Origin of the sequence: Undibacterium sp. Di27W (genome assembly GCF_049340345.1) — a bacterium.
Classification (GTDB): Bacteria; Pseudomonadota; Gammaproteobacteria; order Burkholderiales; family Burkholderiaceae_D; genus Undibacterium.
In genome coordinates this window covers 115,343-222,301 of sequence record NZ_JBMPOS010000004.1, presented here as the reverse complement: position 1 = coordinate 222,301, position 106,959 = coordinate 115,343, and the positions used below count along the sequence as shown (strand labels likewise).

The window sequence follows — 106,959 nt, the reverse complement described above, 5'->3', positions numbered from 1 at the left end:
AGAGGCGGATGTACCGGCATGTATGCGCAGCATGCCGACACTGGAACCACTGACAGAGAAGCTGCCATTGATCGCCTGGCCTATACCACTCTGACTGGCGCTCAGGCTACTGACCGTGATGGGGCTGGCTGTAGACTGATAGCTGGCGGCACAAGTTGCAGATGTACCTCCGTTACTGCCAGTGCAAGACCAATTCCAGGGGCCAGTTCCGAGTACGGTACTCGAAGTACCAGCAGTGCACAGGTTGGCAATTGGTGTAGATGAGAAACTAGCATTACTTGAGCTTCCACAGATGCCATTTTCGGGCTGTGAGGTTTGAGAGTTTTTGACTTGCCAGTCCCACAGGATTTGTCCATCCAAATTAGTGGCTTTTTTTGATGCAAAACTGCCTGAAGCCTTAGAAACCGTGGATAGCGCAGAGCACGTAAACCTTGCTTTTGTACCCGCATCTACGGCGCTCCAATTTAGTTGTGGTTTGGTAGCACATAATCCTTGGCTGGTAATTGACAGCTCCAAGTCGTCGGGCAAATTCTTGCCACTCACTTCCCAGTTGTAAACACTTCCATTCTTGCTCACACTGCTGGTTTGTATTGTAGGAACGGGGAAGCACATTGAGTTTCCACTGTAAGTGAACCAAAGCGGAAAGCCCAGGACATCATGTTGGCCTATAGCTGCCCGTTCATTTTCACTTGGGGCATGGAGTTCGTAGGTAAGCCGTCCATTGAGCTTGTCATCTATCTTGGGCCAGCCAGTTTTTACTTCTCCACCTATACCTAAGCGCAAGTTGGCTACCAAGCCCGCGCCAACACTTGTTGTCATGCAGGTCTGCCCCTGCCATTGCCACGCCTGTCCAACATCGGATAGTACGTTGGCAATTTGGGCGTCAACATTTAAGTTTGCTTGCGTTCCAGCATCCAATGCCAAATTCAAAAAACGCACTCCTCCCAAAAATGCATCTGTGTCGAGAGAAATACCTAAATTTGCTTGTGCTTTGAGTTGTCCCTGTATAAAAGGTACTTCTAACAGATTTTTATCTGCAGTCTTTTTGAAAAATTTAAATACTTGTACCAACTCGCCGCCTTTGGGCTGCTGGGCACCGAGTTCAAATCCAGCATTGATACGAGAGCCAAATCCTCCTTCAAAAGTAATTTCCCCTTTTAAATTGAGGTAGACCCAGACTATGACGCCACCTGCTGCTGCGGCTCTTAGTGGTGTTTGTGTCTGCCCTGGTACAATTGGGCAAGTAACTGTGGGTGCACATGGCAGGCTGAAAACCAGACCCGCAAGGGGAATCTTTCCGATTTTATCTTTACTTTCCAATCCCAATAATTTGCCTGAGACCCCAAGTAACTTCATACTTTCAACTTCTACTTCTTGCCATGCACGACTGTAGTATCCAAATTCACCCGATAAGCCACCGACCAGTTTTACCTCACCGCTAATGGATCCTTTCAGTTTGTAGTCAAGTGAGCTAAGCGCGTAGGGCACTCCAAGTACGTTTTCAAACTCAGCTTTTTGTGTAAGCGTCAAATCATTGATTTTGATATTGATGACTACCTTTGCATCACCAGATTTGCCATAAGGCTTGTATTTGGATGCTTCTGATTCGTCCAGTAAATTCATCAACTTTACTTCTTTTTCCAGTTTGATTTCACCCAATGCCAAGTCAGGTTGGCTGATGTCCAAGCCTGCTTGTATACCGGTGGGCTTGCTAGTCGTAAGGCTCAATGCGCCATCGAATGCGCTCACTCCATTAGTTTGGCGTAACAAACCTGCTTGAATAGGTGTCGGTGTACTGCTACCTCCACTGATGGCCTTAGGAGCAATGGCGCCTACAAAATTTTCTGCAGACAAGGGAATATCACTACCCTGCACACTGAGTTTGCTGTACGCATCGCGCAGTGTGGCCGGAGTAACTTCAGCAGTTACTTTCCCAGTGATAGCGTCGCTCGTTTTTTTCCCTATTACTGCCGCAAAACCCAATGGAAACTGCTTGCTTTGCCCTGCAGGGACAACGACGGTTTCGCCTGTTTGTACAGATAGGTTCGTTGCCACATCTGTAGGTAGGGTGACGATGGATTGGGTGCTGCCATTGTCGCCCGTGGTAGTCGCCACAGTCAGCGTACCGGATTGTGTCGAATTAAGTACCTTCGTGGTGTTCGATCCAGTCATGGACGTTGTGGCACTTTGTGTGTTTGTAGTAGTACTTGTAGTAGTGCTTGTCGTCGTGCCGGTAGTTGAAGGTCCACTTGTATTTGATATCGGCGTACTTCCTCCGCCTCCACCACCACCTCCGCAAGCCGTCACTAAAGCCAGAGTGAAGACCGACAAGCTCAAGCACCGACAGTGAAAATGCAATAATGATAACGTAATGAGCAGTTTTTCTCGCAGCTGTTTCATAGCGTATTCCAATTTAATTTGATTTCTAAAGTAGTCGTTTCCGGGTTGAGGTAAATTTACACACTCAGCATTTCTGTTTTTTGCAAAGTCTTTGGTTTGTCTGGTAGTGAATAAACTAAAAATGTCTTTGAACGCCGACCATCCAGTTGCTAAGGCTTTGTTGATTATTTGGTGCTTGTAGCTGGTTGACTGTGGCGCTTGCAGAGTGCTGGTAGCGCGATCTGGTGTAGCTTGCCATCAGGTGCCAATATTTGAAGGATGCAATACTCGTAACAGCATCGATATCTTGGCTGACTGTGAATTGCCATTCTGCGTATGAGCCACCAGGCTGTGTGGCGATAAAATTGAAAGCGGGTACGCTAACCTTAGCTGACTGACTTTTGCCTTGCAGTGTTTGCACTTCCAGCACGGTGCCGTACAGAGGTTGCCATTGCAACATAACACCTGCCGCAGCAGTGGTGTAGTCGTAGGTTTCGCTGTATTGCACCAGATCGCGTTGCCAGTGATGCTGGCTGTAATGTAATAAGGGAGTGAGTTGCCATTGTTCCGGTATAAGGACCAATGTGCTGTTGTTTAGAGCGTAGCCTATGCTTGCGCCGTACTGGGTGGCTGAGTTACCGCTCAGTGCGCTATAAGGCGTGTTGATGGCACCCGTTTGCAAGTAGCCGTTGTAATTGGTGCTGCCTTGTCGGCGTGAATTCTGCAGATGTAAGAACCATCCTTTTTCAAACTGCCAGCGCAAAGCTGTATTTATAATTTTTTGATTTCCAGTTTCGGTATCAAGGATGTTTCCGCCGCGATCTTGTTCTTGATAATGCTGACTATGAATACCAGTACTGACTTCGATATAACGATTCTGGTTCAACCATGAGACTGGCAGCGTGGGTCCAGAGAGCTGAGCAAGTGAGACACCAGGAATCAGTAAGAGCGTGGCAAATGTGGAGATATATAAAGAACGGTCATCTTTTCCCTTTCTTATACCTGGAGGACGACTCAAGGTTTTTATCAAAGTCCTATGGACGCTCACATCCGATTTAATCATTGCTAAGCTTGCTTGTTTATTTGCGGCAATCATTGATCGGCATCCTTTATTAAATTATTTTTTTGGTAATCTTTTGCTTAATTTTCAAGAATATCCTATCATCACAATTGTCATATCTGTAAGACAGTCAGATGAAAATTCTATGAATTCCACTATCCATCCTATTCGCAAGGCAATTGATCAGGCATGCAAGCAGCATAAGATTACGCACACATATTTATGCGCGCGCGCAGATATATCTCGAGAAACGCTTTACCGTGTTTTGCGAGGGGAAGTTGAGCGTGCTACCGTCACGACCATCTATAAAATCGCAAGGGCAGCTAAAATTGCGCCAATCAGTTTATTGCGACTGGTTTACGATGACATCGATTTGGGACCTGGTATTTTTGTCCAAACAAAATATTCAGGCGATATACCTTCATTCATTAATGACGAGACTTTTCCGGATGGGTCTACTGTTTACGTTAATGCTCGTTTTACGAAAATATGGAATTTTCAAAATACAGGATCCGTACCATGGATAAATCGACGTCTAAAACGCGTGGATGAAGAACTTGCTTTGTGTAGAAGAAATAGTGCCGGTCAATACGAGCCTGTGGCCAAATCTTATCTTGAGTCGGAATCTAACGAGGTTCTCATTGCAGATACCCTACCTGGAATGACCGTAGCAATCGCAGTTAATTTCCGAGCGCCAAATCTGCCATGTGATGTGATATCAACCTGGAAAATGATAGATGCAGAAGGTAACTTGTGTTTTCCAGAATATTCTGGTGCCTGGGTAAAAATAAGTGTCGTGGCGATTTAATACGAACAATTCAAAAAGGCGAGATCAAGGCAATTAGCTACAAAGAATCGCGCCTCGTTTCCAAGAAGGTGACGTTGTTCTCAGGACAAGTCTTAGGTTTATCCTTGCAAGATAGCGAACGCTTGATTCACCTTCTCTTTGCGAAAACTCGAGTTTCAACTACATTCGCGCACATCCTATTTGCACGATGATGATTACTTTACACTTGCTCAGAGTGTAGGACTGGTTCCCGGTGTATTTGATTGACATCATTCGTCACCATCTTGCCAACTGCCAGGCTGATGACTCTGTCAGCGGTTGCCAGGGTTTCCTGCCTGTGCGCTACGATGACCCTGGTGATCTGCAGTTGACCAACTGCATTGTTGACTCGTCTTTCATTGAACACGTCGAGATGGCTGGTCGCCTCGTCGAGAAAGAGTATGCGTGGTCGCTTATAAAATGCCCGGGCCAGCAGGATGCGCTGTTTTTGTCCGCCTGAGAGTATTGTTCCCATATCGCCCACCAGTGAGCTATAACGCATGGGCATGGCATTGATTTCTTCTGCCACGGCAGCCATTCTGGCGCATTCTTCTATCCAGTCCTGATCAGGATTGGCATCAAAAAAGCAGATATTGTCGGCCACTGAACCGGCAAATAAAACATCGTCCTGCATGACTACCCCCACCATCTGGCGCAAGCCTTCTATGCCCAGACGCTTGATGCTGACACCGTCTATCAGGACATCTCCTTCACTCAACGGGAGTACACCAAGCAAGACATTGAGCAAGGTGGATTTCCCGCAACCGCTGGAACCTCTGATGGCAACTGACTCGCCTGATTCGATCTTGAAATTGATGTCATCCAGAACATAGGGCTCGTGTTCAGAATAGCGAAAACGCAAACCTGTGACTTCCAGGGTAGGTGCTTTGGTAGCATGCTCATTCTGTATGATTTGCTGTGAGAAAGCTTCAGGTTCAGACATCACGATGTCGCCCACTCGTTCAGTCTGCACTTGCAGCATCTTGAACTCATATGTTTTATCTATCAAAGAACTCACCCGGGTATCAAACAAAGTCTTGAAGGCGATAAAGGCGGTGAGTACGCCAACAGTGAATTGACCATCCAATACCATCTTGGCTCCCAGACCGATGATGAGGATATTTTCTGTGCCAAATAACAGACCATTCGTCAACTTGAAAAAAATTTGTATTTTTTGTGTGCGTAGATCGGCATTGATCTGGTCTACCAGGAGCGACAACCAACTGACTCTCCTCATGTCCTGGCGCTGAAATAATTTGACTGTCTTAACTCCGCGCACTGTTTCAAGGAAGTGTGAGCTTTGTTTGGCGGCATGTATGATTTGCTCTTCTGTTGCGGTTTTCAATGGTTGATACCAGGCCCAGCGACTGAGTGCATATAGCAGCGTTGTGACCACAGCGATCATTCCCAGTACGGGGCTGTATAAAAACATCATGACCACGGTGAATAAAGCCATTAAGCCATCCAGTATGGCTTCGACAAATGAGGTAGTTAAAGTGTGTTGAATGACATCAACAGAAGAGAAGCGGGAAACCACATCACCGATATGCCGTTTTTCGAAATATTGAACTGGCAAGCGCAGCAGATGGGCAAACACATTGGCGCGCCATTGCAGGTTCAGCGTGGTACTCATGTACATGATGACCCATGAGCGCACCGCCATCGTGACTTGTTGCAATATCATGACCAGCCAAAAGCCAAGGGCCAGCGTCAGGAGCAAGTCGGGATCTGCAGACAACACCACCTTGTCTATGACCCATTGCAGGAAGAATGGCCCGATGATGGAAAAAACTTCCAGCGTCAAGGCCAGCAAGAGTATTTGTGTCAATGAACGCGTCAGCCCGCGTACCGTGCCAAATAACTGTTGCAGTGATATCTTTTGTTGCTGGTGTAAGCGTGGCTGGAAATCGCGACCAGGCCAGATTTCCAGTACGACACCAGTAAAAGAGGTTGAAACCTCATTGAGAGACAACTTTCTTATTCCCATCGCCGGGTCATATATGGTCGCTATACCAGATTTGACGGAATGCAAGACAACGAAGTGATTGAAGTTCCAGTGCAGTATGCAGGGCAGGTTCAAGCTCTCCAGGCCTTCAAGTTCAACTTTCAGCGGCCGTGACTGCAAGCCTATGGCTTGTGCCGTTTGTATCAGTTGCGGCAGTGTTGCCCCTTTCAATGAGATAGGAAAATCATGTCTCAGTGTAGCCAGGTCGGTACGATAACCATGATAGCCTGCGATCATTCCCAGACAGGCCAGGCCACATTCAGTCAGCTCGGTTTGCAAAAGCAAGGGCAATTTTTTGCCAAGGCCAAAAGACAGCGCGTTTAAAAAATTCATCGTCATAAGCTTGTACTGTAACCTTAGATTTTGCTGGTAATGCTAAAGAGCGGGGAGAGTACCCATTCATACAGCTTTCTTTTCTCTTGCATGATGTCTGCATCCAATGCCATGCCGGACTGCAAATTTTGTGGTACGCCATGCACCAGCAAATCTTGCTTTTCCAGGTCTACCGTCAACTTGTACAAACCCTCGTTACTGGTGTTGCTGGTATTACTCGTGGTGAGCGTCACGCTTTGCATGGCTGAGATATCTGCCAGTGGAGAGGCAGTACGGGATACCGTCTTCAAATGCCCGATCGCTTGCCCGAATTGCTGATAGGGATAAGCCTGGTAACGCAGCAATACTTTGTCGCCAGGTTTGATAAAACCTATGGCACGGCTGGGCGCGTATAAATGCGCCTGCATTTTTGCAGCGGCAGGCACTATGCTCAAGAGCGGGCGACTGGCATCGACCAGTTGCCCCGTACCTTCCATGACCTGGGTCACAATGCCGCTTTCCGGGGCAGTGATCAGCAAACGGCGTTTGGCTTCACTTTCGCTGAGCTCCTGGGTTGCCGTAGTAATGGAGCGTTCCATCTGGGACAGCACACTTTGTTGTTGTATGGGTAAATTGTTGAAGGCTGCTTCCTGGTTATTCAATTCACGGCTGACATTGATATATTCTCTTTCCAAAGTCTGCAGTTTATTTTTTTGATCCAGCAATTCAGTTTGCTTTTGTAGTAATTGCTCGTTAGAGATGAAATGCTGCTTCTGTAAATTATCAAATCGTTTGTAGGTATTGTCTGCAATGACAAGACGTTCACGTTGGCCTTGCAGCTGATTGTCAAGATTCAGCAATTCTTTTTTGACCGATGCCAGCTTTGCCTGCATGGCGCGCTTTTCTTCGGTGTGCAATACGCGTGTCTTGTTGAGTTCATCATGCAGGGATTGCCGGCGCAATTCGACTTGCTGGCTGATGGCTGCCTGTGTTTCACCGAGCGTGCTGCTTTGTCTTTCGCTGGACAAGATAAATAGCACGTCCCCCTGCTTGACTGCTTGCCCTTCATGGACTTTCTTTTCTATGATGATGCCAGCTTGCTGAGGAAAAACCTTGACCACACCGAGATCCGGCACCAGATAACCGCTCACGCTGACCCTGCTGGTATAACTCGCAAAACAAAAAAACAGGATAACGATGATGGCAAATGCAGCCAGGCCAATAGTGAGTAAAGTAAACGTGAGAGGGCGTATCAGTAAAATATCACCAAGCATTTTTTGCTGGCGCGATTGCAAGGCCTCGGTTCGGAAAAGGGATTGACGCATTTTTACTTTATTGGATGAAAGTGTCTGATTTATTGGCCAATCGGCTCGCATGAGAATAGAGCGTGGAGTCCGATGTAGCTATTGAGTTACAGGTAGCTCATGGCAGGTAATGAGCAAATTGCAGATTCATGATCTGCGGGATTGAACTTATCTTCGTTGATATGCGTATCAATCTGTCATGGTTCAGATTTGAATTCATAAGGAAACTTCCTGCCTGTCCTGAAATGACAAGTGCCTCCTTGCCAAATCAGGAGGCAAAGGCTGGTAATGTTGCTCCCGCACCCAATACTTCTGCAATATCTTCAAGAGTCATTTCAATTTTGCAGTGATGCTCACGCCAGCCTCCAGAGTTATGCAAATTATGTACATGCCTGCTATGTTTTACATCATTGAATTTACTTTATCGTATTTACTTTCCTATGACACCCTGTACTAAAGTATGAGACGGTTAAATATCCCTATCTCGTGAGCACAGTTTTTTATGGAATTTTCCCTACGTGGCCATGCTTGAATAATTTTCTTTTTTCTATTCAGTTAATTCCTGCCGTAATATCTGATGGTCTTCAGAGGCGATGTAGTCCTTGAAACAAGGCCAGTCCCCGCTAGCCTTATAGCCGCCTGCCGTGGCAAAGAACTGGCAAACGGCAGAGAGTATCGGTAGCTCAGGGTTTTGTGCTTCCAGGAATAAAAATTGCCCTTGTTCATTGATTTCAAGAAAAATTTCCTGACCATGCTCGTCTACAATCAAATCTATACTGCCGAAGCGTAATCCCATGAGCTTCATAAAATGATGTATGCGCGATGTGCTTGCTGCACTCAAGGTGTAAGGCGTCATTTGTATCAAGCCATGGTCGTTGTCCATACGCCAGTCTGTGCGCGAATGAGCATGCACTTGTGAATCAAGTTTAACGGCGATGAGATCATCTCCAAGAACCAGAACGCGCAATTCGTATTGTTTTTTTATATGGTTTTGATAGATGGCCGGGCAGAGTTGTATAGCCGCATCGTTTTGTAATTGATGCAGACGTATAACTGTTGTTGGTAATATGCGTGAAACCAGATAAGTTTTCCATTCTTTGGGAAAGAATGATTTCACGATGATTTCACCGCCATGTTTGATGCAAAATTCTCTCACAGCTTGCGGGTCATTTCCTACCAGCGTATCTGGTACGGCAAATCCGGCAGCATAAGCTTTTTGTAGTTGCAAGGACTTGCTTTTCGCCTTGCTTAAGCAAGCATAGGAATTGATCCAGACAGCATCGTTTTTTGTCAGCATGTATTCGAGGGCATGATAAGCACCAGGAAGAAAGCCAGCCATTTCTTCTTTTACATTGACTTCATCTTCAGGGTGCACAGTACTGTAATCATAAAATTTTGCACTAACGACTGCGCGTCGTGACCAAACCAGTTTGACTTCGTCGATTGATAGGGCTTGGCGTGAGCTCGCAGGCGTCGAAAAAAATATGCCAGGATTTGCTGGCGTGGAAAAATGATTGGGCTGGTAAGAAAAACTTCCAGAAGAAGGCAAGGGAGTCAGATCCAGTATCTGGCTGGGGATTTCTTTTTTTTTCAATGCCCAGGCTACGCAACGTGCATGGAAGTCCTGGTGTTTTCCTATGATTAAGACGCTCATATTCTGTATTTCTATCAATTCAAATGATTGCCGAAAAACTGAAACTAAAAAGCCCCGTAATAATATTGCGGGGCTTAGAGAATTAAATCAGACTGAATAAATTATTCAGCTTGATCCAAGACACTTGTTCTGCCTATGCGTGTCAGATATGGGCCGCTGTGGCCACCGGAGACTTGCTCCAGTTCTTCGACGGACAATTCTGTGGCAACTTCAAAACCCAGTACACGTGCTTTTTCTTCAGTATTAACTACAGTGTTCATTTGTGACTCCTCATTTTCAAAGTGGATTTAATTTACATCTTTGTTCAGTTCCCTGAACGGTACAACAACAATACCTGGCAAGTATTTTTTACTTGCCTTAATCTGGTTCATCCATCACAGGATCTTGTCCGCGTATGTAGGTCATATATGGTTTTTCGAAACCGCCAGAAATACCACCACCAGAAATATTTTTTATTTCTTCCGCATTTAATTCAACTGCAACTTGAAAGCCAAGTACGCGAGATTTTTCTATTGTTTTCACATTGTCTCCAAACGATGTTTTGCAGAGTATTGTTGAGCGCAATGCAGTCTGCATGCCTGCACATGCAATGAATATAGGTGAAATTTATTTTTTAATCACTACGTACGAAAGTACAGGTAAGCATCTTGGGATGCAGAGAGGATTTTGTTTTAAGATGGACGTGGAAGGTGGCGCTGGCCTGAAGTTTTTTTGACCTGACGAGAGCTGATATTTTTTTATTGTCCGGCAGAAAATACTAGAAATTGTGGAGAATATTTTAGAATAATGTCGTATGCATTTTCAATAAAATATTTTTTCGGATGCGATTGCAGGGCGGAAAATACTAAAAATACTGGGTGAAGGCTTTCGCAATCCCTAATTGTCGTGCTACCAGTATGGCTTGCGTTCTGTTATTCACTTTCAAGGCGCGAAAGATGAGGGACATATGCATTTTTACCGTTGTTTCGGCTAGCCCCAGACGCAAGCAAATTTCTTTGTTCGACAAACCCTGATCCAGCAGCGTGACGATTTCTTGCTGGCGTGGCGTCAGGGAAAATTCGACGTTTTCCCCTGCATTGTGGCGACCGCTGGTTGTGATCCAGCCTTCCTGTATGGGATTGTTGTTGAGCACATTGGAGATGACTTCAAAGATCGCTTCGTTTGACAGGGCTTTTGACAGTGCGACCTTGGCGCCTGCATGTAGCGCCGACATGATAGCGCGCCTGTCTTCAGATGCCGAGATCACCACGACAGTAGTCTCTGGCCAACGATGTTTGATGGTATGGATAGCCTCGACACCTTTTAAACCGGGTAACCCCAAATCGATTAAGACAATTTTTATGTCGTTGATGTCAGCCGTAATTTTTAAGGCTTCTTCTACTGAACTTGAGGAAATGATGTGAGTTCGTTCAAGTATACTCAACAAGAAATTGCATAAGGCATCTCGATAAATAGGATGATCTTCGATAATTAATGCTGAACTGGTCATGAGAATTGATATGGGTGGATGCAGCAAGAAAATAGTGCAGGGAAATGAGAGGTCACCGTAGTAACGGCTTTGAATTGTAAATCTATTTAGCTGAAATAAACGGACGCTGCTTCGACTAAATTGCTAGCGATTTGTTCAATTCGACTTGCAGGTGGAGGAGAGTTTTTTAAAGAAAAAAGTTAAAACCCATGAATGTCATGAGTTTTAAAATCCGGCAAGAAATAGTGAGGAAATGTCAGGATGCGCAGCGAGTTTTTGCTGGCGTGATGGATCGAAAGAAAGAGCTAGAATCCTATTGATAGGATGCAATAAATCCACTTATTTGTTAGCTTTATTCATTCGTATTTTTGAAGTACATCATTACCAGAATATACAAGGGTATGGCGATTAAAGATAAGGATTGAGCCCCCAAAACCTTGTCGTCTTTCTCCACGCACAAAATGGAAATATTTGAACACAAAAAGGTAAAAAAAACGGCTCCGATGGCAGTGACAATAAATGCCAATAAAACAGAAGTTAATCCGAAAAAGAAGATGAGGCGCCAACCGCTGCCATCTTTGGTTGAGCGGCCAACGAATACTGAAATTACTACTGCCGATAAGATCAATATGCTTTCGTACAGAAATATGCTCATGTTTAATTTAATCAGCGTGAGTTGAGGGAAGAACCGCACCCATCATGCTTCTAGCCCGGCTTTTGCTGTTGAGGACAATCTACCTGCACAACTTCTCTATCGTTCAAGGCAACGGCAGTCAGCTTGCCACCCCAGACGCAGCCGGTATCGAGGCTGATCAGGTTCTCGCGCAAGATCAATCCCAGAGTCGACCAGTGGCCAAATACGGTGCATACCTTGGCACTGGCATGTGGCAGATCAAACCATGGTGCAAAGCCCTTGGGCGCGTTGCCCAGGCCATCCTTGCTGTCAAAGTCCATGATGCCATCTGCAGTGCAAAAACGCATGCGCGTCAGGGCATTGATGATGCAACGTGACCTGTCATAGCCTTGCAAATCATCTTGCCATTGCACGGGAGTATTGCCATACATATGCTGCAATAAATCCACCCAGTTGTCGCCACGTAGCTGGGCTTCCACTTCGTGCGCCAGCTTCATGGTTTTTTTTGCAGACCATTGCGGGAAGATTCCTGCATGCACCAGCAAATGCTGGTCCTGAAAAATCGCCAGAGGCCTGTGCCTTAACCACTGCGTTAGTTCTTCACGGTCTGGTGCCTGCAGGATATCGTCCAGCGTGTCGCTGCGATGTGCTTTGCGTATGCTCTGGGCGACGGCCAGCAAATGCAGGTCGTGGTTGCCGAGTACGGATTCTGCCCGGCCAGCGATTTGCAAATCACGTATCAGACGCAGGCTGGCTAGCGACTTGGGGCCGCGATTGACCAGATCACCTGCAAATAGATAATGTGCATGTGGTTCGGTCTGCTCGATTTTACTGAGCAGGCTTTGCAACTGGTCAGCACAGCCTTGGATATCGCCGATGAAATATGTCTTTGCCATGACAGCCTCAGGGTTCTCCACCCAGGCGTTTGGCTTCTGCGCGGCTGATCAGAGCTTGTTGCTTTTGCTGTTCGCGTACACTGGCGGTAATCATGGTAGGCCAGCCTATCAAATGTTGTTCGGCAATTTCAGCCAGGCCACGCATCCAGGCGGGTGATTCATTCAGGCAGGGAATGTAATTGAATTCCTTGCCACCGGCCTTAAGGAAATCTGTCTTTACTTCGATGGCGATTTCTTCCAAAGTTTCCAGACAGTCAGCAATAAAGCCGGGGCATATCACATCGACGCGCTTGACACCTTCTTTAGCCAGTTTGACGACCGTTGGTGCCGTGTAGGGTTGTAGCCATTCGGCGCGGCCGAGGCGCGACTGGAAGGTAACCACATATTCCTCTTTGCTGAGCCCAAGTTTTTCTGCCAGCAGGCGGGCGGTTTTATAGCATTCGCAATGATAGGCATCACCCCGCAGCAAGAAAGCTTTAGGCAGGCCATGAAAGCTCATGACTAGTTTGTCTGGCCTGCCATGGCTTTGCCAATGATCCATGACTGAGGCTTTCAAGGCCAGTATATAGCCCTCATGATCATGATAATTCTTGACGAAGCGCAGCTCAGGCATATTCCTGACTTGCTGGTAATGCTGGGCGACGGCATCAAAATTCGATGCTGTCGTGGTGGCAGAGTATTGCGGATAGGCAGGCAAAATCAATATGCGCTCATAGCCTTCCTGCTTGAGTTTTTGCAAGACCGCAGGGATGGAAGGCGCACCATAACGCATGGCATAGGCAACATGCACTTCATGCCCGCGTTCACCCAGATAACCTTTCAGCAGGGCGGCCTGTTTTTGCGTATGTATCTTCAGCGGGGAACCATCCTTGGTCCAGATCGAAGCATATTTTTTTGCCGACTGGCCTGAGCGGAAAGGCAGGATGATGCCATGCAGGAGCAGCCACCAGAGCGGGCGCGGCACTTCCACCACGCGCCTGTCCCATAAAAATTGCTTGAGATAGCGACGCACAGCCGATGTCGTTGGTGCATCAGGCGTGCCGAGGTTGATGAGTACGACGGCAGTCCTGGCGATCTTGCCGTGTGAGTATTCAGGTTCTTTGAGGAAGCGCATAGGGATATTTTCTTAAGATGCCAATAGTTCTCTGGCGTGTTTACGCGTAGTCGCGGTGATTTCTATGCCACCCAGCATACGGGCGATTTCTTCTACTCTTTGTTTATTATCGAGTGCTTCTATCTGTGACACGGTTTTGCCATTCTGGCTGGCTTTGCTGACCTGGAAGTGCTGGTTAGCCTGGCTGGCGACTTGCGGTAGATGAGTAACGCACAAGACTTGCCTGTCCTGACCCAGGCGCTTCAGTAAACGACCGACCACTTCCGCCACGCCACCACCTATGCCACTGTCTACCTCATCAAAAATCAGGGTAGGGGTAGCAGTGGCGCAAGACGTGATGACAGAGATCGCCAGCGAAATACGCGCCAGTTCACCGCCTGAGGCTACCTTGGCCAGCGGTCTTGCCTGCACCCCGGCATGACCGGCGACCAGGAATTCCACTTGCTCCAAACCATAGACTGCTGGTTCAACCGGATTCAATGCGACCGAGAAGCTGCCACCGCCCATGCTGAGGTCTTGCATGGCAGTAGTGACGGCCTGGCCCAGATCCAGGGCCACTTGTTGCCTGGTCTTGCTGAGTTTTTGCGCGAGTTGCAAATAAGACTGTCTGGCTTTTTCTTCCTGCGCTTTCAGGGCATCCATGTCAGTCGCATTCGATAGCTGAGCCAGTTGCGCAGACAGCGTGGCGAATTCTTCATGCAGCTTTTCTGGTGCAACATGAAATCGTCTTGCCGTGGTGTGGATGGCTTCAACGCGGTTTTCCACGACGCGCAAGCGCGCCGGGTCCAGCTCGGTGCGGCTCAGGTAATCATTGAGTGCATAAGTGGTTTCCTGCAAATTGATGCAGGCAGATTCCAGCGCGTCGGTGACGGGTTTTAGCGCGCCATCATAATCCAGCAGTTTCAAGAGCTTTTGCTGTATCGTCGTCAGTTGCGACAAGACTGGATGTTCGGATTCAGAAATCAGTGCCGCAGCTTCTTGCCCACCTTCCAGCAGGCTGGCAGCGTGGGCGAGACGAGTATGTTCCTGGCTGATGCTTTCCCATTCACCGGGTTTGATCTGCAGTTTGTCCAGTTCGCCGACTTGCCACTCCAGGCGCTCACGTTCTTGCAAGACGCTCTTGGCATTGGTTTCAAATTCTTCGCGTTGTTTGCTGATATTGCGCCAGGCGCGGTAACGCAAGCCGACTTCGGCAACTTGTTCCTGCAAGCCGCCCTGCATATCCAGCAAATCGCGTTGTGCCTCGGTTTTCAACAAAGACTGATGTGCATGTTGACCATGGATATCGACCAGCATATCGCCTATCTCGCGCAATTGCCCTGCGGTGGCTGTGATGCCATTGATCCAGGCCTTGGAGCGACCGGCATTGTCTATGGTACGGCGCAAGATCAGCGGTTGATCCTGGTCAAAGAACTCATGTTCCTTCAGCCAGTTAGCAAGTATCTCATTGACGGCAAACTCTGCACTGATGTCCGTTTTACTGGCTGACTCTCTCACCATGCTGGCATCGCCACGGCCACCCAGGGCCAGGGTCAGGGCATCAATCAGTATGGATTTACCGGCACCGGTTTCACCGGTCAGTACACTGAAGCCAGAAGAAAATTCAAGTTCCAGCGTATCAACAATGACAAAATCTCGTATGGCAAGCGTGCGCAACATAATGGGCAGACATGAAGGAATTTGTTAAGAAAACGGTGCCGGACAGTATCAGCCAGCTTAGCGAAATCGCTATTCTAGCAACAGCCTGTGACTTCTGTGTTCGTAAGAGTGGGCAAAAACTAAAGCTTAATTCAGCGCACCCTCTACCGATGGATATTCATTCCAGTGCAATTTCTCACGCAGGGTGTTGTAATAATTCCAGCCGGGAGGATGCAGGAAGGTCACTGTATGAGCAGAACGGTTGACGATAATCCTGTCCTGATGCTGCAGGCTGGCAAAATTCTGCATGTCAAAATTCAGGCTGATATCACGCCCGGCCACGATGGTGATGACGATTTCGCTACTGTCTGGCAATACGATGGGACGGTTTGACAAAGCATGCGGGGCAATCGGCACCATCGCAATGCCTGACAGGCTGGGGTGTAGCAAGGGGCCACCGGCAGAAAGGGCATAGGCAGTGGAGCCTGTCGGCGTCGAAACGATAAGACCGTCCGAGCGCTGGTTATACATGAAGTGGCCATCCACCTCGACGCGCAATTCCACCATGCCTGAACCGGCACCGCGCGAGACCACGATGTCATTGAAAGCCACACCGCTGAAAATCTGGTTGCCATCACGCGTGACGATGGCTTGCAAGAGGCTGCGCCGCTCGGACACATATTTGCCATCCAGCATTTCGGTGATGACGGGTATCATGCGGTCGAGCGCAATATCGGTGATAAACCCCAGGCGACCCTGGTTGATACCTATCAGGGGAACATTATAGGGGGCCAGTTGCCGCGCTATCCCCAGCATGGTGCCGTCACCACCTAGCACAATGGCAGCATCGGCCAGCTTGCCTATCTCGGGCACGGGCATACTGCTGAAACGCTCGAGTTGCAAGTATTGCGCCGTGTCGGACTCTATGACGACATGATGTCCTGCATCGGCGAGAAAGTGGGCCAGTTCGGTAATCGAGTCTGCAATGCCTGCAGCATTTTGTTTGCCAACAAGTGCGATGGTTTTAGCCTGAACTGTCATAAACAAGGGTGAGGTGACATGATGCCTCAGATTAGAACATAATTAGGGCAAGAATGAATGGAATGAGTGCTCGTTATGACAATTAAAGCAGTTTTACTGGATCTGGATGATACTTTGTGGCCGGTTGCGCCAGTGATACGCCATGCTGAAGCAGTTTTACAGCAGTGGATGCATGAACATGCGCCTGTCGTTGCCCAAAATTACAATGTGGACAAACTACGTGAGCGCCGTAACTTGCTGGTCGCCAGTGATCCACGTTTTCAATATGATTTGTGGGCCTTGCGTCATACCTTGCTGAGCCAGGTGTTTGATGAACATGGTCTCGCCGCCGAAAAAGCGGACCAGGCCATGGCGATATTCGCCGATGCCAGAAACAAAGTGGATTTGTATGAGGACGTCAAGCCAGCTCTGCAGGTGTTGCAAGAGAAGTTGCTATTGGGGACGGTGTCAAATGGCTTTGCCGATTTGCAGGCCATAGGCCTGGCCCATCATTTCAAGGTGTCTATCGCTGCCTTTCGCTTTGGTTGTGCCAAGCCTGACCCCAGGATATTTTTGGCGGCTTGCCAGGAACTGGGCCTGCCACCTGCCGAGGTCCTGTATGTAGGCGATGATTTATTACTAGACGTGCAAGGTGCGCAACAGGCAGGTTTAAAAGCTGGCTGGATGAACCGGCAGGGTTTAAAAATCGAAGATGAGCGCCATCTGCATATCAAGCCGGATGCAGAATTTGCCAATCTGCATGATCTGACCCTATGGCTATGAATTTTTTCATGTTCATGTCAGTCATGAACGCATAAAATGAAACCATGCAACTAGATATCCGCGCACAAACTTTATTAAAAGCCCTGGTCGAGCGTTATATCGCTGACGGCCAGCCTGTGGGTTCCCGTGCCTTGTCCAAAATATCCGGCCTGGAATTGTCGCCAGCGACGATACGTAATGTCATGGCAGACCTGGAGGAAATGGGCTTTGTGGCCAGCCCGCATACTTCTGCAGGTCGTATCCCTACGCCCCGAGGTTATCGCGTATTTGTCGATAAATTGCTTACTGTGCAAGAGATCAGTGAAGTAGGGCTGGAATCGCGCCTTCAATCAGGCATGGCATCACAGCCACCGCAAAAACTGATCGCCAATGCGGCCCAGATTTTGTCTTCGCTGTCACAATTTGCCGGTGTCGTCATGACGCCACGCACCGAATCGATTTTCCAGCAGGTAGAATTCTTGCGTCTGTCGGAAAAACGTATCTTGCTGGTAGTTGTGGCCCCTGGCGGTGAAGTGCATAACCGACTGTTATTGACCGATGTGGATTACAACCCTGGTCAACTGGTGCAGGCTGCTAACTATCTGAACCAGAATTTCGGTGGCCTCAGTTTCACTGATGCACGCACCCGTATCAATAGTGAATTGCGGCAATTGCAAAATGATATGACCAGGCTCATGCAAGCTGCGGTGGAAGCAGGTGGCAATGCCATGGATGAGGATAATGACGAAGTCGTCATCTCGGGCGAGCGCAATTTATTGAATGTGCAGGATTTGTCGTCCAATATGGGCTCTTTACGCAAATTGTTCGATATGTTTGAGCAAAAAAGCAGCCTCATGCAATTGCTGGATGTCTCCAGCAAGGCGACTGGGGTGCAAATCTTCATAGGCGGAGACTCGCAGCTGGTGCCCATGGAAGAAATGAGCATAGTCACCGCACCCTATGATATCAATGGCAAGATCGTTGGTACCCTGGGTGTCATAGGACCGACCCGCATGGCGTATGAAAGAGTCATTCCCATTGTAGACATTACGGCAAAATTATTATCTAATGCATTAAGTCAATAAGACAGGTTTTGAACTGGCGAAGCAGGTAATCAGGCATTGATACGAATACAGGATTGCTATGGAAAAGAAAAACGCAAAAATTTTATTGATTGATGACAATGACGTCACACGCGAGGTGCTCAGGGTCATATTGCGCAGCGAGGGATATAACGTTGTCGGTGAAGCCACTGACGGCGGCACAGGCCTGGAATTGGCAGTGAAACTCAGACCTGATCTGATCATGCTGGACATCGTCATGCCTAAAATCAGCGGCACTGAAATTTTACCGCGTATCAGGGAATTGCTGCCGGAATCGCGGGTATTGATGGTGACGGCCAATAAAGACCAGGAAACCATTACAGAAGTTGTTAAAAATGGCATACATGGCTATATCCTGAAACCATTCAATGCCCAGAAAATCATTGATACTGTGGCGGGGGTGATTGCCAAGATCAATAAATAAGCAGGCGTACAAGCTACGCGCAAAGTGCGCGCAGTGTATACGCTTGCCAGGTTTGTCGAGGCTGATTAAGCCTGATAGAGCGTGAAAGAGGCGAGTTCAGGTTTTATGCTCGCAATTTGGCTTGGTGCAATTGCCATAAATCGCCAGCGCATGCTCGGCGATCTTGAAGCCACGATCCAGGGCCACAGTTTGCTGGCGCTGTTCTATCTCTTCATCAAAAAATTCTTCTACCCGGCCACAGTCGAGGCAAACCAGATGGTCATGGTGTGAGCCTTCATTGAGCTCGAAAATCGCCTTGCCAGTCTCGAAATGATTACGGTGTAACAGGCCAGCCTGCTCAAACTGGGTCAATACCCGGTACACAGTTGCCAGGCCGACATCCATATTTTCATTGAGCAGGATCTTATACACATCTTCTGCTGTCAGATGACGAACCCGGCTGTTCTGGAAGATTTCCAGGATTTTCAGACGGGGCAGAGTGGCTTTCAGACCGCTGGCCTTGAGGTTGGGGGTGCTGTTTGTCATGTTTTCGATCAAAAAATTGCTATCTGCTTTATGATATCGGGTTTTAGGGCTTGTTGCTCAATTAAGAGGTTATCTATGCAACTGTTGTTTTCAAAAGTAACACGGAAGAAGATGAGCCGCGTAGCGGGCCTGGTTTTGCTGGCGTCTTTGGCTGGATGTACATCACCACTGGGTATATTGTCATCCGCTGACAAGACATCAGTATATGCAACTTCTGGCACACCGAGTGGTACAGATGGTGCGCAAGTGGTACAGCCTACTGGTTTCGCCAAGGTATTGGCATTTATTTCGCCTTACCGTGTTTCTATACAGCAAGGTAACTTCGTTTCCCAGGAAATGCTTGCTCAATTAAAAGAAGGCATGACACGCGAACAAGTGCGTTTCTTGCTGGGTACAGCTTTGTTGACAGATATGTTCCATGAAGATCGCTGGGATTATCCTTTCCGCCTGACCAAACCCAATGGTGAACGTATTACCAGCCGGGTATCGGTGTACTTTACCAACGGTACAGTAGCCAGGTTCGAAGGCGGTAACTTGCCGAATGAAAAAGAATATCTTGCCCGCATCACAGAATCTGCTCTGGGCCTGAATCGTGTGCAATCGGTAGTGGAAACCGATGCGCCCAAGAAAAAAGAGAAATAAATCAACATGACTGCACTGAAAATCGCTGTGGCCGGAACATCCGGTCGTATGGGCAAGATGCTGGTCGAAGCGATCAGCAATGCGGATGATATGGTCCTGGTAGGCGCGCTGGACGTGCCTGCCTCACCAGCCCTGGGTACGGATGCAGCTGCTGGCCTGGGTAAGCCATCTGGCGTCAGTATCACGGCTGACCTGGCTGCTGGCCTGGACAATGCGGATTACCTGATTGATTTCACCCGTCCTGAAGGCACGCTCAAGCATCTGGAGTATTGTGCTGCGCATGGCATCAAACTCATCATAGGCACGACAGGTTTTGACGAGGCTGGCAAGGCAGCGATTGCCGCTGCCGCAGAAAAGACAGCCATCATGTTTGCCCCCAACATGAGTGTGGGCGTGAATGTGACTATGAAATTGCTGGAAATGGCAGCCAAAAGCTTTGCCGAGGGCTATGACATAGAAATCGTCGAAGCCCATCATCGCTTCAAAGTCGATGCTCCTTCCGGTACTGCCCTGAAAATGGGTGAAGTCATTGCTGATGCCCTGGGTCGTGACCTCAATGAAGTGGGCGTGTTTGCCCGCGAAGGCGTGACTGGTGAGCGCGATCCATCCTCCATCGGTTTTGCCACTATCCGTGGTGGTGACATCGTCGGTGATCATACGGTCTTGTTTGCAGGCATAGGTGAACGTGTGGAAATCAGCCACAAGTCTTCCAGCCGCGTGACCTACGCCCATGGTAGCCTGCGTGCCGCTCGTTTCTTGCAGACCAAATCTACTGGCTTGTTTGATATGTATGATGTGCTGGGTTTTCGTTAATCAGTCTTCAATAGTAAAAAACAGTACAAAACAGTACAAAATAGTACAAAGATAAACCCTACATGAATTCTGCAATTGCACATTATTGGGAGCAGGCCGATGCCATGGGGCATCTGGTTGGCTGGCTATTATTGCTTATGTCAGTACTCAGCTGGACGCTGATACTGATGAAGGCCTGGAGTTTCTGGCGCATCCGCAAGGCCGCACCTGCCTTGCGTTCTTTCTGGCGTGCCCCTAGCCTGGCGGATGCCTTGTCATCCCTGCGCCAGGTGGATCAGTCCAGTGTGTTTATCAGCCTGGCTGATGCAGCACATGCTGCCAGTGACACTGCGCAGCGTAGCACTACCCTGTCTGCTAATGCCGGTGTCAGTGAAATCCTGACACGCAGCCTGCGCCAGGAGTTGCAGGGGCTGACAGTCAAACTGGAAACCGGCCTGAGTTTTCTGGCTTCGGTTGGCGCAACCGCACCTTTCGTGGGTTTGCTGGGAACGGTATGGGGTATTTACCGCGCCCTGACTGCCATCTCGTCCAATGGGGTAGTACAAATCGACCAACTGGCCGGGCCAGTGGGTGAGGCCTTGATCATGACGGCCCTGGGTTTGCTGGTGGCAATACCTGCCGTACTGGCCTATAACGGCTTTAACCGCATCAACCGCATTACCGTGGCTGAGCTGGATGGTTTTGCCTTTGACTTGCATGCACATATGAGCAAGACATGAGCAAGTCCTGATATCTTGCTGACTAGATAATACTCAGATGACATTCGGTCAATTCCATACACCACGCGAATCTTCTTCCCGCCCTTTGACTTCCATGGCGGATATCAATGTCACGCCCATGGTCGACGTGATGCTGGTCTTGCTGGTCATCTTCATCATCGCCGCCCCCTTCATGACGCATGCGGTCAAGCTGGACTTGCCACAGGCGCAGGCAGAAGCCGCGCCAGAACAGGCTGATACCGTACGCATCTCTTTTGATGCGGATGGCATCCTGTACTGGAATAATCAGGTATTGGCGATGGCAGAGCTGGAGGCCAAACTGGCTGCGCAGGCGAAAAAGAACAAGCAGGCCGAGATACAGCTGCGTGCTGACAAGGCTACCCGTTATGAAATTATCGCCAGAGTCATGGCGGCGGCTCAATCCCAGGGACTGGCCAAAATCTCTTTTGTCACTGACAGCAAGCAAGCTAAAAAGCCTTGATCATCCAGGCGCTTGAAAAAGTGCTGATGTCCTCGTTAAACCATGCTCCCGGCCTTGGTCAGTAAGGCTTTCCTCAATAATGCGCCTGAACCAGTTATAATCAAAGGTTCTGAGTCATTTTCGCTTCCACTTCTGCTTACGCCATGCAAGAAAAATACACGCCCTCTGACGTCGAACAATCGGCGCAATCCCATTGGAAAAAGATCGATGCCTATACGGCAGTAGAAAATAATCCACGTTTCCCTAAAGGCAAGTATTACGCTTGCTCCATGCTGCCTTACCCATCTGGTAAGCTGCACATGGGCCACGTGCGCAATTACACGATCAATGACATGCTGGCGCGCCAGCTACGCATGAAGGGCTATAACGTACTCATGCCTATGGGCTGGGATGCATTTGGCCTGCCAGCAGAAAATGCGGCGATTGCCTATAAAAAGTCGCCAGCAGAATGGACTTACGCGAATATTGAAGACATGAAGTCGCAAATGCAGCCCCTGGGCCTGGCATTTGACTGGAAGCGTGAAGTCGCTACCTGCGACCCAGATTACTATCGCTGGAACCAGTGGCTGTTCCTGAAGATGCTGGAAAAAGGCGTGGCCTATAAAAAAACCCAGGTCGTCAACTGGGACCCTATCGATCAAACCGTGCTGGCGAATGAGCAGGTTATCGATGGCCGCGGCTGGCGCTCTGGTGCCCTTGTCGAAAAACGTGAAATCCCTGGCTACTACTTTGGCATCACCCAATATGCAGACGAGTTGCTGAACAGCATCGATGATCTGGATGGCTGGCCTGAGCAAGTACGTACCATGCAGCGCAACTGGATAGGCAAGAGTGAAGGCGTGCGCTTTGCTTTCCCACACCAGATCGCTGATGAAACTGGCGCACTGGTACAAGACGGCAAGATGTATGTGTTCACTACCCGTCCTGACACCATCATGGGCGTGACTTTCTGCGCAGTAGCGGCAGAACATCCTATCGCCACGCTGGCAGCAAAGAATAATGCAGCACTGGCAGCCTTCATCGAAGTCTGCAAAGCTGGTGGCACGACAGAAGCCGAAATGGCGACCAAGGAAAAAGAGGGCATGCCTACTGGCCTCTTCGTTACTCACCCCCTGACTGGCGAACAAGTCGAAGTCTGGGTTGGTAACTATGTCCTCATGACCTATGGCGATGGCGCAGTCATGGGCGTGCCTGCGCATGATGAACGCGATTTTGCGTTCGCGAAAAAATACAATATCGCCATCAAGCAAGTCGTAGCGATTGAAGGCGAAAGCTTCACGACGGATGCCTGGGCAGAATCCTATGGCGACAAACAGCGTGGCGTCACCGTCAATTCTGGCAAATATGATGGCCTGAGTTTCAAAGCCACGGTTGATGCAGTGGCTAATGACCTTGTTGGTAAAGGTCTGGGCGAAAAGAAAACCACCTGGCGCTTGCGTGACTGGGGTATTTCCCGTCAACGCTACTGGGGTACACCTATCCCTATCATCCACTGCGCAAGCTGCGGTGATGTGCCTGTGCCATATGAAGATTTGCCAGTGGTATTGCCTACCGACTGCATTCCTGATGGTTCTGGCAATCCATTGAAACACCGTGAAGATTTCCTGAATGTGCCTTGCCCTAAATGCGGCAGCCCGGCACAGCGTGAAACCGACACCATGGATACCTTCGTTGATTCCAGCTGGTATTTCATGCGTTATACCTGCCCTGATGCAACCACCATGGTGGATGAGCGCAATGACTACTGGATGGCGATGGACCAGTACATCGGTGGTGTAGAACATGCGGTTTTGCATTTGCTGTATGCACGTTTCTGGACCAAGGCCATGCGTGACCTGGGCCTGGTCAAGATAGACGAGCCTTTCAAAAACCTGTTCACCCAGGGCATGTTGCTCAACGAGTCTTACTATCGTGAAGATGTCAGTGGCAAGAAAATCTGGTTCTATCCGAATGAAATCGAAGTCCAGCATGATGACAAGGGGCGTCCAATTTCTGCCTTGCTGAAAAGCGATGGCCAGCCTGTGCAAATGGGTGGCATAGAAAAGATGTCCAAGTCCAAGAACAATGTGGTCGAACCGAAAGACATTATCGAACAGTTCGGTGCCGATACAGCACGCCTGTTCACCATGTTTGCCGGTCCTCCAGATCAAAGTGCGGCATGGAGCAATAGCGGTGTAGAAGGTGCATCGCGTTACCTGCGCCGCCTGTGGGCTTCTGCCTTGAAACTGTCTGGCACGATTGCTGCCGGTACAGCTGTGCCTGTTGCCTATGCCAATGAAGTCAAGGCCCTGCGTCGCGAAGTGCATCTGACACTGAAGCAGATCGATGCCGATTATGAGCGCCTGCAATACAACACGGTAGTCTCTGGTGCCATGAAGTTGTTGAATACCATAGAGTCCTTCAAGTCAGAAGCCGAAGGCAGTGCCGCAGCTTTGCGCGAAGCTTTCAGCATCTTGCTGCGTGGCCTGTATCCGGTATGTCCGCATATTACTCACGTCCTGTGGCAGGAACTGGGCCTGGCAGCAGAACTTGGTGAAATCATTGATGCACCTTGGCCAATCGTCGATGAAGCCGCCCTGGTGCAAGATGAAATCGAGCTCATGGTACAAGTCAATGGCAAACTGCGCGGCAGCATCAAGGTTGCCAAGGATGCTGACAAGGCGACCATAGAAGCGACGGCGCTGGCGAATGAAAGTGTGCAAAAGTTTATCGAAGGCGCACCGAAAAAAGTCATCATCGTGCCTGGCAAACTGGTCAATATCGTTGCCTGAAGATCGTTGTTGAAAATCAGTTTAAAAGTTTAATCGCCGTATTCGTATTCGTATTGGTAACAGGGAAAACCGCATGCAAGCAAATTATGTAAAGCGTCTGCAATGGCTGGCAGCCATCATGTCCATCATGTTGTTGTCGGCTTGTGGTTTTGCCCTGCGTGGCCCGGTGGCGCTGCCATTCAAGAGTATCTTTATAGGCTTGCCCGAGGCTTCATCCCTGGGTGGCGAATTGCGCCGCCAGATCCGTGCCAATGGCCAAACCCAGATCGCATCTGACGCCAAGGAGGCGCAGGTGATATTGGATGTGCTGGCAGAAACCAGGGATAAGCAAATCCTGTCCCTGAACAGCCAGGGCCGTGTGCGTGAATACAATTTGATCTACAACTTCCGTTTCCGTGTTCGCAACAACGCAGGTAAGGAATATCTGGAACCGGTAGACATACAGCTCAAGCGTAATATCAGCTTTAATGAAACCCAGGTATTGGCGAAAGAGGCAGAAGAAGTCTTGCTGTACCGTGATATGCAAAGTGACCTGGTGCAGCAAATCATGCGTCGCCTGGCTGTTATAAAGATGGACGACTGATATGCAATTACGCTTCGATGCCCTTGATGGCCATCTGGCGAAAACACTGGCGCCACTGTATGTGATCACCAGTGATGAGCATTTGCTGGCGCTGGAAGCGGCAGACAAGATACGCCGTACAGCAAAATCGCAGGGCTTTTACGAGCGCGAGATATTGACGGTGGAACGCAGCTTCAAATGGGGCGCCTTGCTGGCAGCGAACCAGTCGCAATCCCTGTTTGGCGATAAAAAACTCATAGACTTGCGCATCCCTACCGGCAAACCCGGCAAGGATGGTGGCCAGGCCTTGCAGGATTATGTAGCAAATCTGTCGCCTGATAATCTGACTTTGATCACCTTGCCCAAGCTGGACTGGGCTACGCAAAAAGCCGCCTGGGTAGGCAGCTTGCAGCAAAGCGCGGTGTATATTGATATCCCGCTGGTAGAGCGCAATCAACTGCCGGGCTGGATCAGTATGCGCCTGTCCTTGCAGCAGCAAAGTGCAGACCGGCAAAGTCTGGATTTTATTGCCGACAGGGTAGAGGGCAATTTGCTGGCAGCTCATCAGGAAATTCAGAAACTGGCCTTGCTGCATCCACCCGGCAAACTGAGTTTTGAACAAATCCATGATGCCGTGCTGAATGTCGCGCGCTATGATGTCTTCAAGCTCAATGAAGCCATGCTGGCTGGTGATGTCGCCAGACTGGTGCGCATGTTGAATGGTTTGAAAGGCGAGGGCGAAGCACTGCCGCTGGTTTTGTGGGCCATGGCAGAAGAGATACGCACCTTGCTGAAACTGAAGTCGGGCATGGCGCAGGGCAGGCCCTTGTCAGCCTTGCTGAAAGAATACCGCATCTGGGGCCCGCGAGAAAAACTCATGGACCCCGCCTTGCGCCGCGTCAGCCTGGCAAATTTGCGGGCTGCACTGCAAGAGGCATCGCAGGTCGACAAGATGGTAAAAGGTTTACGAGCGAAGGCATTTGCAGGTGATCCCTGGGATGCTTTATTACAATTGGGTTTGAGAGTGGCAAAAGCGGCATAACTGCAGTTTGGCCCGCACCTGATACTGATAGCAAGCGGTTTATCAAACCGGAAATTGAATTCCCTCGCCACCTTGCTGGTGGCTGATCAACGAATATGAGAACCAGACGTTCTCTGAATGACGATATGGATATCAAGCACTACATGAATGACCTCGGCGTCCGTGCCCGCGCAGCATCGCGCGCCATGGCCAAAGCCGACACCGCCGCCAAGAACAAGGCCCTGTCCCTGATCGCTGTCGCCATCAGGCGTGAGGCTGCTGCCTTGCGCGCCGCCAATGAGCTGGACCTGGCTGCAGCAAAGGCAGCGGGTATGGAAGCCGCCATGCTGGACCGGCTGACCCTGTCCGACAAGGCGATAGCCACCATGGCTGAAGGCCTGGAGCAGATCGTCAGTTTGGCCGACCCTATTGGTGAAATCTCGAACATGAAATACCGCCCCACCGGCATACAGGTAGGGCAAATGCGCGTGCCACTAGGTGTTATCGGCATCATTTATGAGGCACGCCCGAATGTGACGGTAGATGCGGCTGGCCTGTGCATCAAGAGTGGCAATGCGACCATATTGCGCGGCGGATCTGAAGCCATCCATTGCAACCAGGCCCTGGCGAAACTGGTTAAGGAAGGTCTGGCTGGTGCCGGTTTACCTGCTGACGCAGTACAGATCGTCGAGACTACCGACCGCGCTGCCGTTGGCGAGTTGATCACCATGCCGCTGTATGTCGATGTCATCGTCCCGCGTGGCGGCAAGGGCTTGATTGCGCGTTTGATACAAGAAGCCACTGTACCCATGATCAAGCATCTCGATGGTATCTGTCATGTGTATATTGATGACAAGGCTGACCTCAAAAAAGCCGTAGACGTGGCATTCAATGCCAAGTGCCACCGTTATGGTACCTGCAACACCATGGAAACCTTGCTGGTCGCGCAAGGCATCGCCGCGCAAGTCTTACCAACATTGGCTGAGCTGTACGCAGGCAAGCAGGTGGAATTACGTTGCGATGAAGCCGCCGCTGCAATACTGGCAGGCTATCCGCATCTGGTGAAAGCCACGGCAGAAGACTGGAGCACAGAATACCTGGCTCCCATCCTGGCCATCAAGCTAGTGGCTGATCTGGATGAGGCCATTACGCATATCAATGATTATTCATCCAAACATACAGAATCCATCATTACAGAAGACTATAGCCGCGCCCTGCGTTTCTTGCGCGAAGTCGATTCCGCCTCGGTGATGGTGAATGCTTCCACCCGTTTTGCTGACGGTTTTGAATATGGCCTGGGTGCAGAGATAGGCATCTCGAATGACAAGCTGCATGCACGCGGCCCGGTAGGTCTGGAAGGGCTGACTTCGATGAAGTATGTAGTCTTTGGCCATGGTGAAGTGCGCCAATAAAAAGAAAGAGCAATATGGGTTTTTATCCTTGGGTTAAAGTTTTCCACATCCTGTTCGTCACATCCTGGTTCGCCGGTCTGTTTTATATGCCGCGCATCCTGGTCAACCTGGCGATGGAAAATCATCCACCCACGACAGAACGCCTGTTGCTGATGGCGCGCAAGCTGTATCGTTTCATGACCATATTGGCAGTGCTGGCCTTGATCTTCGGTCTGTTGCTTTGGCTAGGCTATGGTATAGGCAAGGGGCCAGGTAATGGCTGGTTGCATGCCAAACTGACTTTGGTCATCTTGCTGATAGGCTATCACCACGCCTGTGGCAGCTTGCTGAAAAAGTTTGAGAAGGGTGTTAACCAGCGCAGCCATGTCTGGTTCCGCTGGTTTAATGAAGTGCCGGTGATTTTGTTGCTGGCGATATTGATCTTGGTAGTCGTCAAACCTTTCTAGGTTTGACGAGGTTTCAAAGTATGGTTGATCTGGAGTGCAGAACTCCAGGCCAGCCATTGGCGGTGAAAATTCACCATCGTTTTTTTTAACGGATAAAGGGTACACCTATGACGCGTTATTCTTATTTTTGCCCATGCCCACGCGGCCTGGAAATAGCCCTGGCTGAAGAGCTCGGTGAAATTGCAGCCCTGGATAAAACCATGACTGTCCACAATCAGGTGCCGGGCGGTGTGCATTGTTCAGGCAGCATGCATGATGGCTGGCGTATCAATTTGCATTCACGCATAGCCTCACGCGTGCTGATGCGTATGGCGCATTCTGGCTATACCAATGAAAATGATATTTATGACCTGGTGCTGGATCAGCCCTGGGAAGACTGGTTTGGCTATCACCACACTATCCGTGTCGATGTCACGGCCGTCAAATCACCTTTGAAGAGCCTGGACTTTGCCACCCTCAAAATCAAGGATGCGATCTGTGACCGCTTCCGCGACCAGTTTACCCAGCGCCCGTCGGTCAATACCAAGAACCCTGACATGCGCATCGTCGGTTTCATGGACGCACGCAATTTCACGGTATATCTGGATATCTCAGGCGAGCCTTTGTTCAAGCGTGGCTGGCGTCTGGAAACCGGTGACGCGCCCTTGCGTGAAAATCTGGCAGCAGGCTTGCTGCGTACCGCAGGCTGGAAGCCGGGCACACCCTTGTTTGACCCCATGTGCGGTTCCGGCACTATCCTTATTGAAGCCGCGCAAATCCTGGCAGGCATACCACCTGGCCTGAAGCGTGAATTTGCGTTCGAAAAAATGCATCAGTTCGACGCTGATGCCTGGGCACAGATCAAGGCCAGCGCCAAACCACATCCTCTGCCTGCAGAGCCAACGATTTTCGGTAGCGATATTTCTGGCGACATGATCGTCATGACGCGCAATAACCTGAACAAGGCTGGCATACGTTTTGACGTGCCACTGAAGCAGATAGAAGCGCAGGAAATCAAGGCACCAACGACAGAGCCAGGCATCTTGCTGACCAACCCACCTTACGGTGAACGTATCGGTGTGCGAGGTGACAGCTCGATGGAAGATGATGACATGGCCAAAGATTTCTTCAGTGCCTTCAGTACCACGCTCAAGCAGCGCTTTGCTGGCTGGAGTGTGTTCCTGTTCACGGCTGATCTGGGCCTGCCCAAGATGTTGCGCCTGAAAGAATCGCGCAAGACCCCATTCTTCAATGGCGCACTGGAATGCCGTTTGTTCCGCTTTGACATGGTGGCAGGCTTTAATCGCAGGGAAGAAGCCAAACCTAAAGATATCGCTGAATAATTTTCATGCTGTTGCTTTAAGTTGCTATAGCTTACAGAAAAACGGCCAGGTCCCAGCAGACCTGGCCGTTTTGCTTTAGGCTTGAGGCTTCATTTCAAGATTCTGCAAGGAGATGTAGTCATGGCACTGGAATCAACCGCCAAACAACTGAATTTAAAAGACCCATCCTTATTACGCGACCAGGCCTATATCAATGGCGAGTGGCTCGCAGGTACGGCCAGTTTTGAAGTGAATAATCCTTCCACGCTGGCAATCTTGGGTACGGTACCCAACCTGGACGCCAGCCATACCGAAGCCGCCATCAAGGCTGCGCAAGTTGCCTTCCCACTGTGGGCTGCAAAAACTGGCAAAGAGCGGGCGATTGTCATGCGCAAATGGTTTGACCTGATGATAGAGAATGCCGACGACCTGGCCGCCATCATGACGGCAGAGCAGGGCAAGCCACTGGCTGAGGCCAAGGGTGAAGTCATCTACGGTGCCAGCTTCATAGAATGGTTTGCGGAAGAAGCCAAACGCGTTTCCGGCGATGTCATGGCATCCACCTGGAGCGATAAGCGCATGGTGGTCTTGAAGCAGCCTATCGGCGTCTGCGCTTCCATCACACCATGGAATTTCCCTATCGCCATGATTACGCGCAAGGTGGCGCCTGCGGTTGCGGCTGGTTGCTCTATCGTCATCAAGCCTGCCGAGCAAACGCCTTTGTCGGCGCTGGCCATGGCAGAACTGGCACACAGGGCTGGCATACCGGCAGGCATCATCAATATCGTCACGGCTGACTCCGAGCAATCCATTGCTGTCGGCAAGGTCTTGTGCGACAGCCCTGTAGTCAGGCATTTGTCCTTTACAGGGTCAACACCGGTAGGTCGCATCCTGATGCGGCAATCTGCCCAGACAGTCAAAAAGCTGGCGCTGGAACTGGGCGGTCATGCTCCCTTCATCGTGTTTGAAGATGCTGACCTGGATGCTGCCGTCGAAGGTGCGCTGCAATCAAAATTCCGCAATTCTGGCCAGACCTGTGTCTGTACCAATCGCTTTTATGCACATGAATCGATTTACGATGCCTTTGTAGCAAAACTCTCCGCCGGCGCTAAAAAAATCAGGGTGGGTGATGGCTTTGGGGCTGGTATCAATCAGGGGCCGATGATCGATGCGCAAGCAGTCGCCAAGGTAGAAGAACATGTGGCCGATGCCTTGAAGCAAGGTGCAAGATTGCAGGCTGGTGGCAAATTGCTGGAAGCGGGCAAACTTTTTTATGAACCAACGGTGCTGTCGAATGTCACATCCGGTATGTTAATCATGAATGAAGAGACCTTTGGCCCGGTGGCCGCAGTCGTCAAGTTCAAGACGGAAGAAGAAGCCATTGCTGCGGCGAATAATACTGACTTTGGCCTTGCCTCTTACTTTTATTCACGCGACATAGGTCGTGTCTGGCGGGTTGCTGAAAAACTGGAATACGGCATGGTGGGCATCAATACCGGCCTGATCTCGAATGAAGTAGCACCGTTTGGCGGCGTCAAACAATCCGGCCTGGGGCGTGAGGGTTCCAAATATGGCATGGATGAATATCTGGAAATGAAGTACCTTTGTATGGGTGGCATCTGAGAGGAGAGGGGCTGAATAAGTGCTCACTCCTGTCTTGATCTTTAAGCCGCCCAATGTGTAGTCCCATGCCTGCCAGTTTGTCTGGCAGGTATAAAAACTGAATTTGCCCATGTCCTCTGCATCCAAGATCAGCAATGCTGGCCTGGCGACCTTACTGGCTGCCCTGGCCATGCTTGGTCCATTCTCCATCGATACTTATCTCCCAGCTTTCCCCAATATCCAGGCGACCCTGCATACTAGTGCGCTGGAAGTGCAGCAGACGCTGACAGCCTATATGCTGTCGTTTGCCGTCATGACCCTATGGCATGGGGCTTTGTCAGACGCTTTTGGGCGGCGCAATGTGATTTTGGTGGCACTGGCGGTGTTTGCCGTCGCCAGCTTTGGTTGTGCTTCCGTACATAGCATTCATTACCTGTGGGGTTTCCGCATCCTGCAAGGCGTGTCGGCTGGTGCAGGCATGGTCGTGGGGCGTGCCATCATTCGTGATCTTTATGCGGGGGCAGCAGCTGAGCGCTTGCTGTCGCTGGTGACCATGATTTTCTCTATTGCCCCTGCGATTGCCCCAATACTGGGCGGCTGGATAGTCAGTTTTCTGAGCTGGCGGGCAATTTTTCTTTTATTGTTTGGCTATACCGTGCTCTTGTGGTGGGCTTGTTATAAGCGTTTGCCCGAGTCTTTACCGCTGGACAAGCGTCAACCCTTCAGTGCTGAGTTTTTGTGGGAAAGTTATAAAAATGTATTCAAGTCTCCCTTATTTCACTTGAAGGCGGGCACCATAGCTTTTAATTTTGCGGGTCTTTTCCTGTATGTGTCGGCCGCACCTGCTTTTATTACCCAGCACTTGCATCTGGGGCCAGATCAGTTCGGCTGGCAGTTTGTGCCCTCGGTGGGAGGTATATTCTTTGGTGCGCTGGCCGCCAATCGCCTGGCAGGTAAGATGACGGTATGGAAACAGGTCAGCATAGGGTTTTGCTTCCTGATAGGCGCATCCCTGTTCAATGTCGTCTTTCACTACTTTTCTCCGCCGATACTCTTGTGGTCGGTGACCCCCTTGTTTTTTTATACTTTTGGCATGTCACTGGTTGCGCCGGGAGCGACCTTGCTAGTACTGGATTTATTTCCTAATATAAGAGGCATCGTCGCTTCCTGCCAGTCTGCGACGGTGACTTTGCTGGGTGCTGTTATTGCGGGCATCGTTGCGCCAGCACTGGATCATTCTGTTTTGACACTGGCATTAGGTCAATTTGCCTGTGCTGGCATAGGTGCAATTCTGTGGTACACAGGGCGCGCTTACTGGCGTGCGATGACCGCACAAAAGCAAAATGCCTGGGAAACGATAGGGTGACAGTGTGAAGAATAGTCAATCTAAATTTTCCTGAATGCAAGAGAGTAAATAAATTTCAAGTCAGTTACTTGAAATACTTTTAGCCAACCCTATATAATTGGTGCTTTGCAACAATGGACTAAAATCAAGCTTGTCAGCAGCTTTCTCAGATTTTGTGTACTATTCGTTCCGCATATGCAAATAAGATATCCATCGTGTCTTTATTTTGCGAACTTATTTAAAGTGTAGCTTTCTAAACACATTGAATTCATCAAGTTGTCACTTTCCACAGGTATCGTGCCGCTTGTCATTGGATCTCTTGCTGATTCAAGGCTGTAAAACACCTGTGCTTCTGTTTTTACCGTGCTTGATGATGTTGGTAAAAACTTAACATTCATTTTTGGATACATGATAATGAAAAAATCAATTTTCGCACTCGCTCTGTTGGGTGCTTTCTCTGGCGCGGCTTTCGCACAATCTACAGTAACTATCTACGGTCTGGTTGATGTTGGCTTCCAAAGCCTGGACAACGGTACACCAGCTGGCCGTTTCAACAGACTGCAAAGCGGCCAAGAAGCGGGTTCCCGCCTTGGTTTCAAAGGCGTTGAAGATCTGGGCGGCGGTTTGAAAGCAAACTTCGTTCTGGAACAAGGTATCTTGGTTGACACAGGCGAATCCGATCAAGGCCGTACTTTCGGTCGTCGTTCCACAGTTGGTCTGTCTGGCGATTTCGGTGCAGTTGATTTCGGTCGTGACAAGTCTCCAACTCTGAAATACTTCGACAATTTTGATCCGTTTGGTTCCGCTCTGGTTAACAACGGCACAGGCGTTCGCGCACTGTACTTCGTTGGTGGCTCTGCTACTGTTGCTGGCGTTAATGCTAACTCCACAGGCCGCGTAAGCAATTCCGTTTTCTATTACACACCAGGTAACCTGAGTGGTTTCTCTGCTGCTGCCCAATACGGTTTCGGCGAAGCAGCCGGCGACAACTCTGCTGGTCGTTCCCTGGGTCTGACTCTGGGTTACAAAGTTGACGCTCTGGAAGTTGGTTTCAACTACCTGAAAGACAACGCACAAGACGCTAAACTGTTCACAAATGCCAAAAAAGGTATTTCTGTTGCAGCATCTTATGACTTCGGCGTTGCCAAGCCAGTATTCATCTATCAAAAAACGACAGATGATCTGACTCTGGATAAAAAAGCCTTCACAGTGGCAGTGACAGTTCCAGTTGATGCAAACAGCAAAGTATTCGCTGGTTTCACACAATTGAAAAACTCCACACCATTCAATGCAATTAGCCAAGTTGGCGATGCAAAACAATTCGCTATCGCTTACAACTACTCTTTGTCCAAGCGTACTGATCTGTACACAGCATTCGCTCGTTTGACACAAGATGCAAATTCCAGAGAGCAACTCGCAGCTACTGCTGTTAGTGGTACTTCTGTAAAAGAATTGACTGCTGGCGTACGTCACCAGTTCTAATTCTATGAAGGACTAGTCCCTTCATGTGAGAAAAAAGAGTGCTCTTTATGAGCACTCTTTTTTTTGTCCCTGAGACTAAGAATCTGTTTTGTCTGCGCAGACCTTGTCATTCTGCATGGTGAAAACGTGGAATTGGCTTTGCAGCAGCATGCTGCCGTATATTCCTGACAGTCTAGTCTGGGCTTTGTTACAATGGGTGTATATATTGTTTCTGGGCTTTAACATGAAAACCATGAATAGATCTGCAGGCTTGCTGATATCTTTGATGCTGACAGTGACTCAATTTGCGATTGCGCAAACACCTGCCAAGGCTGATGCGCCGCCTCCACCCAAATTGGAAAAGCTGGAAGAAGTCGCTGACCCGCAAGGTATCTCCGTCAGTAAGCCTGAGCCCAAGAACAAGCAAATGGAAAAGCGTAGTAATGGTGGCAAGGTAACTGAAGTCCAGGTCAAGTCTGGCAAAAGCAACTACACAGTCAAAGCCAACCCGGAAGTCGGTAATGCACCCAAGGGAACGGTACAGGGCGATGCCAATCGCGCCGCACAATGGACCATCCTGGAATTTGGCGGCAAAAAAGAAGTCAAGGAGGGTAATCCCCCTGATGTATTGGCACCTGCACCGGCAAAATCAGCCGCCTCTGCCAGCGCTGCTGCTTCCAAGTAAGTATTCACTTTAGCTCTTATCTTTAATTGACATGGCAGTTTTTACACCGGTAAGTCTGGAAGACCTTGGTCCCTGGATGCAGCAATTCCCTTTGGGCAGGGCTTTGAGTATCAAAGGCATCGCTTCAGGCATAGAAAATAGTAATTTCTTCATCAATACAGAAGCAGGTGAGTTCGTATTGACGATATTTGAAAACCTGAATTTTGAGCAACTGCCGTTTTATCTGAAGTTGATGCGCCATCTGGCCGATCATGGTGTCTTGGTGCCAGCACCTATCGCCAATGATCAAGCGGAGTTAGTGACCACTCTGCACGGCAAGCCTGCTGCGATAGTCAGCAAACTGGAAGGCAAGTCGCAAATGGAGCCTCAGGCGGTGCATTGTGCTGCGGTTGGGGCTATGCTGGCGCGCATGCATATGGCTGGCAAGGATTTCACTATAGCGCAACCTAACCTGCGCTCGCTGGACTGGTGGCATGAGACCACGCCCAAGGTCTTGCCTTTCCTGTCTGATGAGCTGCAGCATCTGTTGCGTGCTGAAGTACATTTCCAGGATGCTTTTGACAGCACGCCGATTTACAAGGCCTTGCCGCGTGGCCCTGTACATGCTGACTTGTTCCGTAATAACGTCATGTTTGATGGTGAACGCCTGACTGGTTTTTTCGATTTCTATTTTGCCGGTTGTGACACCTGGTTGTTTGATGTGGCAGTGACCGTCAATGACTGGTGTATTGAGGTGGCAACGGGTGTGCTTGATGAAGAGCGAGTGCTTGCTTTATTGAATGCCTATCATGCTGTGCGCCCTTTTAGTGCGGAAGAGGCCATCGCATGGCCAGTGATGCTGCGTGCTGCCGCGCTGCGTTTCTGGTTATCGCGCCTGTATGATTTCTATCAGCCGCGCGATGCAGAAATGCTGACACCACATGATCCTGCGCATTTCGAGCGCATCCTGCGTTTACGTGAATCTGGCGAGGTAAGGCCTTTGCCTCAGGTATGATAAATTCTGTCAAGGCACTGTCCGGCTGGACATGGATAACACAAGGCGCAGCATTGTTTCGTCGGCGACCGCTTGAACTGTCTGTCATATTCTTTACCTATATTTTTTTGAATATGGCTTCGTGCGTGCTGCCATTTTTGCCTTTACTGCTGGCTCCCGCCTTTTCTATCGGATTTTTACAGGCAGTACGCACGGTTGATCTGGGCGGCGTGGTCTCGCCTAATCTCTTGTTTTTTGGTTTTCGCTCTCGGGTTTTGCCTAAGCTCTTGCTGCTTGGCGCGCTTAATTTTATTGGCTTTCTTATTGCCGAAATGATCGCTTCTGCAGTAGACGGCGGAGCTTTGCGTGCCTTTGTGAAGGCGACAATAGCAACAGGTGGCAAGTTGGCGACCGAACCTCCTGATTTCTCTCTTTGGGAAAACGTATTCTTCCTGGCCTATCTCCCTACCATCGTCGCACTATGGTATGCGGCGCCGCTGGTCGTCTGGCAAAAAATGTCTGCTCCCAAGGCTGTGTTTTTCAGCTTCTTCAGTGCATTGCGAATATGGCCGACTTTTGTTGTTTTTATACTGTCATGGCTGGGCTTGAGAATGTTATCGGGCCTGCTCATTAATCTGATTGGCAGCATTCTGGGTAATGACTTGATGCTGACGGTCATCGCCTTCCCAATTTCCATAATGCTGATTGTGGTTATGTATTGTTCTTTCTACCCGGCTTACACAGATGTATTTGGTAAGCCGGATGACGAAGATTAACCCGCTGCCTGATGTTCTGAGGCCAGGTCCAGGTCTTCAATAATTTCAAAGCTATGCGTCATCACCGCAGTTTTTTCCAGCATGATGGAAGCTGAGCAGTATTTTTCATGTGACAGCTTGATGGCGCGCTCTACCAGATTCGCTTTTAACTGGCGGCCACGTACGACAAAGTGGAAATTGATTTTTGTGAACACTTTGGGCTCAGTGTCCGCACGTTCTGCTGTCAGCTTGACGTCACAGCCTCGAATATCCTGTTTGCCCTTGCGCAAAATCAACACCACATCATAGGCAGAACAGCCACCCGTGCCCAGTAACACCATCTCCATGGGGCGCGGTGCCAGGTTACGACCACCACCGTCAGGTGCGCCATCCATTAAGACGGCGTGACCGGAACCGGTCTCTGCCAGAAAAGACATGCCGGATGAACCCGTCCAGCGTACTGTAGCTTCCATACTTATACCCTCGCGTTATCAAAGAAAATACCATCTGCAAATTGTAGCCTATTGCGCAGAATCGTAAAATTTTACGCAACAAACTGTAAATTACCTTGCACTGCACAATTTCTTATCCTATTATTGACTCATCGGTTAGTTAATAGCAAGTCTGTCAACTAGCCTCGCAATTGTCTCCTCCACCTACTCCTTTGGTGGATTCAACCCGAAGCCAGTCTTCGGGTTTTTTTTGCCAGCGTCTCTGCAAAATTTCCACATGCTTTCCACAAAGCCTGCACAAAAATTAAACAATCCTTGCACTAAGTCTTTGAAAATACTATAATTTCCGACTCCCTGATCGCCCAAGGGAGAAGTGATAAGGACGAGTCTGCTGAAATAAATGGCAGAACCACCAAAAACACAGAATATTGAGGGCGTTTTTAACTTTTATTAGGATTCAACATGAAAACCTTTTCCGCTAAGGGCCATGAGGTTCAGCGCGACTGGTTCGTGATTGACGCGACAGATAAAGTACTCGGACGTGTTGCCAGCGAAGTGGCACTCCGTTTACGCGGCAAACATAAACCAGAATTTACACCACACGTAGACACAGGCGATTTTATCGTTGTTGTTAACGCAGGCAAACTGCGCGTGACTGGTACTAAAGCTCTGAACAAAACATACTACCGTCACACTGGTTATCCAGGCGGTATCTATGAAACAAATTTCCAGAAAATGCAAGAGCGTTTTCCAGGTCGTGCACTCGAGAAAGCTGTTAAAGGCATGTTGCCTAAAGGCCCACTCGGCTATGCAATGATCAAGAAGCTGAAAGTCTATGCAGATGCAACACATCCGCACGCAGCTCAGCAACCACAAGTACTCGACATCTAAGGATTAGCCATGATCGGTAATTACAACTACGGAACTGGCCGTCGCAAGAGCGCAGTTGCTCGCGTATTCCTGAAATCCGGCAGCGGCAAGATCGTTGTCAACGGCAAACCAGCAAACGAGTATTTCTCTCGTGAAACTGGCCTGATGGTCATCCGTCAACCACTGGAACTGACTAATAATCTCGAAACATTCGACATTATGGTTAACGTTCACGGCGGCGGCGAATCCGGCCAATCCGGTGCTGTTCGTCACGGTATCACTCGTGCTCTGATCGACTACGATGCAGCTTTGAAGCCTGAATTGTCAAAAGCTGGTTTCGTTACTCGTGATGCTCGCGAAGTTGAACGTAAAAAAGTTGGTCTGCGCAAAGCACGTCGCGCAAAACAATTCTCCAAGCGTTAATTTTTTATCGCTGTACGGAATTGCTACAAAAAAGCCGCCTGCAAGGGCGGCTTTTTTGCTTTGGAGCATGTAACGAGTTTTTTCAGCAGCAACGACACAGACTCTTATACTGCTAGAATAGCGTCAAAATTTCTTGCAAGGAAAGCATATGATCAAAATTGGCATCGTAGGTGGCACTGGATATACCGGGGTAGAATTATTGCGCATATTGGCCACCCATCCTGAAGCGCACATCACGGCAATTACTTCCCGTAAGGAAGATGGCTTGCCGGTTTCTGACATGTATCCTTCCCTGCGTGGCCGCGTCGATATCGCTTTTTCTGCGCCTGACAAAGCCAATCTCAAAGAGTGCGATGTGGTCTTCTTCGCTACTCCACATGGCGTCGCCATGGCACAGGCTCCTGAACTGCTGGCTGCCGGCGTCAAAGTCATCGACCTGGCAGCAGACTTCCGCATGAAGAATGTGGCTGAATTTGAAAAATGGTATGCCATCCCGCACACCTGTACAGACGTACTGGAAGAAGCCGTCTATGGCTTGCCAGAACTGAACCGTGAAGCCATTAAAACTGCCAGAGTGGTTGGCAACCCAGGTTGCTATCCAACCACCATGCAACTGGGTTTTGCACCTCTGCTGAAGGCTGGCATCATCGATGCGGGCAATCTCATCGCTGATTGCAAATCCGGCGTCTCCGGTGCTGGCCGCAAGGCTGAACTTGGTCTCTTGTTCTCGGAGACCAATGACTCCTTCAAAGCCTATAGTGTTTCCGGCCACAGGCATCATCCAGAGACCATAGAGCAATTGCAGCGCATCAGCAAAGACCAGGTGGGCTTGTTGTTCACGCCACATCTGGTGCCTATGATACGTGGCATGCATTCCACGCTGTATGCGCGCCTGAACACAGAAATCAGTAACGAAGACTTGCAAGCCCTGTTTGAAAACGCCTATAAGGACGAGGTCTTTGTCGATGTATTGCCATTTGGCTCGCATCCTGAGACGCGTTCCACCCGCGCTTCCAATATGTTGCGCCTGGCTTTACACAGACCAAACAATGGCAACACGCTGGTCATACTGGTCGTGCAAGACAATTTGGTGAAAGGTGCATCCGGCCAGGCAGTGCAGTGCATGAACTTGATGTTCGGCCTGGAAGAAAGTACAGGCTTGATGCACGTACCGGTCATGCCTTAAGCCCAGGCCATGCCTAAGTCACGTCTGACCCCCAAGCGCTTTCTGGCGCCAAAAATGACGATTACCCATGAAAGATCATGGCCATTCAAGGTGGCCGTGGCGGGTATCGTCATCGGTATCGCTGCTGGCGTCGCCTGGTGGACTTATGATCTGGGCAAGAGTTTTGCCTTTGGGTCTAAAATCAGCGCCGAGCAAGTGGAAGAGCTGAAAACAAAAATAAGTGAGTTGACGGTGGAGCGCGACAAGCTGTCGCTGGCCGCCAATACCATAGAGAGTACAGTCAATATAGACAAATCCACGCAAAAGCAGCTGACTGACCAGGTCAAGGCTTTGACCGCGGAAAATATCAAGCTCAAGGATGACCTGGCTTTTTTTGAAAGCCTGACACCCTCTGCCGTCGGTGCTGAGGGGATTTCATTGCAAAATTTCAAAGTGGAAATCTTGAGCCCAGGCCAACTACGTTATAGGGCATTGGTCATGCAGGGCGGCAAGACAGGGCGGGATTTCACTGGAGAAATGCAATTCAGCTTGAACTTGGTACAAGTTGGTAAACCTGCTACGATGCTGTTTCCCGATCCTAAGTCGGGCGATGCCGGAAAGCTAAAATTATCATTCCGGCATTATCAAAGACTGGAAGGTACGATTACCTTGCCAGAGGGAGCGACGGTTAAAGGTGTGCAGGCCAGGGTATTATCCAATGGCCAAGTCCGTGCTCAGCAAACGGTCAATTTATAAACCACGTAAAGAAACTGCTGCAATTGCTAAAATAGCATTCCTCATCTGCTGCGGGTTCTGGCTCATTTCCTCAAAAGGGAGTAAGAATGTTTAATCGAAAAACCAAAAACACCATAGATAGCCTGATAGGTACTACTACCGTCATTCAGGGCGATTTGCATTTCAAGGGTGGCTTGCGCATAGATGGCCATATCCGCGGCAATGTTGTCGCTGATCTGGAAGCATCCAGCATGCTGGTGATTTCTGAGCAGGCAAAAATCGATGGTGAAGTCCGCGCCGCCCACATCGTGGTCAATGGCGTCATCAATGGACCAGTATTTTCGTCAGAATTGCTTGAATTACAGCCAAAAGCACAAATATTTGGTGATGTGCACTACAAAACACTGGAAATGCTGAGTGGTGCCGTGGTCTCTGGCAAGCTTAGCCATGACCTGGCACAAGAACCTGTCTTGAAACTCGCAGCGAACAATGCATAGATTTCCTTGCGGGTCTATAATGATGGTAAATAGTCTGAAGGAGTAATTATGAACGCTGTTGCCGAAATGCCCGCACCCATTGTTTTCACTGAAAGCGCCGCTGCTAAAGTAGCTCAGCTGATTGAAGAAGAGGGTAATCCTGACCTGAAACTGCGCGTCTTCGTGCAAGGTGGCGGTTGCTCAGGTTTTCAGTATGGTTTCACATTTGATGAAATCACCAATGAAGATGATACGACCATGACCAAGAATGGCGTCCATTTGCTGATCGATTCCATGAGCTACCAGTATCTGGTAGGCGCAGAGATCGATTACAAGGATGACCTCGAAGGCGCACAGTTCGTCATCAAGAACCCGAATGCAACAACTACTTGTGGTTGTGGTTCTTCATTCTCAGCATAATCATCGTTGATTTGTCTGAAAAAGGACGCTGCGGCGTCCTTTTTGCTTATTCACCTGTTACAAACATTTAATGTTGATAAATTGCTTATCCATGGGTTTGCTGTAAGAATTCGTCTTTAATTTGTGATCAACCAGCAAATCGTATGTTCATGAAAAATAAATTAGCCTTGTTCTTGATGACCATCATATTGGCAACAACGGCCACCGTGTTCGCAGGCGAAGGCGAGTTGAGCAAATCAGAGCGCCGCCAGTACAACGCCATGCTCAAAGCGATTGATGGCAATGACGCCGCCACAGTCGAAAAACTCATCAAGGACAAGATCAAACTGGACTTGCAAGAGGACAGCCGTGCTGCACCCACCTTCATGACGCAGGCCGCATTGAAGGGTAACAATGACATTGTCCAGGCCTTACTGAAAGCGGGTGCCAGTATAGAGTCTACCAATGGCGATGGGCATACACCTTTATTCTGCGCCGTGATGTCAGATAAGCTGGAAACAGTCCAGCTTTTGATCAGCAAAAAAGCTGATGTGAATGCCACCGCACCTAATGGTGATACGCCTTTGTCTTGGGCTAAGGGCGTAGCCAGGCCGAACAAGAAAATGATAGATGTATTGGTGAAGGCTGGGGCTAAATAAACTATTCTTCTGTATTGTTCCCTCGGGACCCTTCTTGACGAGGGGTGTTGCATGCAGCGCTTCTACAAGCAGCAATGAAAAGTATTTGCGGCAATTTCTGAGAACAATTCATCACAAGACATGGAAAGCTGATTACACTCCTTGAATCAACAGGAGCCAGCATGGAAGCATCACTCGCCATATCTTCACGCCAGCAAGACCTTGTGCGCGCACTGCGCCAGCACTTGCCTGCGCATTGCATTTTGTATGATGAAGAAGATACCCGCCCCTACGAATGTGACGGCCTGGCTGCCTATCGCCAGTTACCCATGGTAGTGACCCTGCCAGAGAATGAAAGCCAGGTCATCAGCATCATCAATATCTGCCGGGAAAAGCGGGTAGCCATCGTTCCGCGCGGTGCAGGTACTGGTTTGTCTGGTGGTGCCATGCCGATTGCTGATGGCCTGGTGCTGTCAACCGCCAAGCTCAATAAGATCATCAAGGTCGATGCTTATGCCCGTACTGCCGTGGTACAGCCAGGCGTGCGTAATCTGGCGATTTCTGAAGCGGTCGCTGCCCATGGTTTGTACTACGCACCTGACCCATCCTCACAAATCGCCTGCACCATAGGCGGCAATGTGGCAGAAAATTCTGGCGGTGTGCATTGTCTCAAATATGGCCTTACCGTACACAATGTCATGGCGGTACGCGCCATCACCATGGAGGGTGAAGTCATAGAACTGGGCGGCGGTGCGCTGGATGCACCCGGCCTGGATTTGCTGGCGGTGTTCATAGGCTCTGAAGGCATGCTTGGAGTCGTCACTGAAGTGACAGTTAAACTTATTCCCAAGCCGCAAACGGCACGCGTCATCATGGCTTCGTTTGATGATGTAGTCAAAGGCGGCAATGCGGTGGCCAGCGTGATTGCCGCAGGCATCATCCCCGCCGGACTAGAGATGATGGACAAGACCTCTTCACGCATGGTCGAACCCTTTGTGCAGGCGGGCTATGACACCGATGCCGAGGCTATTTTGCTTTGTGAATCAGATGGCACCATAGAAGAAGTAGAAGAAGAAATCGCCCGCATGAGCGCCGTGCTCGAGCAGGCAGGTGCTACCGCACTGGCAGTATCCACAACCGAAGCAGAACGCCTGCGTTTCTGGTCTGGTCGCAAGAATGCTTTTCCCGCTGCTGGCCGGATCTCGCCCGATTATTACTGCATGGATGGCACGATCCCGCGCAAGCATCTGGCGCAAGTCCTGATCGGCATCACTGCCATGGAAGAAAAATATGGCCTGCGTTGCGCCAATGTCTTTCATGCTGGTGATGGCAACTTGCACCCATTGATTTTATTTGATGCAAACAAAGAAGGTGAGTTTCATAGGGCCGAGGAATTTGGTGCCGAGATACTGGAGCTATGCGTCAAGGTCGGTGGCACGATTACCGGCGAACATGGTGTAGGCATAGAAAAAATCAATTCCATGTGCGTACAGTTTTCCAGTGAAGAGATTACTGCTTTCCTCGCCTTGAAGCGGGCTTTTGATCCTGCGGCCTTGCTGAATCCGGATAAAGCCATACCTACCTTGCATCGCTGTGCCGAATATGGTCGCATGCATGTGAAAAGAGGCAGTTTGAAGTTCCCTGATTTGCCGCGTTTTTAAAGACAGAGGCTAGACTTAATTGGACGATGGCATGCAAACGACCTTAGATAATTTTCGTGAACGCATATTGGCAGCAAGCGCCAGCGGCACGGCTGTGCAGATACAGGGCGGTGGCAGCAAGCACTGGTATGGGCAGGAAGTGCAGGGTGAGTTGCTGGATACCCGCGCCTATAGCGGCATCCTGGCATATGACCCGACTGAGCTGGTACTGACCGCCCGCAGCGGTACGTCACTGACAGAAATAGAAACCGCTCTGGCAGCACAAAACCAGATGCTGGCATTCGAGCCGCCGCACTTTGGTACTACCGCCACCATAGGCGGTGTCGTGGCTGCAGGCTTGTCTGGCCCACGGCGGCCAGCCGTAGGTAGCGTGCGTGATTTCGTACTCGGTGTCAGCCTCATGAATGGGCAGGGGCAAATACTGGAATTTGGTGGCCAGGTCATGAAGAATGTTGCTGGCTATGATGTCTCGCGCTTGCTCACAGGTTCCATGGGCTGCCTGGGTTTGCTGCTGGATATTTCCGTCAAGGTCTTGCCACGTCCCTTTGCAGAAACCACCCTGGTGTTTGCGCTATCAGAAGCGGATGCACTGACGCGCTTGAATCAGTGGGCAGGTCAGGCCTTGCCCATCTCTGCCAGTTGCTGGCATGTAGGCCGTTTGATGTTACGCCTGTCTGGCGCAGAGGCCGCAGTGCGGGCTGCCAAGGCCAGACTGGGTGGTGAAGAAATGCAGGATGCCACGGCCTTCTGGACAGCTTTGCGTGAGCAGACCCTGGATTTTTTCCAGCAGGAAGAAGAACACGGTTTATGGCGCTTGTCACTGCCATCTACCAGTCCGTCCTTGAAGCTGACTGGCAAATCCATGATCGAATGGGGCGGGGCGCAGCGCTGGCTCTACAGTACAGAAAAACCAGAGTTGATACGCCTGACTGCGCTGGCTGCCGGTGGCCATGCGAGTTTGTTTCGTGGTGGTGACAAGAGCATAGGGGTGTTTGCTCCCTTGTCGGTACCCATAGAAAAAATACACAGACGCCTGAAGAATACTTTTGACCCTGCCGGTATATTCAATACCGGTCGCATGTACAAAGGCTGGTAAAGATAATGCAAACCAATCTCGCTGATTTCATCAAAGACACACGCGAAGGCAAAGAGGCTGAAGATATCTTGCGCAAGTGTGTGCATTGCGGATTTTGTACAGCCACTTGCCCGACTTATCAATTACTCGGTGATGAGCTTGATGGTCCGCGTGGCCGCATCTATCTCATCAAACAGGTCCTGGAAGGCAAACCTGCGACAGTCAAAACCCAGCAACATCTGGACCGCTGCCTGACTTGCCGCAATTGCGAAACCACCTGCCCCTCTGGTGTGCAATATGGTCGCCTGGTCGATATAGGCCGCCAGATAGTCGAAAAACAGGTAGGCCGCCCGCTGTTCCAAAAGCTTAACCGTGCCGCTCTCAAAGCCGTGTTGCCGCGCAAATGGATATTCAATCCGGCGATGAAGCTGGGGCAAAGCCTGCGCGCTGTCTTGCCCAGGTCCTTGCAAAATAAAGTGCCGGTCGCGCAAGATGCGGGGCAATGGCCGCAAACTGAACATGCCCGCAAGATGCTCTTGCTGGACGGTTGCGTGCAACCTGCCATGTCACCGAATATCAATGCTGCCACTGCCAGGGTTTTGGATGCCATGGGCGTGCAATTGCAGATTGCTCCCAAGGCCGGTTGCTGCGGTGCCATACGCTATCACCTGAATGAGCATGAAGATGGTCTCAATGATATGCGCCAGAATATCGATGCCTGGTGGCCATATGTGGAAGCCGGTGTAGAAGCCATCGTCATGACCGCCTCTGGCTGTGGTGCCACGGTAAAAGAATATGGTCATCTGCTGGCGCATGATGCAGCCTATGCAGGCAAGGCAGGAAAGATATCCATGCTGACCCGTGACCTCAGTGAAATTTTGCCAGAATTTCAGTCACAACTGGTGCAAAGCCTGCAAGGCAAACTGAGCAAGCGCATCGCCTGGCATCCGCCGTGCACCCTGCAACACGGCCAGCAAATACGTGGCAAGGTCGAAGGTCTGTTGACGGCGATAGGTGTAGACGTGAAGCTGTGCGCCGACAGCCATTTATGCTGTGGTTCAGCAGGTACTTATTCTGTCTTGCAGCCGAAACTTTCTTATCAGTTGCGCGATAATAAATTACGCAATCTGGAGGCAACCGATGCAGAGATGATCTTGTCAGCGAATATAGGTTGCCTCACGCATTTGCAATCAGGTACAGAACTGCCGGTACAGCACTGGATAGAACTCATAGACCGGGCATTGCAGGACTCTACGGTAAGTCAGAATTTGCCTGAAGCGGGCAGCACATCAATTGTTGTGAATGAAACTGAGAAAACCGAGTGATGTATGTCCGGCCAGCGTGCACTTCTCAGCGAATGCGGACATCCACAGCAAAGTGTGTTGATGCCCGAGCTCGTGCATGCAGCCTATTATCGCGATTCGTACAGAGCTGAGCCTGCTCATTGCGAATTGACAGTTTGCGATGCGTTTCACGCGATTTTCATGCACAGGCCAACATGGATGAAGTTCATCATGCTGGGCCGTAATTACCTGATGTCCATGTTCGGCATTGCCGTACCAGACAAGACAGAAATCATGCATCCACGCATGCGATCAGATTATAAAGTGGGCGAGAAAATAGGCGCATGGCCTATCTTTTATTTGAGTTCAGAAGAACTGGTTGCCGGGCGCGACAACAGCCATCTGGATTTCCGGCTTTCGATTGTACGTGTACAAGAGCAGCAGACCGTTGCTATTGTAGTATCAACGGTCTGCATCTGTCACAACTGGTATGGGCGAGCTTATATACAACTAATACGCCCTTTTCATCGCTGGGGTGTAAAGTACCTGATACGACAGGCAATGCTGGCAGGGCGTTTATAATTTGATTATTCAGCCAGCAGCTTTTCTATATCATCCAGCAAATCTTTGGGCGCAGTCTGTGGCGCATAGCGCTTGAATACCGTGCCATCTTTTTTGACCAGGAACTTGGTGAAATTCCATTTGATGGACTGGCTACCCAATAAGCCAGGAGCCTGGCTTTTGAGGTGCTGGAACAAGGGGTGAGCCTTGTCGCCGTTGACATCGATTTTGTCAAACAAAGGGAAGGTCACACCAAAATTCTTTTCACAGAAAGCGCCAATTTCTCCCGCAGAGCCAGGTTCCTGATGACCAAACTGGTTGCAGGGAAAGCCCAGTACTTCCACACCCTTGTCCTTGAATTGCTGGTAGATCGCTTCCAGACCTTTATACTGCGGCGTGAAACCGCAATTGCTGGCGGTATTCACAATCAGCAATACCTTGCCTGCATATTGCTTGAGATCGACAGGCTCACCCTGCAGATTATTGGCCTGGAAAGCGAGCGCACTCATACGATGCCCAGGTGTTTGGTGCCAGCGGTCAAGTCCCTGTCTTTGGCATCTTTGCCTCTCAACATGATGGCCAGGCGCAACTCATTGACAGAGTCGGCATTGCGCAAGGCATCCTCATAAGTGATCTCGTCAGCTTCATGCAAATCAAACAGCGATTGATCAAAAGTCTGCATGCCCAGTTCCCGGGATTTTTTCATGATCTCTTTGATCTCATGCACCGCACCTTTAAAGATCAGGTCAGACACCAGTGGCGTATTGAGCATGATTTCCACCGCGGCTGCACGACCCTTGCGGCCCTTCAATGGCACCAGGCGCTGGGAAATAACCGCCTTCAAGTTCAGCGACAAATCCATCAGCAACTGGGCGCGGCGTTCTTCCGGGAAGAAGTTGATGATACGGTCGAGCGCCTGGTTGGAGCTGTTGGCATGCAGGGTAGCCAGGCAAAGATGGCCAGTTTCTGCAAAGGCAACGGCAAAGTCCATGGTTTCACGGTCACGTATCTCGCCGATCTGGATAACATCGGGTGCCTGGCGCAAGGAGTTTTTCAGCGCCGCACCCCAGTCTTCAGTATCAATGCCAATCTCACGCTGGGTGATGATGCAATTCATATGTGGATGCACATATTCTATCGGGTCTTCAATCGTGATGATGTGACCATAGCTATTCGCATTCCTGTAACCCAGCATGGCCGCCAGCGAAGTTGATTTACCTGAGCCGGTAGCACCCACCATGATGACCAGACCACGTTTGGTCATGGCGATTTCTTTGAGGTTTTCTGGCAGCCCCAGGTCTTCCAGTTTTGGAATGGCTGTAGTAATCGTCCGCAATACCAGACCTACGCGGCCCTGTTGCATAAAGGCCGAGACGCGGAAACGTCCCAAACCTGCAGGGCTGATCGCGAAATTACATTCCTTGGTCGATTCAAATTCTGAGGATTGCTTGTCGTTCATGATGGAACGGGCAAGGTCGACAGTATGCGCTGGTGACAAGGGTTGATTCGAGACTGGTGTTACCCGTCCATCGATTTTGAATGCAGGAGGAAAGTCTGCAGTAATAAACAAGTCTGAACCGTTTTTGCTGAGCATGAGTCTCAGCAAATCGTTCATGAATTTGGTGGCCTGATCGCGTTCCATTTTTTATCCTTTGATCTATTAGCCTGGGAAATTGTCTGGCTGTTTGGCTGCACCGCGTGCAGTTCCTACCGAGATGACATTGCGGCGTACCAGTTCTGTCAGATTTTGGTCCAGGGTTTGCATGCCGAGGTTGCTACCAGTTTGTATCGATGAATACATCTGGGCGATCTTGGCTTCGCGGATCAGATTACGTATCGCTGGTGTACCCAGCATGATTTCATGTGCTGCCACACGGCCAGAACCATCCTTGGTTTTCAGCAGAGTTTGCGAGATGACTGCCTGCAGGGACTCTGACAACATCGAACGCACCATTTCTTTTTCTTCCGCCGGGAAAACGTCGACAATACGATCGATGGTTTTTGCAGCAGAGGAGGTATGCAGTGTGCCGAATACCAAGTGACCGGTTTCTGCAGCAGTCAAGGCCAGGCGTATGGTTTCCAGATCACGCAACTCACCCACCAGGATGGCATCAGGATCTTCACGCAGAGCAGAGCGCAGCGCGTTGTTGAAAGACATGGTGTGCGGGCCGACTTCACGCTGGTTGATCAGGCATTTTTTGGATTCATGCACAAATTCTATTGGGTCTTCTACGGTCAGGATATGGCCATATTCGTGTTCGTTGAGATGGTTCACCATGGCAGCCAGGGTGGTTGATTTACCCGAGCCGGTAGGGCCAGTCACCAGTACCAGGCCACGTGGTTTCAAGGCCAGTTCAGCGAAAATCTTGGGCGTATTCAACTGTTCCAGGGACAAAATCTTGGAAGGAATGGTACGCATAACGGCAGCGGCACCACGCTCCTGGTTAAACGCATTCACACGGAAGCGTGCCAGACCAGGGATGGAGAAGGAGAAGTCACACTCCAGCGTGTCTTCATAGGCTTTGCGCTGGGAGTCATTCATGATGTCATAGATTAACTCATGCACATCTTTATGCTCCAGGGGCGGCAAATTAATACGCCTGACGTCGCCATGTACCCGTATCATGGGCGGCAAGCCGGAAGATAAGTGTAAGTCGGAGGCATTGTTCTTGACGGAGAACGCCAACAGTTCTGAAATGTCCATTTATAATTCCGGTAATGAAATCGTTGTTGATTATGGGTAGGTAAGCCGCTTCAAAGCGCGATAAAAGCCATATTAAGCTGTGGGTGGGAGTTTTACCAGAAGTTCACAACGAATTAGATAGATTTTTGGTTACTGATTATGTCCTCAATTTCTGACAACTGGCAAGCCGTAACTGCCGATATCCGCGCTGCGGCCCTTGCCAGCGGGCGCGACCCGCAACAACTACGCCTGTTGGCCGTATCCAAGACCTTTACTGCGGATGCTGTCATAGCAGCCGCAGAGGCTGGCCAGCACTGTTTTGGTGAAAATTATCTGCAAGAAGCTTTGGAGAAGATGCAGGAAGTACAGGTAAAAAAGCCGCAACTTCAACTCGAATGGCATTTTATCGGTCCCATACAAAGCAACAAGACGCGCCCAATTGCCGAGCATTTTGCCTGGGTGCATTCAGTCGACAGGGAAAAAATCGCTCAGCGCCTGTCGGAACAAAGACCGGCAGATATGCCAGCCCTGAATATTTGTTTGCAAGTTAATATCAGCGGTGAGGCCAGCAAGAGCGGTGTTTTGCCTAAGGAAGCTGTGGCGCTGGCGCAAAAAATCGTGGCACTGCCAGGCTTGCACTTGCGTGGCCTGATGGCCGTGCCTGAAGCCAGTGATGATGAGCAGGTACAAAGACAGGCTTTTCGCCAGTTAAAGTTATTAAGTGAGCACATACAGGCTGCGGGTATCGCCCTGGATACTCTGTCCATGGGCATGAGTGCAGACATGCATGCGGCCATCGCCGAAGGCAGCACCATGCTGAGAATAGGAACCGCCATTTTTGGAAACCGCAACTATGCAAAATAAGATGAAAATCGCCTTCATAGGCGGTGGCAACATGGCCAATGCCCTGATTGGTGGCTTGCTTAAAAATCTGACCACAGCTGAACATATACATGTCATTGATGTGAACCAGGCTTCACTGGACAAGCTCACCAGTGACTTTGGCGTAACAACAGCACTCGCCGCTGATGCCAGGCTGGCGCAGATGGATGCGATTATCCTGGCGGTGAAACCCCAGCAATTGCGTGCAGTGGTGCAAGGGCTGGCAGCTTATCTGGACCAGCAATTGCTGATTTCCATTGCTGCTGGCATACGCGCTACGGATATGGCGCGCTGGCTGGGCGGCTATGAAAAAATTGTCCGCACCATGCCCAATACGCCTGCACTCATCGCTCAGGGCATGACAGGCTTGTTTGCCCTGGCTGGTGTCAGTGCCGGGCAAAAACAAATGGCCGAGCACATCATGCAGGCTGTGGGTGCCACTACCTGGCTGGACGATGAAAGCTTGCTTGATGCAGTAACCGCAGTATCCGGCAGTGGCCCTGCCTATGTATTTTATTTTATTGAAGCCATGCAAGAGGCAGCGACAGAGCTGGGCCTGAGCCCTGAGCAAGGCTTGCAACTGGCGATGGCGACTTTTACTGGCGCCGCGCAACTGGCGACACAAGCAACTGAGCCAGTGGCGATCTTGCGGGAACGTGTCACTTCAAAGGGCGGCACCACTTATGCAGCCTTGAGCAGTATGGAAAATGCCGGTGTCAAACAATCCATCGTCAATGCCATCAAGGCGGCGGCGGCCAGGGGTAAAGAGCTGGGGGATGAGTTTGGCAAGGATGAGCAATCATAAAACTGGCTGAACTGACCGGTCGCGCAAGACTAGTCAATGCGGCTTACCTCGATAAGCCTGCGTGCTTAATGACTTTGGCTTGTCTGGCTGAATAGCTTAAATAGCTATTTAGTTCAGCTACTTAATTGCTGGTATCACTAACATCCGTGCGCATGCGTTGCACTATGCCAGCGACGCTGCGCCAGGTTTCCCAGCCCAGCAAAGCGGATCTGGCAAAAGAAAATATCCGTCTGGGTTTGAGTATAAACAAGGCAGCAATGGCTAGCCCACCCAGTAGCGGGCGCTGACGGGCAATCTGCCCGGCCTTGCTCAGCATGCCTGTTGCGACGCCGACCATGCCTATGGATTCTTTGAACTCCTGGCAATGTATTGCCATCAGGCTGCGTTCTGCCTGGATTTTCAATAATAAGGCTTGACGTCGCAAGACCAGTCTTCCCAGGTGGCTCATGGTCTGTTCCTTAATCCTTCTTGCCGTTATCAATACTCATAGAGCTAACTGAGGTAACTGCACCATCCGCGCTATCAGTACTTTCAGTACTGCGCATGGCGGCAGCGTCCTTTTTCAATTCAGCCAGACTGTGCGACAGAAAACCTGGTTTGTTGTTGAATTGATTGCGTAGCCACAGCGCTATGCCCAGAGACAGGGAAGTGAACAGCGCAATTAAGCCTAGCAATACGGCATAGCGGTGAGTATCCCAAAATGCGGCAATGACAGTCAGTATCGCCAGCAAGATGGCAATACCGGCAAAAAACAGCGCCGACAATGACCACAGCAGGCCAGAAGAAAAGCGTGCCAGCTCTTCTTCCAGTTCTACTGCAGCCAGTTCCAGGCGGGTGTGGACAAGATTGCCCAGGGTAGCGGCAACTTGTCTCAGCGAGTCACTGATGGCCATTGCTTATCGGCTGCGGCCGATGAGCAAGCCTACCAGCAAACCAACACCGGCAGCGATACCGGCTGATTGCCAGGGATTTTCCTTGACGTAGACATCTGTTGCTTTGGCAGCTTCCTTGGTGCGGGTCACGACCAAGTCTTCTATGCGTTCAACTTCAGCCTTGGCATTTCTCAGGGTTTTTTCAAAGCGTGCTTTGGCAGACTGAAAGCCTTCACTGCTTTGCTGTTCAGTATTTTTCAAGAGTTCTTCGGCATCACGGATGACCAGATGCAAGTCGTTCATCAATTGTTCTCTATGTTCGTCTACTGTACTCATGATTCATCCTTTGTGGTTAATAAGAGAATTTCAATTTACTCAAAAAGTATGGGGCTAATTTGCGCAAATACAAGAGTAAGCCAGTGCATTAAGAAATTAGCAATCTATGGGCTTACTTTACTGCATAGTCAATGGCAATGCCAGCGAAGATTGCGGCGCCCAGCCAATTGTTATTATTGAATGCGGCAAAACAAGCCATGCGCTCGCGCCCCCGTATCAACTGGTAATGATAGATTGCGAACAACACAGCCACCCCCATGCCCAGCAGGAAATAGCCACGCAAACCATGTTCCCAGCCCACCAGGGTGATCAGGATAAAACTGAGGGCATAGCACAGCATAACGGCAAACACATCGTACTGACCAAAAGTGATGGCTGAAGTCTTGATGCCTATTTTTATATCATCGTCCCGGTCTACCATGGCGTACTCAGTATCATAGGCGACTGCCCAGAATACATTGGCCAGCAACAGTAACCAGGCTGTCATCGGTACGGTATTTTGCACGGCAGCAAAAGCCATGGGTATGCCAAAACCAAAGGCTATGCCCAGATACGCCTGGGGAATGGCAAAAAAACGCTTGAAATAAGGATAGCTGCCCGCTACAACCACCGCCACTACCGACAGCATCTTGGTCAAACCATTCAAAGGCAGGATCAGGCAGTAGGAAATCAGCGACAACACCACGGCTACGCCCACGGCTTCTTTGCCAGAAATCTTGCCACTGGTCAGCGGTCTCTCGGCCGTGCGTTTGACATGGCGGTCAAAATCACGATCGGCATAATCATTGATGGCACAACCAGCCGAACGCATAAGCGCCGTACCCAGGCTGAAAATCAATACCAGTTGCCAGCCCGGTTGCCCATTCGAAGCTATCCACAAAGCCGCCAGAGTAGGCCAGAGCAATAAAAGTATGCCTATGGGTTTATGCAGCCTGACCAGTTTGATATACCAGCCCAGGCGTGTCAGCAAGAAATTCATGATTAAGCTTTGTTGTTACTCATGGCAGAATTATAAGTGTTATCTATACATAGGGTGGGGTGGAATGCTATCGTAGCGAAATTCTCATATATCAATATGACTGTCAGCTCTTCTCAGGACCATTTATGAAATTGCATACCAAACTGGCTTGGGCCAGTGCCGCCGTATTGATGAGCTTTGCTGGCTCCGCCCATGCTGTGACAGAGATAAGCTGGTGGCATTCCATGACCGGCGCACTCGGTGACCGGGTCACTGCACTGGCAGATCAATTCAATAAAAGCCAGAGTGAATACAAGGTCACGGCTGTTTACAAAGGCAATTATGACGAAGCACTGGCTGCAGGCATAGCTGCCTTCCGTGCTGGCAATGCGCCACATATCTTGCAGGTATTTGAAGTCGGTACTGCCACCATGATGTATGCCAAGGGGGCGGTCAAACCAGTATCTGAAGTCATGAAAGTCGCAGGTGAAAAATTCGATGCCTCCGTCTATGTGCCAGCAGTAGCGGGTTATTACACTTCACCCAAGGGGGAAATGCTGTCCTTCCCCTTCAATAGCTCAACCACGGTGTTTTACTATAATAAGGATATGTTTGCCAAAGCAGGCATGGACCCCAACAAGGCACCGGCAACCTGGCAAGAAGTGGTTGCGGCTGCAGCCCGATTGAAAGCCAGTGGCGAAAAATGCGCCTATACAACTGGCTGGCAAACCTGGGTGCACCTGGAAAGTTTCTCAGCCTGGCACAATGTGGAGTTTGCTTCCAAGGGCAATGGCTTTGGCGGCCTTGATGCACGCCTGACATTTAATAGCCCCCTGCATGTACGCCATATAGAAAACCTGGAAAACTGGGCCAAGCAAGGTTACTTCACTTATGCTGGTCGCAAGAATGAGCCGGAAGCCAAATTCTATTCTGGTGAATGCGGCATGCTGACTTCATCCAGCTCAGCCTATGGCAATATCGCCAAGAATGCCAAGTTCAAATTCGCTGTTGCACCGCTGCCATATTATTCTGACGTCAAAGGCGCACCGCAAAATACCATCATAGGTGGTGCTTCGCTATGGAGCATGAATGGCAAAAAGACCGAAGAATACAAGGGCGTCGCCAAGTTCTATAAATTTCTTTCGCAGCCAGAAGTGCAGGCCAAATGGCATCAGGAAACCGGTTACCTGCCGATCACCAGTGCCGCCTATGAGATGACCAGGAAGTCTGGTTTTTATGAGAAAACACCAGGCCCCGGCGTCGCCGTCCAGCAAATGATCGTCAAGACCACAGACAAATCCCGCGGCATACGCCTGGGCAGTTTTGTACAGATACGCACTATCATGGATGAAGAACTGGAGTCCGTCTGGAGCGGCAAAAAATCAGCCAAGGCCGCCCTGGATAATGCTGTTTTGCGTGGCAATGAATTGCTGGATCGCTTCGAAAAAGCGAATAAATAAAGTCAAGATCAAGACCTCTCAACACAGAGACACAGAGGGGGCACAGAGGACACAGAGAAAAACAAAGGCATCACATTTCTTTGTTCGACTTGCTTTCCTCTTGTTCTTCTCTGTGTCTCTGTGTCTCTGTGGTGAGCTTTCCGGTTTTAAAATATTCATTAGAGGTTTTTTTGGAAAAGCGTGCGCGGTTTCGTTCGGCCTGGTTGCCTTATCTGTTGCTCTTGCCGCAGTTACTGGTAACGGTGCTGTTTTTTTTCTGGCCTGCTGTGCAGGCCCTGTATCAATCCGTCTTGTTGCAGGATGCCTTTGGCATGTCTACGCAGTTTGTCTGGTTTGATAATTTCAAGTCCCTGTTTGCCGATGAGACGTATCTGGCGGCCTTCAAGACCACGGCCCTGTTTTCCAGCCTGGTAGCTGTGCTGGGACTTAGCCTGTCTTTATTGCTGGCGGTTTTTGCTGACAGGGTAGTCCGGGGCAGCTCCATCTACAAGACCATGCTGATCTGGCCATATGCAGTGTCGCCGGTTGTTGTCGGCGTGTTGTGGATGTTCTTGCTCAATCCTACGCTGGGTATCGTTGCGCATGGTTTGCGCCATTTTGGCATTGAGTGGAATAATCTCTTGAATGGCCGCCATGCGATGATATTGATTGTCCTGGCTGCGGTCTGGAAGCAGATCAGCTATAACTTTTTATTCTTCCTCGCGGGTTTGCAGTCCATACCCAAGTCTTTGATAGAAGCGGCAGCGATAGATGGTGCTGGACCATGGAAGCGTTTCTTCACCATCGTCTTCCCACTGCTGACACCAACCACTTTCTTCTTGCTGGTGGTGAATATCGTCTACGCCTTTTTTGATACTTTTGCCATTGTTGAAGCGACTACCCAGGGCGGCCCTGGCAAGGATACCGAGATCCTGGTATTCAAAGTGTTCAATGATGGTTTCAAAGGTGGCGATCTTGGCAGTGCTGCCGCCCAGTCCGTCATATTGATGAGCATCGTCATCGTCCTGACTGTGCTGCAATTCAAATACATAGAAAAGAAAGTGCAGTATTAAGCATGATAGAACGCCGACCTTTTCTGGGCATGTTCAGTCACTTTATCCTGATACTTGGTGTCAGCCTGGTGGCTTTTCCCATCTATGTCGCCTTTGTTGCCGCTACCCAGACGGCTGAACAATCTGCCCTGGCCCCCATGTCCCTGATCCCGGGTGACCAGCTCTGGGTCAATCTGCAAGCAGTACTGGGAAGCGGTACCTCAGGCAATGTCACCAGCAGTCCGGTGGGGCGCATGATGTGGGTCAGCCTGGTATCTGCGTTGATGATCGCTATTGGCAAGATTTCGATTTCCATGCTGTCGGCTTTCGCGCTGGTGTATTTTCGCTTCCCTGGCCGCACACTGTTTTTCTGGATGATTTTTGTCACCCTGATGTTGCCTGTCGAGGTGCGTATCAGCCCGACTTATAAAGTGGTGTCCGATTTGTCCATGCTCAATAGCTATGCAGGTTTGACAGTGCCACTAATCGCCTCGGCGACAGCGACCTTCTTGTTCAGGCAATTCTTTTTAACTGTACCTGACGAGTTGGCAGAAGCCGCGCGCATCGATGGTGCTGGCCCCTTGCGCTTCTTCAAGGATATTCTGTGGCCGCTATCGCGCACCAATGTGATTGCCCTGTTCGTCATCATGTTCATCTATGGCTGGAACCAATACCTCTGGCCCTTGCTGGTCTCGACAGAACAGAATATGTACCCCATAGGTGTCGGCATCAAGCGCATGATTGCTGGCGGTGATGCTGCAGTTGAATGGAATATGGTGATGGCGACTTTGCTGCTGGCGATGTTGCCGCCGGGGCTGGTGGTGGTCATCATGCAAAAATGGTTTGTTAAAGGTTTGGTAGATTCCGAAAAATAGTATGGCACAACTACATTTTAAAAACGTTACCAAAACTTACGGCAAGGGCGATAAAGCCGTTGCTGTCATCCATGGCATTTCCATGGATATCAGGCATGGCGAATTCATCGTCATGGTTGGCCCTTCTGGCTGCGGCAAATCGACGCTCTTGCGCATGGTCGCGGGGCTGGAAGAAATCACTTCTGGCGATATCGTCATTGGCGACAGGGTAGTCAATAATCTGGAGCCCAAGGACAGGGATATCGCCATGGTGTTCCAGAACTATGCCCTGTACCCGCACATGAGCGTGTACCAGAACATGGCCTATGGCTTGAAGATACGCGGCTTTTCCAAAGCCGATATTGAGACCAGGGTACAAAAAGCCGCGCAGATACTGGAGCTCGGTGCATTGCTGGACAGGACGCCGCGCCAACTCTCAGGCGGTCAGCGCCAGCGCGTCGCCATGGGGCGTGCCATCGTCAGGGAGCCAGCAGTATTTTTGTTTGATGAGCCACTATCGAATCTGGATGCTAAATTGCGGGTGCAAATGCGCCTGGAAATCCAGCGCCTGCACAAGGCACTTGGTACCACCAGCCTGTATGTCACCCATGATCAGGTCGAGGCCATGACCCTGGGCCAGCGCATGATAGTCATGAACGGCGGAGTGGCAGAACAGATAGGTACACCGGCAGAAGTGTATGCGACACCAGCCACCACCTTTGTCGCCAGCTTCATCGGTTCACCGCCGATGAATCTCTTGCGTGGCAAACTCACAGAAAATGGCAGGCAGATGCAGATAGGTCAGGCGCTGGTGTCATTGCCTTTGGTGCAAAGCGAAGCAGAGCGCGTCGCCAATCGTGAATTGATACTGGGTGTACGCCCGGAACATTTGTTCATAGGCATGCCAGGCTTGCCACTGGACGTGCAACTGGTTGAGTCACTGGGCGCAGATTTGCTGGTGCATGGCTTGTGCGGCGGCCAGTCCATGGTGATTCGCACACCCGCAGGTACAGCGGTAGAGGCGGGACAGCGAACGACGGCTGGCTTTGCAGCCGACGTCGTGCATTGGTTTGATCCTGTTACCAATAAACGTATTTCAACAGATTAAATGTTGAATAGATTAATTCACTACACTTTCACTAAACTATCAGCGCAGCTTTGCGTTGCTGTCGCTGCTGTTGCAAAGATTCCGGGCGCGCACTGGCGCGGCTGGGTGGGCTGCTGAGTCTGCTGGCTTTGTCCAGGGACGGGGCGGCATGCGCAGTGTTCTGGCCGCACAGATAACCCAGGCCAAATACAGTCAGGGTCAAAAGTATTGCAATGGCATATCTCTTTACTGTATCACCAGTGATAGTTGTGTCACTACTTGTTCCCATTCCTGTGTACTCCAGACTGATGTATGCATTGAAGAGATGGCCAGCTTAGGCGTTACATAACACTATTAAAGAGTCTTAATGTCCTGTTATTGAACTTCGCACAGCTTTTGCAGGTCGAAGTGTCGCAATAATTAAAAAAACGTACCAGAAAATTGCTGAAGGCATCGTTATTCAGTATTTTTGGTATTAAAATGCGGTACTATTTGCAAAATTTCACATTTAGCCGGGAAGTATTCATGAGTTCACCAGAATTGGTCTTGAAAGTCTTGCGCTCAGAGTTGCGTGCCGCAGGTGTGACTTACAAAATGCTGGCAGAGCGCATAGGCATGAGTGAATCCAGCATGAAGCGCATGTTTGGCCAAAAGGATATGAGCCTGTCGCGTCTGGCTGAGATTTGCAAGGCATCTGGCATCGCCATGGAAGATGTCCTGCGCCAGGCTGCCGATGTCACGCCGCATGCCGATACCCTGAGCCTGGCGCAAGAGCAGTCGCTGATGACTGACCCCAAATTATTGCTGGTGGCGATTTGTTGCCTGGGGCACTGGACACTGGAGCAAATCATAGAAACTTATCATCTTTCAGAAGCCGAATGCGTGCTGCATCTGATTGCTCTCGATAAGCTCGATGTCATAGAACTGCGCCCGCTGAATCGCTATCGCCTGAAAGTATCACCCGCATTCCACTGGCGTGCCGATGGCCCGATACAGCAATATTTCCGCGATGTGGTGGTTGGCGATTATTTTGCTGGCAGTTTTGATGGACAAGGCGAGACCTTGCTCTTTGTCCCTGCCAGGGTTTCGTCGCATAGCGCCATGGAAATGGTGCAAAAGATACAGCAACTGGCGGCTGAACTGGCGCGCCTGCACCAGGATGACCGTCGCCTGCGGCCAGAAGAGCGTGATGGCTTTACTTTGCTGGTGGGTTTCCGTTCCTGGGAATTCTCAGCCTTTACGGCGCTGCGCCGACCGGAGGCGGCAGCGCCGGTCAAAGGACTGACTCACCAGATAGGGCCGAGGAAAAGATAAAGCGAAGAACCATTGCCGCGGGTCGCGCCAGCTCCGAAGAACAGTGGACCAAAGCGGGTATCGACAGAGACAAAGGCGCTGCCAGCCTGTTTCAGGGTGTCCAGGCGCAGACTGTGGCCGTTACCATAAGTGTTGCCAAGTTCCAGCGAGAATCCGGTACGTATCGCACCACCTATGGTGGTAGGTAAAGAACCTATTTTGCGTGCCAGTACGAAGCGGCCAAAAGCCGTAGCATCGCCCTCCAAAGAGTTATTTGCGGTGCCAGACAGCCGCAAGAAACCGCCCAGTGGATTGGGTGCACCGCCACGTTCTGAGCGACTCCATTCACCATATAAATGACCTGCCCATTCGCCAACCTGGAAAGCAGCCAAGGCATCAATCTGGGATTGGGCCTGTGAACGCTCTCCCGGATTTTTTGCCGGAGTATGCTCCCAGCTTGAAGACACCAGATAACCGCGACTGGGATTTGCCAGCGAATCCAGGGTGTCGAGGCGGAAGCGCAAATACTGGGTAGTGCTGTAGTAACGCAAGCTATCCTGGCTGAAATCGGCTGGTAGCAGGAAATCTACCTTACCAAAACTACGGCTGGCCCCCGCTTCTATAGTGCCCCAGTTATCAAGCTGACGTCCAAAGCTCAGACTGGCCTGGGTGCCGCGTAAGCCCACACGCAATTTCTTGCGTCCCTCTTGATACAAGTCCATGCTACTGCCATTGTATTCAACAGAGGGGGCGATATACCATGGTGAGCCAGAGGCCAGCGGTTGCCAGAATTGCGTGCCCAACTGGCGTTGACTGCCTATGCGGGCATAGCTGCGCAATTCAGCGCCATAACTATTGAGTGAAGACGCAATATGCATGATACTCAGGCCAAAGCGATTTTCATCAGCGAAATCACTGGTCAGTTCCAGGCCTACCCTGAGTCTGTTGCGGCTGGAATTTGACTCTGAAGGTTTGATGAGCACATTGCGCTTGCCCTCGTCATCCGTGATGATGGTTTCTATATTGTCGATATCGCCACGTCCATATAACTTGCCCGAGGCTTGCCTGATCTGCTCCTGGGACAGCACCTGGCCAGGCTTCAAGCCGGTCTGCGCGATCAATGCCTGGGGATTGATGTAGCGCGGCCCTTCTACTTCTATCTTCGCCAGCGGTAATTTGTCTGCCGTGCTGCGTGCAGCCTGGCCAGCATTCGACCTTTGGTATTCAAACACGGCATATTGTTCATCAGGCACGCGCAGGGCGCTGAGCTGGATAGCCATTTTATTGGCTGCGTTTTCACCTGCCTTGATGGATTGCTGATATTGCCCAAAATCGAGAAAACTGATGCCTGACAATTCAGGAGCAATCAAGACATCGGTTTTGCGCAATTCCCTGATCGAACGCTGCACATTTTGCTCAGTCAGGATTTGCAGCATTTGTTTGGTGACATCGATGGCACTATTGAGTTCATTTTCCTTGGCCAGGGGTGTACCTACATTGACGGCAATAATGATATCTGCCCCCATGCGGCGCGCCAGTTCCACTGGCAAATTGCTGACCAGGCCACCATCGACAACCAGCTTTTGTTTAATGCGGACCGGTGCAAAAACACCGGGCAAGGCCAGCGAGGCGCGCATGGTCATCAGTAAGGGCGTGTCATTCAACTCCACCATGTCGCCTGTCAGCAAATCAGAGGCGACAGAAAGAAAGGGCAGGGACAGTTGATTGACGGGTTGATCACGCATGCCTTCGGGCATCAGTCGGGTCAGTGCATTTTCCAGGGCAGCATTACCAGCAGCGGCGGGCGGCAAGAATACGCCAGACTTGGTGACGGCGAATTCTATGCGTGAAGGCAGCAGCAAGTCTTCTTCCTTGCGACGGTAATCCAAATCATAGCGGGCTGGGCGGTCGGCCAGCACACTTTCCCAATCGGTTTCGCGGACGATTTGTTCCAGCTCATCAGCTGAGCGCCCGGAGGCATAGGCACCACCAACGACTGCACCTATGCTGGTACCAACCACCATATCGACAGGTATGCGCATTTTGCGCAGGGCACGCAAGACACCTATATGGGCAAAACCGCGTGCACCACCACCCGAGAGTACCAGGGCGATTTTGGGACGCTTGGTCTCATCATGGGTAGTAGTGCTGGAGTTTTGTGTGTCGCCAGTTATTTGGGCCTGGCTGTCAAAGGTAAAAAAGCTGGTTGCCAAGCAGGCAAACACCACCAGTATCCGGGACAATGACATGAACTGAAGCTTTCTGTAGAAAAGTGATGAGTTGGGCTTGTTGCTATAGACCACAATCATCAGCATGTTTCGCAAAAGACCGCAGTATATACTCATCGCTCTGGGCAAGGATGAGCAATTTACCAATTCCTGCCTATGATGTTAATTCTGTGAATTGACCAGGGCAGTCAAAATATGGTCGCGCCAGACACCATTGATTTTGAGATAAGACCTGGCATAGCCTTCTTTTTCAAAACCCAGTCTTTCCAGCAAAGCGGCGCTGCGCAGGTTTTCTGGCACATAATTCGCCATGACGCGATGCAGGCCTTGCCGCTGGAACATGTGGGTGATGCCCGCATTAACGGCCTCTTGCATATAACCCTGGCCTTGCTGCTTTTCTGCAATGGCATAACCCAGATGGCAGGCATGAAAAACACCACGAACGATATTGCTGAAATTGCAAATACCTATCATGTCATGCTCCAGGCAAACGGCAAAATGCATGGCCAGCCCTGCTTCCATCAGGCGGAAACTGGAATGCAGTCTTTCTTCGCATTTCTCCAGCGAGAAAAAATCTTCATCGCGCACCGGCTCCCATGGAGCCAGGTGAGCGCGGTTTTCCAATAAATACGCCTGCAACATGGTGGCATGTTCAGGCATTAGTACCCGCAATTGCAGGCGCGTGGTCGCGATCGCTTCTTTGTTCATCGTGCAGGGGGATAAAATTATTGAGTACTAGCTGCTTCGTCGAGCATGGTGACGCCAGGCAGATCGCAAGCCAGCACGGCCTTGCGTATGGCTTCTATGGCAGCCTGACGGGTAAAACTCTTGCGCCAGGCAATCACGACACGACGGTCTGGTGCGGGTGCAGTAAAAGGCAGGTAACGCAGCATGCCATCCCTGGTATCCAGATCAGGCACTGAAGCCATAGGTAACACCGTGATGCCTATACCAGATGCCACCATATGGCGTATGGTTTCCAGTGAAGAGCCTTCAAAGGTACGGGCAATGCCGTCACCGGCAGTCGAGTAACGCGACATTTCCGGACACACTTCCAGCACCTGGTCGCGGAAGCAATGACCATTGCCGAGCAAGAGCATGGTCTCGGATTTCAATTCCTCAGCCGAGACTTCCTTGCGCTCTGCCCAAGCATGGTCGCGCGGCATGGCGACGACAAAGGGTTCATCGTACAGCGGTTGCACCATCATGCCCTGATCAGGAAGAGGCAAGGCCATGATGGCAGCATCGAGCTCACCCTGGCGCAATAATTCCATGAGTTTGACGGTGAAATTCTCTTGCAGCACCAAAGGCATTTGTGGCACCTGCTGTATCATGGTTTTCACCAGGGTAGGCAGCAGATAAGGGCCTATCGTATAAATAACGCCCAGGCGGAAAGGGCCAGCCAGCGGGTCTTTGTTTTGTTTGGCAATTTCCTTGATGGCGGCGGTTTGTTCCAGCACACGTTCTGCCTGGGCAACAATTTGTGCACCCAGCGGTGTGGTTGATACCTCGGTACCACCACGTTCAAAAATGGTGACGCCCAGTTCATCTTCGAGTTTTTTGATGGCAACAGATAAGGTAGGCTGGGCGACAAAACAAGCTTCTGCCGCATGGCCAAAATGCTTTTGCCGGGCTACGGCAACGATGTATTTTAATTCTGTGAGTGTCATGCCGTTAGTGTGGCACAGACTGAGGGCAGCGTCAGCAAGAGCTTTGTACAGAGCGTAAATTTTTTCCTGAATTTAACAATGACCAGGGGAGTATTTTTGGATAGGCATACTGTATATACGATATCCACCGATTTTGGTGCATACCCTGCCAAGAACTAAATTCCTCATGAGTTGCAGGCTGTTTGCGGGATTATTGATCAGGGAAGCATGGATAAGCGCAGACTCTGTAGGAGCGGCTTTAGCCGCGAACGCCCGATACGGTCAATCGTTCGCGACTAAAGTCGCTCCTACAGAATGAGTGAAGCGCTTACTCATATTTGAGTAGGGATTCGGTATCAGCCCTTAGACTGACTCATGGCCTTGGTCAACTCCAGATGTCCTTGTGCCGCGCCGCTTTCAGGTACCGCTTCACCATCACGCTGGCGCACTTCTGCCAGGCGTGCAGCCAGTTGCTCAGGCGCATCATCACCGCGGCCTACCCAGACACCCTGGGTCAGGGTGATATTCGCAGCTTCAAAACTGCCCGCACCGGCACACAGGATGGCACGGCTAGGCGCCTGCTCAGACGCCAGTACCAGCATCGCGGGCACGACATCAGATGGCTGCAGGGCTTGCAGGAATTCTGCCGGGAACAGACTCTCAGTCATGCGTGTTGCAGCGGTTGGTGCGAGGCTGTTGACACGAATATCATACTTCGCACCTTCCAGCGCCAGCGTTTGCATCAAACCTACCAAGGCCATCTTGGCAGCGCCATAATTTGACTGGCCAAAATTGCCATACAAACCGGAAGAGGAAGTGGTCATGACAATACGGCCATATTTTTGCTCTGTCATGATTGCCCAGACTGCCTTGCAGCAATGCACTGCCCCCATCAGATGCACATCCAGCACCAGCTTGAAGTCGGCGATATCCATCTTGGTAAAACTCTTGTCGCGCAAGATACCGGCATTATTGACGAGGATATCAATTCGCCCCCATTGCGCCATGGTGTCTGCCACCATGGCTTGCACCGCTTCGAAATCAGTGACCGAGGCGCCGTTGGCTATCGCTTCACCACCCGCCGCACGGATTTCTTCGACGACGGCCAGCGCAGCCGCGGACGAACCACCAGAGCCATCACGTGCACCACCCAGATCATTGACCACCACTTTGGCACCACGCGCCGCCAGCGCCAGCGCATGTTCACGCCCCAAACCACCACCTGCACCGGTCACGATGGCGACACGGCCTTTGAAATCTATAGTCATTGCTGATCCTTATATTGTGTGTGCACATAGCCAGTGCGTTTGGCATTTATGCGTTGGTCGTCTTTAGGTTCTGGGGGATTTTACCTTGACATGAGGTGGGGGCGGTAGTTGTGATTTTGGCTATGGGGTGGAGGCGATGATTTGCGAATGGGGGTTTGGACATCCAGTACATTGATGCAGTTTTTTCGAATAGCTTTTGCCGGAGCCATTTCTTTGCATTTTACCCAACCCTTTGATACGTCATTCCCGCGTGGGGTTAGCTGGAATCCAGTGGCGTTCTTTGCATGCTGCAAAGTTTATTCACGCCAGAATCGTAGGACTTTGCGAACTGGATTTTGAAATGCCTGCACACGTATTTTAAGATTGCCGGCCGGTGGTAGACCGGCAGCTACCCACCTTTTTGTCTCGCCAAAAAAGGTGGGCCAAAAAGGCGACCCAGGCGTCGTCGCCCCCTGAAGGGGGTTCCCGTTTCTGCAGTACAAAAAATGGGAAGGCCCGAAACTCGCCTGCGGCTCAGACAGCGGTCCTTCTCTTTCCATTTTCTGTACAGCACAAACGGCGTCGACACATGGGAACTGCAAACGTCAAAATCAACAGCAAAACCAAAACCAAAACCAAAACCAAAACCAAAACCAAGATTGATCAACGATGTTCAACGATATATGCATAGCGGTTGCATTGACGTTGTAGTTGCAGGTGTTTTTGATCTTCATCCGCTTGGGACGATGTAATTTGTACATCACAGAAAATGGATCAGAAAGCTTCGTTGTCTGAGGTGTAGCTGGGGTTTCGAGATGCATGCATCTCGCCAGCGTAACGGCAATCGCTTGCAAGCGATTGTGCGCCCTGTAAGGGTAGCGAGTTTCGAAGCTTTCCCATTTTTTGTGATGCACAAATTATGCTGGAGCGTAGCGTAAGCACCCGCAGGGAGAGTCTGCGGTCGCCTTTCTTTGAATACATTCTTTGGCGAAGCAAAGAAAGTATTTCGGCTGCCGGGCCGAGACCCGGCTTGTATCTACGAAGGATAGACGTTTTTATAAAAACTCAAATATGTTCGTCCTCAAACATGCTCCGCCACAAACCCATTAAACCAGGGGCGCAAGCCGCCTATGGTAAAGCCGCCATCCACCAGCAAACTTTGCCCGGTCACAAAACGCGCATCGTCGGACAATAGCCACAGTACTGCATCGGCAACATCTTCCGGCTGGCCTATACGTTGCAATGGGGTTTGTTTCTCGAACGGCAATGCAGATGTTCTGGATGCCAGTACGCCGCTGGCCATGGGGGTGGCGATGATGCCGGGGCTGACGTTGTTGATGCGAATTTGCAGAGGGCCGACTTCAACGGCGACTGTGCGTGTCAGGGCATCGAGGGCGGCTTTGCCTGCGGCGTAGGCGGACAGGCCGGGCATGGCACCATGTGCGGTCCAGGAGGAGGTGTTGACGATGGCGCCGCCGACACCGGCTGCCTGCATGGCGGCGATTTCATGTTTCAGGCAGGCGAAGACGCCGCGCAGGTTGATCGCCATGACGGCATCGAAATCAGCCAGGCTGGTTTCCTGGAAGGGCTGGAAGCCACCGAGGATGCCAGCGTTATTCCAGGCCATATGCAAGCCACCAAAGGTGGTGACGGTTTTTTCTACCAGCGCCTGGACTTGTTCGGCATCAGAAACATCGGCGGATATAGCCAGGGCGATGCCGCCTGCTGCCTTGATTTCGTCGGCAACCAGATTGATTTCTGCAGGACGGCGGCCAGCGATAACGACGTTGGCTCCTTCACGGCCAAAGCGCAGTGCAGCGGCTTTGCCCATGCCGGTTCCTCCACCTGTGATCAGGACAGTACGATTGGCAAAACGGGATGCAAGTGTGGTGATAGTCATGGTGTAGCTCCAAAAAGTGTGCGGGAATCGCTTTTGTTTGCCAGCGAAGGTTGCAAACAAGGCTCTATTCTTATTTGAAACTAAATTGAGATAAATGAGTCTATGATTGATACATCTATAATCAGGAGTGTTGAATGGATTTGCTGGACAGCATGAAGGTCTATGTTCTCGCCGTGGAAAAAGGCAGCCTGAGCGGGGCGGCCACTGCCTGCGGGATTTCGGCAACCATGGCGGGCAATCATTTGCGCATGCTGGAAAAGCGCCTGGGCATGCAATTGCTGCAAAGGACTACCCGGCGTCAGCACCTGACCGCCTTTGGCGAGGATTATTATGCGCGTTGCAAGGAAATCCTCAGACTGGTGTCTGAAACCGACAAGCAGGCACAAAACCTGCAACTGGCGCCAGCGGGCAAGCTACGTATTACTGCGCCAGTGACTTTCGGCACAGAAGCCTTGATGCCAGCATTGTCGGAGTATCTGGCACGCTATCCTGAAGTCAGCGTTGATGTGGCCTTGTGCGACCGTGTGGTGGACCTGGTGGAAGAGGGGTTTGAAGCAGCCATAAGGATAGGTCAATTGCCAGACTCAGCCTTGATCGCCAAATCACTGAGCCTGTATCGCCTGATGATCTGCGCCTCACCTGATTATCTGGCGCGCAAGGGTGTACCAAGCAATCCTGAAGATTTGACGCAGCATGAATGCCTGTCCTTCAGCCCGGCAGCCATCACCAACTGGCGCTTGCAAGACCAGGATGAGATTTACCGCGTCCCGGTTACCGGCAGGCTGCAAGTCAATCATGGTCAGGCTTTGCGGGTTGCCGCCCTGCATGGTCTGGGCATCATCTTGCAACCGGCGATCTTGCTGGAAGCAGATGTGAAGGCCGGGCTTTTGGTGCAATTATTTCCCGACTATGAATTGCCGAGTCGCGCACTGAGCGTGGTTTATCTGCAGGACAGATACCGCACACCCAAGCTGCGCAGTTTTGTGGATTTCATGGTGGAGAAATTTGGCTGATCTCCATTAAACAAGGTGATGAAATCAGGCTTTGCCAATTTTCTTTTGCATGATGATTGCTCCACCAAATTCCGGGTTCAGCTCATACGGCGCAAAGCCTTCTGCGCGATACAGATTCTGTGCACGGGTATTGCCCTCCAATACTTCCAGCGTCATCTTGCAATAGCCCAGTTGTTCGGACAATGCAGTCAGGTGCTGCATCATTTTATTGCCTATGCCCTGACCACGAAAATCAGGGTGTACGGCAAAGTCATGGATATTCAATAAGGACTTGCAGGCAAAAGTGGAAAAGCCTTCTATGCAAATCGCAAAACCGGCAACCTGATCATTCACATAAGCGAGTATGGCGCGCACGTTATTGCGTTTCTTGAGTTCGCTAATGAGATTGGCTTGCGCATAATCCGACAAGGCTTCGCCGCCGCCCATGGGGTCCAGCGCATACATATTGAGCATGTTGACCAGGTCTTGGGCATGTTGCGGATTATTGACATCAACATCGACGATATTCAGCATAGGTTTTTATACTCGTAAAAATTCTTCTTTATATCCCAGCCAGCGCTCCAGATGAGCAGCAACGGTGACTGGGTCATTTTTTAATAATTCATCGGCCAGATTGCGTGCTTTATCGACCAGCCATTGATCGGTTTCCAGGTTGGCAAAGCGTAACATGGCTTCGCCGGATTGGCGTGCACCGAGGAATTCACCGGGCCCGCGCAATTCCAGATCCTTGCGGGCAATTTCAAAACCATCATTACTCTCGCGCATGGTGGCCAGCCTTTGTTTGGCTGTGCCACCCAGCGGGCCTTGATAGAGTAACAGGCAGACGCTGGCTGCCGCACCACGGCCTACGCGGCCACGTAACTGGTGCAATTGTGACAGACCAAAACGCTCTGCATGTTCGATCACCATCAGGCTGGCATTCGGTACATCGACGCCAACTTCAATCACCGTGGTAGCCACCAGCACCTGGCTGTCATTGCGGATAAAGGCTTCCATCGTCGCCTGTTTTTCTGCCGGTTTCAGGCGGCCATGGACCAGACCCACTTTCAGTTCTGGCAGGGCTTCAGCAAGCATGGTGTGCGTCTCTGTTGCTGTTTGCAGTTGCAGGGTTTCTGATTCTTCTATGAGGGGGCAAACCCAGTAAACTTGTTTGCCTTCCTGCCCCGCAGCCTGCACGCGCGCAATGACTTCATCACGGCGGTTCTGGTCGATAACGCGGGTGACGATAGGTGTGCGGCCTGGCGGCAATTCATCAATGATGGATACTTCAAGATCAGCGTAATAAGTCATCGCCAGTGTGCGTGGAATAGGCGTGGCCGACATCATCAGTTGATGTGGCACCTTGCCTGCCTCAGTCTTGTTGGCCAAATTCAGACGCTGGCTGACGCCAAAGCGGTGTTGTTCATCGACAATGACCAGGCCCAGCTTTTTGAATTGCACACTGTCTTGTATCAGAGCGTGGGTACCTATTACCAGTTGTGCCTCGCCAGAAGTGATGAGTGCATTGGCGGCGTCTTTTTCTTTTTTCTTCAGGCTGCCAGTCAGCCAGGCGGTCTTGACACCCAGCGGTTCCAGCCAGGCAGCGATTTTTCTGAAATGCTGTTCTGCCAAAATTTCTGTCGGTGCCATCAGCGCTGCCTGAAAACCATTGTCGATGGCTTGTGCAGCTGCCAGTGCCGCAACGATGGTTTTGCCGCTGCCTACATCGCCTTGCAACAGCCGTTGCATGGGGAAGGCTTCACGCAGATCGTCGCGTATCTCGGCCAGCACTTTTTCTTGTGCCTTGGTCAGGGAAAATGGCAGGTTCAGCAGGAAAGCATTACTGAGTTCACCGACCAGTGGCAGGGCATTTGCCCCTTTGCTACGACGGGTGATTTGCGCACGCTTCAATGATAATTGCTGAGCCAGCAGCTCATCGAATTTCATGCGCTCCCAGGCAGGGTGCTCGCGTTCTATCAGACTATGCTGGTCTACATCTGGCGGTGGATTATGCAGTATGCGTATGCTGCTTTCAAAATCCTGCAAATGCAGATCGGCCAGTCGGGCAGGGGACAGGGTGTCACGCCAGTTGACGCGTGTCATGGCATTGGCAATTGCCTTGCGCAATAAAGCTTGCGGCACACCTTCGCCAGATGGGTAGACTGGTGTCAGCGCAGTCGGCAAAGGTGCGCCTTCATTGACGATCTTGTAGTGCGGATGCACCATCTCCGCGCCAAAGAAACCATGGCGTAATTCACCACGTGCGCGCACCCGCACGCCAACTGCCATTTGCTTGGTCTGGTTGCCATAAAAATTCAGGAAGCGTAGTACAACCTGACAACTATCGTCGGCAATCGTCACGACCAGCTGGCGGCGCGGGCGGTACTGGATATCGCATTCTGTGACTACACCCTCGACCTGCACACTGCTGCCACCACGGAAAGAGGCATCGCGCATGTTGACGATTTCTGTTTCATCTTCATAGCGCATGGGCAGGTGCAAGACAAAATCCATGTCCTTGCGCAAGCCCAGTTTGGCAAGTTTCTCACTGGCTTTGGCTGCCGGGCTGGCAGTTGCCTTGGCTTTTTTTACAGGTTTTTTGGGACTGGATTCAGGCAATGCATAGCTGCCAGCGATAGCAGCATCAGCTTGTGTATTTTTTAACTCTGCACTTGCACTTTGGTCTTCAGCGGCCATGGGGTGTAAAATGGTGGGTTTTGCTGTTAGCTTACTTTTTTCAGGAAATTCACAAAACCTTGGTTTCAGGCTGTTTGTCTGTGATCTTACCCGGGTTTGCTACGATAGTGTGCATTCTACTGGTATTTTATACAGTGTAAAGTAGCTTTATGTCTGTTTTTCCTGTTTTACCCCCGATTTTTGTAGAATTTTTGCATGTCTTACTCCCTAAGTGATTTTGATTTTGAACTGCCTGAAGCCCTGATCGCGCAAACACCTTTGCCCGACCGTACCGCTTCACGCCTCCTGCATGTCGACGGTGATACGCTGGTCGATAGGCATTTTGCTGACATCCTGGACCAGCTCAATGCTGGCGATTTGCTGGTCTTTAATGATACCCGCGTCTTGAAAGCCCGTTTCTTTGGCGTCAAGGAAAGCGGCGGCAAGATACAGATGCTGGTCGAGCGGGTACTGTCGAATAATGACAAGGAGCGCAGTGTGCTGGCCCAGATGCGCGCTTCCAAGTCGCCACTGCCGGGCAGCAAAATCCGCCTGGCGGACAGTTTTGATGTCGTCGTCGGTGAGCGTGTCGGCGAATTTTTTACCCTGTACTTTCCGTCCGATATCTTCACGTTGCTGGAAACCTATGGCCGCCTGCCTTTGCCGCCGTATATAGAACATGATGCTGATGACTTTGACGAGCAGCGTTACCAGACCGTCTATAACCGCGTGCCCGGTGCAGTAGCCGCGCCAACCGCTGGCCTGCATTTTGACGAGGCATTGTTGCAGCGTTGCCAGGACAAGGGCATCAAACTCGCCTATGTGACCCTGCACGTGGGCGCAGGTACTTTCCAGCCTGTGCGTACCGAAAACCTGGCAGATCATCAGATGCACAGTGAATGGTATACCGTGCCGGATGAGACTGTGGCAGTTGTACAGGCCACCAAAGCCGCAGGCGGTAAAGTGGTTGCTGTCGGCACTACCAGTATGCGCGCACTTGAATCTGCGTCTCAAACTGGTGCCTTGCAGGCAGGCAGTGATGACACCCGTCTGTTCATCACACCAGGCTATGTATTCAAAACCGTGGACAGGCTTATCACCAATTTCCACTTACCAAAATCCACTTTGATGATGCTGGTATCGGCATTTGCCGGGTATGATCGCGTCCGCGCTGCTTATGCTCACGCTATCGCTCAACAATATCGTTTTTTCAGCTATGGCGATGCCATGCTGCTGACCAATTCCTCCGGGGAAGACCATGCTTGAATTTACACTGATCAAAAAAGATAAAACTACTGCTGCACGTCGCGGCCGTGTCAAAGTCAACCATGGTGAAATCGAAACGCCTATCTTCATGCCGGTCGGTACTTATGGCTCGGTCAAGGCGATGTCGCCGCTGGAATTGAAAGAGATAGATGCCCACATCATACTCGGCAATACCTTTCATCTGTGGCTGCGCCCGGGCACTGAAGTGCTGAACAAATTTGGTGGCCTGCATGGTTTCATGGGCTGGGATAAACCTATCCTGACTGACTCGGGCGGCTTCCAGGTATTTTCACTGGGTGCAATGCGCAAGATCACCGAAGAAGGCGTCAAGTTTTCTTCTCCTATCAGTGGTGAGCGCCTGTTCCTGTCGCCAGAGATTTCCATGCAAATCCAGCGTTCACTGAATTCTGACATCGTCATGCAGTTCGATGAATGCACACCTTATGAAATCGATGGCAGGCCAGCGACGACAGAAGAAGCAGGCAAATCCATGCGCATGTCCCTGCGCTGGGCCAAACGTTCCATCGATGAATTCAACCAGGGCGAAAACCCGAATGCCCTGTTCGGCATCGTCCAGGGCGGCATGTTTGAACACCTGCGTGATGAATCCCTGGCTGGCTTGAATGAACTGAATTTCCACGGCATTGCCATCGGTGGCCTGTCTGTAGGCGAGCCCAAGGAAGACATGATGCGCGTACTCGCGCATGTCGGCCCCAAACTGCCAGAGAACAAGCCGCATTACCTCATGGGTGTGGGCACGCCGGAAGATCTCGTAGCAGGTGTTGCCAATGGCATAGACATGTTTGACTGCGTCATGCCTACCCGCAATGCGCGCAATGGCTGGATCTTCACCCGCTTTGGCGATATCAAGATCAAGAATGCCCGTTACAAGGAAGAAAAAGAACCGCTGGACGCGACTTGCGAATGCTATGCCTGCAAAAACTTCTCACGCGCTTACCTGCATCATTTGCACCGCACCGGCGAAATCCTGGGCGCACGTTTAAACACTATCCACAATTTGCATTACTACCTGGATTTGATGAAAAACATCCGTAAAGCACTCGACGATGAGCGCTTCCCTGAGTTTGTCCAGCAGTTCCATGCTGATCGTGCGCGTGGTGTTTGAAGTAGTTGTCTGATTAAATACGGTAAATAATGACGGACTGATCAGTAATACGAATTATATTCAGGCCGCTTGCAGGCAAAATGGCGCTCTCGTCCAAGTGGACAAATGAATACTAGAGGTCTGATATGAATTATCATCCCGTCATTATTGCCGGCGGCGGCATTTCTGGTCTGTATTGCGCCTGGCGATTGGCGCTGGCAGGGCAAAAAGTCGTGGTACTGGAAGCATCCTCTGATCGCTGGGGTGGTCGCATAGAAACTGAAGATCTCGACGGCTTCATCGCTGAATGGGGTCCTATGCGTTTCGAGCCCACGCTGCAACCGCGCTTCGATAAATTGTGCCGTGACCTGGGTGTCAAGCTGACCGAGTTCAGCGGGCCAGAAGGTGAAGAAGTCAATGCACCGACCTATGATTTGCCTGCCGAAGAAATGGGCCTCAATTCCCTGCAATTGCTCAAACGCGGCATCATGCTGATCCTGGGGCAAGACCCACAAGACCAGGCCTGGATAGATGCGCAAACCGAAGCTGATTACCAGCGCATGCGCAAGCATGCTCAACTCAATGGTCAACCCTTGTGGAGCATGGGCTTCTGGAACGCCATGTCTGCTGAAGGTGCGCTCAGCCATCTGGCGCTGACCAAGTTGCGCGACACCGGCACTTTTTATCACATGATCCCGGAAAACCTGAACGCGATAGAGTGGATCATCTGGTGGCTGCGTGCCCTGAAAACCGTAGGTCAGCAACTGGCCAGCGTAGATGGCGGCACCGCAAAACTGACCGAGAGCCTGATGGCCAAATTGCGCGGCCTCAGCAATGTCACCCTGGCCGGTGGTCATATGCTGACTGGCTTCAAGCAAATCGCCATGGGCCAGCCCAGGCTGGAACTGGATGTCCATACCAAGAACGGCAATATCCAGTTGCAGACCGACAGACTGATCCTGGCTCTGCCGAGAATGCCGCTGGTGAAACTGGCATCCTGCCTGCCTGAGCACGTTGCTTCACAGCTTGACGCTGTCAATGGCTTTCCCATGTTGAAACTGTTCTTCGTGACGGATTCACCGTGGTGGGATTATTCGCAACGTCCACAACAATATGCGAGTTGCCTGCCTACCCGCGAGATCCATTATTTCCGCCGCCCACAAGGCCAGGACAAGGATGGTCACGGCATGGTCTTGTTGTACATGGATCGCCCGTCCACTGAGTTCTGGAAGCATTACGTCATGGAAGCCGACAAACATGACCGCGCCGAGATCGACCAGAATGTCAAGATCGTCGATGCCTTCTCCCTGTTCGTTGCGCGCGATGTCAAACGCCTCGTCGATATCAAGCGTTCAGGCCTGAAACTGACTGATCAGGCCCAGCACATGTTTGAAGAAAAATCGCTGGAAGATACCCGCGACTTTATCAAGAATTCCATTGTCACCTATGGCATACGCGACTGGGCCAGGGCGCCGTATGGTGCAGCCAATCATGGCTGGCAACCAGGTGTGCGCTCATGGAAAGTCATGGATGTCTTCAAAGCCTTTGACTTTGGCAGCGGTGCCAAGAATATCCACATTGTTGGTGAAGCCTATTCTGATTATCAGGGCTTTGTCGAGGGTGCTTTGAATACTTCCGAACTGGCATTGGCGACCATACGTGTCAGCTAAAGCTGTCACACAGGCGGCTTAAGGAAAGGGATGGCAAGCGAGAGTTTGCCATCTTTTTTTCGGGCGGAGTCATCTCATGCTGCATGTGCACATACCTAAGTATAGTTTGGTCAATGTAACAATGACAATCCCAAAGAAGCTTGCTACACTCCTTGCTGGCCGTATTGGTCGGTATTGTGTAAATGGCAATTATGTTGCTTAATCTTATTTAAGCGGAGGAAGTTTGTGAATAAAAGTACGAAACTGATCGCGGTGGTAGTGGCTCTGGCGGCGTCATATCCGGCAGCATCCTGGTACACCGGAAAACGTGTAGAAGCCAAGTTGACCGAGTCCAATGATCAGGCCAAGTCTTCTCCCTATGTTAAGGTCGTCAAGCAAGATTACAAGCGTGGCGTGTTCTCTTCTGTGCAGGATACGACACTGGAACTGACACTGGCGAATTTCCCTGGTGCGAAAAAGTCAGATTTGCCTTTGCCTGAGGCTGCTGAGACACCTGAGGCGCCTGCTGATGGTAGTGCACCCGTAGATCCCGCTGCGGCAACTGCAAATGTCGAGGCTAAAGAGCCCAAACCATTGCAAATCCACTTTATCAACTATATCCAGCATGGACCTTTGCCCGGCTTCGCAGGTTTCGGCGCGGCTTCCATCAAGACCGAACTGGTTTTGGATGCAGAAAGCAAGGCAGAACTTGCCAAGGTCTTTGGCAATGCCAGCCCGCTGGAGATTTCTTCCCGCTTGAGTTATGGCGGCGGCGGTCGTGTTACCGTGTCCAGCCCTGCATTTAATACTGTCCTGGAAAAAGACCAGGAAAAAGTCGCCTGGCAGGGTTTGAAGATGGAAGTCGGCTTTGGCAAGGATTATAAGGATGTTAATATCAATTTGAATGCGCCAGGCTTGACGATAGATACTCCGGATGGCAAGGCTTTCAAATTCGCTGGCATTAGTGTCAAGGGTGACGTCAGTGCGGCTTATCCTGCAACCAATTTGTATCTGGGTAAAACAGAATCTACGATTGCCAGTATCAGCTTTGCCGACCCTGCGGAAGCCAAGAAAAGCTTTACGCTGGAGCAATTGAAGCTGACTACCGATGCCAATTTGAAAGATGACCTGTTCGATATGCTTGCCAAGTTTGGTATTGGCAAAGTCGTCATTGATCAACAAACCTACAGCGACTTCCATTACGACTATGGCGTCAGACGCTTGCATGCACCTTCACTGGCGAAAATCTCGACAGCCTATTCAAAAACGGGCGGTGATCCTGAGAAAATGGCGGCCTTGAAAACAGTGTGGGACGAAGTTGCCCCTCTGGTTTTGCAAAAAGAACCAGAATTGTTTCTTGATCGTTTGAGCGTTATGACACCGGATGGTGAAGCCAAGCTGTCAGGAACGGCAAAAGTGGTCGGTGCTACAGCAGCGGACTTTAACAATCCCATGCTGATGCTGTCCAAAATACAAAGTAGCCTGGATGTGACTTTGACAGAAGGACTGGTAGCAAAACTGGGTGGCGCATCACAAAAAGATCCGGATATACAAAAAGCAGCAATGGATGCGATGAACCAGCAAGTATCGGCTTTTGTAGAACGTGGCTATATCAATAAGAATGGCAAACTCCTGAGCTCCAAGATTGAATGGAAGCAAGGTAACCTGACTGTTAACGGCAAGCCATTCAGCCGTTAATGATTTATTGCTTAAATAGCAAATTTCTTTAAGCAATAAAGCAAAGTTAATAAGCACAGGCAATCACCCGCCATTGGCGGTGATTGCCTGTTTTTATTTATATGGGCTGCTTTATTGGCAGATATCCTGACAATTGCCAGCAATTTGTATAGGCAATGCTAAAATAGGGAGCTTTGCCGATTGAAAAAACGGCTTTTGGTGTTATATACCAAGAATTGCAACAATTTGTATCCAGTTTCATACCAGGGACTGGTGATCCATTATTAAAATGACAGGAGTCTGAACGTGTTTATTTCCAATGCTTATGCACAAGCAGCCGCTGGCGGCGATCTCCAGAGCAATCTGTTGAATATGTGGCCTTTGCTCCTGATGGTTGTAGTGATGTATTTCCTGATGATACGTCCACAGATGAAGCGTCAAAAAGATCAAAGAGCAATGATGGATGCTCTGGCCAAGAATGATGAAGTCGTTACAGCTGGTGGTATTCTCGGTAAAGTAAGCAAGGTCACAGATGCGTATGTAACGATAGAAGTTGCCAATGGCACCGAAGTCATCGTACAAAAAATGTCGATTACCATGATGCTGCCCAAGGGCACGATTAAAGCGATTTAATCAGTACACAACAGCAACGCAGTCCACAATGATCTGGGCTGCGTTGTGCTTTTTTAGCTTCCAATTATTTTTCCCATTATGAATCGCTATCCACTCTGGAAGTACATACTGATTCTGATCGCCCTGGTGTTCGGTACTATTTATACCGTGCCCAATTTCTTTGGCGAATCACCTGCAGTGCAAGTCAGTAGCGGTAAAGCCACTGTTAAAGTCGAAGCTGACATGACCAGCCGCGTAGAAAAAGCGCTGCAAGAAGCTGGCTTGAAAAGTAAGGACATTTTCTACGAAAATAACGGTACGCAAGGCACAGTCCGCGCCCGTTTTGAAGATGTTGATACACAGTTCAAAGCCAAGTCGGCTCTGGAAAAAGCCTTGAATGCAGATCCAGCGGATCCTACTTACACGCTGGCCTTCAATCTCTTGTCGAATACACCGAAATGGTTGCAGAATTTGCATGCCTTGCCTATGTATCTGGGTCTGGATTTGCGCGGTGGTGTGCACTTCCTTATGCAAGTCGATACCAAGGCTGTCATGACCAAACGCATGCAAGGCCTGTTGTCCAGTGTGCGTAGCAATTTGCGTGAAAAAGAAGTGCGCCATGCAGGTCTGAGCCGTGATGGCGATCTGATCAAGGTGAAATTCCGTGAAGCAGAAGAGCGCACCAAGGCCAAGAATGTTTTGCTGTCACAGATGACGGATGTGGATTTGCTCGATACTGCGGGTAGTGATGGTGCTGATTTCGGTTTGCAAGTCACACTGAAACCAAAAGCCCTGAAAGAAGTCATTTCTGAAGGCATCAAACAAAATATTACCGCCTTGTCCAAACGCGTCAATGAACTGGGCGTTGCTGAACCCATCATCCAGCAACAAGGTGCTGACCGTATTGTTGTGCAATTGCCGGGTGTACAAGACGTTGCGCGCGCCAAGAGTATTATCAATCGCCTGGCTACGCTGGAAGTTCGTTTGCTGGATGAAAGCGTCATCGGTACGGTGGATGCGAATACCCCTGTTCCTTATGGCGCAGAAAAATTCATTTCGAATCGCGGCGAGTATCTGATAGTTAATAAAGAACCCGTCATTACCGGTGATGACATCACCAATGCCACTTCCAGTTTTGATCAACGTCAGCAACCTGCTGTCAGTGTTGACCTGAATGGTGATGGCGGTAAAAAAATGGGTAATGCGACCAGTACCCGCATAGGCAAGCGCATGGCGATAGTCTTGTTTGAAAAAGGCAAGGGCGAAGTTTTGATTGCTCCTACCATCAATGACGAATTGCGCAATCGCTTCATCATCACTGGCATGGGTACTTCTTCTGCTGCCGGTGATCTGGCTTTGCTGTTGCGCGCCGGTTCCCTGGCCGCACCGATGGAAATCATAGAAGAACGCACCATAGGCCCACAACTGGGTGTAGAGAACATCAAACAAGGTCGTAACTCCACCATTTATGGTTTTGCTGCGATTGCCGTGTTCATGATGGCTTACTACCTGATGTTTGGCTTCTTCAGCGTGCTAGCTCTGTCATTCAACGTCTTGTTGCTGGTGGCCGTCTTGTCACTGATGCAGGCGACCCTGACCTTGCCTGGTATTGCTGCGATTGCGCTTGCCCTGGGTATGGCGATTGATGCCAACGTGCTTATCAATGAACGCATACGCGAAGAATTGCGTGCTGGTAAAACGCCACAAAAAGCCATAGAAGAGGGCTTTGACCATGCCTGGGCAACGATTCTGGATTCCAACGTGACCACCCTCATCGTTGGTCTGGCTTTGCTGGTCTTTGGTTCTGGCGCAATACGTGGTTTTGCTGTGGTTCACTGCCTGGGTATTGTGACTTCGATTTTCTCATCTGTGTTTGTGTCGCGCGGTGTGGTCAATTTCTGGTATGGAAGACAGAAAAAATTGTCATCCATCTCTATCGGCCAAATCTGGAAACCAACAGAAAACGCCTTGAAGTAAGCGTCCAGCCAAACAAGAAAACAGGAATTCATTATGGAATTATTCCGCATTAAAAAAGACATACCTTTCATGCGCCATGCGCTGATATTCAATGTCATTTCTGCTCTGACCTTTGTTGCAGCTGTGTTTTTCCTGCTGCACAAAGGCCTGCATCTCTCGGTTGAGTTTACTGGCGGTACGGTCATGGAAGTGACGTACAACAAGGCTGCCAATGTCGATGCGATACGCCACAAAGTAGAAGAGCTGGGTTTCAAGGATTCACCAGTACAACCTTTTGGCAAAGCACAGGATGTGGTCATACGTTTGCCAGAAACCAAAAAGGACGCCAAGGTCACCGTTGCTGACACCGTCTTTGAGGCGCTGTGCAAAGCTGAAGGTGGTAATTTGATCAAAGCCCCGGCCAGCGTTGAGGCCGGTGCTGCAGCAGAAAAACAGGTGTGCCAGGATGCCGCAAAAACCGAATTGGTCAAACTGCAAAGAGTAGAGCTGGTTGGTGCACAAGTTGGTGATGAGCTGACACATGATGGTTTGATGGCCTTGCTGTTCGTGATACTGGGCGTGATGCTGTATCTGGCCATACGCTTTGAATGGAAGTTTGCGGTAGCTGCGATTGTCGCCAACTTGCATGACGTTATCATCATCCTCGGTTTCTTTGCTTTCTTTGAATGGGAATTCAATCTGTCAGTACTGGCAGCGGTATTGGCAGTGCTGGGTTACTCGGTGAATGAGTCTGTGGTTATTTTTGACCGTATCCGTGAAAATTTCCGTAAGCAGCGCAAGATGTCTGTGACTGAGGTCATCGACAATGCAATTACCAGTACCATCTCACGCACTATCATCACCCACGGCTGTACACAGTTGATGGTCTTGTCGATGTTGCTGATCGGTGGCCCGACTTTGCATTATTTTGCAGTTGCTCTGACGATAGGTATTTGCTTTGGTATTTACTCGTCCGTCTTCGTGGCTGCAGCGATCGCCATGTGGCTGGGTGTCAAGCGTGAAGACTTGATCAAGCCCGTCAAGGAAAAAGATGATACGGATGGCGCAGTTGTTTAATCCTCGCATAAACATGGGTTTGTTTAAAAACCATTATTGTGTCTCTTCCATGTAACGGAAGGTATCTAAAATGAAAGCCAGCCTGTGTGCTGGCTTTTTCTTTGTTAGCATTTCGTTTCTGAACTTTTTGATGTTGTATTGAGTCTCAGGGGCGGTTGCAAAACGAAGCGAATGTCGCGATCAAGTTATTATTAGTTGCCACTAATCGTTGCAACTATTGTCTATTAATAAAATGATCAAGCCAGTGAAATTAGCTGGCTGCGTAATGCAAAAGTCTAAGCCTGTTAGACGCACCTCTGCACTGGATAACAAGATAACAATAATATGAGCAAATTTAAAACCCTGATCATCGTTGCAGCACTGGCGGCCATATCTGGCGCGACTTATATTTACTTCAAATCATCTGATAAAAGCACAGGTGAGGGCGCGTCTGCAAAAACAGGAAATGCCGCTGGCGCAGCACAAAATCGCCCGGTCAGTGTTTCTACCATCATTGCGCAAAAGCGTGATTACGATGTCAAGATTACTGCAAATGGTGTGGTGTCCCCATTGAATACGGTGGATATCCGCCCACAAGTCACCAGCACCATAGCCAAGGTGCATATCAAGGAAGGGCAGTTTGTCAAAACTGGCGAAGTGTTGTTCACACTGGATAGTCGTGCAGATGAAGTCAATTTGGCCAAGGCACAAGCGCAGCTCGATAAGGACCTGGCAACACTGGCAGATAATCAGCGGCAACTGGTGCGTAGCAAGGACTTGTTCGCCAAAAAATTTGTTGCTCAAAGTGCGGTGGATACCAGCCAGACCCTGGTGGATACCCAGCAAGCCGTGATTGCCTCAGACAAGGCAGCTGTGAATGCAGCCCGGGTCGCCCTGAGCTATAACCGTATTGTTGCGCCATCGGCTGGCCGTACCGGCATCATCAGTGTCTTCCCGGGTTCACTGGTGCAACCCAATGCGACTGCCGTACCCATGGTCAGTATCACCCAGATGGACCCGGTGACGATCACTTTCCCGCTGCCGCAGCGTAACTTGCCAGACGCGCTGGAAAGCCTGAGACGCAGCGACAGCTATGTCATGGCCAACTTGCCAGACACCACCATCAAGTTCAAGGGCAAGCTGCAGTTTGTTGATAATGCGGTCGATGCAGCGTCCGGCACGATCAAGGTCAAGGCCGTGTTTGACAATAAAGAATTGAAACTCTGGCCAGGTGCCTATGCCAATCTGGAACTCAGCGTACAAACCCTGAAAGATGTGGTCGTGGTGCCGCAGGACGCAGTGATTGTTGGCCCGCGCGGCAAGTCTGTGTATATCGTTGATGAAGAAGGCAAGGCCGTCATGAAGCCTGTGGTCGTCACCAATAGTTTTGGTACAGACGCCGTAGTCACAGGTATCGCCGCAGGTGCCAAAGTTGTGCTGGACGGTAAACAAAACCTGCGCCCTGGTGCCACCGTCAAGGAGCGTAATGGCGATGGTAAAGAGGGTAAAGAAGGCAAGGGAGGCAAAGAAGATCCGGCTGCTAAGGGTACAGATAAAGCTGGGGCTTCCAGCAGTTCTGCTGCCAGTGCTACTGCCAGTGCTGCATCCAGCTCTTCATCTGCAGCTTCCGCAGCGAGCGCATCATGAATTTGTCAGAATTATTCATACGCCGTCCGGTGATGACGGTATTGCTGAATCTGTCCATTATCGTTGCTGGTGTTCTGGCTTACCGCTATATTCCGATTGCAGCTTTACCCAGCTATAACACGCCGGTCATCAGTGTGGGTGCCAACTTGCCGGGTGCCAGCCCCGAGACCATGGCGACTTCAGTGGCTTTGCCGCTGGAAAAGCAGTTCGCTACCATCCCTGGCTTGTCCATCATCAGTTCCAGCAATACCCTGGGCTCAACGTCCTTGACGCTGGAATTTGATCAAAACCGCAATATCGATGCGGCGGCTGTGGATGTGCAGGCGGCATTGCTGCGCGCCCAGCGGTCCTTGCCGGTGGATATGACTTCGCCACCTTCGTATCGCAAGGTCAACCCGGCTGATGCGCCGGTGCTCTTTATTGCTCTGACTTCACCATCCCTGAGCTTGTCAGAGTTGACCAGTTATGCCGAGCATTTGATTTCACCGAGCCTGTCTACGCTGGAAGGTGTAGCCCAGGTGAATATTTTTGGCATCAAGCGTTATGCAGTACGCATACGCGTGCAGCCAGACGCTTTACAGGCACGCAATCTGACACTGGATGAATTGTCCGCGTCTATCCGCACCTCGAATGCCAATACCCCTGTTGGTACTCTGGAAGGCGACAAGCAAACATTGACCTTGCTGGCAAACAAGCAAATGCAAAGCGCCGCAGAATTTGCTGATCTGGTGGTCAGCAATAAAGGCGGGCAAGTCGTGCGCCTGCGTGATGTTGCCCAGGTTGAAGACAGCTATGAGCAAGTCAAGACAGCCGCCAATTTCAATGGTGAAAGTTCAATTACCCTGGCAATACAAAGGCAGACCGACGCCAATACTGTCAAGGTGGTTGACTCCATCAAGGCAGCCTTGCCAGGCTTTAAGTCACAATTGCCAGCTTCCGTCAAAATGAATCTGGTGAATGACCGCTCGATCTCCATTCGTGATGCCTTGCATGATGTGAACCTGACCCTGTTGCTGACGATTTTTTTGGTGGTGATCGTTATCTTCCTGTTCTTGCGCCGCATGGTGGCAACGATTATTCCTACTTTGTCCTTGCCAGTATCACTGATAGGGGCAATCGGCCTGTTATGGGGGTTTGGCTATACGCTGGATAATGTCTCGCTGCTGGGTTTGACGCTGGCCGTTGGCCTGGTGGTGGATGATGCCATTGTCATGCTGGAAAACATCATGCGCCATGTCGAACATGGTGAGCCACCTTTCAAGGCAGCACTACAGGGCTCGCGTGAAGTGGGCTTCACGATTATTTCGATTTCCACTTCGCTGGTGGCGGTATTTATCCCCATCTTCTTCATGCCTGGCGTGATTGGGCAACTGTTCCATGAGTTTGCGGTGATCGTCAGCCTGGCTATCGTTGCATCTGCCTTTGTCTCGCTGACCCTGGTTCCCATGCTGGCCAGCCGCTTCCTGAAAAGCGAACATGAGTTGAAAGAACCACCCAAAGTGGTGGCCGCCATGTTGCATGTATTTGAGAGCAGTTTTAATGCCTCCCTGCGTTCGTATACGCGCGGACTGGACATGGCATTGCGCCATCGCAAACTGGTGTTGCTGATTGCATTCGCGACTTTTGCCGCTACCGCCTATTTGTTCAATGTCATCCCCAAGGGCTTCTTTCCACAAGAAGACATAGGTCAGATCAATGTCTCTACCGAAGCGGCGGAAGAAACCTCCTTCCCTGCCATGGTGACCTTGCAGGACAAGGTCGCCAAGATCATACGGGACGATCCGAATGTGGCGACGGCAACCTCTTTTAACGGTGGTAGTGGTTCGCAAAATACCGGGCGCATGTTCATCAACCTGAAGCCACGCGACCAGCGCAAACCCATGAAAGATGTCGTGGATAGCTTGCGCAAGAAGCTCAATGAAGTGCCGGGCATTGCAGTTTTCCTGCGCCCTACGCAAAACTTGCAATTGGGCGGCCGTCCCAGCAAGAGCCAATACCAATACATACTGCAAAGTGTGGAAGCCGGTTCTTTGAGTGACTGGGCCATCAAGTTGCAAGAAAAATTGCGCACCGACGCTGGCTTCAAGGATGTGACTACAGACTCACAACTGAAGGGCTTGCAAGCCAGTATAGACATAGACCGTGATCGCGCCAATGCCCTGGGCGTGAACATGGATAGCATACGTTCTGCCCTGTATAGCGCCTTTGGTGAACGTCAGATATCGACCATGTATACCAATGTGGATAGCTACCAGGTCATCATGGAAGTGACGGCCGATGCTAAAAAAGATGAAGATGCGATCAAAGGCATTTACCTGCGCAGTAATACCGGTGCCCTGGTTCCTTTATCCAGCGTGGCAACGGTCAAACGTACGGTAGGGCCGACGGCCATCAATCACGTAGGCCAATTGCAGGCGGTGACGGTTTCCTTCAATCTGGCACCCGGCACAGCCCTGGGTGAGGCGACCAATCGCATAGAAAAATATCGCGATGAAATCAAATTGCCAGCTTCCATCATCACCTCTTATGGTGGCGATGCAGCGGTGTTCAAGGATTCGCAATCTGGCCAGGTGGTCTTGATCGTTGCGGCCTTGCTGGTCATTTATGTCTTGCTGGGGGTATTGTATGAAAGCTATATCCACCCCATCACCATTCTGGCTGGCTTGCCTTCCGCAGCCGTAGGTGCCTTGCTGACCTTGCAATTGTTTGGCGAAGACCTGACCCTGATTGCCACGATAGGTATCTTGCTCTTGATCGGTATCGTCAAGAAAAACGCCATCATGATGATCGATTTTGCGCTCGACGCGCAGCGGCATCAAAATATGACGCCGCCAGAAGCGATACGCGAAGCCTGTATACAACGCTTCCGTCCCATCATGATGACGACGCTGGCGGCGCTGGTAGGGGCCTTGCCAATTGCCCTCGGTCTGGGTGCTGGCGCAGAATTGCGCCAGCCGCTGGGTCTGGCGGTCGTCGGTGGTTTGATTTTTTCACAGGCGATTACCCTGTTCATCACACCAGTGATTTATCTGGCATTGGACCGTTTCAGTGGCAAGGGACCTATCGTTGGTGACACGCTGTAATCGGTATCAGGAGGTATGCAATCCGCATGCGTATTAGCTTAGCTAACCTAGCTTGCGGATTGTAGAGAATTAATGACTGTCTTCTTGTAAATGCTGCTTGAGCTTGAGCAAGCTGCCTTCCAGGTTCAGGTAATCCTCTTCGGTATAAGTCTGGAAACGCTGCTTGCCAGACTGTACGACCTTGGGAAATATTTCATCAAAAGTGGCTTCGCCGACGGGTGTCAGTTTAACGAATAATTGACGTCTGTCATCATTACCCCGCTCCCGTTGTATCAAAGCTTTTTGTTCCAGCCTGTCCAGCACGCCAGTCAGCGTGCCCTTGGTGATCAGGGTCTTTTCACCGAGTTCCTTGCAGGTCATGCCTGGTGTGTTGCCCAGAGTGGCAATGATGTCGAATTGCGAATGCGTAAAGCCCAGCTTGCGCACATTCCTGGCCGAAGCCTGTTCAAATAATTGCATGCATTCCGACAGTAATCGTATGCTGCGCAGGTAGCGTTCACCCATGAGATCAATTGTGAGGATTATGGTGTGATGTGCAGAGCGCATCACACCAGGGACGGCAATGAATACCGCTATGCAGCTAATTAATCAGCTTTGATCGCTTCAACCTGGATAGCCAGTTTTACTTCTGGTGCAAAACGTGGTGTGCCGTAGTTCAGGCCAAAATCAGTACGTTTGAATTCTGCTGTGGCATCTGCACCGCAAGCTTCTTTCTTGAACATAGGATGTTGTATGCATTTGAATTTATTGATCGTCAAAGTGACAGGCTTGGTCACGCCCAGCAAAGTCAGTTCACCGATGACGGCAACTGGCGTATCGCCATCAAACTTGATGGCAGTACCCTTGTAAGTTGCAGTAGGGAATTGCGCCACATTGAACATGTCTTTGGACTTCGCATGTTCATTCATTTTTTCATGACCAAAATCCAGGGAATTGGCATCGATAACGATATCGACAGTGCCAGTTTTCGCAGCGCGGTCCAGCACGATTTTGCCCGAAGTTTTATTGAATTTGCCACGCCATACTGAGATACCCATGTGGTCAGCTTCAAAGCTAGGGTAGGTGTGGTTGGATTCGATATTATAGGTTTGAGCAAATGCAGGTGCAGTGCTGATCAACAGGGCGGCGGCGATAAGTTTGGCGATTTTCATGTATTACTCCAGGAGGTAGAAAAAATAGTTTAATTAAAAAAACTGGTGTTACTCAGTATTACGGGTTGGTGACTACGTGAAACTTGATCTGTACTTCGTCGGCGACCATGCCGGTATCTTTCCATTCGCCTTCACCAATATTAAAGGTGAGACGCTTGATTGGCAGGCTGCCGTCAAAAACCTGGCTATTGCCTTCTTTCTTAACTGTTAAAGGAAAGCTGACATCCACAGTCTTGCCCTTGATGCTGAGCTTGCCACTGACATCAAGTTTGCCAGCTGCGCCTGCTTTCATGGATGTGGAAACAAAACTGGCCTTTGGGAAGGCGGCGGCATTAAACCATTCCTTCTTCAAGACTTCCTTATTGTATTCAGCATCACCCAGATCAAAGCTGGCAACGTCAATATCTACCGTTGCCTTGGATGCTTCTGGCTTGGCGCTGTCATAGTCTATGCTGGCCGTAAACTTTTTGAACTTGGCGTCAACAGGCACATTCATTTGCTTGAAGACGATATTGACGGCGCTTTTGGCATTATCAATTTTGACGAGGGCAGCAATCGCCGGAGCATAAATCGCCACTGCCATTGCAGAAGCGAGGGCGATTTTTTTCATGGAAAAATCAGACATAATTTACCTTTTAAAAAGTTTAACGACCTGGGCGCATGCGATTCAGGAGCCCGTCTTTATCGTAGAAGTGATGCTTGAGTGCTGCAGCGACATGCAGCAAGACCAGAACAAACATGACTTTGTTTAAGATTTCATGTAATTCTTTCAATGTTTCCTTGATTTCCGGGTTAGGACCCATTAATACTGGTAATTCGAATAATCCCAGATAGACTACCGGATAGCCCGCTGCCAGAGTGTAAAAATAACCAGACAAGGGTACAGCAAACATCAATACATAAAGGAGGATGTGCGTGCCATTGGCAGCCAGTTGCTGGGCCTTGCCCATATTGGCGGGATAAGGCGGGGCTTTGCTCAGCAAACGGCTGATCAGGCGGATAGCGACAAAGCCAAGTATCGTGACACCCAGCCACTTGTGGTAAGAATAATATTGCAATTTGGTCGGGCTGAACTTCATGTCTACCATGATGTTGCCGAAGATAAAGGCAATGACGATGAGGACAGCAATCAGCCAGTGCAAGGCTATGCTGAAATTGGAATACCTTTGCGTGACTGGCATGGGGGCTCCTCTGATGAAAGAGATAATTAGTTCGAAGTAGAACTAATATAGCAAAAAAAAAGAAAGTCTGCTGAGCACCGCCAAATTTTTGTGCAAATAAAGTGTAAGCAGCTGCTACAGCGGGCATTTTGAAATGTGTAGGCGGATATACTTTTTTCGGGTATTGTCGCGCATATTCGGCTAAACGCAGGTTTTAGCGCGGGTGTCTGAGCGATTCATCTCATTGGTCCATCTTGCCACTCATCATAATCATAATGAAACCAGAAATTCCAGAAAAATCCCTAGGAAAAAAATTAAGCGCCCCGGCCAAGGCTGTACTTGGCAATGTTGCCGGTGCCGTCAATGAAACCACCGATCTGCTCGACCAAAGCGGGCCCTTGAAGCCAGGCACGGGCCTGGCCAGTGGTGTACTGGCCCTGACCCTGGCCTTTCTGTGTCTGCTGGGTGTGGTTGCCTTCCATTTCCCCCAATACCTGACCACGCCTGAGCTGCGCAAGAATTATTCGCCAGACTTGATACGCCATGTCTTGTTTGCTGCCCTGGTGCTGTCTGGGGTAATCAGCCTGCTCAATGTATTGTTCAATCGCCGTCGTGGCTTGAATGCCGTGGCGGCGGCCCTGGTGATTGCGGCCGTGGCGTTTGGTGGCTCACATGTGCCTGTGGCAGATTTTCCTGACCATACGCCTTATATAGGGCTGGACTGGTTCATCCTCGATTTGCTGGGGTCGACGATTATTTTCGTGGTCATAGAAAAAATCTTCCCACTGTATAAGGGGCAATTGATTTTCCGTCGCGAGTGGCAAACTGACATGGTGCATTTCGCCGTCAATCACTTCATCGTTGGCCTGGCCTTGTTGACTGTCAACTTTGCCATTCACCGCCTGTTTGGCTGGATGGCGCATGACAGTGTGCGTGATTTTGTGCAATCCATCGCGTTTATTCCACAACTGTTGTTGTGCATACTGGCAGCGGATATGGTGCAATACTGGACACATCGCGCTTATCATGAAATCCCGTTTTTATGGCGCTTCCATGCTGTTCATCATTCTGCCAAAACCATGGACTGGCTGGCAGGTTCACGCCAGCATATCCTGGAATTGATCTGCACACGCGTCGGCGTTCTGGGTGCCTTGTATGTATTGGGCTTTGATAAGACCGTGATGGACGTCTACATCATCGTGGTTGGTTTCCAGGCCGTGTTCAATCATGCTAATGTGCATTTGCCCTGGGGCCCGATCAAGTACCTCATCGTCACACCAGACTTCCACCACTGGCACCACTCATCAGATGATGTGGCCATCGACAGAAACTATGCTGCCCACTATGCCTTCCTCGATCATTTGTTTGGCACCGCGATCAAGGGGCAAAAGGGTTTCCCTGAGAAATATGGCGTGCAGGGCGACTATATGCCGGACGGCTTCGTGAAACAACTGATGTTCCCGTTCCGGTCGCAGAAATAACGAGTAACAATAAAAACAAAACAGGCAGATCATTTGATCTGCCTGTTTTGTTTGGTGCGGCTAACAATCAGTTTTTAAAACTGCGTTTAAATCGCTTTTGCCAGTTTTGCTGCGATACCAGTGTAATTCGCCGGTGTCATTGCCAGCAGTAAATCCTTGGCTTCGCGTGGGATAGCCAGGCCTTCAACAAACTCTTGCAAGGCTGCTTTGGTGATACCTTTGCCGCGTGTCAGTTCTTTCAATTGCTCGTAAGCGTTTTCCACTGCATACCGGCGCATGACGGTTTGTACAGGTTCTGCCAATACTTCCCAGGTGGCATCCAGGTCAGCCGCCAGGCGTTCAGGATTGGTTTCCAGTTTGTTCAAGCCGCGCAGGCAGCTGTCGTAGGCCAGCAGGGTATAACCAAAAGCCACACCGATATTACGCAGGACGGTGGAATCTGTCAGGTCGCGCTGCCAGCGGGATACCGGCAATTTTTCTGAGAGATGGCGCAGCAGGGAGTTAGCCAGGCCCAGATTGCCTTCAGAATTTTCAAAGTCGATAGGATTGACTTTATGTGGCATGGTGGATGAGCCGATTTCACCAGCCTTGGTTTTTTGCTTGAAATAACCAACTGAGATATAACCCCAGATGTCGCGGTTCAGATCCAGCAAGATAGTGTTGACGCGGGCGAAGGCATCAAACATTTCTGCCATGTAATCATGCGGCTCTATCTGTATGGTGTAGGGATTGTAAGTCAGGCCCAGGCGTTGTTCTATGACATTTTTGGAAAAACTTTCCCAGTCATAGCCTGGGTAGGCTGACAAATGTGCATTGTAATTGCCGACTGCGCCATTCATCTTGCCGAGGATTTCCACTTGTTCTATACGCTTGATGGCGCGCTGCAGGCGGGCGACGACGTTGGCCATTTCCTTGCCCAGGGTAGTCGGGCTGGCAGCCTGGCCATGGGTACGCGACAGCATGGGGGCATCGGCATTCACGTGCGCCAGTTCAGTCAGCCTGGCAATGACATTGCGCAAGGCAGGCAACATCACATCATTGCGGGCTGTCTTCAACATCATGCCGTGTGAAGTGTTGTTGATATCTTCAGATGTGCAGGCAAAGTGGATGAATTCACTGGCGGCAACCAGTTCAGGCACATCCTTGACTTGCTCTTTCAACCAATATTCCACGGCCTTGACATCGTGATTGGTCACGGCTTCGATTTCCTTGATGCGTTGTGCATCGGCTTCAGAAAATTCAGCGAGGAGTTTATCAAGCAAAGCATTCGCCGCAGGAGAAAACGCCTTGATTTCATCGAAGCCAGCTTGTGACAGGGCTTGCAGCCAGGACACTTCAACTTTGACGCGATGATGCATGAAGCCAGCTTCAGATAAGGTGGCACGCAAAGCGTCGACCTTGCTAGCATAGCGGCCATCCAGCGGTGAAAGGGCGGAGAGAGCAGAAAGTGAGGATAGGGACATGATGGACTATAGAGATGGAAAGACAGAAAGCCTTGCGCAAAAAACAACAAAAATGTAAATTTTGCAAATGGTTAAGATTTGGCAAAAATTTACAATTGTTGTGCAAATACAGTTTTTTTGCACTGAATACGCGATTTTACCATTTGAATGCGTTCAAATTATAGAATCGTAGCGATGTTGCTGCTTCACACGTCAGCCCTTCAGGCATGGGTTTACAGGCAGGCGATGCTATAATCCGCGCTAAACCTACTACCAGATTCCTATGAAACTTATTGGCTCCACCACTAGTCCTTTTGTCAGAAAAGTCCGCGTTGTCATGGCGGAGAAGAAACTTGATTACGTTTTTGTGCAAGAAAATGTGTGGGCTCCAGAGTCCACGATACAGCAATCCAACCCGCTGGGGAAAGTACCCTGTCTCTTGATGGAAGACGGCGGTGCCATGTTTGATTCACGTGTTATCGTTGAATATATCGATACCCTGACACCAGTGGGCAAGCTGATCCCGGCCCAGGGCCGCGAGCGTGTTGAAGTCAAATGCTGGGAAGCCCTGGCAGACGGCATCATGGATGCCGCCATTCTGGTGCGCCTGGAAAAAACCTTGCGTCCTGCGGAACAGCAAAGCCAGGAGTGGATAGACAGGCAAATGAGCAAGGTCCATGCAGGCTTGAAGTCCATGTCCAGCGGCCTTGGCGATACCGCATTTTGCACAGGTACACATTTGACCCTGGCTGATATCAGCGTGGGTTGCGCGCTGGCCTGGCTGAGCTTCCGTTTCCCCGAGATAGACTGGCGTGGTGACTATCCTAATCTGGCTAAATTATTGGATAAATTGTCGGAGCGTGCTTCTTTCAAAGACACTGTGCCACAATAAATCTGCCAGGCCTTAGCTGCAGGTTTGAAAATAAAAAGGGATGTAGCGCGAGCTACATCCCTTTTGTTTTATCTCAAGGCTTTCTGCCAGACGGCAATTATTCTTCTGTCGACATTTGCGATTGCAGATAATTCTGGATACCGATTTTTTCTATCAGTTCCAGCTGGGTTTCCAGCCAGTCTATATGTTCTTCAGTATCTTCCAGGATGACCTGGAACAGATCACGGGATACATAGTCGCCAACTGCTTCACAAGTGGCCACGCCTTCCTTGACTGTCTTTTGAGCGGCAACTTCCAGCTTCAAATCGCATCCCAGTATTTCTACCGTTTCCTCACCTATCATCAGCTTGTGCAAAGCTTGCAGATTCGGCAGACCACCCAGCATCAAGATGCGATCGATGAGTTTGTCGGCATGCTTCATTTCGCCTATGGATTCTTCATATTCCTTCTTGGCTATTTTTTCAAAGCCCCAATGTTTGTACATGCGTGCATGCAAAAAATACTGATTGATCGCACTCAATTCATTGGTGAGTTGTGCATTAAGCAGTTTGATGACTTTCGCGTCGCCTTTCATGGCTTTCCTTCCTGTGTCTATTGATACTGTGAGTGATGTGATTGCTGATGCTGATTTGCATGCAGGCTTTTATCACATCATAGAGCATTCAATGACAGTTGCAAAATGAAGATGATCTACATCGCTGAATTCGGTGCTTCAGGGAGACAATATGATGGAAATTGACAGAACTATTGAAACGCAATTATTCTCATTTAGTTTTCTAGGAGTCTAAAAAATTACTAAGACCTTTTAGCCTAATCCAGACTCATTTCATGAATAGGAATGAGATGCGTTTGCTTTATATTTGACGATTATTTCTACGTGTTTTTTTGCAGAGACGAAAGCTGAGCAAAGATATTGTGTGCTCTTGCATCAGCTAACCGGTATTCTCTGTTTGTCGACAGTTTGAAAGAACCTGCTTATGCAATCCAAAGTCATTACTTCAACGTGTTTACCTCATCTCAATGCAGAGCGAATCAAGCATAGTCGTATCAAGTTTATGCGCACGGTTTTTTCTGCGGCGTTAGTTAGTTTTCTGACGGCTTCCTGCGCACAAGACTCTCATTCATTGATGCCTGAAAAAAGCGCTTCCGGTACTGCTACTTCCACCACCTCTATTGCACACAATAAGCCTATGGAAAATACACCTCAAAACGCAGCGCCAGTCATCCCGCAAATGACTGCAGAGGAAGCCAGCAAACGCATGCTGGACCTGATAGGCAATATCAAAACGGCTGAGGATTTTTCTGCTGAAAAGCTGGGGAAGGCCATGGGTCTCAAGGTTTACCTGGACGATGAAAATCCCAGGAAATATGGGGTAGGCGCAAAAATTACCGATGACTGGTTCTTTAATATCAGCGTGATCCTGAGCAAGGAAGATAGCAAGCTCGGTCGCCTGATATTTTCCTTCGATGACCAAACGCATAATTACGCCGACATGACCCCTGTCTGCCAAGTCGATTTGGATGCTTATAAAAAAAGGCTGGCTGAACTTGGCTTTCAATCAGAAGCTTATTATGGCGAACATAATCGACTCATTTATTGGAATTTCTCACGCGATAATATTGATTTACAGATTTCCTTTAACGGCGAAAGCATGGAGAAGGTGAAGCACAGTTGTGTTTCCATCCTGGTCGTTGATGTCGTTCAGCGCGCTAGCTGAGCCAAGGCCAGGCATGGTTTTTTTTCAGGAGGGTCTTTTGCTTGTGTCAGGTGTTCGCGGCTGGGGCCGCTCCTGCCAGGAGAGCGCAAGAATAAAAAAAGCCAGATTGCGCAACTGCTGCAATCTGGCTTTCCCTTGGGGGAGGGTTCTTTGTTCTTAGCCGCTGAGGGAAAAGCTGATGGTCGCTGTGGCAATCACAGTCAGGGCTTTACCATCTTCAAAATACGGTTTGAATATGGCACGCAAGATAGCGACTTTGGCAGCTTCATCGAGGCGATTCGAGCCTGAAGATTTTTGGATATCAACTTTTTCTGCCACACCTTTTTCATTGACCAATACCCGCAAGGTGACCTTGCCTTCTTCACCCATGCGCCTGGACATCGGTGGGTAGTCAGCCTGAGGTGCACGCACATATTCAACTGCACTGATTTGTTTTGGCTGCGCTGGCACGGCTGGTGCTGGAGCGGTTTCGACTTTTGCTGCCACAACTGCTGGTTGCGGGGCGGGCGGTGCTGCCTGCGTGGTAATCTGGTGTACGTCGGCTGGAATTTCTACTGCTGGCGTGATATGCGGGACGACAGGTGTGGGTATTTGCACCGTCGTCAGTTTTTTCATGGGAACAGGCTTGGGTGGCGGCTCTGATTTGACTGCTGGTGGCTCAACAAAGGTCATGACGATTTCTTTGGGGAGTATCTGCACAGCATGCGTGAGCAGGCCGTGTTGCAGTGCATAAAACAGCACCAGATGGGCGATAACAATGGCAGTCAGGGACAGGATGCGGGACTTGGGAGCGGTAAAGTCCTGTGGGATGTGCTGTAAAGTAAGTGTAGACATGGCGAACCTCAAGCGGTCACGACGCTGGGTTGGAAGTGTAATTGTTGAATGAAATTCTGGAAGCCGGATGACTGGTCGCCTTGCTCAGCCAGACATTGACGCATGACTTTGCGTGCGCAACCTGCGCATTTGCCACAGCAAGTACCAACATCAAGTTGCTCGCGCAGATCAGCCATCGTGCTGGCACCCATGGCGACAGCCTGATGAATTTTCTTTTCTGACACATTATTGCAAACACATACAATCATGAAGCTACTCCATTAATGCAGATTTTTTACCAGTGAAGGCCAGCAGCCAACCCAATTTGCGCAGTTTGGTCTGTTGCGCGGTTTTCTTTTCTACCAGACTGGCCCATTGCTCGGATAATTGCAGGCAAGTGGCTTGCAGCACCGGGGCCAGATCCGGCAAATTTGCCAGTACTTTCAAATGTCTTTCTATGACTGAAGCCAGCTTGGTACTCGCTTGCTCCGTTTCTGCCTGGGTGCCATTACGCGTACTGTTGACCGTGTAATGCGACATCAGGTGCAATACTGCAGAAACCAATAATTCTGGCTGCTTGGATGAGGCAGCCTGATCCGATAACTCTTCATTCATCAGCATTCCACCTGGCATATCTGGCCTCCAAGTATGATCAGCGTTTCAGGCTGTCAAGATCAGCTTGTTCAGTTGCGTAATGCGTAGCCTGTAAATACGGCCTGCATGATCAATTTCCAATTCACGCTTCTGCTGCATCAAATCACCGCTTTTAATACGGGGGATGTCTTGCTGAGTATGATTTACCGTTACTGCCGCCGCTTTGTTAAGCAGCTCAGTCGCCTTCTGAATAGCACCATTTGTAGTCATATTTTACCTTGCAAATCTAAACGATAACAATTCTTATTTAGATTATTGAATATTCGGAACTGTTTTGCAAGCGTTTTTTATGGATATTCTTTAGTTCTGGGCGTGAGCAGGCCTTGCTGAAGAAAGTGGCAGAGGCAAAGCGAAGAAATTTTGCCTTTTTGGCAAAATTGTCAGGTAATCAGGAAGGGAGTGCAGATAGTCTGCCGGAGGGTGTTTGTGGAGGGAGAAGCCGATCCAGGCTTTTTCCGGGTATTTATCAGGTGTAAATCCCCGGATTTGTCGCTATTGCTGACTGCGGCTAAATTATTTAGCTGGATACATGCCCATGGCTTCGCCCATGCAAATGGCTTTTGCTGGCGTCCAGGCAGGATTGAATTCCAGGGTATTTTTTGGGAATAGCATGACGACAGTGGAGCCCAGCAAGAAACGGCCCATTTCTTCGCCTTTTTTCAGGTTGATATTCTGGCCTTCATAACGCCATTCTCGGACTTCTGCGCTGCGTGGCGGATTGACTATGCCATGCCAGGTGGTCGCCATGCTACCAACGATGGTGGCACCCACCAATGTCAATACAAATGGTCCGTTTGCGGATTCAAATACGCACACCACGCGCTCATTACGGGCGAACAAGCCAGGCACGCCGCGTGCCGTCGTCGGGTTGACAGAAAAAAGCGCACCAGGCACATAGATCATGCGTGTCAGCCGGCCATCGCAAGGCATATGGATACGGTGGTAGTCGCGCGGGCTCAGGTAGAGCGTGGCAAAGCTGCCATCTTCGAACAAGGATGCCAGCTGGCTGTCACCGCCAACCAGGGCAGTGGTGCTATAGCTATGCCCCTTGGCCTGGTAGATCTGGTCTTTTGTAATAGGGCCAAACTGACTGATTGCACCATCTACCGGGCTCAGCAAGTCGCTATTGGCCAGCGGGCGGGCACCGGCACGCAAAGGCCGGGTAAAGAATTCATTGAAGCTGGCATAGCTGCTGATGTCGGGATTGGCAGCCTCTTGCATATTCACCTGGTATTTGTCGACGAACCAGCGTATCAATCTGGTCGTGAGCTCACCCGCCCTGGCATTGGCAATGTTGCCAGCAAATACAGTCAGCGCCTGTTTAGGCATCAAATATTGGGGCAGGACGGCAAGGCGATCGGACACGGTGAGTAACCTTCAAAATGTACAGGACAGGGATTATAACGTCGGCTGGTGGAAATACAGGATTTTCCTTGTAGCTTTGCATTTGTCGCCAGAAAGTCTTTCTCAGGGGTTAAGGTTTTGCAAATGCAGGGGGCGTATGCTATCGTCAGAGTAAATATCTACTATTGCGTCCACATGTCTGATGATAGCCAGTTAATTGTGATTGATCAGCTCAGGATCGGAATGTTCATCAAACTCGATCTGAGTTGGTTTGAACATTCTTTCCCGATGAACTCGTTCAAGATCACAAGTCAGCAGCAAATCGACGATCTGGTAGCGCTCAAACTCAAGCATGTGCGCTATATTCCATCGAAGTCTGACCCGGCGGCAGTCAATCCGCCCGCCAGCAAGCCTGTCACTGCTGCTCCTGCTGCGCCCGTGAGTAGCCTGGGTTCGGCGAAGGTGTATGCCAGCATTATTGATGCAAAACGGGCGCGTTTTGAGAAACTGCAAAAACAGCGTGATGAAATCGCCCGCTGCGAAGAAAAATTCGTCCGTGCTGCCAGCGTGGTCAAGAGTATCAATAAACTGATTTTCTCCAAACCCAAAGAAACCATTATAGAAGCAGGCAAGCTGGTCGACAGCATGGCCGAGGTCTTCCTCAGCGGTAGTGACACAGTCATGCACTTGATACAGCAGACCGCGGGTAGTGAAGAAATGTATTTTCATACCCTGAATGTTTCTGTCCTGGCCATGATGCTGGCGCATGAGATGAAATGCAGTGATGCGCAGATCAAGGAAATCGGTATCGCAGCGCTGTTCCACGACCTGGGCAAGGTCGACGTGCCCGAACATATACTCAACAAGACCGAGGCCCTGAGCAAGCCTGAGCTGCATTTTTTTGAAATGCATCCAGAATACGGCGTGGTGGTCGGTAAAAAGGCGGGCCTGCCACCCGTGGTGCTGAATGTGATTGCCCAGCATCATGAGTTCATGGATGGCACGGGATATCCGCATAAACTCCAGGGAAATGCGATCAGTATGCCGACACGTATTGTGACTATCGCCAATGTGTACGATAATTTATGTAATCACAACGATCCTCGCCAGTCACTGACCCCGCATGAAGCCTTGTCAACCATGTATGCGCACAGGCGTACGCAGTTTGACCCTGCCATCATGGCGACCCTGGTCAAGAGCCTGGGCGTGTATCCGCCTGGTACTTTAGTCAGGTTGTCGAATGAAGCCATAGGCCTGGTCATGAACGTGAATGTGGGCAAACCCCTGCGACCGCGCGTGCTGGTGTATGACGCTGAAATACCCAAGGAAGATGCCATCATTCTGGACCTGGCCGAAGAGAACAAGGAATTATCCATCAGTGCCAGCATCCGGCCAGGATTATTGCCCAGGGCAATCTTTAATTATCTGAACCCGCGCAAAAGGGTCAATTATTATTTTGACTCGCAATCGAAGAAAACACAGGGCGGCCCATTACCCGGCCAGAGCTAGCAGAAATGAGCGACACCAGTATGTCACAGTCAGCTTCCGCTTTGCCTGCCTCACTGAGCCAGGGATTGCTGCGCCACATCATAGAGCATAGCCGTGATGCGATCCTGGTCGTTGATATCCAGCAGATGCTGGTGGTTGATGCGAATCTGCTGGCTTGCCAGATGCTGTTCTATGGCAAGGAAGAGTTACTGGGCTTGCCGCTGGCCAATATAGAGTGCTCCTTACAGGATGTGTTTTTCTGGGAAGCCTTGCGGGCTGATGCCCAGGCAGAAGGCAGGGCCATTGCCGAGAGCGAATGGATCAGCCGTCATGGGCTGTCATTTCCAGTAGAAAAGCGGGTCTCCACTTTCATAGAAAACGGCAGCGAGTTTTTTATCATCCATGCCGAAGACATTACCCATAGGCGTGAGCTGGTCGAGGGCCAGGTACATCTGGTCGCACAGTTGCAAAGCTCGCTGGATGCCACTGCAGAAGGCATCTTGTCGATAGATTTGAATGGCAATGTCATCAATATCAACCAGCGTTTTTCCAGCATGTGGCAATTGACGGATGAATTGCTGGCATCCAGGAATGAGGCAAAGATGTTTGCCCATCTGCGCGATGCCCTGCAGGATGCCGAGGATTTTTTTGCCAGCCTGGAAAAAATCCGCGATGACCCTAACCTGGAAACCGAAGACTTGATGACCCTGAAAGACGGGCGTTATTTTGTCTGCGTATCGAAACCAGAATTTTTGCGTGACAGACGGGTAGGGCGCGTGTTTAGCGTGCGCGATATCACCCAGATGAAAGAAGCAGAATGCAGTCTGGTGGCGGCCCGGGATGCCGCTGAGCAGGCCAGCAAGGAAAAATCACGGATGGTAGAAGCCCTGATGGTCAGCGAGTCACGCTTGCGCCGCTTGGTCAATTCCAGCCTGATTGGCATCATGCAAGGTAATTTGAGTGGCAAGCTGACTGAAGCCAATGATGTCTTGCTACAACTGGTGGGCGTACAGAGACTGGAATTTGCTGAATTTGGCATGAGCTGGCTGGAACGGACTTCCGTAGAAAGCCATGCTGCGCACAAGAATGCCATGGAAGAATTGCGCTGGCATGGACAAGCCAAGCCTTATGAAGGTGAATTGATACGCAAGGACGGTGCTCACATCCCTGTCATGGTCGGCCTGGCGCAACTTGAAGGCTCTTTCGAAGAATGGGTGGGGTTTGTGCTGGACTTGACCGAGCAACGCAAGGCTGACCGCATCAAGTCAGAATTCATCTCGGTCGTCAGCCATGAATTGCGCACCCCCCTGACCTCGATACGCGGCGCCCTGGGTTTGCTGGAAAGTGGCGTAGTCGGTGAGCTGGCACCCAAGGTCATGCAACTGATTAAGGTCGCGCACAAGAATTGTCAGCGCCTGGGTGTCCTGGTGAATGACATCCTCGACATGGAGAAACTGGCCTCCGGCAAGATGGTCATCAATATAGAACGTTTTGATCTGGTGGCAGTGACCAGGCAGGCGATAGAAGCCAATGCCGGTTATGCCCAGGCCTTGAACGTACGTTACCGTATCAGTTGCCATCCTGAACAAGCCTGGGCCATGGGCGACAGTGTGCGTGTCATGCAAGTGTTTGCCAATCTGCTGTCGAATGCGGCCAAATTTTCGCCAAATGGGGCAGAAGTGCAAATCAGGATTGCAGAAATTTCTGGCATCTACAAAATAGAAGTGGAAGACAAGGGTCAGGGCATACCGCTGGCTTTCAGGGAGCAGATTTTCAAAAAATTTGCCCAGGCAGATGGCACCAATACCAGGCAACAAGGTGGCACAGGCCTGGGCCTTAACATCACCAAGACTTTCGTCGAAAAAATGGGTGGTGAGATAGGCTTTGAAACCGAAGAAGGCAAGGGCAGCACATTCTGGTTTACCCTCATGGCTGCCGTGCACAGGCGTAATGACAGGGTAACTTAAGACTGCCAGCATGCCTACTGGCCACTTATCAGTATGGCCTTTTTCCTATGAGTTTTTACGATATTTTTTGCGATCAGGCTGACCCATGAGCCTAGTTTTTAACTAAGTATTTGGTAGTTAAAATCTATTGGATATTTAAAATTCATAGTGATATGCTTCGCTTCGTTGTGGACATATTGTCCACCTTGTTACGTCATCAGGAGAATTTAATGAAAACTGTAGGTCAAAAACTCGACGCATTTAAAGTCCCAGCAGCCAAGCCAGGCTTCAATCACCATGAAGAAAACGGCGTATCCGCATTCGAAGACATCACTGAAGCTTCTTTCCCTGGCAAATGGAAAATCATTTATTTCTACCCAAAAGATTTCACTTTCGTCTGCCCAACTGAAATCGTTGAATTTGCCAAACTGACTAACGACTTCGCTGACCGCGATGCTATTCTGCTGGGCGGCTCTACAGATAACGAATTCTGCAAACTGGCATGGCGTCGTGAACACAAAGACCTGGACAAACTGAACCACTATGCGTTCGGCGATGCAACTGGCTCTTTGGTCGACATGCTGGGTGTACGTGATGTCAACGCCGGTGTTGCGCTGCGCGCAACTTTCATCGTTGATCCTGACAATGTCATTCAACACGTTTCTGTCAACAACTTGAACGTTGGCCGTAACCCTACAGAAATCCTGCGTATTCTGGATGGCCTGCAAACAGACGAACTGTGCCCATGCAACCGTACAGTAGGCGGCGCAACTCTGTAATTCAGAGGTATAGCTGTAGATGTAAAATAAACCCGCTCAGGCGGGTTTTAAAACCACTTTTTGATAGGTAAATACTATGGAATTCTTGAATTTAATTAAAAGTCGTATCCCTGATTACGCCAAGGATATCCGTCTGAACATCGATGGCACAATCGCCCGCTCCAGCCTGGAAGGCAGTGATGCAGTTGGCGTGGCACTGGCCGCTGCCTTTGCTGCAAAAAGCACGGTAATCATAGAAGCCATCAAATCCAGTGGCGCAATCAGCCCGGAAGAAATCAATGCAGCGCTGACAGCAGCGGCTTTGATGGGCATGAACAATGTCTGGTACCCGTATGTGGAAATGGCCGACGATGCCGACCTGAAAACCCAGGGAGCCCAGTTGCGTATGAATGCCTATGCGACCAATGGTGGTGTTGATAAGCGCCGTTTTGAGATGTACGCCTTGTCGGCTTCCATCATCGGTAAATGCCATTTCTGTGTGAAATCACATTTTGAGTTGCTGAAGAAAGAAGGCATGTCGGCCACGCAATTGCGCGATGTGGGGCGTATTGCGGCGGTTGTGAATGCGGCGGCGCAGGTTATTTCTGCTGAGACTGTGTAAAGTTTTCAAGTCGCGTGCAAGTGGTGGTGGTCGTTTTTGGTCCCTTCTCCTTCAAGGAGATTCGTAGGAATTCGCGAAGCGCAGCTTGGTGCCACGAATCTCTAAGCCGCTTGCAAGCGATGCGGTGGAGAAGCTTGGGATGAGGATGGGGTTCTGTCAATTAGCGGCAATCACAAACTCGTCACGTAGGTTGGGCCGGGGCTCGCTAGGCTACGCTTTATCAGCCCAACACTGGGCTTATCAAGCACGTATTCGTCATTATGAAAGCTGGAGAGTGCTGAGTCGGAGCTCCAGTGGTGTTCGTTGCATTACCTTACTTTGATTAAAACGATTGCCCTTCGTAGAACCAAGCCGGGTCTCGGCCCGGCGGCCGAAATTCTTTCTTTGCCTCGCCAAAGAAAGAATTCAAAGAAAGGCGACCCAGGCATAGCCGCCCCTTAAAAGGGTAGGGGCGTTTGTGCAATCGCGTAGGTTGGGCCGGGCCTCGCTAGGCTACGCTTTATCAGCCCAACACTGGGCTTATCAAGCACGTATTTGTCAATATGAAGGCTGGAGAGCACTGAGCCGGAGCTTTAGCGGCGTTCGTTGCATTACCTTACTTTGATTAAAACGATTGCCCTCCGTAGAACCAGGCCGGGTCTCGGCCCGGCAGCCGAAATTCTTTCTTTGCGTCGCCAAAGAAAGAACTCAAAGAAAGGCGACCCAGGCATAGCCGCCCCTTCGGGGTTCCCATTTGTGCAGGACAAAAAATGGGAAGATCCGAAACTCGCCTGCGGCTCAAACAGCGGCTCTTCTTAATCCATTTTCTGTACTGCACAAATGGCGGCTACACATGGGAACTGCTAACGTCAAAAACAACAGCAACCCCACAGTCAAACCCAACAGCAACAGTCGCGTAGGTTGGGCCGGGCCTCGCTAGGCTACGCTTTATCAGCCCAACACTGGGCTTATCAAGCCCTTATTCGTCACGATGAAAGCTGGGGGTACCGAGCTGGAGCTCCAGTGGCGTTCGTTGTATTACCGTACTTTGATTAAAGCGATTGCCCTTCGTAGAACCAAGCCGGGTCTCGGCCCGGCGGCCGAAATACTTTCTTTGCGTCGCCAAAGTAAGTATTCAAAGAAAGGCGACCCAGGCGTAGCCGCCCCTTCGGGGTGCCCATTTGTGCAGTACAAAAAATGGGAAGATCCGAAACTCGCTTCGCTCAAACAGCGGCTCTTCTTTTTCCATTTTCTGTACAGCACAAATGGCGGCTACACATGGGAACTGCAAACGTCAAAAACAACTGCAACCTCAAAGTCAAACTCAATTGCAACCTCAAAGTCAAACCCAACAGCAAAAAACCCAGTTCAATCGCATTTCAAACTACAACAATCTCTACCGCGACTTCCTCTTAAAAATCCCCAACACCACAATCAGCAGCAATAAAGGCAATAAAAACGGTGAGAAGATCATCAAAAACAAGCCGCCTATAAGTACCGCAAAACCCACCAGCAAGAATGACACGCCAGCAATTACCAAGCCCGCCATGACCATGGCGAAGACGATGGCGAGTAGCGCCACTGCAATGCCACCGAATGTAAAGCCTGCGTCAGAAAAGATGTCAAAGTCATCCGGACTCCAGTCCAGGTTTAAATCGACAGGGCTGTCCATGACATACCAGATGACCAGCAAGAGTATGCAAAACGCGGTGAAGCGGGCGGATGATTTTTGATCTGACATGGCTGGCTTATCCTTGGTTTGTTCTTGATTATTTACCGATATTGATGAAAGGAATAGCACCGCCAGTTGTGGTCGGCAAGCGACCATCCCATTTTTCTATGGCCTTGGCCTGGTTCTCGGTTTCACGCAGGCGCAGCAGCTCTGGTGTGACTTGCTGTCTTTGCAGGGCCAGTGCTTCGGCTTCTGCGCGGGCGCGGGATACTTTTTGCTTGGCTTCGACTTCTATCCTTTGCAGGTCACGCTCAGCCTTCATCTTCAATTGATCAGCGGTGGTCTTGGCTTCAATCGCTTCATTGAAGGTACGGCTGAAGTTGAAATTGACGATGGAAAACTCATCGACCACCAGGCCATGTCTGGCCATGCGTTCTTTCAGGGCCAGAATGATTTCATCGCGTACTTGTGAGCGGCGCGAAATCAATTCTTCGGCTGTGAAGCGGGCAGTCACGGCCTTGACCGCTTCTTGCACACTGGGGATGATGATGCGCTCGCCAGGCTCGTTGCCAAGATCGCGAAAGATCGAGACAACTGCATCTGGCCTGACGTGATAGTTAATGGCGATCTTGGTGTGCACGGTTTGTAAGTCCTTGGAAGCAGCATCGCCTTCACCTTCGCCTTTTTGTATGGCGACGGAAACTCTCTGCATTTTCTGGGCGATGGGCCAGACCCAGTGTATGCCTTCACTGTAGACCTCATCCGAGGGTTTGCCAAATGTCGTCAGCACACCCCGATGACCGGCGGGGATGGTGGCGAAGGGACTGAGGATGAACAGGACCAGCAAGACGATCAGGCCGACCGCAAACTTGGGGAAAAAATTACGCATGATTTGTTAACTCCGGGAATGAAAACACCCGCAGTATAGGTGTTTTTTATGTAAGTGTTCCCGGTAATCGGAGGGCAAAACTACCACTTATTTTGCGTGTTCTCAGCTCGCATAAATTGCTGCAAATGCAGCTTCACCAACACGCTGATATGCGCGATACATGCCTTCGGTATTGAAGGGCAGGACGATATTGCCGGATGCATCTATGCCTATGATGCCGCCCTGGCCTTCATACAAGGGCAGTTTATCCATGACGACATTGCTGGCGGCTTGTTCCAGGCTGAGCCCCAGATATCGCATTTGCGCGGCGATATCATGTAGCGCCAGGCTGCGCATGAAAGCTTCACCCGTGCCTGTGGCAGACAGGGCAGCAGTCTGGTTGTGGGCATAGCAACCGGCACCCAGCATGGGAGTGTCGCCCACGCGGCCAGGCAGTTTGTTGGTCATGCCGCCAGTGGAGGTGGCAGCCGCCAGGTTGCCATGCAGATCCAGCGCGACTGCGCCTACTGTGCCAAATTTTTTGTCGGGATCAATTGGTGCAGGTTCTGATTTAGAAATCAGCAAATTCGCTGCATCATGATCGAGCAGCACACCAGACTCTTGCCGGGCGCGTTGCAATTGCGCATGGCGCTCTTCGGTGTAAAAGTAAGCGCTGTCTTCAAATGCCAGGCCATGCTGGCGCAGGAATTCTTCTGCACCTTTGCCCACCATCAAGACATGCGGGCTGTGTTCCATGACGGCTCTGGCAGCCTTGATGGGATTGCGCACATGCTGCACGCAAGCTACTGCGCCAGCACGGCGGGTTTTGCCATCCATGATGGATGCATCCATTTCCATCGTGCCTGCGTTGGTGAAGACTGCACCTTTGCCTGCGTTGAAAAGTGGGCAATCTTCCAGCAGGCTGACAGCCAGACTCACAGCATCCAGCGCACTACCACCTTGTGCCAATACTTCATTACCTGCAGTGACGACAGATCGCAACTCATCCAGATAGCGCGCTTCCTGTTCCTCAGTCAGGCTGCTGCGCAAGATCGTGCCAGCACCACCGTGGATGGCGATAGCGGCAGGTGCGCCCATCTTAGGCTGGCCTGTCCATGTCGATGATCTTGTTGGCTGCCGCTGTCTGGTGTTTGCGGGTGGTGGCATTGGGTTCCTGATACAGCCAGGGCAACATGAACTTGGTCATTTCAGATGCTGCATGTACTGGCGCCTTGGCCTGGTGTGCGACTGCACTGCAGATGGCCTCTATCAGGCACAGCGCTGCGCCCTCTGAATTGGGCGAAAAGTTGCGCCGGGTTTGCGCATACAGGGTAATGTTAGCCAATGATGCCAGGGGTGAGCTGGGCGCATCAGTCAGTGCCAGTATGGGTACATCCTTGTCACGCAATTGCTGCAGGATAGTCACTACATCTTCGGCATAACGCGGAAAGGAGATACCGATGACCAGATCACGTTCTGTGTATTTGAACAACTGTCTGGCAACATTGGATGGGCCACCTGAGCCCAGGGTAGATTGCACGGTATTGCAAAACGGGTCCAGGCTATGCGCCATCAGGCCTGCCAGAAAGGCACTGGCACCATAGCCAACGATGTAAATTCTCTCTGCATTCAGGATTTGGCGGACTGCCTGGTTGCACAAGTCGGGAGATAATCCACGACGGGTGGCTTCCAGATTGGCCATGTCTTCATTGAGCGAGCCGGAAATGATTTCGGTGCTGGTGGCAGGGCGCTGGATTTCGCTGCGCAGATTATCTATCGGTGCCAGCATGGCTTCAAAGCCATATACCAGTTCAGCACGGAATTGCGGGTAACCTTCAAAGCCCAGTGCCCTGGCAAAGCGATTGGCCGTGGCCACCGAGATGCCAACGGCATTGGCCAGCTCATCGATAGACATGGTTGCTGATCGAAATACATTCGACAGCACATAATCTGCTGCTTTTCTGTGCGCTTTGGACAAGTTCATATAGACCTTGCCTATGCGTGCATTGACAGTACCACCCAGGGATTGCGTATCAGGACGATTCATATCGACTGGCTTTTCCGGTGAAATAGAAATGTAAATATAATTTCATCGATTTAAATTGTAAAGAAATGAATCGTGTCAAATCGATGAATGTCTCTCTCCGTGCATATTTTTGTTAAATTGGTCTATTTAGGAGATTTGTCAGAATAAACAAAATACTTCAAATTTTGTTCTGAATTTACCTTGATTTACGCTTGCTAATCATGGTATCTGGAGAAAGATTGTCAGAATTAAACGAATTAGTGACCACAAAGTTTGCATTCACTTGCCATTTTCAAATGAAAAAACCCACAGCAAAGTGGGTTTTCAGGGCGGTGGCAAAATGCAGGGAAAGTATTTGCGATAAGACCACTTCAGGTATCAGCACGACTGGCAAGATCAATAATCCCGCCACCCAAGCATACATCGCCATCATACAAGACGGCAGACTGGCCAGGTGTGACAGCCCATTGCGCCTGCGGGAAGTCCAGCTGAAAACGCGCATTGTCGCCGCTGAAATGACAAGCCACGTCAGGCTGGCGGTAACGGGTCTTGGCAGACAGGTCGCCTGCTTGCGGCGCTTCACCTGCCACCCAGCTGACTTGACCAGCTTCAAGACCAGCAGATAATAACCAGGGGTGGTCATGGCCTTGCACGGCGTACAGGGTATTGGCTTCTACATCTTTTTTTGCGACATACCATGCATCGCTGCTGCCATCGGCATTTTGATGGGACTTGATACCGCCTATACCTATACCCTTACGTTGCCCCAGGGTATAAAAACTCAGGCCCACGTGCTGGCCTATGATTTCACCTTCAGGCGTCTGGATATTGCCGGGCTTGTATGACAGGTAGCGGTTCAAAAATTCGCGGAAAGGGCGCTCGCCGATAAAGCAGATGCCAGTCGAATCTTTTTTCTTGGCATTCGGTAATTGCAATTGCTCAGCGATCTTGCGTACTTCTGTTTTCTGAATTTCACCGAGCGGGAACAGGGTATTCGCCAGTTGCTTCTGGTTCAGCCTGTGCAGGAAATAGCTTTGGTCCTTGCTGGCGTCGATAGCTTTCATTAACTGGAACTGACCATTCATTTCGCGCACACGGGCATAGTGACCGGTGGCGATGTAATCGGCACCCAGCTTCATGGCGTGATCAAGAAAAGCCTTGAATTTGATTTCGGCATTGCACAGCACATCCGGGTTGGGTGTGCGGCCAGCCTGGTATTCGCGCAGGAATTCGGCAAAGACACGGTCCTTGTATTCACTGGCGAAATTGACGGCTTCGATATCGACACCGACGACATCGGCAACGCTGACCGCATCTATCCAGTCTTCACGGGTAGAACAGTATTCTGAATCGTCGTCATCTTCCCAGTTTTTCATGAACAGGCCGATGACTTCATAGCCTTGTTCTTTCAGTAGCCATGCCGAGACAGAGGAATCAACCCCACCAGACATGCCTATCACTACTTTTTTCTTGCTCATTTTTGCGGTTCCAAGTTTCCAAGTGCGCTTGGATGGGTAAACAACAGGGACAGCGGCGCGCGCTTGCCCTGCAAATAATCTTCTATGCATTGCATGACCAGAGGGCTGCGATGCCTGTCCTGGCTTGCCACGAGTTCGTCATAGCTCATCCACACTGTGCGCAGTATGCCAGTATCCAGGACGCGGTCTTGTGCTGCACCCAGCTCGCCGGTAAAGGCAAAACGCAGGTAGGTGACTGCCTCACCCGTCTTGGGTGAAATAAAACGTGACAGATAAGTGCCTATTAATGCGCTTGGCGTGAAGTCGTGGGCAGTTTCTTCCAGTGTTTCGCGGATGACAGCCTCGATCAGGCTTTCATCCGGGTCCAGATGACCAGCGGGCTGGTTGATGCGTACGCCCTCAATAGTTTCTTCTTCTATCATGAAAAACTGTTGGTCGCACTCTATGATTGCGGCTACAGTGACGGATGGTTTCCAAATGGCAGACATGGCTTCTCTCAGTAAGTCCGACATTTTACTTTGCCGTCAAATTTTGTGTGGCAAACCAGCAAATTTGAGAGCGAATTAGCTAATGCGTAATTTATCTATGCCTGCTTATTGTAATGAATGTCTGTTATTTTTAATTTGCACCAAACTGGCGCGAGCGCTGGCTTTGTTTTCAAGTGACTGTTTTTAAAGGAAATAATTTACTTTTTTAAGCGGGTGCAGGACGTGTGAGGCCGATTTCTGCACAGATATTTGCATAAAACATAAAAAAGTGAACGGTTGTGCTAAAAAACATTTTGCGTGTAATATCGTTGTCGAATATCAAATGTAAGATTCGGGTAAGAAAGTGATTTACCTGCATCAGCAAAAAATAATGGCGCGGCCAGAGCTTACCCTTGACCGTGATAGCGCGAAATTGTTACACCAGTATTCACACTAAAGAGGGAGCAAATCTATGAAAATCGGCATACCCGCCGAGTCACGGCCGGGGGAGACGCGTGTTGCGGCAACCCCAGAAACGATAAAAAAATATGTCGCAGCCAAACACCAGGTGATCGTGCAGTCTGGTGCTGGCGTGGCATCCAGTATTACTGATGAGGCCTACCAGGCTGCCGGTGCGCAAATCGGCACAGCCGCTGATGCGCTGGGCGCTGAACTGGTCTTGAAAGTACGCGCCCCCAATGCAGAAGAACGTGCCCTGATGAAATCAGGCACGGTGCTGGTAGGCATGCTCAATCCTTTTGACGCAGACAATATTGCGGCCATGGCCACACACGGCCTGTCCGCATTTGCACTCGAAGCTGCACCGCGCATTACCCGTGCGCAGTCGCTCGACGTCTTGTCTTCGCAAGCGAATATCGCCGGTTATAAGGCCGTTATGCTGGCCGCCAATACCTATCAGCGCTTCATGCCTATGCTGATGACGGCGGCGGGCACAGTCAAGGCCGCACGCGTGCTGATCATGGGCGTAGGTGTGGCCGGTCTGCAAGCGATTGCCACGGCCAAGCGCCTGGGGGCCGTGATTGAAGCATCGGATGTACGCCCACCCGTCAAGGAACAGGTTGAATCCCTGGGCGCGAAATTCATCGACGTGCCTTACGAAACCGATGAAGAACGCGAAATCGCCAAAGGCGTAGGCGGCTATGCCCGCTCCATGCCAGCAGCGTGGATGGAAAGACAGGCTGCTCTCGTGCATGAACGCGCCAAACAGGCTGACATCATTATCACGACCGCCCTGATCCCAGGCCGCAAGGCACCTATCCTGATCTCGGAAGAAACCGTCAAGGCCATGAAGCCAGGCTCAGTCATCGTCGACATGGCGGTAGAGCAGGGTGGTAATTGCCCTCTGTCTGAACTCAACAAGACGGTCACCAAATATGGTGTACACATCATCGGCGAGCCTAATCTGGCAACCCTGGTGGCGGCTGATGCATCGGCACTGTACTCTCGCAATGTGCTGGACTTTTTGAAGCTCATCATCGACAAGGATGCCGCACTGGCGATTAACCGTGAAGATGAAATCATCGCTGCCACCCTGGTGTGCTCAGCCGGCGAAGTCCTGAAGAAATAAGCAGTAGATTAAAGATTTAAGTTTTAAGATTTTTTTAAGTATCAGAAAGTAGAAAGACCATGCAAAGAAATATGCTCCGCGCCAAAATTCATCGCGCAACTGTAACCCAGTGTGACCTGCACTACGAAGGATCGTGCGGTATAGATGAAGATCTGCTCGACGCTGCCAACATCATCGAAAACGAACAGATAGAGCTGTATAACGTCAACAACGGTGAACGCTTCTCCACTTATGCCATCAAGGGCAAACGTGGCAGCGGTGAAATTTCACTCAATGGCGCTGCAGCCCGCCGCGTACAACTGGGCGATTTGATGATTATCTGTACCTATGCGCCTATGACTGAAGAAGAAGCAAAAGCGTATAAACCGAATGTCGTTTTCGTGAATGGCAAGAATCAGATCACCAGTATCAAAGAGTATAAATAAGGTAGCAGGGGCAGGCAGAGTGTAGCGCCTTGCTTGCCTATGTCACGCTTTGCATGTCTCAATCCAATTAAAGAGAGGACATCATGGAAGTTAGTCATACCCTTACCAATCTCATCATCTTCGTGCTGGCAA

At 50.3% G+C, this 106,959-nt stretch carries 105 protein-coding genes (1 of these 105 running past the window's edge); 58 read left to right on the top strand and 47 right to left on the bottom strand.

Annotation, left to right across the window (positions count from 1 at the left end):
- Positions 1–2,172, bottom strand: a 2,172-nt coding sequence (locus ACO0LF_RS10640) for a hypothetical protein (RefSeq protein ID WP_423014074.1), incomplete at its 3' end; no start/stop codon positions are given.
- Positions 2,173–2,515: 343 nt separating this feature from the next.
- On the bottom strand, positions 2,516–3,475 hold the full coding sequence (locus ACO0LF_RS10635; RefSeq protein ID WP_423014073.1) for a hypothetical protein: 960 nt from the start codon (positions 3,473–3,475) through the stop codon (positions 2,516–2,518).
- A 109-nt stretch (positions 3,476–3,584) separates the two neighbouring features.
- Between ACO0LF_RS10635 and ACO0LF_RS10630 the strand changes: the two genes are divergently transcribed.
- Positions 3,585–4,247, top strand: a complete 663-nt coding sequence (locus ACO0LF_RS10630; protein ID WP_423014072.1) for an NBR1-Ig-like domain-containing protein — start codon at positions 3,585–3,587, stop codon at positions 4,245–4,247.
- Between the two features lie 199 nt (positions 4,248–4,446).
- On the opposite strand, the gene ACO0LF_RS10625 is transcribed toward ACO0LF_RS10630, so the two are convergent.
- From ACO0LF_RS10625 to ACO0LF_RS10575, 11 genes are all read right to left on the bottom strand, one after another.
- Positions 4,447–6,603, bottom strand: coding sequence for a peptidase domain-containing ABC transporter (locus ACO0LF_RS10625; RefSeq protein ID WP_423014071.1), 2,157 nt, complete (start codon positions 6,601–6,603; stop codon positions 4,447–4,449).
- Between the two features lie 23 nt (positions 6,604–6,626).
- Complete coding sequence (locus tag ACO0LF_RS10620; RefSeq protein ID WP_423014070.1) at positions 6,627–7,907, bottom strand: HlyD family secretion protein; 1,281 nt, start codon at positions 7,905–7,907, stop codon at positions 6,627–6,629.
- A 526-nt stretch (positions 7,908–8,433) separates the two neighbouring features.
- Positions 8,434–9,540 carry a hypothetical protein gene (locus tag ACO0LF_RS10615; protein ID WP_423014069.1) on the bottom strand — a complete coding sequence of 369 codons (1,107 nt, stop codon included), beginning with the start codon at positions 9,538–9,540 and terminating at the stop codon, positions 8,434–8,436.
- Positions 9,541–9,641: 101 nt separating this feature from the next.
- A complete protein-coding gene (locus ACO0LF_RS10610) occupies positions 9,642–9,800 on the bottom strand; it encodes a hypothetical protein (protein ID WP_423014068.1) in 159 nt (52 codons plus the stop codon).
- 97 nt (positions 9,801–9,897) lie between these two features.
- Positions 9,898–10,062 (bottom strand): hypothetical protein, encoded by a 165-nt coding sequence (locus ACO0LF_RS10605; protein ID WP_423014067.1) that lies wholly within the window; start codon positions 10,060–10,062, stop codon positions 9,898–9,900.
- Positions 10,063–10,384: 322 nt separating this feature from the next.
- Complete coding sequence (locus ACO0LF_RS10600) at positions 10,385–11,029, bottom strand: response regulator (RefSeq protein WP_423014066.1); 645 nt, start codon at positions 11,027–11,029, stop codon at positions 10,385–10,387.
- A gap of 331 nt (positions 11,030–11,360) precedes the next feature.
- Positions 11,361–11,663 (bottom strand): hypothetical protein, encoded by a 303-nt coding sequence (locus tag ACO0LF_RS10595; RefSeq protein WP_423014065.1) that lies wholly within the window; start codon positions 11,661–11,663, stop codon positions 11,361–11,363.
- A 50-nt stretch (positions 11,664–11,713) separates the two neighbouring features.
- Positions 11,714–12,538, bottom strand: a complete 825-nt coding sequence (locus tag ACO0LF_RS10590) for a symmetrical bis(5'-nucleosyl)-tetraphosphatase (protein WP_423014064.1) — start codon at positions 12,536–12,538, stop codon at positions 11,714–11,716.
- Positions 12,539–12,545: 7 nt separating this feature from the next.
- A complete protein-coding gene (gene hemH / locus ACO0LF_RS10585; protein ID WP_423014063.1) occupies positions 12,546–13,652 on the bottom strand; it encodes a ferrochelatase in 1,107 nt (368 codons plus the stop codon).
- 12 nt (positions 13,653–13,664) lie between these two features.
- The gene (gene recN, locus ACO0LF_RS10580) at positions 13,665–15,311 is read right to left on the bottom strand and encodes a DNA repair protein RecN (protein WP_423014062.1); all 1,647 of its coding nucleotides are present in this window, start codon (positions 15,309–15,311) and stop codon (positions 13,665–13,667) included.
- A gap of 126 nt (positions 15,312–15,437) precedes the next feature.
- Complete coding sequence (locus ACO0LF_RS10575) at positions 15,438–16,331, bottom strand: NAD kinase (protein ID WP_423014223.1); 894 nt, start codon at positions 16,329–16,331, stop codon at positions 15,438–15,440.
- 75 nt (positions 16,332–16,406) lie between these two features.
- Between ACO0LF_RS10575 and ACO0LF_RS10570 the strand changes: the two genes are divergently transcribed.
- The 3 genes from ACO0LF_RS10570 to ACO0LF_RS10560 are packed head-to-tail and all read left to right on the top strand — an operon-like array spanning position 16,407 to position 18,599.
- Complete coding sequence (locus tag ACO0LF_RS10570; RefSeq protein WP_423014061.1) at positions 16,407–17,093, top strand: HAD family hydrolase; 687 nt, start codon at positions 16,407–16,409, stop codon at positions 17,091–17,093.
- A 44-nt stretch (positions 17,094–17,137) separates the two neighbouring features.
- Positions 17,138–18,157, top strand: a complete 1,020-nt coding sequence (hrcA, locus tag ACO0LF_RS10565) for a heat-inducible transcriptional repressor HrcA (RefSeq protein WP_423014060.1) — start codon at positions 17,138–17,140, stop codon at positions 18,155–18,157.
- 58 nt (positions 18,158–18,215) lie between these two features.
- Complete coding sequence (locus ACO0LF_RS10560) at positions 18,216–18,599, top strand: response regulator (RefSeq protein ID WP_423014059.1); 384 nt, start codon at positions 18,216–18,218, stop codon at positions 18,597–18,599.
- A gap of 96 nt (positions 18,600–18,695) precedes the next feature.
- Here the strand turns inward: ACO0LF_RS10560 and fur are convergent, their stop codons facing one another.
- On the bottom strand, positions 18,696–19,124 hold the full coding sequence (gene fur, locus ACO0LF_RS10555; RefSeq protein WP_423014058.1) for a ferric iron uptake transcriptional regulator: 429 nt from the start codon (positions 19,122–19,124) through the stop codon (positions 18,696–18,698).
- Positions 19,125–19,235: 111 nt separating this feature from the next.
- On the opposite strand from fur, the gene ACO0LF_RS10550 reads away from it, so the two are divergent.
- The 16 genes from ACO0LF_RS10550 (at position 19,236) to ACO0LF_RS10475 (ending at position 36,134) form a co-directional block, all read left to right on the top strand.
- Positions 19,236–19,766: an outer membrane protein assembly factor BamE gene (locus ACO0LF_RS10550; protein ID WP_423014057.1), complete on the top strand. Its 531-nt coding sequence runs from the start codon at positions 19,236–19,238 to the stop codon at positions 19,764–19,766.
- A gap of 6 nt (positions 19,767–19,772) precedes the next feature.
- Positions 19,773–20,579: a 4-hydroxy-tetrahydrodipicolinate reductase gene (gene dapB, locus ACO0LF_RS10545; protein ID WP_423014056.1), complete on the top strand. Its 807-nt coding sequence runs from the start codon at positions 19,773–19,775 to the stop codon at positions 20,577–20,579.
- 62 nt (positions 20,580–20,641) lie between these two features.
- Positions 20,642–21,298, top strand: coding sequence for a MotA/TolQ/ExbB proton channel family protein (locus tag ACO0LF_RS10540; protein WP_423014055.1), 657 nt, complete (start codon positions 20,642–20,644; stop codon positions 21,296–21,298).
- A 37-nt stretch (positions 21,299–21,335) separates the two neighbouring features.
- Positions 21,336–21,779, top strand: coding sequence for an ExbD/TolR family protein (locus tag ACO0LF_RS10535; protein ID WP_423014054.1), 444 nt, complete (start codon positions 21,336–21,338; stop codon positions 21,777–21,779).
- 143 nt (positions 21,780–21,922) lie between these two features.
- Positions 21,923–24,550: a leucine--tRNA ligase gene (gene leuS, locus ACO0LF_RS10530; protein ID WP_423014053.1), complete on the top strand. Its 2,628-nt coding sequence runs from the start codon at positions 21,923–21,925 to the stop codon at positions 24,548–24,550.
- 73 nt (positions 24,551–24,623) lie between these two features.
- Entirely contained in the window at positions 24,624–25,133 is a 510-nt protein-coding gene (gene lptE / locus ACO0LF_RS10525; protein WP_423001966.1) for an LPS assembly lipoprotein LptE, read from the top strand.
- A gap of 1 nt (position 25,134) precedes the next feature.
- The gene (holA, locus tag ACO0LF_RS10520) at positions 25,135–26,154 is read left to right on the top strand and encodes a DNA polymerase III subunit delta (RefSeq protein WP_423001967.1); all 1,020 of its coding nucleotides are present in this window, start codon (positions 25,135–25,137) and stop codon (positions 26,152–26,154) included.
- Positions 26,155–26,279: 125 nt separating this feature from the next.
- The gene (locus ACO0LF_RS10515; RefSeq protein ID WP_423014222.1) at positions 26,280–27,545 is read left to right on the top strand and encodes a glutamate-5-semialdehyde dehydrogenase; all 1,266 of its coding nucleotides are present in this window, start codon (positions 26,280–26,282) and stop codon (positions 27,543–27,545) included.
- 14 nt (positions 27,546–27,559) lie between these two features.
- Positions 27,560–27,991 (top strand): CopD family protein, encoded by a 432-nt coding sequence (locus tag ACO0LF_RS10510; protein WP_423014052.1) that lies wholly within the window; start codon positions 27,560–27,562, stop codon positions 27,989–27,991.
- A 107-nt stretch (positions 27,992–28,098) separates the two neighbouring features.
- Positions 28,099–29,313: a THUMP domain-containing class I SAM-dependent RNA methyltransferase gene (locus tag ACO0LF_RS10505; protein ID WP_423014051.1), complete on the top strand. Its 1,215-nt coding sequence runs from the start codon at positions 28,099–28,101 to the stop codon at positions 29,311–29,313.
- 120 nt (positions 29,314–29,433) lie between these two features.
- Complete coding sequence (locus ACO0LF_RS10500; protein WP_423014050.1) at positions 29,434–30,915, top strand: NAD-dependent succinate-semialdehyde dehydrogenase; 1,482 nt, start codon at positions 29,434–29,436, stop codon at positions 30,913–30,915.
- Between the two features lie 109 nt (positions 30,916–31,024).
- Positions 31,025–32,260, top strand: coding sequence for a multidrug effflux MFS transporter (locus ACO0LF_RS10495; protein WP_423014049.1), 1,236 nt, complete (start codon positions 31,025–31,027; stop codon positions 32,258–32,260).
- Positions 32,261–32,602: 342 nt separating this feature from the next.
- A complete protein-coding gene (locus ACO0LF_RS10490) occupies positions 32,603–33,721 on the top strand; it encodes a porin (protein ID WP_423014048.1) in 1,119 nt (372 codons plus the stop codon).
- A 232-nt stretch (positions 33,722–33,953) separates the two neighbouring features.
- Positions 33,954–34,385 carry a hypothetical protein gene (locus ACO0LF_RS10485; RefSeq protein WP_423014047.1) on the top strand — a complete coding sequence of 144 codons (432 nt, stop codon included), beginning with the start codon at positions 33,954–33,956 and terminating at the stop codon, positions 34,383–34,385.
- Positions 34,386–34,416: 31 nt separating this feature from the next.
- Positions 34,417–35,379 (top strand): homoserine kinase, encoded by a 963-nt coding sequence (locus ACO0LF_RS10480; protein ID WP_423014046.1) that lies wholly within the window; start codon positions 34,417–34,419, stop codon positions 35,377–35,379.
- Positions 35,376–36,134: a BPSS1780 family membrane protein gene (locus tag ACO0LF_RS10475; RefSeq protein WP_423014045.1), complete on the top strand. Its 759-nt coding sequence runs from the start codon at positions 35,376–35,378 to the stop codon at positions 36,132–36,134. The genes ACO0LF_RS10480 and ACO0LF_RS10475 overlap by 4 nt, the downstream gene beginning before the upstream one ends.
- Here ACO0LF_RS10475 and ACO0LF_RS10470 read toward each other — a convergent pair.
- A complete protein-coding gene (locus ACO0LF_RS10470) occupies positions 36,131–36,586 on the bottom strand; it encodes an OsmC family protein (protein WP_423014044.1) in 456 nt (151 codons plus the stop codon). The two genes, ACO0LF_RS10475 and ACO0LF_RS10470, sit on opposite strands and share 4 nt — an antisense overlap.
- Before the next feature lie 441 nt (positions 36,587–37,027).
- Between ACO0LF_RS10470 and rplM the strand changes: the two genes are divergently transcribed.
- The 11 genes from rplM (at position 37,028) to ACO0LF_RS10415 (ending at position 45,872) form a co-directional block, all read left to right on the top strand.
- A complete protein-coding gene (gene rplM, locus ACO0LF_RS10465) occupies positions 37,028–37,456 on the top strand; it encodes a 50S ribosomal protein L13 (protein ID WP_110255178.1) in 429 nt (142 codons plus the stop codon).
- A 9-nt stretch (positions 37,457–37,465) separates the two neighbouring features.
- Positions 37,466–37,858, top strand: coding sequence for a 30S ribosomal protein S9 (gene rpsI, locus ACO0LF_RS10460; protein WP_110255177.1), 393 nt, complete (start codon positions 37,466–37,468; stop codon positions 37,856–37,858).
- Positions 37,859–38,006: 148 nt separating this feature from the next.
- Positions 38,007–39,044 carry an N-acetyl-gamma-glutamyl-phosphate reductase gene (argC, locus tag ACO0LF_RS10455; RefSeq protein ID WP_423014043.1) on the top strand — a complete coding sequence of 346 codons (1,038 nt, stop codon included), beginning with the start codon at positions 38,007–38,009 and terminating at the stop codon, positions 39,042–39,044.
- Positions 39,045–39,053: 9 nt separating this feature from the next.
- A complete protein-coding gene (locus ACO0LF_RS10450; protein ID WP_423014042.1) occupies positions 39,054–39,779 on the top strand; it encodes a DUF6776 family protein in 726 nt (241 codons plus the stop codon).
- A gap of 86 nt (positions 39,780–39,865) precedes the next feature.
- Positions 39,866–40,255 carry a bactofilin family protein gene (locus tag ACO0LF_RS10445; protein WP_423001978.1) on the top strand — a complete coding sequence of 130 codons (390 nt, stop codon included), beginning with the start codon at positions 39,866–39,868 and terminating at the stop codon, positions 40,253–40,255.
- A 48-nt stretch (positions 40,256–40,303) separates the two neighbouring features.
- Positions 40,304–40,654 carry an iron-sulfur cluster insertion protein ErpA gene (gene erpA / locus ACO0LF_RS10440; protein ID WP_110255173.1) on the top strand — a complete coding sequence of 117 codons (351 nt, stop codon included), beginning with the start codon at positions 40,304–40,306 and terminating at the stop codon, positions 40,652–40,654.
- Positions 40,655–40,803: 149 nt separating this feature from the next.
- Positions 40,804–41,292, top strand: a complete 489-nt coding sequence (locus ACO0LF_RS10435; RefSeq protein ID WP_423014041.1) for an ankyrin repeat domain-containing protein — start codon at positions 40,804–40,806, stop codon at positions 41,290–41,292.
- A gap of 161 nt (positions 41,293–41,453) precedes the next feature.
- The gene (locus tag ACO0LF_RS10430) at positions 41,454–42,932 is read left to right on the top strand and encodes an FAD-linked oxidase C-terminal domain-containing protein (protein WP_423014040.1); all 1,479 of its coding nucleotides are present in this window, start codon (positions 41,454–41,456) and stop codon (positions 42,930–42,932) included.
- A 31-nt stretch (positions 42,933–42,963) separates the two neighbouring features.
- A complete protein-coding gene (gene glcE, locus ACO0LF_RS10425) occupies positions 42,964–44,028 on the top strand; it encodes a glycolate oxidase subunit GlcE (protein WP_423014039.1) in 1,065 nt (354 codons plus the stop codon).
- Between the two features lie 5 nt (positions 44,029–44,033).
- Complete coding sequence (gene glcF, locus ACO0LF_RS10420; RefSeq protein WP_423014038.1) at positions 44,034–45,332, top strand: glycolate oxidase subunit GlcF; 1,299 nt, start codon at positions 44,034–44,036, stop codon at positions 45,330–45,332.
- Between the two features lie 3 nt (positions 45,333–45,335).
- Positions 45,336–45,872: a DUF2867 domain-containing protein gene (locus tag ACO0LF_RS10415; protein WP_423014037.1), complete on the top strand. Its 537-nt coding sequence runs from the start codon at positions 45,336–45,338 to the stop codon at positions 45,870–45,872.
- Positions 45,873–45,877: 5 nt separating this feature from the next.
- Here the strand turns inward: ACO0LF_RS10415 and ACO0LF_RS10410 are convergent, their stop codons facing one another.
- Genes ACO0LF_RS10410 through ACO0LF_RS10400 form a run of 3 tightly spaced genes read right to left on the bottom strand, consistent with a single transcriptional unit; the run spans position 45,878 to position 48,555 of the window.
- Positions 45,878–46,360 carry a glutathione peroxidase gene (locus tag ACO0LF_RS10410; protein ID WP_423014036.1) on the bottom strand — a complete coding sequence of 161 codons (483 nt, stop codon included), beginning with the start codon at positions 46,358–46,360 and terminating at the stop codon, positions 45,878–45,880.
- A complete protein-coding gene (locus ACO0LF_RS10405; RefSeq protein WP_423014035.1) occupies positions 46,357–47,493 on the bottom strand; it encodes a PilT/PilU family type 4a pilus ATPase in 1,137 nt (378 codons plus the stop codon). Before ACO0LF_RS10405 ends, ACO0LF_RS10410 begins: the two co-directional genes overlap by 4 nt.
- Positions 47,494–47,511: 18 nt before the next feature.
- A complete protein-coding gene (locus ACO0LF_RS10400) occupies positions 47,512–48,555 on the bottom strand; it encodes a type IV pilus twitching motility protein PilT (protein ID WP_423014034.1) in 1,044 nt (347 codons plus the stop codon).
- A 138-nt stretch (positions 48,556–48,693) separates the two neighbouring features.
- On the opposite strand from ACO0LF_RS10400, the gene ACO0LF_RS10395 reads away from it, so the two are divergent.
- Positions 48,694–49,398 carry a YggS family pyridoxal phosphate-dependent enzyme gene (locus ACO0LF_RS10395; protein ID WP_423014033.1) on the top strand — a complete coding sequence of 235 codons (705 nt, stop codon included), beginning with the start codon at positions 48,694–48,696 and terminating at the stop codon, positions 49,396–49,398.
- A gap of 1 nt (position 49,399) precedes the next feature.
- Positions 49,400–50,221, top strand: a complete 822-nt coding sequence (gene proC, locus ACO0LF_RS10390) for a pyrroline-5-carboxylate reductase (RefSeq protein WP_423014032.1) — start codon at positions 49,400–49,402, stop codon at positions 50,219–50,221.
- A 121-nt stretch (positions 50,222–50,342) separates the two neighbouring features.
- On the opposite strand, the gene ACO0LF_RS10385 is transcribed toward proC, so the two are convergent.
- The 4 genes from ACO0LF_RS10385 to ubiA form a co-directional block, all read right to left on the bottom strand.
- Positions 50,343–50,669: a YqjK family protein gene (locus tag ACO0LF_RS10385; protein ID WP_423014031.1), complete on the bottom strand. Its 327-nt coding sequence runs from the start codon at positions 50,667–50,669 to the stop codon at positions 50,343–50,345.
- Positions 50,670–50,679: 10 nt separating this feature from the next.
- Entirely contained in the window at positions 50,680–51,114 is a 435-nt protein-coding gene (locus ACO0LF_RS10380) for a phage holin family protein (RefSeq protein WP_423014030.1), read from the bottom strand.
- Positions 51,115–51,117: 3 nt separating this feature from the next.
- Complete coding sequence (locus ACO0LF_RS10375; protein ID WP_423001991.1) at positions 51,118–51,429, bottom strand: DUF883 family protein; 312 nt, start codon at positions 51,427–51,429, stop codon at positions 51,118–51,120.
- A 112-nt stretch (positions 51,430–51,541) separates the two neighbouring features.
- Positions 51,542–52,396 (bottom strand): 4-hydroxybenzoate octaprenyltransferase, encoded by an 855-nt coding sequence (gene ubiA / locus ACO0LF_RS10370; RefSeq protein ID WP_423014221.1) that lies wholly within the window; start codon positions 52,394–52,396, stop codon positions 51,542–51,544.
- Between the two features lie 137 nt (positions 52,397–52,533).
- Here ubiA and ugpB point away from each other — a divergent pair, with 137 nt between their 5' ends.
- From ugpB to ACO0LF_RS10350, 4 genes are all read left to right on the top strand, one after another.
- On the top strand, positions 52,534–53,847 hold the full coding sequence (ugpB, locus tag ACO0LF_RS10365; RefSeq protein WP_423014029.1) for a sn-glycerol-3-phosphate ABC transporter substrate-binding protein UgpB: 1,314 nt from the start codon (positions 52,534–52,536) through the stop codon (positions 53,845–53,847).
- Positions 53,848–54,017: 170 nt separating this feature from the next.
- Positions 54,018–54,899 carry a sn-glycerol-3-phosphate ABC transporter permease UgpA gene (gene ugpA / locus ACO0LF_RS10360; RefSeq protein WP_423014028.1) on the top strand — a complete coding sequence of 294 codons (882 nt, stop codon included), beginning with the start codon at positions 54,018–54,020 and terminating at the stop codon, positions 54,897–54,899.
- A gap of 2 nt (positions 54,900–54,901) precedes the next feature.
- The gene (ugpE, locus tag ACO0LF_RS10355) at positions 54,902–55,753 is read left to right on the top strand and encodes a sn-glycerol-3-phosphate ABC transporter permease UgpE (RefSeq protein ID WP_423014027.1); all 852 of its coding nucleotides are present in this window, start codon (positions 54,902–54,904) and stop codon (positions 55,751–55,753) included.
- A gap of 1 nt (position 55,754) precedes the next feature.
- A complete protein-coding gene (locus tag ACO0LF_RS10350) occupies positions 55,755–56,840 on the top strand; it encodes a sn-glycerol-3-phosphate import ATP-binding protein UgpC (RefSeq protein ID WP_423014026.1) in 1,086 nt (361 codons plus the stop codon).
- A gap of 31 nt (positions 56,841–56,871) precedes the next feature.
- On the opposite strand, the gene ACO0LF_RS10345 is transcribed toward ACO0LF_RS10350, so the two are convergent.
- Positions 56,872–57,108 (bottom strand): hypothetical protein, encoded by a 237-nt coding sequence (locus tag ACO0LF_RS10345; protein ID WP_423014025.1) that lies wholly within the window; start codon positions 57,106–57,108, stop codon positions 56,872–56,874.
- A gap of 236 nt (positions 57,109–57,344) precedes the next feature.
- Between ACO0LF_RS10345 and ACO0LF_RS10340 the strand changes: the two genes are divergently transcribed.
- Positions 57,345–58,133 (top strand): helix-turn-helix domain-containing protein, encoded by a 789-nt coding sequence (locus tag ACO0LF_RS10340; RefSeq protein WP_423001996.1) that lies wholly within the window; start codon positions 57,345–57,347, stop codon positions 58,131–58,133.
- On the opposite strand, the gene ACO0LF_RS10335 is transcribed toward ACO0LF_RS10340, so the two are convergent.
- The 5 genes from ACO0LF_RS10335 to ACO0LF_RS10315 all read right to left on the bottom strand — a co-directional run bounded on the left by ACO0LF_RS10335 (position 58,106) and on the right by ACO0LF_RS10315 (position 65,136).
- Positions 58,106–60,361: a patatin-like phospholipase family protein gene (locus ACO0LF_RS10335; RefSeq protein ID WP_423014024.1), complete on the bottom strand. Its 2,256-nt coding sequence runs from the start codon at positions 60,359–60,361 to the stop codon at positions 58,106–58,108. The genes ACO0LF_RS10340 and ACO0LF_RS10335 overlap by 28 nt on opposite strands.
- A 141-nt stretch (positions 60,362–60,502) precedes the next feature.
- Complete coding sequence (gene rimJ / locus ACO0LF_RS10330) at positions 60,503–61,048, bottom strand: ribosomal protein S5-alanine N-acetyltransferase (protein ID WP_423014023.1); 546 nt, start codon at positions 61,046–61,048, stop codon at positions 60,503–60,505.
- Between the two features lie 17 nt (positions 61,049–61,065).
- Entirely contained in the window at positions 61,066–62,010 is a 945-nt protein-coding gene (locus ACO0LF_RS10325) for a hydrogen peroxide-inducible genes activator (RefSeq protein WP_423014022.1), read from the bottom strand.
- 335 nt (positions 62,011–62,345) lie between these two features.
- The gene (locus ACO0LF_RS10320) at positions 62,346–63,257 is read right to left on the bottom strand and encodes an SDR family NAD(P)-dependent oxidoreductase (RefSeq protein WP_423014021.1); all 912 of its coding nucleotides are present in this window, start codon (positions 63,255–63,257) and stop codon (positions 62,346–62,348) included.
- A 1,060-nt stretch (positions 63,258–64,317) separates the two neighbouring features.
- Entirely contained in the window at positions 64,318–65,136 is an 819-nt protein-coding gene (locus ACO0LF_RS10315) for an SDR family NAD(P)-dependent oxidoreductase (protein ID WP_423014020.1), read from the bottom strand.
- A 134-nt stretch (positions 65,137–65,270) separates the two neighbouring features.
- Here ACO0LF_RS10315 and ACO0LF_RS10310 point away from each other — a divergent pair, with 134 nt between their 5' ends.
- Positions 65,271–66,149 carry a LysR family transcriptional regulator gene (locus ACO0LF_RS10310; RefSeq protein ID WP_423014019.1) on the top strand — a complete coding sequence of 293 codons (879 nt, stop codon included), beginning with the start codon at positions 65,271–65,273 and terminating at the stop codon, positions 66,147–66,149.
- A gap of 24 nt (positions 66,150–66,173) precedes the next feature.
- Here the strand turns inward: ACO0LF_RS10310 and ACO0LF_RS10305 are convergent, their stop codons facing one another.
- Positions 66,174–66,662, bottom strand: a complete 489-nt coding sequence (locus ACO0LF_RS10305; RefSeq protein WP_423014018.1) for a GNAT family N-acetyltransferase — start codon at positions 66,660–66,662, stop codon at positions 66,174–66,176.
- Between the two features lie 6 nt (positions 66,663–66,668).
- Complete coding sequence (recG, locus tag ACO0LF_RS10300; RefSeq protein WP_423014017.1) at positions 66,669–68,825, bottom strand: ATP-dependent DNA helicase RecG; 2,157 nt, start codon at positions 68,823–68,825, stop codon at positions 66,669–66,671.
- Between the two features lie 195 nt (positions 68,826–69,020).
- Between recG and queA the strand changes: the two genes are divergently transcribed.
- The 9 genes from queA to ACO0LF_RS10255 all read left to right on the top strand — a co-directional run bounded on the left by queA (position 69,021) and on the right by ACO0LF_RS10255 (position 82,855).
- Entirely contained in the window at positions 69,021–70,070 is a 1,050-nt protein-coding gene (gene queA / locus ACO0LF_RS10295; protein WP_423014016.1) for a tRNA preQ1(34) S-adenosylmethionine ribosyltransferase-isomerase QueA, read from the top strand.
- Positions 70,063–71,196, top strand: coding sequence for a tRNA guanosine(34) transglycosylase Tgt (gene tgt, locus ACO0LF_RS10290; protein ID WP_162039972.1), 1,134 nt, complete (start codon positions 70,063–70,065; stop codon positions 71,194–71,196). Before queA ends, tgt begins: the two co-directional genes overlap by 8 nt.
- 125 nt (positions 71,197–71,321) lie before the next feature.
- Positions 71,322–72,845, top strand: coding sequence for a flavin monoamine oxidase family protein (locus tag ACO0LF_RS10285; RefSeq protein ID WP_423014015.1), 1,524 nt, complete (start codon positions 71,322–71,324; stop codon positions 72,843–72,845).
- A 225-nt stretch (positions 72,846–73,070) separates the two neighbouring features.
- Positions 73,071–74,522, top strand: a complete 1,452-nt coding sequence (locus ACO0LF_RS10280; RefSeq protein WP_423014014.1) for a YdgA family protein — start codon at positions 73,071–73,073, stop codon at positions 74,520–74,522.
- A gap of 285 nt (positions 74,523–74,807) precedes the next feature.
- Positions 74,808–75,134, top strand: coding sequence for a preprotein translocase subunit YajC (gene yajC / locus ACO0LF_RS10275; RefSeq protein WP_423014013.1), 327 nt, complete (start codon positions 74,808–74,810; stop codon positions 75,132–75,134).
- A gap of 78 nt (positions 75,135–75,212) precedes the next feature.
- Positions 75,213–77,090 carry a protein translocase subunit SecD gene (gene secD, locus ACO0LF_RS10270; RefSeq protein WP_423014012.1) on the top strand — a complete coding sequence of 626 codons (1,878 nt, stop codon included), beginning with the start codon at positions 75,213–75,215 and terminating at the stop codon, positions 77,088–77,090.
- A 33-nt stretch (positions 77,091–77,123) separates the two neighbouring features.
- A complete protein-coding gene (secF, locus tag ACO0LF_RS10265; RefSeq protein WP_423014011.1) occupies positions 77,124–78,146 on the top strand; it encodes a protein translocase subunit SecF in 1,023 nt (340 codons plus the stop codon).
- A gap of 324 nt (positions 78,147–78,470) precedes the next feature.
- Complete coding sequence (locus ACO0LF_RS10260; RefSeq protein WP_423014010.1) at positions 78,471–79,772, top strand: efflux RND transporter periplasmic adaptor subunit; 1,302 nt, start codon at positions 78,471–78,473, stop codon at positions 79,770–79,772.
- Positions 79,769–82,855 (top strand): efflux RND transporter permease subunit, encoded by a 3,087-nt coding sequence (locus ACO0LF_RS10255; protein WP_423014009.1) that lies wholly within the window; start codon positions 79,769–79,771, stop codon positions 82,853–82,855. The genes ACO0LF_RS10260 and ACO0LF_RS10255 overlap by 4 nt, the downstream gene beginning before the upstream one ends.
- 69 nt (positions 82,856–82,924) lie before the next feature.
- On the opposite strand, the gene ACO0LF_RS10250 is transcribed toward ACO0LF_RS10255, so the two are convergent.
- From ACO0LF_RS10250 to ACO0LF_RS10235, 4 genes are all read right to left on the bottom strand, one after another.
- Positions 82,925–83,359: a MarR family winged helix-turn-helix transcriptional regulator gene (locus tag ACO0LF_RS10250; RefSeq protein ID WP_423014008.1), complete on the bottom strand. Its 435-nt coding sequence runs from the start codon at positions 83,357–83,359 to the stop codon at positions 82,925–82,927.
- A gap of 80 nt (positions 83,360–83,439) precedes the next feature.
- On the bottom strand, positions 83,440–84,006 hold the full coding sequence (locus tag ACO0LF_RS10245) for a YceI family protein (RefSeq protein WP_423014007.1): 567 nt from the start codon (positions 84,004–84,006) through the stop codon (positions 83,440–83,442).
- 58 nt (positions 84,007–84,064) lie between these two features.
- Positions 84,065–84,616, bottom strand: coding sequence for a YceI family protein (locus tag ACO0LF_RS10240; protein ID WP_423014006.1), 552 nt, complete (start codon positions 84,614–84,616; stop codon positions 84,065–84,067).
- A 34-nt stretch (positions 84,617–84,650) separates the two neighbouring features.
- Positions 84,651–85,187: a cytochrome b gene (locus ACO0LF_RS10235; RefSeq protein ID WP_423014005.1), complete on the bottom strand. Its 537-nt coding sequence runs from the start codon at positions 85,185–85,187 to the stop codon at positions 84,651–84,653.
- A gap of 254 nt (positions 85,188–85,441) precedes the next feature.
- Here ACO0LF_RS10235 and ACO0LF_RS10230 point away from each other — a divergent pair, with 254 nt between their 5' ends.
- Positions 85,442–86,647: a sterol desaturase family protein gene (locus tag ACO0LF_RS10230; RefSeq protein ID WP_423014004.1), complete on the top strand. Its 1,206-nt coding sequence runs from the start codon at positions 85,442–85,444 to the stop codon at positions 86,645–86,647.
- A gap of 86 nt (positions 86,648–86,733) precedes the next feature.
- On the opposite strand, the gene purB is transcribed toward ACO0LF_RS10230, so the two are convergent.
- On the bottom strand, positions 86,734–88,110 hold the full coding sequence (purB, locus tag ACO0LF_RS10225) for an adenylosuccinate lyase (protein ID WP_423014003.1): 1,377 nt from the start codon (positions 88,108–88,110) through the stop codon (positions 86,734–86,736).
- Between the two features lie 262 nt (positions 88,111–88,372).
- Here purB and ACO0LF_RS10220 point away from each other — a divergent pair, with 262 nt between their 5' ends.
- Positions 88,373–88,981: a glutathione S-transferase gene (locus tag ACO0LF_RS10220; protein WP_423014002.1), complete on the top strand. Its 609-nt coding sequence runs from the start codon at positions 88,373–88,375 to the stop codon at positions 88,979–88,981.
- Positions 88,982–89,078: 97 nt separating this feature from the next.
- Here the strand turns inward: ACO0LF_RS10220 and bfr are convergent, their stop codons facing one another.
- Positions 89,079–89,555, bottom strand: coding sequence for a bacterioferritin (bfr, locus tag ACO0LF_RS10215; RefSeq protein WP_423014001.1), 477 nt, complete (start codon positions 89,553–89,555; stop codon positions 89,079–89,081).
- Positions 89,556–89,958: 403 nt separating this feature from the next.
- On the opposite strand from bfr, the gene ACO0LF_RS10210 reads away from it, so the two are divergent.
- On the top strand, positions 89,959–90,699 hold the full coding sequence (locus tag ACO0LF_RS10210) for a hypothetical protein (protein ID WP_423014000.1): 741 nt from the start codon (positions 89,959–89,961) through the stop codon (positions 90,697–90,699).
- A 156-nt stretch (positions 90,700–90,855) separates the two neighbouring features.
- On the opposite strand, the gene ACO0LF_RS10205 is transcribed toward ACO0LF_RS10210, so the two are convergent.
- The 5 genes from ACO0LF_RS10205 to asd form a co-directional block, all read right to left on the bottom strand.
- Positions 90,856–91,533 (bottom strand): energy transducer TonB, encoded by a 678-nt coding sequence (locus tag ACO0LF_RS10205; protein WP_423013999.1) that lies wholly within the window; start codon positions 91,531–91,533, stop codon positions 90,856–90,858.
- Between the two features lie 8 nt (positions 91,534–91,541).
- The gene (locus ACO0LF_RS10200) at positions 91,542–91,781 is read right to left on the bottom strand and encodes a (2Fe-2S)-binding protein (RefSeq protein WP_423013998.1); all 240 of its coding nucleotides are present in this window, start codon (positions 91,779–91,781) and stop codon (positions 91,542–91,544) included.
- A 4-nt stretch (positions 91,782–91,785) separates the two neighbouring features.
- A complete protein-coding gene (locus ACO0LF_RS10195; protein WP_423013997.1) occupies positions 91,786–92,127 on the bottom strand; it encodes a hypothetical protein in 342 nt (113 codons plus the stop codon).
- A gap of 45 nt (positions 92,128–92,172) precedes the next feature.
- Positions 92,173–92,376, bottom strand: coding sequence for a hemin uptake protein HemP (gene hemP / locus ACO0LF_RS10190; RefSeq protein ID WP_423013996.1), 204 nt, complete (start codon positions 92,374–92,376; stop codon positions 92,173–92,175).
- Between the two features lie 303 nt (positions 92,377–92,679).
- Positions 92,680–93,531 carry an archaetidylserine decarboxylase gene (asd, locus tag ACO0LF_RS10185; RefSeq protein ID WP_423013995.1) on the bottom strand — a complete coding sequence of 284 codons (852 nt, stop codon included), beginning with the start codon at positions 93,529–93,531 and terminating at the stop codon, positions 92,680–92,682.
- 123 nt (positions 93,532–93,654) lie between these two features.
- Here asd and ACO0LF_RS10180 point away from each other — a divergent pair, with 123 nt between their 5' ends.
- The 4 genes from ACO0LF_RS10180 (at position 93,655) to ACO0LF_RS10165 (ending at position 98,324) form a co-directional block, all read left to right on the top strand.
- Complete coding sequence (locus ACO0LF_RS10180) at positions 93,655–95,019, top strand: HD-GYP domain-containing protein (protein WP_423013994.1); 1,365 nt, start codon at positions 93,655–93,657, stop codon at positions 95,017–95,019.
- Between the two features lie 5 nt (positions 95,020–95,024).
- Positions 95,025–96,965 carry a PAS domain-containing sensor histidine kinase gene (locus tag ACO0LF_RS10175; RefSeq protein ID WP_423013993.1) on the top strand — a complete coding sequence of 647 codons (1,941 nt, stop codon included), beginning with the start codon at positions 95,025–95,027 and terminating at the stop codon, positions 96,963–96,965.
- A 209-nt stretch (positions 96,966–97,174) separates the two neighbouring features.
- Positions 97,175–97,723 (top strand): peroxiredoxin, encoded by a 549-nt coding sequence (locus ACO0LF_RS10170; protein ID WP_110255121.1) that lies wholly within the window; start codon positions 97,175–97,177, stop codon positions 97,721–97,723.
- Between the two features lie 76 nt (positions 97,724–97,799).
- Positions 97,800–98,324, top strand: coding sequence for a carboxymuconolactone decarboxylase family protein (locus ACO0LF_RS10165; RefSeq protein WP_423013992.1), 525 nt, complete (start codon positions 97,800–97,802; stop codon positions 98,322–98,324).
- Positions 98,325–99,699: 1,375 nt separating this feature from the next.
- Here ACO0LF_RS10165 and ACO0LF_RS10160 read toward each other — a convergent pair.
- The 6 genes from ACO0LF_RS10160 to ACO0LF_RS10135 form a co-directional block, all read right to left on the bottom strand.
- Positions 99,700–100,044, bottom strand: coding sequence for a hypothetical protein (locus ACO0LF_RS10160; RefSeq protein ID WP_423013991.1), 345 nt, complete (start codon positions 100,042–100,044; stop codon positions 99,700–99,702).
- 28 nt (positions 100,045–100,072) lie between these two features.
- Complete coding sequence (locus tag ACO0LF_RS10155; RefSeq protein ID WP_423013990.1) at positions 100,073–100,864, bottom strand: prohibitin family protein; 792 nt, start codon at positions 100,862–100,864, stop codon at positions 100,073–100,075.
- 102 nt (positions 100,865–100,966) lie between these two features.
- On the bottom strand, positions 100,967–101,941 hold the full coding sequence (locus ACO0LF_RS10150) for an isoaspartyl peptidase/L-asparaginase family protein (protein ID WP_423014220.1): 975 nt from the start codon (positions 101,939–101,941) through the stop codon (positions 100,967–100,969).
- Position 101,942: 1 nt separating this feature from the next.
- On the bottom strand, positions 101,943–102,890 hold the full coding sequence (locus ACO0LF_RS10145) for a MurR/RpiR family transcriptional regulator (protein WP_423013989.1): 948 nt from the start codon (positions 102,888–102,890) through the stop codon (positions 101,943–101,945).
- 350 nt (positions 102,891–103,240) lie between these two features.
- Positions 103,241–104,347, bottom strand: a complete 1,107-nt coding sequence (gene mnmA / locus ACO0LF_RS10140; protein ID WP_423013988.1) for a tRNA 2-thiouridine(34) synthase MnmA — start codon at positions 104,345–104,347, stop codon at positions 103,241–103,243.
- Positions 104,344–104,835 (bottom strand): NUDIX hydrolase, encoded by a 492-nt coding sequence (locus tag ACO0LF_RS10135; protein WP_423013987.1) that lies wholly within the window; start codon positions 104,833–104,835, stop codon positions 104,344–104,346. Before ACO0LF_RS10135 ends, mnmA begins: the two co-directional genes overlap by 4 nt.
- A gap of 451 nt (positions 104,836–105,286) precedes the next feature.
- On the opposite strand from ACO0LF_RS10135, the gene ACO0LF_RS10130 reads away from it, so the two are divergent.
- The 3 genes from ACO0LF_RS10130 to ACO0LF_RS10120 all read left to right on the top strand — a co-directional run.
- The gene (locus ACO0LF_RS10130) at positions 105,287–106,402 is read left to right on the top strand and encodes a Re/Si-specific NAD(P)(+) transhydrogenase subunit alpha (protein WP_423013986.1); all 1,116 of its coding nucleotides are present in this window, start codon (positions 105,287–105,289) and stop codon (positions 106,400–106,402) included.
- A gap of 59 nt (positions 106,403–106,461) precedes the next feature.
- The gene (gene panD, locus ACO0LF_RS10125) at positions 106,462–106,827 is read left to right on the top strand and encodes an aspartate 1-decarboxylase (RefSeq protein WP_110255112.1); all 366 of its coding nucleotides are present in this window, start codon (positions 106,462–106,464) and stop codon (positions 106,825–106,827) included.
- A gap of 83 nt (positions 106,828–106,910) precedes the next feature.
- A protein-coding gene (locus ACO0LF_RS10120) for an NAD(P) transhydrogenase subunit alpha (protein WP_110255111.1) crosses the window boundary here: on the top strand, positions 106,911–106,959 show its 5' portion. Its footprint extends 275 nt past the window's final position; only the first 49 of its 324 coding nucleotides appear in the window; the start codon lies at positions 106,911–106,913; the stop codon falls past the right edge of the window.

What these genes read in the sequence shown, in the direction of transcription:
- ACO0LF_RS10635 (WP_423014073.1), bottom strand. Translation starts at nt 3,475, where the DNA reads ATGATTGCCGCAAATAAACAAGCAAGCTTAGCAATGATTAAATCGGAT.
- ACO0LF_RS10630 (WP_423014072.1), top strand. Translation starts at nt 3,585, where the DNA reads ATGAATTCCACTATCCATCCTATTCGCAAGGCAATTGATCAGGCATGC.
- ACO0LF_RS10625 (WP_423014071.1), bottom strand. Translation starts at nt 6,603, where the DNA reads ATGAATTTTTTAAACGCGCTGTCTTTTGGCCTTGGCAAAAAATTGCCC.
- ACO0LF_RS10620 (WP_423014070.1), bottom strand. Translation starts at nt 7,907, where the DNA reads ATGCGTCAATCCCTTTTCCGAACCGAGGCCTTGCAATCGCGCCAGCAA.
- ACO0LF_RS10615 (WP_423014069.1), bottom strand. Translation starts at nt 9,540, where the DNA reads ATGAGCGTCTTAATCATAGGAAAACACCAGGACTTCCATGCACGTTGC.
- ACO0LF_RS10610 (WP_423014068.1), bottom strand. Translation starts at nt 9,800, where the DNA reads ATGAACACTGTAGTTAATACTGAAGAAAAAGCACGTGTACTGGGTTTT.
- ACO0LF_RS10600 (WP_423014066.1), bottom strand. Translation starts at nt 11,029, where the DNA reads ATGACCAGTTCAGCATTAATTATCGAAGATCATCCTATTTATCGAGAT.
- ACO0LF_RS10595 (WP_423014065.1), bottom strand. Translation starts at nt 11,663, where the DNA reads ATGAGCATATTTCTGTACGAAAGCATATTGATCTTATCGGCAGTAGTA.
- ACO0LF_RS10590 (WP_423014064.1), bottom strand. Translation starts at nt 12,538, where the DNA reads ATGGCAAAGACATATTTCATCGGCGATATCCAAGGCTGTGCTGACCAG.
- hemH (WP_423014063.1), bottom strand. Translation starts at nt 13,652, where the DNA reads ATGCGCTTCCTCAAAGAACCTGAATACTCACACGGCAAGATCGCCAGG.
- recN (WP_423014062.1), bottom strand. Translation starts at nt 15,311, where the DNA reads ATGTTGCGCACGCTTGCCATACGAGATTTTGTCATTGTTGATACGCTG.
- ACO0LF_RS10575 (WP_423014223.1), bottom strand. Translation starts at nt 16,331, where the DNA reads ATGACAGTTCAGGCTAAAACCATCGCACTTGTTGGCAAACAAAATGCT.
- ACO0LF_RS10570 (WP_423014061.1), top strand. Translation starts at nt 16,407, where the DNA reads ATGACAATTAAAGCAGTTTTACTGGATCTGGATGATACTTTGTGGCCG.
- hrcA (WP_423014060.1), top strand. Translation starts at nt 17,138, where the DNA reads ATGCAACTAGATATCCGCGCACAAACTTTATTAAAAGCCCTGGTCGAG.
- ACO0LF_RS10560 (WP_423014059.1), top strand. Translation starts at nt 18,216, where the DNA reads ATGGAAAAGAAAAACGCAAAAATTTTATTGATTGATGACAATGACGTC.
- fur (WP_423014058.1), bottom strand. Translation starts at nt 19,124, where the DNA reads ATGACAAACAGCACCCCCAACCTCAAGGCCAGCGGTCTGAAAGCCACT.
- ACO0LF_RS10550 (WP_423014057.1), top strand. Translation starts at nt 19,236, where the DNA reads ATGAGCCGCGTAGCGGGCCTGGTTTTGCTGGCGTCTTTGGCTGGATGT.
- dapB (WP_423014056.1), top strand. Translation starts at nt 19,773, where the DNA reads ATGACTGCACTGAAAATCGCTGTGGCCGGAACATCCGGTCGTATGGGC.
- ACO0LF_RS10540 (WP_423014055.1), top strand. Translation starts at nt 20,642, where the DNA reads ATGAATTCTGCAATTGCACATTATTGGGAGCAGGCCGATGCCATGGGG.
- ACO0LF_RS10535 (WP_423014054.1), top strand. Translation starts at nt 21,336, where the DNA reads ATGACATTCGGTCAATTCCATACACCACGCGAATCTTCTTCCCGCCCT.
- leuS (WP_423014053.1), top strand. Translation starts at nt 21,923, where the DNA reads ATGCAAGAAAAATACACGCCCTCTGACGTCGAACAATCGGCGCAATCC.
- lptE (WP_423001966.1), top strand. Translation starts at nt 24,624, where the DNA reads ATGCAAGCAAATTATGTAAAGCGTCTGCAATGGCTGGCAGCCATCATG.
- holA (WP_423001967.1), top strand. Translation starts at nt 25,135, where the DNA reads ATGCAATTACGCTTCGATGCCCTTGATGGCCATCTGGCGAAAACACTG.
- ACO0LF_RS10515 (WP_423014222.1), top strand. Translation starts at nt 26,280, where the DNA reads ATGGATATCAAGCACTACATGAATGACCTCGGCGTCCGTGCCCGCGCA.
- ACO0LF_RS10510 (WP_423014052.1), top strand. Translation starts at nt 27,560, where the DNA reads ATGGGTTTTTATCCTTGGGTTAAAGTTTTCCACATCCTGTTCGTCACA.
- ACO0LF_RS10505 (WP_423014051.1), top strand. Translation starts at nt 28,099, where the DNA reads ATGACGCGTTATTCTTATTTTTGCCCATGCCCACGCGGCCTGGAAATA.
- ACO0LF_RS10500 (WP_423014050.1), top strand. Translation starts at nt 29,434, where the DNA reads ATGGCACTGGAATCAACCGCCAAACAACTGAATTTAAAAGACCCATCC.
- ACO0LF_RS10495 (WP_423014049.1), top strand. Translation starts at nt 31,025, where the DNA reads ATGTCCTCTGCATCCAAGATCAGCAATGCTGGCCTGGCGACCTTACTG.
- ACO0LF_RS10485 (WP_423014047.1), top strand. Translation starts at nt 33,954, where the DNA reads ATGAATAGATCTGCAGGCTTGCTGATATCTTTGATGCTGACAGTGACT.
- ACO0LF_RS10480 (WP_423014046.1), top strand. Translation starts at nt 34,417, where the DNA reads ATGGCAGTTTTTACACCGGTAAGTCTGGAAGACCTTGGTCCCTGGATG.
- ACO0LF_RS10475 (WP_423014045.1), top strand. Translation starts at nt 35,376, where the DNA reads ATGATAAATTCTGTCAAGGCACTGTCCGGCTGGACATGGATAACACAA.
- ACO0LF_RS10470 (WP_423014044.1), bottom strand. Translation starts at nt 36,586, where the DNA reads ATGGAAGCTACAGTACGCTGGACGGGTTCATCCGGCATGTCTTTTCTG.
- rplM (WP_110255178.1), top strand. Translation starts at nt 37,028, where the DNA reads ATGAAAACCTTTTCCGCTAAGGGCCATGAGGTTCAGCGCGACTGGTTC.
- rpsI (WP_110255177.1), top strand. Translation starts at nt 37,466, where the DNA reads ATGATCGGTAATTACAACTACGGAACTGGCCGTCGCAAGAGCGCAGTT.
- argC (WP_423014043.1), top strand. Translation starts at nt 38,007, where the DNA reads ATGATCAAAATTGGCATCGTAGGTGGCACTGGATATACCGGGGTAGAA.
- ACO0LF_RS10450 (WP_423014042.1), top strand. Translation starts at nt 39,054, where the DNA reads ATGCCTAAGTCACGTCTGACCCCCAAGCGCTTTCTGGCGCCAAAAATG.
- ACO0LF_RS10445 (WP_423001978.1), top strand. Translation starts at nt 39,866, where the DNA reads ATGTTTAATCGAAAAACCAAAAACACCATAGATAGCCTGATAGGTACT.
- erpA (WP_110255173.1), top strand. Translation starts at nt 40,304, where the DNA reads ATGAACGCTGTTGCCGAAATGCCCGCACCCATTGTTTTCACTGAAAGC.
- ACO0LF_RS10435 (WP_423014041.1), top strand. Translation starts at nt 40,804, where the DNA reads ATGAAAAATAAATTAGCCTTGTTCTTGATGACCATCATATTGGCAACA.
- ACO0LF_RS10430 (WP_423014040.1), top strand. Translation starts at nt 41,454, where the DNA reads ATGGAAGCATCACTCGCCATATCTTCACGCCAGCAAGACCTTGTGCGC.
- glcE (WP_423014039.1), top strand. Translation starts at nt 42,964, where the DNA reads ATGCAAACGACCTTAGATAATTTTCGTGAACGCATATTGGCAGCAAGC.
- glcF (WP_423014038.1), top strand. Translation starts at nt 44,034, where the DNA reads ATGCAAACCAATCTCGCTGATTTCATCAAAGACACACGCGAAGGCAAA.
- ACO0LF_RS10415 (WP_423014037.1), top strand. Translation starts at nt 45,336, where the DNA reads ATGTCCGGCCAGCGTGCACTTCTCAGCGAATGCGGACATCCACAGCAA.
- ACO0LF_RS10410 (WP_423014036.1), bottom strand. Translation starts at nt 46,360, where the DNA reads ATGAGTGCGCTCGCTTTCCAGGCCAATAATCTGCAGGGTGAGCCTGTC.
- ACO0LF_RS10405 (WP_423014035.1), bottom strand. Translation starts at nt 47,493, where the DNA reads ATGGAACGCGATCAGGCCACCAAATTCATGAACGATTTGCTGAGACTC.
- ACO0LF_RS10400 (WP_423014034.1), bottom strand. Translation starts at nt 48,555, where the DNA reads ATGGACATTTCAGAACTGTTGGCGTTCTCCGTCAAGAACAATGCCTCC.
- ACO0LF_RS10395 (WP_423014033.1), top strand. Translation starts at nt 48,694, where the DNA reads ATGTCCTCAATTTCTGACAACTGGCAAGCCGTAACTGCCGATATCCGC.
- proC (WP_423014032.1), top strand. Translation starts at nt 49,400, where the DNA reads ATGAAAATCGCCTTCATAGGCGGTGGCAACATGGCCAATGCCCTGATT.
- ACO0LF_RS10385 (WP_423014031.1), bottom strand. Translation starts at nt 50,669, where the DNA reads ATGAGCCACCTGGGAAGACTGGTCTTGCGACGTCAAGCCTTATTATTG.
- ACO0LF_RS10380 (WP_423014030.1), bottom strand. Translation starts at nt 51,114, where the DNA reads ATGGCCATCAGTGACTCGCTGAGACAAGTTGCCGCTACCCTGGGCAAT.
- ACO0LF_RS10375 (WP_423001991.1), bottom strand. Translation starts at nt 51,429, where the DNA reads ATGAGTACAGTAGACGAACATAGAGAACAATTGATGAACGACTTGCAT.
- ugpB (WP_423014029.1), top strand. Translation starts at nt 52,534, where the DNA reads ATGAAATTGCATACCAAACTGGCTTGGGCCAGTGCCGCCGTATTGATG.
- ugpE (WP_423014027.1), top strand. Translation starts at nt 54,902, where the DNA reads ATGATAGAACGCCGACCTTTTCTGGGCATGTTCAGTCACTTTATCCTG.
- ACO0LF_RS10350 (WP_423014026.1), top strand. Translation starts at nt 55,755, where the DNA reads ATGGCACAACTACATTTTAAAAACGTTACCAAAACTTACGGCAAGGGC.
- ACO0LF_RS10345 (WP_423014025.1), bottom strand. Translation starts at nt 57,108, where the DNA reads ATGGGAACAAGTAGTGACACAACTATCACTGGTGATACAGTAAAGAGA.
- ACO0LF_RS10340 (WP_423001996.1), top strand. Translation starts at nt 57,345, where the DNA reads ATGAGTTCACCAGAATTGGTCTTGAAAGTCTTGCGCTCAGAGTTGCGT.
- ACO0LF_RS10335 (WP_423014024.1), bottom strand. Translation starts at nt 60,361, where the DNA reads ATGTCATTGTCCCGGATACTGGTGGTGTTTGCCTGCTTGGCAACCAGC.
- rimJ (WP_423014023.1), bottom strand. Translation starts at nt 61,048, where the DNA reads ATGAACAAAGAAGCGATCGCGACCACGCGCCTGCAATTGCGGGTACTA.
- ACO0LF_RS10325 (WP_423014022.1), bottom strand. Translation starts at nt 62,010, where the DNA reads ATGACACTCACAGAATTAAAATACATCGTTGCCGTAGCCCGGCAAAAG.
- ACO0LF_RS10320 (WP_423014021.1), bottom strand. Translation starts at nt 63,257, where the DNA reads ATGACTATAGATTTCAAAGGCCGTGTCGCCATCGTGACCGGTGCAGGT.
- ACO0LF_RS10315 (WP_423014020.1), bottom strand. Translation starts at nt 65,136, where the DNA reads ATGACTATCACCACACTTGCATCCCGTTTTGCCAATCGTACTGTCCTG.
- ACO0LF_RS10310 (WP_423014019.1), top strand. Translation starts at nt 65,271, where the DNA reads ATGGATTTGCTGGACAGCATGAAGGTCTATGTTCTCGCCGTGGAAAAA.
- ACO0LF_RS10305 (WP_423014018.1), bottom strand. Translation starts at nt 66,662, where the DNA reads ATGCTGAATATCGTCGATGTTGATGTCAATAATCCGCAACATGCCCAA.
- recG (WP_423014017.1), bottom strand. Translation starts at nt 68,825, where the DNA reads ATGGCCGCTGAAGACCAAAGTGCAAGTGCAGAGTTAAAAAATACACAA.
- queA (WP_423014016.1), top strand. Translation starts at nt 69,021, where the DNA reads ATGTCTTACTCCCTAAGTGATTTTGATTTTGAACTGCCTGAAGCCCTG.
- tgt (WP_162039972.1), top strand. Translation starts at nt 70,063, where the DNA reads ATGCTTGAATTTACACTGATCAAAAAAGATAAAACTACTGCTGCACGT.
- ACO0LF_RS10285 (WP_423014015.1), top strand. Translation starts at nt 71,322, where the DNA reads ATGAATTATCATCCCGTCATTATTGCCGGCGGCGGCATTTCTGGTCTG.
- secD (WP_423014012.1), top strand. Translation starts at nt 75,213, where the DNA reads ATGAATCGCTATCCACTCTGGAAGTACATACTGATTCTGATCGCCCTG.
- secF (WP_423014011.1), top strand. Translation starts at nt 77,124, where the DNA reads ATGGAATTATTCCGCATTAAAAAAGACATACCTTTCATGCGCCATGCG.
- ACO0LF_RS10260 (WP_423014010.1), top strand. Translation starts at nt 78,471, where the DNA reads ATGAGCAAATTTAAAACCCTGATCATCGTTGCAGCACTGGCGGCCATA.
- ACO0LF_RS10255 (WP_423014009.1), top strand. Translation starts at nt 79,769, where the DNA reads ATGAATTTGTCAGAATTATTCATACGCCGTCCGGTGATGACGGTATTG.
- ACO0LF_RS10250 (WP_423014008.1), bottom strand. Translation starts at nt 83,359, where the DNA reads ATGGGTGAACGCTACCTGCGCAGCATACGATTACTGTCGGAATGCATG.
- ACO0LF_RS10245 (WP_423014007.1), bottom strand. Translation starts at nt 84,006, where the DNA reads ATGAAAATCGCCAAACTTATCGCCGCCGCCCTGTTGATCAGCACTGCA.
- ACO0LF_RS10240 (WP_423014006.1), bottom strand. Translation starts at nt 84,616, where the DNA reads ATGAAAAAAATCGCCCTCGCTTCTGCAATGGCAGTGGCGATTTATGCT.
- ACO0LF_RS10235 (WP_423014005.1), bottom strand. Translation starts at nt 85,187, where the DNA reads ATGCCAGTCACGCAAAGGTATTCCAATTTCAGCATAGCCTTGCACTGG.
- ACO0LF_RS10230 (WP_423014004.1), top strand. Translation starts at nt 85,442, where the DNA reads ATGAAACCAGAAATTCCAGAAAAATCCCTAGGAAAAAAATTAAGCGCC.
- purB (WP_423014003.1), bottom strand. Translation starts at nt 88,110, where the DNA reads ATGTCCCTATCCTCACTTTCTGCTCTCTCCGCCCTTTCACCGCTGGAT.
- ACO0LF_RS10220 (WP_423014002.1), top strand. Translation starts at nt 88,373, where the DNA reads ATGAAACTTATTGGCTCCACCACTAGTCCTTTTGTCAGAAAAGTCCGC.
- bfr (WP_423014001.1), bottom strand. Translation starts at nt 89,555, where the DNA reads ATGAAAGGCGACGCGAAAGTCATCAAACTGCTTAATGCACAACTCACC.
- ACO0LF_RS10210 (WP_423014000.1), top strand. Translation starts at nt 89,959, where the DNA reads ATGCAATCCAAAGTCATTACTTCAACGTGTTTACCTCATCTCAATGCA.
- ACO0LF_RS10205 (WP_423013999.1), bottom strand. Translation starts at nt 91,533, where the DNA reads ATGTCTACACTTACTTTACAGCACATCCCACAGGACTTTACCGCTCCC.
- ACO0LF_RS10200 (WP_423013998.1), bottom strand. Translation starts at nt 91,781, where the DNA reads ATGATTGTATGTGTTTGCAATAATGTGTCAGAAAAGAAAATTCATCAG.
- ACO0LF_RS10195 (WP_423013997.1), bottom strand. Translation starts at nt 92,127, where the DNA reads ATGAATGAAGAGTTATCGGATCAGGCTGCCTCATCCAAGCAGCCAGAA.
- hemP (WP_423013996.1), bottom strand. Translation starts at nt 92,376, where the DNA reads ATGACTACAAATGGTGCTATTCAGAAGGCGACTGAGCTGCTTAACAAA.
- ACO0LF_RS10180 (WP_423013994.1), top strand. Translation starts at nt 93,655, where the DNA reads ATGCAGGGGGCGTATGCTATCGTCAGAGTAAATATCTACTATTGCGTC.
- ACO0LF_RS10175 (WP_423013993.1), top strand. Translation starts at nt 95,025, where the DNA reads ATGAGCGACACCAGTATGTCACAGTCAGCTTCCGCTTTGCCTGCCTCA.
- ACO0LF_RS10170 (WP_110255121.1), top strand. Translation starts at nt 97,175, where the DNA reads ATGAAAACTGTAGGTCAAAAACTCGACGCATTTAAAGTCCCAGCAGCC.
- ACO0LF_RS10165 (WP_423013992.1), top strand. Translation starts at nt 97,800, where the DNA reads ATGGAATTCTTGAATTTAATTAAAAGTCGTATCCCTGATTACGCCAAG.
- ACO0LF_RS10160 (WP_423013991.1), bottom strand. Translation starts at nt 100,044, where the DNA reads ATGTCAGATCAAAAATCATCCGCCCGCTTCACCGCGTTTTGCATACTC.
- ACO0LF_RS10155 (WP_423013990.1), bottom strand. Translation starts at nt 100,864, where the DNA reads ATGCGTAATTTTTTCCCCAAGTTTGCGGTCGGCCTGATCGTCTTGCTG.
- ACO0LF_RS10150 (WP_423014220.1), bottom strand. Translation starts at nt 101,941, where the DNA reads ATGGGCGCACCTGCCGCTATCGCCATCCACGGTGGTGCTGGCACGATC.
- ACO0LF_RS10145 (WP_423013989.1), bottom strand. Translation starts at nt 102,890, where the DNA reads ATGAATCGTCCTGATACGCAATCCCTGGGTGGTACTGTCAATGCACGC.
- mnmA (WP_423013988.1), bottom strand. Translation starts at nt 104,347, where the DNA reads ATGAGCAAGAAAAAAGTAGTGATAGGCATGTCTGGTGGGGTTGATTCC.
- ACO0LF_RS10135 (WP_423013987.1), bottom strand. Translation starts at nt 104,835, where the DNA reads ATGTCTGCCATTTGGAAACCATCCGTCACTGTAGCCGCAATCATAGAG.
- ACO0LF_RS10130 (WP_423013986.1), top strand. Translation starts at nt 105,287, where the DNA reads ATGAAAATCGGCATACCCGCCGAGTCACGGCCGGGGGAGACGCGTGTT.
- panD (WP_110255112.1), top strand. Translation starts at nt 106,462, where the DNA reads ATGCAAAGAAATATGCTCCGCGCCAAAATTCATCGCGCAACTGTAACC.